The following is a 115,343-nucleotide window of genomic DNA, read 5'->3' on the forward strand; positions in this document are numbered from 1 at the left end:
GTCGGCCGGCAGCAACGGAAAGTGGCCGGAAGTGACCGATCACTTCGTACCGCTGCCGTTGTCCTACTCGGTGCAGGGCCACTTCATGAACCTGGACACCTGGAACGGCTTCGACGCCGAGCAGCAGGCGTCGCTGAGCGAGGCCTTCGCCCGCCTCGAGGACCAGATGTGGGACCTGGCCTACACCGTCAACGACGATGCCATCGCCTGCAATACCGGTCAGCCGAGCTGCGAGAACCACACCGCCTACGACATGACCCTGGTGGACATCGACGAGGACTCCCGCGCGCGCATCGAACAGATCACCTCCGAGGCGGTGCTGCCGGTGTGGGCGGAGACCTGCGACGCCCGCTACCCCGAGTGCACCGCGCTGTGGAACGCAAGCGTCGGCGAGGTCACCGGCCTGAGCGCCAGCGCGCCCTGAGCGGCGGCTGATCGACCCTGTCGCCCACGACCAGGGGCCGCCCATGCGGCGGCCCCGTCCCCAGGAGCATCCCGATGTCCGATTCCCGTCCCTCCGGTGCGCATTCGCCACCCGACGCCAGATCGCCCGGCGCTGCATCCGCTGCCGCATCGATGGCTGTATCACCGGACTCCCGGCTCGACCGGGGACTTGCCCGTCTGTCCCGCGGTGCCGCTCTGGCCGCCGGCTACGGCGCGCTGTTGCTGTCTGCGCTGATCACCTTCGAGGTGCTGGCGCGCAAGTTCTTCGCCTTCTCGCTGCAGGGGGTCGACGAGATCGGTGGCTATGTGCTGGCTATCGGTGTCGCCTTCAGCTTCGCCTTCGCCCTGACCCAGCGCGCCCATACCCGGGTCGACGTCCTGCTGACGCGACTGCCGCCCCGGCTGCGCGCCCTGCTCAACCTGGTGGCGCTGGTGCTGTTGTGCGTGTTTTCGCTGTTTATGCTGTGGCGGGCGGGCGCGACCCTGGGCGAGACCCTGGAATTCTCCAGCCTGGCCAGCACCCCACTGCAGACCCCGCTGTGGATCCCCCAGTCGCTGTGGCTGATCGGGCTTTCGGTGTTCGCCATCGTCACCCTGCGAGCCGCCGTCCGGGCCGGAGTCCAGCTAACGCGCGGCCAGATCGGCGCGCTCAACGCCGGCTGCGACCCGCTCAGCGCCGATGACGAGCTCGACGAAGCGCGTCGCCACTATGTTGGCGCGAAGAGTGGCTCGCCTGGCCATTCGGCGGATGGCCAGATAGCCGGCCGGGAGAAGACACCATGATCTCCGTCACCGAGGTACTGCTGGGCTTTGGCCTGATGATTTCCATGATGGCGCTGGGCATCCATGTGGCGGTGGCCATCTTCACCACCGCCGCCCTCGGCGCCATGCTCTACCTGGGTACCCCGCTGCTGTTCTCCTTCGGCGACCTGTTGTGGGGCACCCTCAACGACTTCATCCTGACCGCCATTCCGCTGTTTATCCTGCTCGGCGAGCTGCTGCTGCGGGCCGGCATCACCGAGCGCATGTACTCGGCGCTGTCGGTGTGGCTCAACCGCCTGCCGGGCGGTCTGCTGCACACCAACATCGGCGCCTCATCGGTGTTCGCCGCCATGTCCGGCTCGTCGGTGGCCACCGCCGCCACCATCGGCACCGTGGCCCTGCCGGCCTTCGCCGAGCGCGGCTACAGCGAGCGCCTGGCGCTGGGCACCCTGGCCGCCGGGGCGACGCTCGGCATCCTGATTCCGCCCAGCATCAACATGATCATCTACGGGGCGATCACCAACACCTCCATCGGCGCCCTGTTTATCGCCGGTATCGTACCCGGGCTTGCCCTGGCGGCCACCTTCATGCTGGTCATCATGGGCATGAGCCTGCTGCGCCCCGGGGTCGCCGGCGAGCGCGAGCCGCGGGTGCCGCTGGCCCAACGTCTGCGCTCGCTGGTCGATCTGCTGCCACCGGCGTTCGTCTTCGCCATCGTCATCGGCAGCATCTACAGCGGCTGGGCGACCCCCACCGAGGCCGCCGCCCTGGGGGTGGTGGCAGCACTACTGCTCGCGGCGCTCAACCGCAAGCTGACCATCGCCATGCTTCACGAGTGCTTTCTGTCCATGGCACGCACCACCGCCATGATCATGCTGATCATCTCTGCGGCGTTCTTTCTCAATTATATCGTCGGCATCCTCGGCATCCCCTTCGCCCTGACCCAGTGGGTATCGGAACTGGGGCTGTCGCCGCTGGGGCTGATCCTGGCACTGGTGGTGTTCTACCTGGTGCTGGGCTGCTTTCTCGAGACCCTGTCGATGATGATCGCCACCGTACCCATCGTGGTGCCCATGGTGGTGCAGTTCGGCTTCGATCCGGTGTGGTTCGGCGTATTTCTGGTGATCATGATGGAAATCTCGTTGATCACCCCGCCCATCGGCATGAACCTCTACGTGGTGCAGGGGGTGCGCGGACGCGGCTCGATCGTCGACGTGATGATCGGCAGCCTGCCCTTCCTCGCGGTGATGCTCGCCTTCGTCGCCCTGATCACCGCATGGCCGGCCATCGTGCTGTGGCTGCCGGGGGTGATGGGATGATCGGCGATATCCGCCACGCCTTGGCACCAAGCACCTGAACAACAACGAATAACTCCGGCGCGAGCCGGTCTCTGGAGAGCAAGATGCAACGCCTCGATACTCTGATCACCAACGCCACCGTGATCACCGCCGCCGACCGCTTTGTCGCCGATATCGGCATTCGCGACGGGCGTATCGTCGCCCTCGGTGAAGGACTCGCCGAGGGTGCAGGCCCAGTCGGCGAGACCATCGACGCCAGCGGCCTGTGGGTGATGCCCGGCGGCATCGACGCCCACTGCCACCTGGCCCAGCCGCTGGGTGACGGCGCGGTGATGGCCGATGACTTCGCCAGCGGTACCCGCTCGGCGGCGGCCGGTGGCACCACCACGGTGATTCCCTTCGCGGCCCAGTTCAAGGGACAGTCGCTGCGCGCGGCGGTGGAGGACTACCACCGCGAGAGCGACGGCAAGGCGATGATCGACTACGCCTTTCACATGATCGTCACCGACCCCAACGAGACGGTGCTGCGCGAGGAGCTGCCGGCGCTGATCGAGGAGGGTTACAGCTCGTTCAAGATCTACCTGACCTACGATGACCTGAAGCTCAACGACCGCGAGGTGCTCGAAGTGCTGGCGCTGGCCCGCCGCGAGGGCGCCATGGTCATGGTCCACGCCGAAAACGCCGACTGCATCGCCTACCTGACCGAACTGCTGGAAGCCCAGGGCCACACCGCCCCGCGTTACCACGCCGAGGCCCACTCCTCCATCGCCGAACGCGAGGCCACCCACCGTGCGATCTCGCTGGCCGAGCTGATCGACGTACCGCTGCTGATCGTCCACGTTTCCGGCCCCCAGGCGATCGAGCAGATCCGCTGGGCCCAGAGCCGTGGCCTGCGGGTCTACGGCGAGACCTGCCCCCAGTACCTGATGCTGACCGCCGATGACCTGGATCAGGACGGCTTCGAAGGTGCCAAGTGCGTGTGCAGCCCACCGCCCCGGGACCCAGCAGCCCAGCAGGCGGTGTGGGAGGCGCTGGAAAGCGGTGTTTTCCAGGTGTTCTCGTCGGACCATGCGCCCTTCCGCTACGAGGACGACAAGGGCAAGAAGCTGCATGGCGAGGAGGCGAGTTTTTCCTGCATCCCCAACGGTATTCCGGGGCTCGAGACGCGCCTGGCGATCCTGTTCTCGGAGGGCGTGGTCAAGCAGCGCATCGACGCCACCCGCTTCGTCGCGCTGACCGCCACCAACCCGGCCAAGATCTACGGGCTATACCCGCGCAAGGGCACCATCGCCGTGGGCAGCGACGCCGACCTGACCCTATGGGACCCGGAGGCCCGGGTCACGGTGCGCAACGACGATCTGCACCACGCGGTGGACTACACCCCCTACGAGGGCCTGGAGCTGACCGGGCGGGTGGTCATGGCGCTGTGCCGAGGCCAGGTCGTCGCCCGCGATGGCAAGCCCTGCGGCCAAGCCGGTGACGGCCAGTTCCTGCGCTGCGACAAGCCCACCCCGGCGAGGCCCAGAGGGCAGGCCAAGGGGTTCTAGGCTTCATACAAAAAATCGACGATCGATGGTTAGACAAGGCAAGAATCGGCTACAAACCGCCTGATGTGATGTTTGTGGCCGATTAGGAGAGATGGTGTCTAGGCAACATCCAGCAGAGAACCTGAGGACTGGCACCATGGCTGCTACGCTCAACCATGTTGTGCTCGGCGCTTGCGTCCTCAGGCGACTCCTGCGGGCCGACGGCCCCTCGTGGAGACCAGGACCCCATGGAGCTACAATGAATGTCAGACATCATCGGGAGAAGGCACTGCTGGAGGCATCTGAAAAGGTCACCACAGGGGTCATCATTGGCTCTACCATTGGCGCCCTGATCAACCCCAGGGCCCAGATGGCCACTTCCCTGGTCGCCATTGGGCTTGGCATGCTGCTGATGGCGCTGATCGCGTACCGGCTAGGCTCCCTTCGAGCCAATGAGGACGCGACAGAGGAGGGTAAGGCATGACACTCAACGAACTCCTGCTTGGCGCCGCCATCGGCCTGTCGCCTGCACTGGTCTATCTGGTCGGCATGCTGATCATGCGCCTTCAGGACCTGCGCAGGCATCCGTAACTCGACCGACACCCCTTGATTTTGGTGATATCAACCGACATCGGCCACAACCTGTGGCCAATGTAACGGTTTGACGTATTGCCAAGGTACTTTAGCCTCGATCAGTCACTGTGCGCCCCCGGCAGGCGGTTGGCCAAGCCGGATCAGGGCTCGCGCCGCAGAGGGACTACGGCTATCCCAGCGCTTCCTCGACGATGGCGCGGGCCTCGTCGCTCATGGGCAGGCCCAATGCGAGCTGGTGGGCGGCGGGGGACATCTTCTTCCAGGTCATCTGGACGATGCGGATCAGGTGGTCGTGATCGACCTGACGCGAGAAGTCGGCGAAGTAGTTCTCGAGGAACACCAGGCAAGCGCAGTCTTCCACCGCCTGGGTGCCGGGGTCGCGCCCCAGTCCCTGCTTGCGGATCATCCGCGCCACCTCGTCGGCGTCGGCGTCGCTGTAGCCGCAGGCGCGCATCACCTCCGCCGCCAGTTGGCCGGCGCGCTTGCCCTGGTCACGTCGCCAGGTCAAATAGCCGATGCGGCCCTCTTCATAGTCACTGCGCGGCACCTCCCAGCGTTTCAGGTGCTGGTTGTGCACGGCAAGCTGCACCAGCTCCGGTGCTTCGGGATCGAGACGCTCGAGCCAGGCGCTCATGCGCCCGGCGTGCCACAGCTCCTGGGGCTGTGACGCCCCGTCCACCTCCACGCGGCGAGGGTCCTCGGCATGCAGGGCGTCGAGCCTTGCCTGGGCCTGGTCGAAGGGCGTTGTCGTCATGGGATTCCTCGATGGTGTCGATGCGTTGCCATCATGGTAACGGTCTGACGGCCATCTCAGTAGTCTTGCGCCGCTCCATGGCCGCGCAGATGACGGCAGGCCAGCGCCAGCGGCAGCAGAAAGATGGCGAAGCACCACATCGCGGCGGCAACCAAGACGACAAGTACGAGGCGCGTCCATGGACGCTCAAGGGAGGTCAGCAGCGGGCGAAGCCCCTCGAGCAATACGCCCAGCACCAGATCCATGCTCGGCAACAGCATGGCATTGAGTACCCCGGCCCAGATCGCCAGGTCGCCGGGCACGCCATGGGGCACCAAGCTGACCAGCGCCAGCAGGGCCAGCACGAGAAGCGCCATCCATCGACAAATGCGGCGAGGTTCCGTCAACAGGGCGGGCAGCTGTGGGAACCGGTGGGGCAGCGTGAGCATGGGGAGCACCGAGCAGGAAGATATTCATACTCTATACTGCTCCTCCCCTACCCCCTTTGACTGACCTTTGTGTGCGCAATCACTTACAACACAATCAGCATGACCTACATCACGTTTTGCGCAGAACGCCCTCTGAACCGACGAAAAATCGTCAATCGACTAGTACCAACGGCCGATACGTGACGCCAAAACAGCGCAGGGCCGACGCTTTGGCGTCGGCCCTGCGGAGTAGAACGCACCTGATGGAAACCGGTACCTGAGTCGCACCCACCAGGCTAGAAGGTATAGACCACGCTGCCGGTCAGGCTATCGACGTGCCCGATCTCGTCGGCATCGATGCGCTCGACCTCCAGACGCCCGGTCACATCGAACAGCTGCACCCGGGCGCCCAGCCCGAATACCGGGTCGGTGCCGGAATAGTCCTTGTTCAGGCCATTGCCGCTGCGGTCGGCGTCCCAGTCCGCCATGCCGGCCTTGCCGTAGACGCCGAAGGGACCAAAGCTGAAGCCCGCGATACCCATGGCCTGCAGGCTCTCCACCTCGAGCCGTGCCGAGGTGCCGTCGACCTCACCGTCGAGCTCACCGCCGTTGAGGTAGGACAGCTCCGCCCCCAGATCGAGGAAGGGCAGCCAGCCGAAGTTGTAGCCGGCAAAGACCTTGGCCGCCGACGCCTCGTCGTCAAAGTCGTCATCGCCCTGCATCTGGCCGGCGCCGACACCGACGTACAAGCCGGTACTGCCGCCCGCCACGCAGTGGGTCGACGTCAGCAGGGCCAGCCCAAGGGCCGCCCCGACCAGCGCCATCCGCCGCAATATCCGTGACATCCTGAAAACTCCGTAGAAACGTTGTCCTGTTGTGCGAGACCAAGCACACCTGACACTTTATTTCAGTCTATCGTGGGAAGACATTCTTTGCAGTACCGATTGTAGGAAAGTTCCACGCCTGCCTCGAACGCTCTGGCGGCTACCTCAAGTGGATGGCCCGAGGGAGGGAAGTCGTGGAACCCCAGCTATTGTTATGTTATAACTTTCAACCATTTTGCTCGACCGATTCGCCCCGGAGCTATCCTGCATGACCCATCGTCACCGCCCCGAAGGGCCTTGCCACTTCTCGCTGATGTCCCTGTCCATGCGGCGCCGACTGATGCTGGTGCTGATTCCCCTGCTGCCAATGTGGCTGGCGGTGTCCTGGTCCGCCGGATGGTGGCACTGATGTCACGCCTCGTCTTGCATGATCTGCAGTTGGCACGCGGCGGGCGCACCGTGCTCGAACATCTCGAGGGGCGCTTTCAGGATGGCGCCATCACCGCGCTCATCGGCGCCAACGGCGCCGGCAAGAGCACCCTGATCCAGGCCATCATGGGCAACTTGACGCCGGTCGCGGGCCGCGTCGAATGCGCCGTTCCGGCGGCGCGCCGCGCCTGGCTGCCGCAGCAGCTGGCGCTGGACCTGAGCTTCCCGATGAGCGTCGAGGAACTGATCATGACCGGCACCTGGCCGAGCCACGGTGCCTTCAAGGGTTACTGCGCCGCTCACTATCGCCGTGGGCGCGAGATCATGGAACGTCTGGGCATCTCGCGGCTGGCCCACCGCCCGCTGGGCGAGCTGTCCGGAGGCCAGCGCCAGCGAGCCCTGATCGGTCGGACGCTGATGCAGGAAGCCGAACTGCTGCTGCTCGATGAACCCTTTGCCAACGTCGACGTCGATACCGTCGAGATGCTGATGGACGTGCTGCGCGAGATGGCCGAACAGGGGGCGACCCTGATCATCGTGCTGCACGACATGGAGCAACTGGCACGCCTGGCCGATGACGTCCTGATCCTGTCCCAGGGCCACGGCCGCTGGGCCACGCCGGATGCGCTGGTGGAGCGTCACACCGGTCAATTGACCCGCCCACCTCGACTGCCGCTGACCTTTCCTGGATCTGTCTGAATGCTCGACTCGCTGCTTTCCACCCTGTACCTGTGGCTGATCGCCCCTTTCGACTATGCCTTCATGAGCCGTGCACTGCTGGCCAGCCTGGCGCTGTCGCTGGCGGCGCCGCCGCTAGGGGTCTTCCTGATGCTGCGCGGCATGAGCCTGATCGGCGACGCCATGTCCCACGCCATCCTGCCCGGCGTTGCGCTGGGTTTTCTGATGGCCGGTTTCTCGCTGCCCATCATGAGCCTTGGCGGCATGCTGTCAGGGCTATTGATCGCGCTGTTGGCCGGCAGCGTGTCCCAGCTCACCGGCCACCGGGAAGACTCGGCCATGGCGAGCTTCTTCCTGATCTCGCTGGCGGCCGGAGTCATGCTGGTCGCCCTGGGCGGCAGCAGTGTCGATCTGACCCATGTGCTGTTCGGCTCCATCCTGGCGGTGGACACCACCGCCCTGGTGCTGATCACCGGCATCAGTAGCCTGATCGTCATCACCCTGGCGGTGATCTTCCGCGCCCTGGTGGTGGAATGCCTCGACCCGCTGTTTCTGCGCAGCCAAGGAACCAGAAGCGGTCTGGTCCACGGTGTCTTCCTGGGGCTCGTCGTGCTCAACCTTACCGCCGGGTTTCAGACCCTAGGCACGCTGATGGCGGTCGGTCTGATGATGCTGCCGGCCACCACCGCTCGCTTCTGGAGCACGCGCCTCGAGGGCCTGATAGTGCTGTCGGTGGTGATCGCGCTGGGCGCCAGCCTCGGTGGCCTGCTGATTTCCTACCACCTGAGCCTGCCCTCTGGACCGGCCATCATCCTGCTGGCCGGTGTGGCCTATCTGCTGTCGGCGCTGTTTGGCCGCCAGCACAGTCTTTCTGCTCGCCTTCGTCGTCGCGCCACACCGCTGCGCGCCGACGACCACGCCTGACGCGCCCCGCCGTCCCCTGACCAACCGGAGATCAACGTCCATGCCACTGTCACTGCCTCATGCCTTCGTCAAACGCCACGCCTGGATTGCCCTGACGGGACTCGCCCTTGGCCCCCAGGCCGTGGCAGACGAGCCCACCCAGGTGGTCGCCAGCTTCAGTGTATTGGCCGACATGGTACGCAACGTCGGCGGCGACAGGGTCGAGGTCACCTCACTGGTCGGCCCCGACAGCGACCCCCACGTCTACTCCCCTCGCCCGACCGACGCCAGGGCCCTGGCCGAGGCAGACCTGGTGGTGCTCAATGGCCTGCAGTTCGAGGGCTGGATGACGCGCCTGCTCGACGCCAGCGGCTATCAGGGCAAGACCGTTGTCGCCACGGACGGAGTGCCGCTGCTGGCCTATGGCGGCCAATCGCTGCATCGCCAGAAAGAGGAAGGGGCCGAACACGACCATAAAGAGCACGATCATGAAGAGCACGATGGCCACGATCATGACAGCCATGAAGAGCACGACAGCCATGAAGAGCACGGCGGCCATGAAGAGCACGGCGGCCACGGTGATCACGACAGCCATGAAGACCATGAAGATCACGACGGCCACGATGATCACGACAGCCACGACCATGGCGAGTACGACCCCCATGCCTGGCTCGACCTGTCGGCAGGACTGATCTACGTCGCCAATATCCGCGACGGACTGATCGCCGTCGACCCTGACAACAGCGAGCACTACGCGTCCAGGGCCGACAGCTACATGGAGGATATCCAGGCGGCCCACGACCAGGTGCTCGCGCTGCTCGACGACCTGCCGGAACACGCCCAGGTCATCGTCGGCCATGACGCCTTCGGCCACTTCTCTCGGGCCTACGGCATCGACTTCCTGTCGCCGGTCGGTCTGTCCACCGAAGCGGAACCGTCAGCGGCGGATATCGCGCGCATGGTGGACGTCATCCGTGAACGCCAGATTCCGGCGCTGTTTGTCGAGAACATGTCCAGCCCGGCGCTGATGGAACAACTGTCCGAGGAAACCGGCGTGCCCATCGCCGGCTCACTCTACAACGGCGCCCTGTCCGAAGAAGGGATGACGTCTCACTACCTGGGAATGATCCTGCACAATGCCGAGGTGCTGCATCAGGGGTTGGTCGATGCCGAGGGTCATGACCATGACGATAGCCATGACCACCACGACGGCCACGACCACGACCACGACCACTGATCCTGTCATCACGACCCGCTCGCTCGACAGTTCGAGTGGACGCCACACGCCGTCCTGTCGACCTGCAGAAAACAAAGGACCGCCCTGGGGCGGTCCTTTCGTCTTTCGCTCCAAACGGCGGTCTTCAGTCGACGCTTGAGGCAACCGACATCAGGCTTCGGGGATCTCCAGTGCATCGCGCACCACGGGCCAGGCCTCCTCGCCGTCGCGCGTGGTGACCCCCTCGAGGAAGCTCTTGGTCTCCTCGGGGTGTTCACGCAGCCAATCGACGGCGACCGCCTCCGGCTCGCGCTCTTCGTAGCTGAAGCCACGGATCATGGCGCTCTGGTCATCGGCGGTAAACACCAGCTGATCGAGCAGACGGGTGGCATTGGGGTGGCTCTCGGCGAACTCGCTACGCACCAGGGTGCGCACGTCGCTGCGGCCGCCTTCCGGGCCCCACATGTCCTCGGGGTCATCCAGATAACGCACGTCGAACTCGATGTTCATCCAGTGCGGGGTCCAGGCGGCGAACACGATCCACTCTTCACGATCGATCGCCGCGTCCACGGCGCTGAGCATGCCTGGCGTTGACGTCTCGGACAGGTCCCAGTCGCCCAGACCGTAGGTGTCCTCATCCACCGCGCTGTTGAGCGAGTCGCTCATGCCGGAGCCCACCTCGATGGAATAGATGGTGCGGTCCAGCTTGTCGGCAAACTCTTCCTTGTCCAGATCCTCCGCCGTTTTCACGCCAGCTTCGTAGACGTAGGTGGGTACGGCAAAGCCGAGGCGCGCACCGTCGACGTTGTTGCCAAGGTCCTCGAGCTTGGACTCGCCATCCTCGAAGCTGGCGTCGTACATGCCCTGCTGGGCCGGCAGCCAGGCCGCCAGAAAGGCGTCGAGCTCTCCCTGGCGCAAGGCCTGATAGGTGATGGTGGAACCCAGCTCTTCCTGGACCGGCTCATAGCCCAGGGTCTCGAGCAGGGTGGATGCCAGGGCCGTCTTGACCGTTACACCGGGCCAGGCGGGCACGGAAAAACGAACCTGGGCATCTTCCTGGTCCTGAGCATGGGCGCCGAAGGAAGCCGCGAGCGCAATCGAGGCCGCCAGGGCCAAGGGCATGGAATGGTGTCGCATGGTTCACCTGTCGATAGCTGTAGAAGCCATCAACCATACCGGCTCGGCACACCGCCTCAAGAACGCGCCTTCAACGACTGGGTCACGGCACCGCACTTACCTGTTTGCCAGAAGTCCTTTGCTGGACCAGTCTTAAGAGGCCCGTTTCGCCGGAGGAAACACCAAGATGGCTGACATCGACTACACCCTGGAGCGCCAGATTACCCTCAAGGCACTCGCCAAGGCCTTGTCCCGCGGGTTTTCGCCCATCGTCGAGGTGGAGTCGATGGATGGCATCTACACGGTGCGCTTTCATCACGCCAACGGCACCACAGAGCTTGCCGACGACAAGGGGCGAACCCGCACCTTTCTCGGCACCGGCGAGATCCGCGAGTTACTCGGCGGCGTCGGCCTGACCCATGGCGTCCTGACCTGGACCGACCAGTGCGGTGACGAGATGATCGGCGTGGAGGGCAAGGCCATGACCCCCGACGAGATGCTGGCCAACGGCACACGCATCTCCTTTCGTTAGGGGGCACGTATCTCCTGTCGTCAGGGGGCATCGGCCTGTCGGTCGCGTCCGCCCCTGGTCGCCTTGTCGTTGTCGCTACGCCTGCGGCGCCAGCGACACATTACGCCTCGGCCCCCTTGGCCTGCCTGGTAGGGCAGAGTACCGTAGAGGGCGCCTCGTCTGTGCAGGGAAAGCCGCAATGACCACTTCGATGCCGTGGTACACCAGGTCCTCTTGGACAGCCCTGATGGCACTGCTGCTGGTACTTCTGGGGGGCTGTGCCTCGGCCCCGCTGAGCACCGATGACGGCGGCCAGGGACTGTCCATGGAACGTGCCCTGATCCTGTCCGAGGCGCGCAGCGCCGTCGGCACCCCCTACCGGTTCGGCGGTAACGATCCGCGCGGGCTGGACTGTTCCGGCCTGGCCCAGATGACGTATTCCCGGGCGGGTATCCCCTTGCCGCGCTCATCCCGGGAGCAATACCGGCGCCTGCCGCCCATCGACGAGGCACGGCCGGGTGACCTTCTGTTCTTCGCTACCGGCAAGGGTCCCGGGGTCAGCCATGTCGGCATCTACGCCGGCGACGATGTGATGATCCACGCGCCCGGACGCGGGCGAACGGTCACCACCACCTCGCTGTCCATAGACTATTGGCAGGATCGCTTCGTCGGGGCGGCCGCGCCGGCGCCCTGACGCACGCTGCCACGAGGCCGCCCCCGGTCTCACCGATCGACCCGACGGGTCCGTCCGGGCCCGTCGCCATCAACCGCCAAGGAGACGACCATGACGCTACGACTGGGTGATACCGCACCGGACTTCACACAGGAAAGCACCGCCGGCACCATTCACTTTCATGAGTGGGCCGGTGACAGCTGGGTCATCCTGTTCTCTCACCCCAAGGACTTCACCCCGGTGTGCACCACCGAACTCGGGGAAGTGTCGCGCCTCAAGGGTGAATTCGACAAACGCAACGCCAAGGCCATCGGCCTGTCGGTGGATCCCATCGAGGATCACCACGCCTGGGCCGGCGATATCGAGGACACCCAGGGCCACGGGCTCAACTTCCCGCTGCTCGCCGACGCCGATCGCAAGGTCAGTGACCTCTACGACATGATCCACCCCAACGCCAACGACACCCTGACGGTGCGAAGCGTATTCATCATCGATCCGGCCAAGAAGGTGCGCCTGACGCTGACCTACCCGGCCAGCACCGGACGCAACTTCGACGAGATCCTGAGGGTGCTGGACAGCCTGCAGCTGACCGACGGCTACAAGGTGGCGACCCCGGTGAACTGGAACCATGGCGACCGTTGCATCATCGTGCCCGCCGTCTCCAACGACGAGGCCAAGACCCTGTTCCCAGAGGGCTGGGACGAACAGCGTCCGTATCTGCGTTTTGTCAAACAGCCCGGCAAGAAGTAAGGACGGAGCAGGCAAGACGTAAGGACAGAAGTGTCCGAGGGAGGGACGAGCAGCGCCCCCTCTCTATCTACCGCTACGTCAGACAGCCTGTCCCCTCAGCGATGGCCGCCCCCGGGCGGCCATCGTCGTGTCGGCGTCTTCCTGCGCCTAATAAGCATATAACGGATTGATCGCACGCCTGCGTGTCGCCCTCGTCCCCCGATCGTTATCATGCTGATCATTAACTTCATTGCTCCGGGAGGGCTCCATGCCCCAGCTCCTTTACCGCTGGCTGACCGCCGCCGCCCTGCTTCTGCCTGGTACCGCCATCGCCGCCGACGAAGGTCCGCTAGAGGTTGGTTATATGCCGATCCTGCCGGTGGCTCAGCTATTCTTGATGGAGGGCGAAGGCTGGACCGAAGAGGCCGGTCTGGAACTTGAGCTGACACGCTTTTCCAGCGGGCCGGCGATGGTCCAGGCGCTGGCCTCGGGTGATCTCGACGTCATGTACTTCGGTATCGGCCCGGCCATGGTGGCTCGCGCCAACGGTGTACCGATCAAGGTACTGGCGGCCGCCATCCAGGAGCAGATCGGCCTGGTCGCCCGCGGCGAACTGGCCAGCCTGATGGCCGACGCCGACCCGGCCCAGGCCATCGCCGACTTTACCGAGCGCGAAGGCCGTCGGCCCAAGATCGCCACCTTCCCCAAGGGCTCGGTACCCGACACGGTATTGCGCTACTGGCTGGACGAACGCCTGGGCATCGGCAGTGACGCCGTCGAGATCGTCGCCATGGGCGCCGATCGTGTCCAGCAGGCGCTGCTGGCCGGTGCAGTGGACGCCGCCTCGACCCTGGAGCCGATACTCTCCACCGTGACCGAACGCCTCGACGACGCCCAGATCGTGGCCCACGCCTCGGACATGTTGCCGGGTCAACCCGGCGCGGTGCTGGCAGCACGCGAAAGCCTGCTCGAACAGCGCCCCGATGCCGTCAGCACCTTGCTCGAACTTCACCTGCGAGCGACCCACGCCCTGGTCGATACGCCACAGCAGGTCGCCCCCTCGGTGCGCGAGTTCGTCGGCAAGCGTCTGGTGCCGCTGGAAACCGTAGAGGCTGCACTGTCCTCGCCCTTCGCCAACTACGGCGCCGATCCCCACGCGATCGTCGAGGGCACCCGCACCATGCATGACTTCCAGCTGGCCAACGGCACCCTCAAGCAGGGCCTCGACATCGACACTCTGTTCGACACCCGCTGGTACGACGACCTGACCGCAAGCGCTGACGCAGACGCCGAAGAAGGCGACACGAGCCCATGAAGTCGGTATCTCGTAGCCGGCGCACCGGCCTCGGTGCGCTGGGGCTCGTCGCCTTTGTGGCACTCTGGGAGATCTCACTGCGCCTGGGGCTGCTGCCCGGCAATCTGGTTCCGCTGCCCTCTGCGATCCCGACGGTCTTCTGGGGCGAGGTGGTCGACGGCATCTGGTGGGAAGTCGTCAGCTCGAGCCTGTCTCACTACAGCGTAGGGGTGGCTATCGGCTCGCTGGCAGGCATCGCCATGGGCGTAGCGGCGGCCCTGCTGCCGGTGTTCGACGCCCTGCACGCCTGGCTGGCGCGCCTGCTGCGCCCGATCCCGCCACTGGCCTGGATCCCTTTCGCCATCATCTGGTTCGGGATCACGCCATCGGCGGCGGCCTTCATCATCAGTATCGGGGTGTTCTGGATCAACTACTTCGCCAGCTACAGCGCGGTGCGTGCGGTGGACCCCGGCTATGACGAGGTAGCCAGGGCCTTCGGCCAGGGTTCGCTGCTGGCCCGCCTGACCAAGGTCAGCCTGCCCGCGGCGGCCCCCGGCATCCTCGGTGGCCTGCGCGCCGGCCTCGGCCAGGGCTGGATGACCGTGGTCGCGGCCGAACTGTTCGGCATTCCCGGCATCGGCCAGCGCATGATGGAGGCCTCGGGCCTGCTGGCCACCGATATCGTGGTGGTCTACATGCTGACCATTGCGGCGCTCTACGCCCTGTTCGACCTGGGCTTCCTGCATCTGCAAAAAAGGCTGCTGATATGGACACCCTGACAGCCGAACGCAACGCCGACGCCTGCGTGCTCAAGGCCCATGACTTGGCCTTGGGCTTCGGCGGCCAGCGTGTGCTCGAACATGTCGACCTGCGCCTGGCTCCACGGGAGTTCATCGCCATCGTCGGTGCCTCCGGGGTCGGCAAGTCGACCCTGCTGCGGGCACTCTGCGGCCTGCTGCCAGCGGTGGCAGGCGAGCGCTGGCTGGACGAGAGCCCACGTGATGGAGCGCGGCCCTGGTCGATGGTCTTCCAGGCGCCGCGGCTGTTTCCCTGGCGACGCATCCGCGCCAATGTGGCGCTCGGGCTCGAGGGACTGGGGCTGTCCCGGGAGGAGCGCCAGCGCCGCGCCCTTGCGCCGCTGGAGCTGGTCGGCCTGGGTGACATGGCCGAGCGCTTTCCTTCCACCCTGTCCGGCGGCCAGCAACAGCGTGTCGGCATTGCCCGGGCGCTGGCAGTAAAGCCCCGGGTGCTGTTCATGGACGAGCCCTTCTCGGCGCTGGATGCGATCACTCGCCGTCGCCTGCAGAACGAGTTGATCGACCTGCGCCAGCGCACCGAGGCCGCCATCGTCTTCGTTACCCACGACATCGAAGAGGCGGTGCTGCTGGCCGACCGGGTGATGGTGCTCGGTGGACACCAGGGCGGGGCCCCGGCGCGGGTCATCGACACCCTCGAGATCACGCTGCCCACCGACAATCGCCGTGAGCATGCCGACTTCGGCGCCCAGGTCCATCATCTGGAAACATTGATCGGCGCCGCCCCGGAGGCGTCATGAGCGATACCGGCCTGCCCCCCCGTGAAGCGGGCGATTCACGCTTGAAGGTGATGCTTCACGCTCCCTGCGCCGAGAGTCTTGCCCGCGCCAGGCGCAATGCCCGCAACCTCAAGGCCGCCAGCCCCGAGGCCGAGGTGCTGATCATCACCAACGCCGGCGGTGTGGCCGCCGCCGTCGCCACCCCGGACGACACCGACGCATGGTTAAGACTGTGTCGCAACAGTCTCGACGCCCAGGGCATCGTCGACACCCGGGGACTGGCCATCGTCGAGGCAGCGGTACTCACCCTGGCCGAGGGCCAGCGCCAGGGCTGGGCCTATATCCGCGCCTGACGCACGCGTTTGATCCACGTCCAGACAGACCGCCTTGGCAGGAGGCCATTGCGGTCGCCCTTGCTGGTCACCCTTGCAGGTCGCCCTTGAAGGCGAGAACGGAGCCAGGCGCGACGCGCCCTCTGCCCCCCAAGATTCCCGTGCTCTGCCAATGGCGTTCGACCAATGTCGCAGCTCGCCGACTGAACATTTTGCAGATTCGCGCATCAGACTTTGTCACAAATCTTTCAATAAAGCTTAAGCGCGCGTTAAGGCAAAGCCGCTACGCTGCAGCCCTAGCGATGGTGTCAGTAGTTGTCTTCTGGCCCGCCCCCTGCACCGACAAGGAATTCCGAACATGCCCTTCCTACAGCAGGTCTCCCGTACTCGCCCCCGCTTCGCCACCAAGGGGCTTCTTCGTATCTCTCTGGCCCTGGTCGGCGGCCTCGCCCTGATGGCCTTCTGGTCGTCCATCAGCCTGCCCCTCGGCAGCCTCAGCCTGATTCTCGGTGGCCTCGCCCTGTGGCCTCGAGCCGCAAGCTCGGAGCGTCGAGACGACGCCACAGACAGCGGCAACGGCGTACCGATTCGCGAGCTCGCCCTCGCCGCCCTGGGGGTATTGATCGCGCTGCAACTGCTGGGCTGACGCCCGGCGAGCTGTCGCGGTTCACCGTCTCCCGGCTCAAGGGGGATATCTCAGACCATCGCCGCTTTACAGCGGCGCGCAGTGACCGGATCATGACTCCCTGCAAGGCGACCCTCGCCGCCTTCGTCCAACGCCAGGGAGGCCTGTCATGACGACGACACTCACCGGCGCCGACATCGGCGCACGGCTGACCCGGCTGCGCCAGGCGGCGCCGCTGGTCCATAGCCTGACCAACTACGTGGCCATGAACAGCGCCGCCAATGTGCTGCTGGCCGTGGGCGCTTCACCGGCCATGGTCCATGCGCGTGAGGAAGCGGCCGAGTTCGCGGCATTGGCCGACGCTGTGCTGATCAATATCGGTACGCTCTCGCCTCACTGGGTCGAGGCCATGGTCGAGGCTGCCACCAGTGCCGGCGAGCACCAGACCCCCTGGGTGCTCGACCCCGTCGCCGTTGGCGCCACCGCCTATCGGCGAGAGTCTGCCGCCAGGCTGCTGGACTTGAGGCCCAGCGTCATTCGCGGCAACGCCTCGGAGATCATCGCCCTGGCCGAGGACAGTCTTGGCGGGCGCGGCGTCGACTCCACTGCCGCCAGCGACGACGCCGTGCAGGCGGCCGTCGCCCTGGCCCGGCGCCAGGAGGCGGTGGTAGCGGTAACCGGTGAGGTCGATCTGGTCACCGACGGCCGGCGGCTGGTGCGCGTGCCCGGTGGACACCCGCTGATGCCCCGCGTGACGGCGCTGGGCTGCGCCCTGTCCGGTGTGGTCGCGGCCTTTCTCGCCGCCGATCAGGATCCGCTGGTCGCCACCTGCGCAGCCCTGGCCTGCTATGGCGAAGCCGGCAGTCGCGCCGGCCGCACCGCCCAGGGCCCTGGCAGCTTCGCCGTCGCCTTTGTCGACGCCTTGCATCAGCTCAATCCCGAGACGCTGTTACGGCGGGAAGCTCTCGCCATCGAGTCTCTCGACTGACCCGACCGCCCTACCCGATTCATGTACCAGGAGCCCCTCGTGACCCACTCTCCTCGACGCCTTGATGCGCGCCCGTTCGACCCCCGCAGCCTTCGCCTCTATCTGGTCACTGACCCCGGGCTGTGCGCATCCATGGGGATTGAAGCGACGGTGGAGGCGGCGGTACGCGGCGGAGTCAGCCTGGTGCAGCTACGTGACAAGACCGCCAGCGATGACGAACTGGTGCAACTGGCGCGCCGACTGAAACCGGCGCTGGCCGAACACGGGGTTGCTCTGGTCATCAATGACCGTGTCCAGGTCGCGCTAAAGGCACAGGTCGACGGTGTGCATCTGGGGCAGGACGACGGCGATGTGGGCGAAGCCCGCCGCCTGCTTGGCGAGGCGGCGATCATCGGCCTGTCGGTGCAGCACCCCGACCAGCTGTCACGCTTGGATGTCCAGGCACTGGACTACCTGGGACTCGGGCCGGTATTCGCCACGCCGACCAAGAGCGACCACGCCACGCCGCTGGGCTTCGATGGTCTCGCCTCGTTGGTGGCGGCGAGCCCGCTGCCCAGCGTGGCCATCGGCGGGCTCAAGCGCGAGCACGCCTCGGCGGTGCGTCAAAGCGGCGCCGATGGCATGGCCGTGGTCTCCGCCATCTGCGGCCAGGCGGACCCGGCGTGCGCCGCGAGGGACCTGCTGACGGCCTGGGAAGGCTGAAACTGCCTGGGAGCCCGGCCAGGCAGCCCACCGCCGAACGCGACCCTCAGACGCGAGGCCTGACCCTTCGACGCCCATGGACCATTGCGGCGATCAGGTTGTCGCCCAGTCGTCGCCCCTCCAGGATGGCACCGCCCACGTGCAACGGCACCAGACACAGTACCGCCGTGGCGAGGCCCTCGTGCAGCTCCTCCATCCAGTGCACATCGTGGAAACGCTCGGTGTGCACCATCAAGATGCCGGTGGTACCGAGCCCCACCAGCAAGGCCAGCATCAGCAACATCATCACCGCCCCCAGCGGGGTATGGGTGATGCGCTGAGGGGAGCTGTTTTCCTTTGTTTCCTGTGCTGCGGCCTGTCTCTTGAGCGCCGCTCCAAGCCGGGTCGGTGTCGGCCAGAAGCTCGACCAGCGCACCGACCAGGGCCCCACCAGCCCCCAGACGACACGCAGCCCTATCAGCCCCATCAAGGTGTAGCCGATATAACGATGAGGGCCAATTTCGGCGTAATTGAGGGCAAACCCCAGCACCAGCGCCCAGTGAAAGACGCGGACCAACGGGTCCCACACCTTGATCTGCCGGCTTTTTGAATGTGACGGAATCGATGCCATCGTCCTGCTCCCTGAAGGTGATACGCCTTGTCGCGTAACAGGCAGCCTGACGGCAGCAACTTAAGGCAAGCTTAGGCCTGTCCGAAAAGTCGACGAGCGAAGGTTAGACAAGGCAAAAATCGGTGAGAAAGCGCAGTTTACGGGGTGTAAATGAGCATTTTGACCGGGCTGGCGCACCAGCCGATTTTTAACGCCGTATTACCGAGCGCAGGCACTTTTCAGACAAGCCCTAGGACGGCAAGCGCCTCCCCCAAGGCGACGTGATGTCGGTCAACCTCCTGGCCCTCCCATCCGATCCAGCGCCCAGCTCAGGCCGAAGGGCGCCGCTTGAGGCTGGTGCGCCCCTCCTGGTAGGCGATCGCCAGGCCGCTGGCGATGATCAGGGTGCCGCCGATCAGCACTCCGAGATCCGGCACCTCGTCCCAGATCATCCAGCCAAGCAGGACCGCCCACAGCATGGCGGTATAGTCGAAGGGGGCGGCGATAGCGGCCGGGGCGTGACGAAAGGCCAGGGTAATAAAGGCGGTAGCGCCGACCCCGAGCACCCCGGACATGAGAAAGGCCGGCCAATGCTCCAGCGCCGGCGCCTGCCATACCAGCGGCAGGGCGACCCCGGTCACCACAAAGGGCACCAGGGTCATGTAGAACACCATCGCCCACAGGTGCTCGCGGGCGCCGTAGCGCCGAGCGGTGATCATCATCAAGGCATAGAACACCGCCGCCCCGAGCATCGACAGGGCACCCAGCGAGATGCCTTCACTGCCTGGACGCACGATCACCAATACACCGGCAAAGCCCACCAGCGACGCCAGCACCACCGGCACGCTCACCCGCTCGCCCAGCAGCGGGACCGACAGCAGGCTGACAAACAGCGGCGCGGCAAAGGCGATGGCGGTGCCCTCGGCCAGCGGCATCATCGTCAACCCCAGCACGAAGCAACCCATGGTGCCGGTATAGATGAGACCACGGATCAGATGCACCCCAGGACGTCGGGTCGACAGGGTGCGCAGGCCGCCCCCCTGGTGCGCCAGCAGCATGATCAACGGCAACGACACCAGGGTGCGAAAGAAGATGATCTGCAACGGCGAATGCACCTCGCCGAGCCACTTGGAAATGGCGTCACCGAGCGCCAGGCACAGCACGCCAAGACACATGAACCCGATACCCTTGAACGATGACCCCATGCTCTCCTCCCTGTCCGCAGCCGCTGATGGCAAGTGGCTCACGACCACCACTTACCTGACCCAAAAACGAACCCCGCCGGCACGGGGCCGACGGGGGTAACAGGGACAACGTTAGGGGGCGAACGCTTCGCTGGCAAGAACAGACGCACCAGAACTGTGCACTGGTGTATGCCATGCAGCAAAAGGCCCGCCGGAGGCGGGCCTTGTCGAAGAACGACGTGAAGGTGGCGCGAACTGACGCTTAGAGGCTGGCCTGGACGACCATGCAGTCCATGCCCTGCTGCAGCAGTCGCCGACAGGCCGAACGGGCCTGGCCTTCCTGCAGGTCCACCACGCGGGCCCGGTAGATGTTGGCATTGTCGGCTCGCGCCACCGCTACCCGGGCGTGGGCCATCTCGCCCGCCAGACGATCGGCCGCCTGGCTGGCCTGGCTGCGCGCGCTGTCCATGTCGCTGAACGCCCCCACCTGGACCCCCCAGTCGCCGGTCTGCGCGATGGTGCTGTTCGCATTCGCGCTGGAGGTATTGACGCTGCCAGCGCTGGACGGCGCGCTCGACACGGAACTCGACACAGGGCGGGGCTCAGGCCTCGCCGCTGCCGCGTCGGGCACCGAGGCCGCCACCGGAATCGATGCCAGGGCGGGTGCCGAGGCACTCGGCTGGTCGATCAGGTTGCGCAGCGGGTCGGGACCGGACGAAGAACGACGCGAATCGGAGATGATCGGGGCGGCGGACTCGAAGCGCACCGGCGCTGTCGCCGACTGGCGGCTGGCCAGTGTCGGCGTGGCCGGACGAACCACGGTCTCGACCCGTGACGGCCGCACCGCAGTCGATGGCACCTGAGCGACACGGCTCGGCGTCGGCGCAGAGATCAACCCACGCTGGCGGGGCGCCATCAGTTCGCCACCGGAGACGTCGGTATTGGCAAGGAAACCACGACCGTCGACCAGCGAAGCCCGCAGGAAGCCGCGGTCGAGCAGGCTCATCATCTGCTCATCACGGGAAGCGGCGGTGTAGCCGCCCATGACCACCGCCACCATGCGCCGCCCATTGCGCGTGGCCGAGGTCGCCACATTGAAACCGGAGGCGCGAATGAAGCCGGTCTTGAGACCATCGGTACCCGGGTACTTGGTCAGCAGACGGTTGTGACCGGTATGGCGAGTGCCACGCCAGGTAAACTCGGTAAGAGAGAAGTAGGGGTAATACTGGGGGAAGTCCAGCATCAGACGACGCGCCAGGATGACCATGTCCCGCGCCGTGGTGACCTGGCCGGAGTTGGGCAGGCCCGAGGCGTTGCGGAAGGTGGTGTTGTTCATGCCCAGGCTGCGCGCCTTGCGGGTCATCATGTCGGCGAAGTGTGATTCAGTTCCGCCCAGGGACTCGGCCACCACCACCGCCACGTCATTGGCGGAGCGCACGACCAACGCCTGGATGGCCTTCTCCACCGGGATGCTGTCACCGGGCTTGAGCCACAGCTTGGTCGCCGGCATCGAGGCCGCATGGGAAGAGACCGGCAACGGCTGGCCCAGACTCATGGTACGACCGTCCAGAGCCTCGAACAGCATATAAAGGGTCATCATCTTGGTCAGTGAGGCCGGATAGCGGCGCTCATCGGCGTTTTCCGCGTACAGGATCTCATGACTCTCGGCGTCCACCACGATGCCTGCGTAGCGCGGATTGCCTGCCTGGGCGGACTGCACCACCATCAGACAGGTCACCACCAGCGCGACCAGCATCGTCAGCGAACGCCACCCGGAATTCCTTGTGGTCACCATTTATCCAAACCCCTGCGATTTCCAGACTGCACTGACGGCATTATGACCCACTTGACCGGCCTGTACAGGCCAAATTGGCGAGCGTTCACCATCATTCTCGGCATTATATAGACCATTTCGGGCGAACCAGCCGTTCATGCAGGCGCCTTTGTCGTCGTCCACTTGGGCAAAAGCCGGGGCGGGCCTACTCCTGCGCGCTTGCGTCAGGTCAAACTCCCGCACGGGCCAGCAGCGCCTCGGTATCAACGCTATCACGCTGGGCCGGCGTCAAGAAGCGTTCGGCGTAGTCGCTGTAGATCCGCTGCTCCAGCATCAGCCGGAAGATCTCGGGGTCCAGATGGCCCTCCCGCACCATGTCGGCCAGCGTCGCCAGTGCCCGGGAAAGGGTCATGGCCGACTTGTAGGGGCGGTCCGCGGCGGTCAAGGCCTCGAACACGTCCGCCATCACCATGACCCGCTCCTCGAGGCTGGCGTCCTTCATCGCCAGTCTGCGTGGATAACCGGTACCGTCCATACGCTCGTGATGATTGCCGGCGATGGCCGGGACCCGACGCAGGTGCGCGGGCCAGGGCAGCGCCTCGAGCATCATGATGGTCTGGACCACGTGCTCCTGGATGCGGAATCGCTCGACCTCGTTGAGGGTGCCGCGGGACACCCTGAGATTGAAAAGCTCGCCCTGATGGCCGGCCAATTCACTGGGCCGCATGTCGAAACGCCAGACATTGTCGGGGTCGTCCGGCGCCACCGCCGGGCGAGAGCGGTGCCAGGGGATCTCGTGGCGTGGCAGGTCGGCCAGCAGGCGCTCCTCCGCGGGCAGCCTGCGCAGAGGTTCGCGGGACATGCGTTTGAGCTCATCTCGCGATACCCCAAGCCGATCATCGAAGTGCCGCCACCAGCGCCACTCGGCGATGACGTTCAGGCGCTCCAGCAGCTCATCGCTGATGGCCTCGCCCCCCCGATTGGCCTCGGCCACGCATTCAAAGGCTGCGATCAGCTCCTGCTGTCGCGCATGGCGCCGTCGCTCCAGCGTCACCGGATCGCCACCGTGGGCGCGCCCCTGCCAGTAGGCCACGTCGGCATCGCGCCACAGCACCTCGAAGCGGGTGCGAATCTCATGGATACGGTCGTAGCGGGCCTCGAGCTTGGTGGCCTTTTCCATTACCTCGTCGGGGATCGCCAGCTTGCCGCAGTCATGCAGCCAGGCCGCCAGATGGAAGGCGCTGCGGCGGGTCGCGTCGAAGTGAGTCTCGGCGTATATCCCGTGCTCGCTGCGATCGATGCCCTCGACGATCATCTCCGCCAGTACCGGCACTCGTGAGCAGTGGCTTCCGGTATGCGGCGACTTGGCGTCGATGGCATGGGCCACCAGCTGGACGATGCCCTCCAGTAGACGCGCCTCACCACGCAGCAGTCGCCTCAGGTCGATGGCCACCGCAGCCGCCGCCGACACTTCGGCGACGAAGGCACGCCAGTGAGCGTCATCATCGTCCAGCGAGCGCCGCGCCAACGCCAGTAGACCCAGCGTCGCTCCCTCCCGGTTACGCAGCGGCTGCAACAGATAGCCGGCCGCCTCAAAGCGCTCGATCAGCGCTTCGAGCTCGGCCTCGGAGCCTTCCTGCAGTCGCAGCTCCCGACTCCGGGGGTCCGCATCGGGATCCCTCGCCTCCCCCTCCCTGGCGATCCGAGCGAAGCGTCCCTCGTCCTGTTCATCGGCCAGATAGATGGCGCCGGCGCGACTGCCGGTGCCGCGCAGCAGATCCTCGAGGATGCTGGTCAGCATGCGATCCAGGCGTGGCTCGCTGTTGAGCACCCGGGTGATGCGTCCAAAGCCCTCGATACCACGCGCCAGCCGGCGCAGTGCCACGCTGAGCCCGCGCACCTCGGTCACCCGAGAGCCGACACCGTCGCAGGCGGAAAAATCGTAGCGCCCGAGCGCCTCGACCTGTCCGGACAACTCCCGCAGCGGACGCCCCAGTCGTCGTCCCAGCAGCACCCCCAGCGGCAACAAGGCCAGCGTCACGATCCCCGCCAACAACGAACTCTCCAGCATCATCTGGCGCACATCGGAGGTCAGCTCGTCTTCCGGGACGGCTGCAATCAGCCGCGTGGCCTCGCCCCCCAGGGTGACAAAGGGCAGCACCAGCCCCCACCACTGGCGACCGTCATGGGACAACCGCCGCGGTGGCTGGTCGACGTTCGTGGTCAACAATTGCGCCAGCACCGGCATGGCCAGATCCTCGAAAGAGGACAATTGGCGGGCGTTGCCGGGCCCAGGATCCAGTGTGGCGTCCAGGGTGGTCGCCAGCGCCTGGCCGGAGGCGGTGACCACCGCCATGCGTGTCTGCGGCGTCAACCGCAGGTCATCCAGGCCGACGCCGAGGTCCCGCGAGGCGACATCCAGGCCGACCACGGCGTCACCGCGGCGGCGCGCCATGCTGATGCCGATTTCGCCAGTGTTGAAAAACACATAGGGAGCGGTCAGGAAAGGAGCGTCACCCTCGGGTGCCTGCTGAAACCAGGGACGGCTGCGCGGATCGAAGAAGTACTGGTCGAGTCGCTCGCGCCCGAGCGGAGCAAGCGATGGATCGAACAGATGCCATTCACTCTGCGGTGGCTGGCCAGGGCGTGCATCCACCACCAGCGCCAGGTAGGCCGCGTCCTGGCCGCCGCTATCGACCAGGTCGGGACGCTTGCTCTCGAGCATGCGATCCACCGCGCGAAACATCAGGAAGTCGCCGCTGCCATAGCCGATGTAGACGGCGTCGACCAGTCGATGGGCTTCCAGCGCCGCCCTCATCAGCGGCAACGCTGCCAGCCGGCCGTCCCAGTCGTCGGCCTCGCCCGGGGCCCCGTTGGCCAGCATGTCGATGGCCACCCGTGCCGGCCTCACCAGCGCCTGGGTGCGCGCCTCCAGGGTGTCGACCAGCTGAGCCGAGGTCTCTTCCAGGGTCGCCCCCAGCGTGCGCTGGGACTGGTGCCAGGAGAACCCCAGCAGCGCCACCGCCATCACCACCATCACCCCGACGATAACGATACCGATCAGCCACTGCACCGGAATGACGAGACGATGGCGGTACATGGTCGGACCTCTCGTGACGAGGCAAACGGGACTTTCAAGCGTGACGAAACGCCCTAAGCCGAAAGGGGTAGCGCTCTCTCCACTATATGTGCAGATCTGCAGACGCGTATCCCGAACACAGCAGCAGGCTCCACGTTAGGTCAACGCCGAGCTCGGGCCCGGATGGCATCGATATCGACCTGGTCGATCTGTCGGTCGGCCACAAAGGTATCGGCGTAGCGCCGCCACACGCCGCTATCCAGCAGCAACTCGAAGACCGCCGGGTCCAGGTGGCCGTCCTTGACCATGTCGGCCAGGATCTCCAGCGCGCGGGACAGCGGCAGGCCATTCTTGTAGGGACGATCGGAGGCGGTCAGCGCCTCGAACACATCCGCCAGCGCCATGATTCGCTCTTCCAGGCTGGCCTCGCCGAGTCGCAGCCGCCGCGGATACCCCTGTCCGTCCATGCGCTCATGGTGATTGCCGGCGATCTCCGGCACTCGCTTCAGGTGAGCGGGCCAGGGCAGAGACTCGAGCATGATGATGGTCTGGATCACGTGCTCCTGCATGCGGAAGCGTTCGACGTCGTTGAGGGTGCCTCGGGCGATGCACAGGTTGTAAAGCTCCCCCTGATGCTCCGCCAGGGACGGCGGCTCCATCGAAAAGCCCCAGTGATTGTCGGGGTCCTCGGGATGCACCGGGGGACAGGGACGCTGCCAGGCAATGCGATGACGGGGCAGATCGGCAAGCAGACGTTCTTCTGCAGGCAAGGCGCGACGGGGTTCTTCGGCCATGTTGTCCAGTTCGGCCCGTGACAGCCCCAGGCGGTCATCGAAGTAACGCAGCCAGCGCCACTCGCCGATGGTCTCCAAGCGCTGGCAGTCGGCCTCGCTCATCGCCTCGCGGCCATGGTTGGCCTCGGCGACGCAGGCGTAGGCCTCCTGCAGCTCCTGGCGCCGACGCTGCAGTACCTGGTCAAGCTTTGTTGCTTCGCCCCCCTGGGCGATGGCGCGCCAGTAATCGAGTTCGGCGTCTCGCCACAGCACCTCGAAGCGGGTGCGGATCTCGTGGATCCGGTTGTAACGGGTCTCGAGCTTGGTGGCCTTCTCCATGATGTGGTCTGGGGTGGTCAGCTTGCCGCAGTCGTGCAGCCAGGCCGCCAGGTGGAAGGTGGCGCGCTCTTCCTCGCTGAGGTGAACCGCAGCAAAAGGGCCCTGGCGCGCCCGGTCCACTTCGTCGATCAGCATCTCCGCCAGTTGCGGTACCCGGGTACAGTGTCCCCCGGTGTGGGGTGACTTGGCATCGGTGGCCCTGGCGACAAGCTGAATCATGGCGTCCAGCAGACGCGCCTCGCCCTCGAGCAGGCGGCGCATGTCGATGGCCACCGCCGCCACCGATGACACCTCGGCGACGAAGATGCGCCACTGGTCATCATCCTGACCACCGTCCCGGTGCGCCAGCAGCAGTATCCCGAGACGCTTGCCGGCGCGGTCGCGCAGCGACTGCACCAGATACCCTTGCGCCTCCAGTGCCCGCCGCACCTCCAGCAGAGGGCCCGAGTCCTGGTCGACCTCGAGCGTCGCCGGCAAGGAGGCATCGCCCCACCCCTGACCCGCCTCGGCGACCGGCGACAGGCGGCCAGAACTGTCCTCGTTGGCCAGATAGATGACCCCGTGGTGGCTGCCGGTGACGTTCAACAGCTCATCGAGGATGCCGTCAAGCATCACGTCGAGTCGGTGCTCGCGTCCCAGCATGCGATTGATGCGCCGAAACTCGCCGACGCGATGCACCAGAGTGTCCAGCGCACCGGACAGGTGAGCGACCTCGCGCACCCGGGAGTCGACCCCGCGATAGGCATCGAGGTCGAACTCGGAGATGGTCCGTACCTGCTCGCCCAGTTCGCGCAGTGGGCGCCCGAGTCGGCGACCCAGCAGGATGCCGAGTGGCACCATTAACGTCACCAGCCCCAGCGACAGCAACAGACGGTGCCACAGGGATTCACGCAGGCTCGCCATCAGCTCCCGCTCCGGCATGGCCACCAGCAGCCAGGCCAGTCGACTGCCGAGCATGTCGAAGGGCAGCGCCAGCCCCCACCAGTACTGCTCACCACAGAAGTAGCGGACCGGCGTCGCCAGCACCCCCTGATCCTTGAGCTCGATCAACGGCGCCTCGCCCAGATCCTTCAGCGAGGTCCCCGGCAACAGCGCCGCATCCTTGTCCGCGTTGTGGGCGAGCACATCGCCCTCGGGGGTAGTGATGGCCAGCAGTGACCCCTGGGTGGTGGCAAACGCATGGATTTCCTTGCCGAGATCCGCGGAGGTCATGTCGATGCCAAGCACGGCGCGTCCGTCACGGGATCGCTGGGACAGGGTGACGCCCTGTTCACCGTTGGTGAAGAAGGTATAGGGAGCCGATAGCTGCGGGCCGTACTCGTCCAGCGCCTGACGAAACCAGGGTCGATCGCGCGGGTCCAGGCCGTGGCTCTCGATGGCGATGCGACGTAGCTCCCTTGCCTCATCGTCGAGTACCTGCCAGTAGCCAGCCAGGCCTTGCCGCCTGTCGCCGTGCAGGATCAGCGCCAGATAGGTGCCACCGGCCAGATTCAATGAGTCGGATACCGCCCCGGGCGACAGTCGCTCGATGGCGCGAACCATCAGAAAGTCGCCGTTGTCGGAGCCGATGTAGGCGCCTCCCAGCACTTCCTGGGCGTCGACCACCGCCGCCAGCATGGGCAGCAGATGATCGCTTTGCGCACTGTCGAAGTTCTCGATGCTCGCTTCTCTGCTCAACACACCGAGCATCGCCCTGGAAGGTTCGATCAACGAGCGGGTCTTGACCTCCACCGTCGCCGACAGCTGCTGGCTGGATCGCTGCAGCGCCTCGACCAGCGAGTCCCGAGCCTGATCCCACGACTGCCACAGCAGCAGACCGGCCATCATCAGCGTCATGCCGACGATGGAGCTGGCGATAAGCCATTGGATCGGGAGTTCACGGCGGGCAGATAGAGGCATTGAAGGACTCGAGGGTGGCAGTCGACCAGCAGTGACGACTACCTATCATTCTATGCCAATTCAGCCGCTCTGGAGCAGAGGGCGACTACCCCCTATGCACTACTTCGCCCACATCTTTCGTCTTGGCCCTCTCCCATGGCGGCCATGCCTGCCCAGACGTTCAGGTCAGCAGCCGCGTCATGCCCAGCCACACCAGACGCAGCGACAGCGCGGTCAACACCACCCGAAATCCGGTGTCGAAACGCCGCTCCGAAACGTGATGCAACAGGCGCAGTCCAAGCCAGGTGCCCAACACCCCGACGCCGATCATCAGCAGGATCAACCACAGCCAGTCGGCGAACAGGAAACCGGCGACGCCGAAGACGAAGGCCTTGGTCAGGTGCTGGAAGGTCATGCAGGCGGCGAAGGTGGCCACCGTGCCCTGGCGGGAGTTGCCGTGCTGCTTGACGAAGGCCGCCACCATGGGCCCACTGGCGCCGACAAAGCTGGACAACAGGGTGGTGACGGCGCCGGCGATCAGGGTGCCCAGGCGGCCCAGGGCGCGCTTGGGCAATCCCGGTCCCCACAGGGTATAGAGCACAAAGGCGGCAATCGACAGTTCCAGCACCCCGCTGGGCAGGCGGATCAGCAGCCAGCCGGCCACCAGGGCGCCGACCAGGGCACCGGGGACAAAGGTCGCCAGCAGCGGCCAGTGGACGTGCCGCCAGCTCATGGCCAGGCGTCCGCCGTTGGAGCCCAGCTGGACCATGCCATGCACCGGGATCAGCGCCGCCGCCGGCATCACCTGGGCCATGGTCATGATCAACAGGGTGCCGCCGCCCACGCCCAGCGACGCGCTGATCATTGAGGTGACACCGGACAGCAGGATCAGGCCGAGACTGACGACGGGGGACAGCGGCGAGATGGCGGCGAGCCACTCCATGGCGACAAACTCCTGAGACAAGAAAAGCCAGAAGCTTACCTTTGTGTGCCACGGCTCGCACTCGCTGACGACCAGCCTGCCAACATCGCCTCGCTACCCGCAACGCCAACGCCGATCGATCTTCCGGGTGGAAGATCGATCGGCGCGGGTACTTTCCATGAAGGCAAGAGCCGTGACGACAGGATCAGCGATGGGCACATTCAGCGGCTGATACAGAGAAGAGGCTCAGGCCAATCATCAGGATCAGCGTTTCAGGCCAAGCGCCGCCAGGGATTCGCGCTCGCGGCGGGCGTAGAGCTCGAGTTCATCGCGCACCGAGGCCCCCAGCGCCGCCTCGAAGGCGTCGCGGTTGGCGTTGCCCTGTCCCACCGTACTCTCCTCACCGCCCAGGTTGGACTGGAAGATGCCCGCCGCCGACACCGGCAGGAAGTCCTCGTAGGTCAGCGGCTCGGCCACCACCTTGCCGGCGGCGATCTGTGCCTCCACAGAGGCGTCACCGTCGAACTCGTCCAGCGCACGGTAGACGAAGTAGGCCAGACCCTCGCGGCGCAGGGTGGTCTCGTCATCGGGGAAGTCGGCGAAGACCTCGGCCAGGCGTGCCTGATGGGCGGCGTTGTCCAGCCCCTGGGTCGCCTTGCGGGCCTCGCCCAGCAAGCGGTCATAGAGCGCCCGGCCCTTGGGGGTCAGGGCTACACCACGCTGCTCGATCTCGCCGAAGCGGGCGGTATGGCTACCCTCGGCGTCACCGACGAAACGGGTGGTTTCTTCCAGCGCCTTGAAGCTGGTCTGACGCAGCAGGATCGGACAGGCGCGCCGGGGCGGGCCCTCGATCACCGCCTTGGGCGTCATGCCATGCTCGGGCATCCGGCGCTGGGCTTCGTCGATATCCAGGGTCCGCGGCGTCAGGTGATTGATGTGCGGGCCACGGAAGCAGACCACGTCGGCGATCAGACGGTGGGCCGAGTGCAGCCGCTCGTAGGTGGCGCGGTCCACGGTGGCGTCCTGGTGCCAGCGGAAGGTCTCCAGGGCTTCGGCGACGAAGCGCTTGGCCTGTTCCTCGGTGAGGCCACCCTGCTGCTCGAAGGTAGCGATCTGTTCACGCACCCCCGGGGTGAAGATGTCGCGCTTGGCCAGGATCTCGCTGGCCAGGGTGCGCAGCTCGACGTCCTCGATCAGCTCGAGGCGCAGCAGCGAGGTAAACAGGCGGAAGGGATTGCGCGCCAGGGCCTCGTCGGTGACCGGGCGAAAGGCGGTGGAGTGCACCGGCACCCCGGCCTCGGACAGGTCGTAGTAGCCCACAGGGAACATCCCCATCACCGCAAACAGGCGCCTCAGGGTGGCGAGTTCCTCGGCCGTGCCCACCCGGATCGCACCGTGACGCTCGACGCCCAGGCGAGCGTGCTCGCCGCTGGCCTCGAGCCGCTCGGCCAGCGCCGGATCAGCCTCGAGGGTCTGCCGATTCACCTGCTCGACCAGTGACAGCAGGGTGCCGTACTGGGGCACCTCGGCCTGGTACATGGCCGACATGGCAGAGGCAAAGCGGTCACGAATCTCGTCGGCGGTCACAAAGTCGGAAGACATCCGGGCTCCTATCGGTTGGCAGGCGGTGATGCCACCGATAAGACCAGAGCGGGGAGGCGGCGACAAACGAAAATTATCGCTGGTTGTATTCCTTCAAGGAATGCCACGGCGGTGGTCGCCGCCATCGCTCTCGACACTCCGCGCCTTTATCGGTGCAGTCTCTCTCGCAGCGACGCCATGGGAGCCACCCCGCGCTACCAGTCCTCCAGCTTATGTGCCTCGCCTGCGGTGCCACCCGTCCGCCTTGCCGCGCTCTGCGGGCGCAAGCGCGCGGCCAGGGCGCCTCAGTGCCCCAGGATCTGACTCAGGAACAGCTGGGTACGCTCCGAGCGCGGGTTGTTGAAGAACTCCTGGGGCGGCGCCTGCTCGATGATCTGGCCCTGATCCATGAAGATCACCCGGTCGGCCACGGTCTTGGCGAAGCCCATCTCGTGGGTCACGCAGAGCATGGTCATGCCTTCCCGGGCCAGCTCGATCATCACGTCCAGCACCTCCTTGATCATCTCCGGGTCCAGCGCCGAGGTGGGCTCGTCGAATAGCATCACCTCTGGGCGCAGACACAGCGCGCGCGCGATGGCCACGCGCTGCTGCTGGCCGCCGGACAGCTGGCCCGGGTACTTGTGGGCCTGGTCGGCGATCTGCACCCGCTCGAGAAACTCCATGGCGGTGGCCTCGGCCTCGCGCCGGGGCTTCTTCTGCACCCAGGTCTGGGCGATGCAGCAGTTGTCGAGCACCGACAGGTGGGGGAACAGATTGAAGTGCTGGAACACCATGCCGACGTGCCGGCGGATCTGTTCGATGCGCTTGACGTCCTGGGTCATGTGCACCCCGCCCACGGTGATGCGGCCCTGCTGGTGTTCCTCCAGGTGATTGATGCAGCGGATCAGGGTGGATTTGCCGGACCCCGAGGGCCCGCACACCACGATGCGCTCCCCTGGCTGCACGGTCAGGTCGATGTCGCGCAGCACGTGGAAGTCCCCGTACCACTTGTTGAGGCCGTCGATCTCGATCATCGGCGTGTTCGAATCCGCCGTGGTCGCCGCTTGAGCAGACATGGCTGCCTCCCGATCAAATTTGTTGTTGTGGGCCGTCAATGGCCGGTATGTAGACGCCGTTCGATATATTGGCTGTAACGTGACATGCCGAAGCAGAAGATCCAGAACATCAGCGCGGCGAACACGTAGCCCTCGGTGGCGAAGCCCAGCCAGTTGGTGTCTGTGAGCCCGGCACGGATGATCGCCAGCAGGTCGAACAGGCCGATGATCAGCACCAGTGAGGTGTCCTTGAACAGCGCGATGAAGGTGTTGACGATGCCCGGGATCACCAGCTTGAGCGCCTGGGGCAGGATGATCAGGCCCATCCGCCGCCAGTAGCCCAGGCCCAGCGCCTTGGCGGCCTCTTCCTGGCCTCTGGGGATCGCCTGCAGGCCGCCACGCACTACCTCGGCCATATAGGCGCTCCAGAAGAACATGATGCCGATCAGTGCGCGCAGCAGCTTGTCGAACTCGACCTCGCTGGGCACGAACAGCGGCAGCATCACCGAGGCCATGAACAGCACCGTGATCAAGGGCACGCCGCGCCAGAACTCGATGAACACCACCGACAGGCTGCGCACCAGTGGCATCTGCGAGCGCCGGCCCAGCGCCAGGATCACCCCCAGCGGCAGCGAGCCGACGATGCCGACGATGGCCACGGTCAGGGTCAGCATCAGCCCGCCCCACTCACGGGTGGGCACCGCCGGCAGGCCGAAGTGGCCTCCCAGCAGCAACAGCCAGGCGATCACCGGAAAGCCGACCAGGGCGAAGATCACCACCCAGCGCTTGGCCGGCAGCCGGGGAATCATCAGCCAGGCGATGGTGGCCACCAGCAGCGCCAGGGTGATATCGACACGGTAGCGCTCGGCCTCGGGGTAGAAGCCGTAGACGATGGTCTCGAAGCGGGCGCTGATGAACACCCAGCAGGCGCCCTCGCCGGTGCAGGCTTCGCGGGTGGTGCCGATCCAGTCGGCGTCGATCAGCGCCCACTGCACCAGCGGGGACAGCGCCCATACCAGCACCGCCAGGGTGATCAGCGAGACCACCGAATTGAGCGGGGTCGAGAACAGCCGACTGCGCAGCCAGCCGGTGACACCATGGCGCGCCACCGGCGCCGGCCGGGCAGCGATCATGGAATGCTCGGTGGACGCGGCAGCCGGCGCCACCTCGGGCTCACTCGGGGGGTGCACCGGGGACTGGGAAGGAGGTGTGGGACGCTCGGTCATGGCAGCAGTCCTCCAACGAAGACAGGCAAGCGGCTCATGGCAGAGCGCATGGTTGGCGTATTCATCTCAGCGCTCCTTGAGCAGGGTCCGGGCGTTGTAGACGTTCATCAACGCCGACACCACCAGACTGATGGTCAGATAGACCGCCATGGTCATGGCGATGATCTCTATCGCCTGGCCGGTCTGGTTGAGGCTGGTACCGGCGAACACCGCCACCAGGTCGGGATAGCCGATGGCGGTCGCCAGCGACGAGTTCTTGATCAGGTTCAGGTACTGACTGGTGAGCTGCGGCACGATCACTCGCATCGCCTGGGGGATGACCACCTTGCGCAAAGTGATGTTGCCCGGCAGGCCGATCGCCCGGGACGCCTCGATCTGCCCCTTGGGCACCGACTGGATCCCTGAACGCACGATCTCGGCGATAAAGGAGGCGGTGTAGATCGACAGCGCCAGCCACAGTGCCATCAGCTCCGGGATCACGGTGATACCGCCGGAGAAGTTGAAGCCCTTGAGCGACGGCACGTCCCAGGCAAGCGGGCTGCCGCTGGCCACGAACACCAGCAGCGGCAGGCCGATGATCAGGGCGCTGCCGAGCCAGTACACCGGCAGCGCCTTGCCGGTACGATGCTGCAGCCGTCTGGCGTAGATACCAAGGGCCACCACCGCCAGGATCGCTACCACCAGCGCCAGCTGGGTCAGGCCGAAGCCTGGCTCGGGCACCGGCGCCGGCACGATCAGCCCGCGCACGTTGAGAAAGAACGCCTCGAGCAGCGACATGCTCTGGCGCGGACTGGGCAGGGCCTGGAGCACGGCGAAGTACCAGAACAGGATCTGCACCAGCAGCGGAATATTGCGGAAGGTCTCGACGAAGGCCGCCGCCAGGCGAGCCAGCAGCCAGTTGGGCGACAGCCGGGCGATACCCACGGCGAAGCCGATCAGGGTGGCGGCCAGAATGCCGAGCCCGGACACCAGCAGGGTATTGAGCAGCCCCACCACGAAGGTGCGGGCGTAGCTGCTGTCGCCGGAGTAGTCGATCAGGGTTTGGGGGATCGAGAACCCGGCGCGCTCACCGAGGAAGTCGAAACCGGTGGTGATGCCCCTGGCCTCGAGATTGGTCAGGGCATTGCCGATCATCATCGCGATCAGCGCGGCGAGGCCTGCCAGCAGCAGCGCCTGGATGATCAGCGCACGAAAGGCAGGACGCCGCCATAGCGGCGTCCGTTCGATAGGGGGCGTGGACATGGGCGAGCCTCTTGCTGGACGACGCTTGTCTCCGGCCCGTCTCGCGGCCGTGGGCATTCACCCGCGAACGGCAAGTGGGCCGGCGCGCGACGTCGTCGCTCTATCCGTCATGGGTCGGACGACCCCGGCCATGGCCGGGGTCGCAGCGGACAGTATCAGCGGATCGGCGGGGCGTAGAGGATGCCGCCTTCGTTCCACAGGGCGTTCATGCCACGGCTGATGCCCAGCGGTGAGTTCTCGCCCACGGTATCGGCGAACACCTCACCGTAGTTGCCCACCTGGGAGACGATGTTGTAGGCCCAGTCGTTGGTCAGACCGAGCTGCTCTCCGTAGGTGCCGTCAACACCCAAAAGGCGCGCCACCTGGGGATTGGGCGGATCATTCTTCATCTGCTCGGCGTTGTCGCTGGTGATGCCCAGTTCCTCGGCATTGACCATGGCGAAGACCGTCCACTTGACGATGTCGAACCACTGGTCGTCACCCTGGGCGACCACCGGGCCCAGCGGCTCCTTGGAAATCAGCTCGGTGAGGATCTCGACGCTGTCCGGTTCCGGCAGCTGCAGGCGCAGGGCGCTGAGCTGGGAGGTGTCCGAGGTGAGCACGTCACAGCGCCCGCTGGCGAAGCCCGAGGCGGTCTGGTCCGGGGTATCGAAGGTCACGGTGTTGATGTCGATGCCCTTGGCCGGGAAGTAGTCCGCCAGGTTGAGCTCGTGGGTGGTGCCGGACTGGATACAGATGGAGGCGCCGTTCAGATCCTCGAGGCTTTCGATGCCGAGATCCTTGGCCACCATGAAGCCCTGACCATCGTAGAAGGTGGTCGTCGTGAAATTGAGGCCCAGGGAGTTGTCCCGGGTGGCCGTCCAGGTGGTGTTGCGCGAGAGCACGTCGATCTCACCGGACTGCAGCGCGGTGAAGCGCTCCTTGGCGGTCAGCGGGGTGAACACCACCTTGTCAGCGTCGCCGAAGATCGCCGCCGAGATGGCGCGACAGGTTTCCACATCGAGTCCTTGCCAGTTGCCGTTCTCGTCCGGCGAGGAAAAACCGGACAGGCCGACGTTGACACCGCATTGGAGTTCGCCGCGGGAGGTGACTTCGTCCAGGGTGGCGGCCGAAGCACTGCTCGTCACGCCCAGCGCCGCTGTGGATAGCGCGGCGAGGGAGAGGGTCAGCAACGTCTTGTTATTGTGTCGCATGGATTCAACTCCAGTAATGGATGAGCGTTGTACGCCCATTCACTATCCGAGCCTCGGCCGGCGTGGTCAATGCTGGTGTCGACGTTTGTTTTAAACGATGGATTGAAGATCGATGGCAGCCCCCATCGAAAAGAGGCCCAGGAGGAGCGTGCCCGCTGGCACGCCCCCTCCGGGCAAGACGCACTGACCTCCACCACGAGCACGCCTTGTATCAGGACAGCGCCACGTCCTTGGGCGTTGTCCGAAAAGCCGCCGATCGCAGGCACTTTTCACATAGGCCTCTAGTGCGAGGTGCCTTCTTCATAGTGGGTCTTGTTCCACACGTTGTACTTGCCTGACGGCTTGTCCATCGGCACCCGGATGATCTCCTCGAGGGTATCGGCGTCGTAGGCAATTACCGCGCCGTCGCGCTCCCACAGGCTCAGCAGTAGGGTTTCGCCGTCACGGTCGAACTCCACGTGGGCAGACGTCTTGCCCGGCTCCGGGATCAGGGTGCGCACGATCTCGAGGCTGTCCTTGTCGATCACGTGGACACGATCACGGTTGGGCCCGAAGAACACGTCGGTCCAGGCGTAGCGGGAGTTTTCGTGGCTGCGCAAGAAGAAGCCCGGGCCGTCGGTATGCAGCGTCTTGATCAGCGAATAGTCGTCCATGTCGATGATCGAGACTTCCGGCTTGGCCAGGTGGGGAATCGCCATCACCCGACGTCCGCCGGTCTCCCAGGTGATGCCGGAACCCAGATGGGGCATACCCGACAACGGCAGGTCGGCCAGCTTGTCGCCGCTGTCCAGGTCGATGACCATGGCCCCATCGCCACCGCGGGAGGCGCCGATGACGCGGCGGTACTCGGGGTCAAAGAAGAAGTCGTCGAGGTAGTCCGGCACCGGCAGACGCCGGACCTCGAAGCTCTCGCCCCTGGCCTCCAGAGCCTTGCGCGCGGGATCCAGCGGCTCGTCCATATGCCCCGTGGCCACCACCGCTTCAGGCGCCACCGGCCAGGGGATCTCCCACAGCTCCTTGACGTCCTTGAGCGCGGCGATAAAGCTCGAGCGCGGTGGCGCGGCGTAGACGGCGCTGACCCGGGAACCGTTGCCTTCGGCGTCGGCAGCAGGATAGACCCGCATGGGATCGAGCTGGTGGGCGTCGAACAGCACCAGGTTGCCCGGCAGGGTGTTGGCGGCCATCACGTAGCGGCCATCGGCGGACACCGCGATATTGCGCATATTGATGCCGGCGCGAACTTCGGCCACCACGGTGAAGTGGTAAAGATCAAACTTGGTGATCCAGCCATCGCGGGAGCCGAAATAGACGTAGCGGCCGTCCGGGCTGTACTTGGGCCCGCCATGCAGGGCAAAGCGGGTGGGGAAGCGCGCCAGGCGCTCGAAGGTGTCGCCGTCGAGCACGCTGGCGTGGTGATCGCCGGTCTCTACCACCACGAACAGATTCTGCGGATCGGCGTCGAACTCAGGCGTGTCATCCAGGCTGCCAGGAGGATGCGACACCACCTGGCTTGCGCGGATATCGTCTAGCGTCCAGTCGGGGGGCACCGGCGGGTCACTCAGCACCCAGTCGCTCAGCGCATCGACCTGGGCCTCGGCAAGCGTGTCGGTAAAGCCGGGCATCTGGGTCGCGGGGCGGCCATCGGCGATCACCCGACGAACCTCTTCGGGCTTGATGCGCCCCAGGTTCTGGGGCAGCAGCGCCGGCCCCATGGCGCCCAGACGATCGGCGCCGTGGCAGCTGGCGCAGTGATCCTGATAGAGCTGCGGCGGAGCCGAATCTGTCGCCTGCGCCTCGCCCGATACTGGCATCAAACCCAGCATAAAACCCGGCACCAGCCCCGGCATCAGCCCAATCAGGGCCGCGCCCAGCAGTCTTGCCGTGTTCATGCCACCGCCTCCGCCACCGCGTCCATATCGAGCCGCCCGGCCAGGGACACCACCTCGCCCACCACGATCAGGGTCGGCGGCCTTAGCCCCTCGGCCTGAATGGTCTCCGGTAACTGGTCCAGGCGAGTGATCACCCGGCGCTGTTCCCGGGTGGTGCCGCGTTCGATCAGCGCCACCGGGTGGTCGGCGGGCAGACCGTTGGCGAGCAATTCGCCTTGGATCAGCTCGGCGTTGGTCAGCCCCATGTAGAACACCAGGGTGTGGTGGCGACTGGCCAGCGAGCGCCAGTCGAGATCGAGACTGCCATCGGCGCGGGCGTGGCCGGTGACAAAGGTCACCCCCTGGGCGTGGTCACGATGGGTCAGCGGGAAGCCGGCGTAGGCGCTGCAACCCTGGGCCGAGGTGATTCCCGGCACCACGCGAAAAGGGATCTGGTTGTCCACCAGCATCTCGGCCTCTTCGCCGCCGCGCCCGAAGATGAAGGGGTCGCCTCCCTTGAGGCGCACCACCCGTTTGCCGGTGACCGCCAGGCGCACCAGCAACTGGTTGGTTTCCTCCTGGGTCAGGGCGTGGCAACGCGCCGCCTTGCCCACGTAGAAACGCTGGGCCGCCTTGGGCGCCAGCGCGAGCACCTCCGGCGACACCAGACGATCATAGACCAGGCAGTCCGCCTGGCTGAGCAGGTAGAGCGCGCGCAGGGTCAAAAGGCCTGGGTCACCGGGGCCGGCGCCGACGATGGCCACCTCGCCGGAGGCGAGCGGCGCTTCGCCGAGCTGGTCGTAGAGGGCTTGCAAGGACATGGTGATCTCCCGTTCAACCGGTCGTCAGAATCATCTTGGGCGAGACGGCGTCGGTCAGGCCGATCTCGTCATCGTCGAGGTAGCAGCCCGGGTCCTCGGCCCAGGGATCACCCTGGGTCTTGAAGGCGCGCACCCGGGTATTGCCGTTGCAGATCGGCAGGTAGCGACAGGCGCCGCAGCGTCCCTTGAGCGGCCGTGGCCGACTGCGAAAGCCCTGCATCAGCGCGTCGTCGGCCTCGCACCAGATCTCCGAGAACGGCCGCTCTCGCACATTGCCAAGGTGGTGGTCCCACCAGAAGGAGTCCGGGTGGACATTGCCCAGGTTGTCGATATTGGCGATGTACTCTCCGCTGGCATTGCCACCCCAGGCGACCAGACGCGCCTTCAGCTCCTCGACCCGATCGGGGAAGTGACGCCTGGCCCAGTGCAGCAGGAAGGGCCCGTCGGCGTCATTGTTGCCGGTGACGTACTCGCGCCGGATTCCCGCCTCGAGATCGGCGCGACAGCGATCGAACAGTCGGGTCATGGCGTCGCGGGTCATCGCGTGCCAGGCGTCGTGCTTGCGGTGGCGATGGCCGCGTCCGCCGTAGTTGAGGTGCGACAGGTAGAACTTGTCGACGTCGTGCTCGGCGGTCAGCGCCAGGATGTCGTCGAACTGGGCGTAGTTGTCCCGGGTCAGGGTGAAGCGCAGCCCTACCTTGATGCCCCGTTCCTTGCACAGCCGGACTGCAGCCATGGACTCGCGAAAGGCGCCACGACGCTGGCGGATCTGGTCATGGGTCTCCTCCAGGCCGTCGATGCTGATGCCGACGTAGTCGTAACCGGCATCGGCGATGGCGTCGATGTTGTCCTCGGTGATCAGGGTGCCGTTGGTGGAAAGCCCGGTGTACAGCCCGAGTTCCTTGGCCCGATGCGACAGTTCGAAGATGTCGGGACGCATCAGCGGCTCACCGCCGGACAGGATAAGCGCCGGCACCCGGAAGGCCTTGAGGTCCTCGAGTACCTTCATCGCCTCCTCGGTGGACAGCTCACCGGCGAAATCGACGTTGGCCGACACCGTGTAGCAGTGCCGACAGGTCAGGTTGCAGCGGCGAATCAGGTTCCAGATCACCACCGGGCCCGGCGGGGTGCGGGCAGGCGTCAGTGGCGTCGGTTCGAGCAGGCTGTCGATGTAGCGGGTCACTCGGAACATGGCGAGGCTCCCTTCACGCTGGCGAGCCGCAGCCCGGTCTTCTTGAGGATGCGGCTGCTGTAGAGAATACGGTGATCGCGACAGGCGTCGCCCAGCCATTCACGCAGCCGTGCGGCCTGCGCCTCGACCTCGTCACGCTGGTGGCCGTGCAACATCACGAACAGGTTATAGGGCCAGTCCGGCAAGCGACGGGGCCGCCGGTAGCAGTGACTGACACCCGGCCAGTCGGCCAGCTGCCGGCCGAGTTCATCGATGCGCTCATCATCGACGTCCCACACCGTCATGCCATTGGCCAGGTAGCCCAGGCGATAGTGGTTGGGTACCGCGGCGATACGGCGCACGACGCCGCTCAGGCGCAGGCGCTGAAAGCGCGCCAGCACCTCCTCACCGCTCATGCCGATGGCCGCGCCCACTGCGGCCCAGGGGTCGGCCACCAGCGGCAGGCCCGCCTGGGTGGCTTGGATCAGGGCGCGGTCGCCGTCGTCCAGCACAGAGACGTCGTCGCGGCCCCTAGACGGGCAGGTGGAGATGGACATGGAACTCCTCCTCCTTGGGCAGGTTGATCACCTCGAGCCCGGTGGCCTCGGTGATGGCCTCGATCACCGAGGCGACACGGCCGGGGCGATCACAGGCGATGACGAACCACATGTTGTAGTGGTGCTCGCGGCGATAGTTGTGGGCCACCTCGGGGAAGGCGTTGACGACCTCGGCGACGCGCTCGAAGTCGGCTTCCGGCACCGCCAGGGCAGCCAGCGTCAGGGCACCGCCGAGACGCTCGGCCTGGAACATCGGGCCAAAGCGACTGAGGATTCCTCGCTCGAGCAGCGACGACAGGGCGTCGAGCAACTCGCGCACCCCGAGCCCCAGCTCCAAGGCCAGGTCGCCGTAGGGGTCCGGGGTCAAGGGCACACCCAACTGCAGGCGGTTGATGATCCGACGCTCTACCTCAGACAGCGCAGCCACCGCGTCATGGCGAGCGGTGGCAGCGTCGTGTGGGTGGCGGTCGGGGTCGCCGGGAAAACCCCGGGACGGTGTTTCTGAGCTCATGGCTCCTCCGGGGGTGTCATGGTTCCTCGGGCGTATAGCGTCCGCCGCGCTGGCGATAGGCCTGGCGGCTGAACAGCACCTGGTGGTCGACGTCTTCGAGGCCATGGCGCTGGATCAGCGCACGGATCTGGGCCTCGACACGCACTCGCCGGACGCCGTGGATCATGCAGAACAGGTTGTAGGGCCAGCCGAGGCGACGCACCCGCTGGTAGCACAGGGTGACCTCGGGCTCAGCGGCCAGACGCCGGCCTACCTCGTCGACGCGATCATCGGGCAGGTTCCACACCACCATGGCGTTGGCGGCGAGGCCCAGGCGGCGATGGCGGACCACCAGGCCGAAGCGTTTGATGAAACCGCTGTGCTGCCAGTGCCCGATCCAGGTACGGACCTCCTCGACGCTCAGGCCGGTCTGCTCGGCCAGCACCTTGAACGGCTCAGGCACCAGCGGCAGCCCTTCTTCCAGACAGGCCCTGAGTCTGATCAGACGGCGATCCTGAGCCTGCAGCGGGCTCGCCGGACGGCGCTCAGCGGTGGACGTGACGGCCTCGATCATGCTTCCTCCAGCTCCGCCCAGGGCAGGGCGAAGGCCAGGTCGATGTGATAGCTCTGGACCATGGGCAGACGCAGCAACGGGGTGGCCAGTTCGGCCTCCAGCCGCGTCAGGCGCAGTTCCAGGCTGGTGCTGTCCGGCGCCGTCACCACGAACCACAGGTTGTAGCGGTGCTCGCGCCAGTAGTTGTGGTTGACCCCGGGGCAGGCGTTGATGATCTGTGCCACCGCCTCCCGGCGATGGTCCGGCACGGCCACCGCCACCAGCTCGCTGGCGCCGGCCTGGCGGTGATCGAACACCGCGCCGACACGGCCCACCACGCCCAGGTCACACAGACGCTGCAGGCGCTCGATCAACGCCTGTTCATCCAGTCCGAGCTCTTCGGCCATGGCCGCAAAGGGACGCTCGACCAACGGCAGCGATCGCTGATAGCGATCGATCAGACGCCGGTCGATGCGGTCCAGGTCGTCGACCACCTTGTCGGTTGCCATGGCCATCTCCCGAAAAGCGAAAAATTGGGGCGGGCCGCCCGTGCGAGCGGCCCGCGAGGACGTCAGTAGACGTCGTGCTGGGTGTTGTAGACGTTGAACTTGCCGGTCGGCGTGACCAGTCGCTCGTCCTTGATCACCGCTTCCAGCTGCAGCGTCTCGTCGTCGACCACCACCAGCGCGGAAGACTGATCGGCGGTGTTCCACACCGAGAACCAGACCTCGTCACCGGCACGGTTGTACTCCGGCTGTACCACCCGCTTGGGCCCTTCGCCGAGATCCGCCCAGTCGGCGATCGGCAGCACCTGGAAGCCCTCTTCCAGGTCGTTGACGTCATACACGGCAACGCTCTGGCTGATGGCCTCGTCGGGGTTCAGCGCGGTGTCCACGTAGAGGTGCTCGGACTCGGGGTGGGTCTTGATAAACAGCGAGCCGCCACCCTGACCTTCCAGGGTGCGCACCACCGTCCAGGCCTGGTCCGGATGACCTTCCGGGTCGGTACCGATCAGCGAGATGGTGTTGTCGCCCAGATGGCTGGTGGCCCACACCGGCCCGAACTCGGGGTCGACGAAGTTGGCGCCACGTCCCGGGTGCGGGGTCTTGCCCACGTCGATGATCGCCTCGAGCTCACGCTCCTTGGCATCGATGACGACGATCTGGTTGGACTGGTTGGCGGCGGTCATGAAGTAGCGACCGCTGCTGTCCCAGCCACCGTCGTGCAGGAAGCGGGAGGTGTCGATCTCGACGCTGGACAGGGCGTCCAGGTTCTCGTAGTTGACCAGACGGACCTTGCCGGTTTCCTTGACGTTGACGATGAACTCCGGGTGCTGATGGGACGCCACGATAGCCGCCACGCGGGGCTCCGGATGGTACTCCTGGGTGCCCACCGTCATGCCGCGGGTGCTGACGATCTTCTTCGGCTCCAGGGTCTCGCCGTCCATGATCACGAACTGCGGCGGCCAGTAGGTGCCGGCGACCGCGTAGGTGTCCTCGTAGCCCTCGAACTTGGAGGTCTCCACCGAACGCGCCTCGAGACCCACCTTGATCTCGGCCACGGTGGTCGGCTCTTCCATCCACAGGTCGATCATGTCGACCTTGGCGTCGCGACCGATGACGAACAGGTAGCGCCCGGAAGCGGACATCCGCGAGATGTGCACCGCGTAACCGGTATCGATGATCTTGACGATCTCCTTGCTGTCGCCGTCGATCAGGGCGATCTGGCCGGCGTCACGCAGGGTCACCGAGAACAGGTTCTCCAGATTCAGGTCGTTCAACTGCTCGGTGGGGCGATCTTCCGGCGCCACGAACACGGTCCAGCTGTCCTTCATGTCGGCAAGGCCGAACTCCGGGGGTACCGGTGGCTCATGCATGACGTAGTTCGCCATCATCTCGATCTCGTCATCGGTCAGCTGGCCGGAGGTACCCCAGTTGGGCATGCCCGCCGGTGAGCCGTAGGTGATGAAGGTCTTGAGATAGTCCATGCCGCGTTCACGGGTGATATCGGTGGTCAGCGGCTTGCCGGTGGCCCCCTTGCGCAGCACGCCATGACAGCCGGCACAGCGTTCGAAGTAGATCTCCTTGGCGTGATCGAACTCTTCCCGCGTCATCGCAGGGGCGCCCTCTTCATCGGGCATCATCACCGCCGCCGGGTCGACGCCGGACGGATTGCTCTGGTAGGCCGCCTCTTCCGGAGACAGGTTCTTCTCGGCGCCATGGGCGCTTCCCAGGCCTGCAATCACGATGGCTATCGCTGCGGCAAGGGGCTTGAGAGTCGTGACGCTTCTGGTCATCTTTTCACCTCGAGTCATGATCCACGTGTCTTTCATCCTGTCGCCAATGTCGTGCCACAAGATGAAAATGTCGCCAGGTTTTCCGCTTTCTCTTGAGCGAGTTATTTCCCTTGGTACGGCAATCCCTTCCCTGGATAAGCGACACATTTTCCTTCCAGATGAAGGCCGCGAAGACGCCCGCTCTCTTCGCGTTTGCCCTGCCTACCATGGAAGCGCGCATTCCCGACGATTTCACTGGGTCTCTTGCCGACTCTTGACCCCTATCAACAATCACTCCTCCGCGCACCAGCAGAAATTTTTCCCCTTTAATTTCTTAAGCTTAATGACCAAATAAGACTTTCGGAGCTACCTCGAAAGGAGCATTTCAGTACTTTTTGATCAAGACGTTGACGCGCATCATCCAATGGCTCCAGCCGCTATCGACAGCAGGACGAAACTCGACTACTGCTTGCCACTTCAAGAAACACCAATACCTTCGGGATAAAACGACGACCCATATCAATAAATATTTTCGATGAATCAAGGACACTGTCGGGTCCTACAGGGACCTTCGCCGGGGGACACTTGTCGATGGCAACACCTATTTCCCAGCACCCTTTCGGGCGCCATGCGTGCTCAGTGCTCGCGCCACGATGGCGTGCCGCCCTCGCCTGCCTTCTGCTGATGGGAGCATGGGCTGCCGATACATCGGCGACGCCCGCGCCCAGCGCCTCGGCGACACACAAGACCAGCGCCTCGTCGATACACAAGACCAGCGCTGCGACAGATACCAACGGCGCAGCAGTGGACCCGGAGGCGCTCGGCAACCTGCTCCTTCAGGACTGCGGTTCCTGTCACGGCATGACCCTCAAGGGGGGGCTCGGCCCTGCTCTCACCCAGGAGCGTCTGGCGGTCTACGACGTCGACACCCTGACCACCATCATCCTCGAAGGCCTGCCCGGCACCGCCATGCCGCCCTGGCGCGATCTGCTGAGCGCCGAAGAGGCCCGCTGGATCGCCGAGACGCTCAAGCACACCGACGCTCAGGAGCTCCCATGAGGCACCGTTCTGCATTGCCCCATCCCCCCGCCGCCAAGGGTCTTCGGCGCTTTCACGCCCCGGGCTTCGTGCTTGGCCTGGCACTGGCCTGCGGCCTGATCGCCTGGGGCCAGAGCCCGCACGGCTCAGCCGCCGTTGCCCACAGCACCGACGCCGGCGCACCGGAGGCCAGCTGTGCCAACCTCGCCACCGGCGGACTCGGGGTCGTGGTCGAACGCGCCGATGGACGCCTGGCCCTGGTCGACCGCCGCCAGCATCGCGTGATCACTCGTGTCGAGGGACTGGGCGATCTGTCCCACGCTTCGGTGAAGTTCTCCAGCGACGAGCGCTTCGCCTATGTGTTCGGCCGCGACGGCGGTCTGACCAAGGTGGATCTGGTGTGCGCCACCATCGACGCCAGGGTGCTGCAGTCCGGCAACAGCATCGGCGGGGCCATCTCCCAGGACGGCCGCATCATCGCGGTGGCCAACTACGAGCCGGGCGGCGTGAAGCTGTTCGACGCCGACAGCCTTGAGCTGTTGGCCGAGGTACCGGCGCGCTACACCCAAGATGACGGCAGTCAGGCGCTGTCCAAGGTGGTCGGTCTGGTCGACGCCCCGGGCAACCGCTTCGTCTACAGCCTGTGGGACGCCAACGAGATCCAGGTGCTCGACGCCTCGATGCTCATCGCGGACGAACAGGGCTCGAATGAGCTTCCTCCTGTCACCCGCTTTTCCGATATCGGCGAGAAGCCCTACGACGCCCTGATCGATCCCATCGGGCGCTTCTACGTGGCCGGCCTGTTCGGCGAGGACCACCTGGCGCGGCTCGATCTGTGGCACCCGGAGAACGGGGTCGAGCCGGTCCTGTCCGGCTATCGCCAGGGCGACGACAAGCTGCCGGTGTACAAGATGCCCCACCTGGAGGGCTGGACCATCGCCAACGACCACGCCTGGTGGCCGGCGGTGGGTCGCCACGAGGTGCTGATGGCGAACCTCGACGACTGGCGCCTGGAGCGACGGATTGCGGTGCACGGGCAGCCGGTGTTCGTGATGAGCCGGCCGGACCAGCGCCAGCTGTGGGTCAACTTCGCCCACCCCGACAACGATGTGGTCCAGGTCATCGACAGCGAAAGCGGCGAGATCATCCGCACCCTGACCCCCGGCCAGGCGGTACTGCACATGGAGTTCAGCCCGCGCGGCGAGGAGGTCTGGATCTCGGCGCGGGACTCCGACCAGGTGGTGGTCTACGACACCGCCACCTTCGCGCGCCTGGCGACCCTGGAGGCCGAGTCGCCCAGTGGCATCTTCTTCACCGATCGAGCCCATCGCATCGGCCTGTAGGCCGCGGGAGAACGCCATGCACCCTGCTTCGCTGGAAACTCGCCAGACGCAATCACAACAGACAACCGTCGTCACGACGCCTTCCGGGCAGCGCAAGGTGCTGCTGCTCTACGCCCTGATGCTGGGCAGCGTCATGGCGGTGGTGACCGCCCCGCTCAGTGCGCTTGTCGCTCATCTTTGGCTGGCCATCAGAAGACCCACCGATGCGGTGCTGGTGAGCCACCTGCGCTTTCAGCTGGCGACCTTCTGGTACGGCGTGCTGGCCGGGGCGATCGGCCTTGGCCTGTGGGGGCTGATCGGCCACATCGACCTGCCGGGGCTCACCGGCTGGGCCTACGGCTATTTGGGCTTCACCCTGGCACTCATCTGGATGGTGGGACGCTGCGCCCTGGGTATCCGCCGGCTGTTGCACCACCTGCCCGTCCCGCGCCCCCTGTCCCCGCTGCTGGGTGGCTGCCGCGTGCGCTTTACGGACAGCGACCGGTGAACCTCGATCGCGGCGCTTCTGGCATGCCGGGTTCTGGCGTTCCAGGCTCTGACTTACCGGGCTCTGACTTACCGGGCTCTGACTTACCGGGCTCTGACGTACCGGATTCTGACTTACCGGGCTCTGACGTACCGGGCTCTCACTTACCGGGCTCTGGCTTGCCCAATCCTGGCTGGGGGCCGCTGTCGGGCCTGCCGGGCAACCCACTGATCTGGGTGCTGATCATCAGTGAACTGCTGGTGTTTGCCGCCTTCTTTGGCGTCTTTGCCTGGCAGCGGGTACTCGACCCCGTGGGCTTTCTCGCCGGGCAACGCCATCTCGAGCCGCTGCTGGGTGGGCTCAATACCCTGGTGCTGCTGACCAGTGGCCTTGCCGCGGCGATGGCGGTCACGCAGTCCCAGTGTCCACCCCACGCCCTGCGCGAGCGCCGGATACGCCAGTGGCTGGCGCTGGCCGCGGCACTGGGTGCGGCCTTCTGCCTGATCAAGGCCGTCGAGTATCACCTCGAGTTCTTCACCGGCCCACTGCCGGACAGCGGCAACTTCTTCACCTTCTACATCGGCCTGACCGGCTTTCACGCCGCCCACGTCATCTTTGGCCTGTGCCTGCTGGGCGTCGCGATATGGCGCCCGCGAGCGGACACCGTGGAGACCGTCTGCGCCTTCTGGCACATGGTCGATCTGATCTGGGTACTGCTGTATCCCCTGCTCTATCTGGTGCGGTGACGACAATGCATGACACGGATACTCAGCGCAGACGCCTGTGGCGCACCTGGGCCCTGTTGATGGGCATGACCCTCATCGCCATGGCCAGCGGCGCGCTGCATCGCGGCCCGCTGGCGCTCTGGGCCCTGGCGCTGGTGCTCGTTGCCAGCCTGGTCAAGGCGCAACAGATTCTCTCCATCTACCTCAACCTGCGTATTGCCCCTGCCTCCTGGCGAGGGGGACTCTTGGTACTGGTCGGGGCGATGGGGCTTGGGCTGGCGGCTGCGGGACTGCTGCCTCGCTGGATCGAGGCTTCTGGTGCGACCGCCATCCCGGCCTCGATCCACAGCACCACAACGAATAACACCACTGATCGACGCAGCGATAGACACACTGAACGACACTTCGAACGACACAACGAACGACACAACGAACGACAGGCACAGGAGCCCAGATGAACAAGGCCGTGGAAATCGACATGACCTTCGAGGAAGACCCCGGCGAGACCATTCGCCTGGTGGCGGTGGTCAACGACCGAGGCGACCTGACCTCGACTCAGGTCTACGGCTTCGCCCGCGACCGCGCGGAAGAGGAACTGGTGACCTACCCCTTCGTGCTGGATCGAGCGGGCGATGATCACTACCAGATCCGCTGGGGCTACGGCGACTGCACCGAGAGTGCGCTGAACTTCTCATCCCCCGCCGTGGCCCTTGGCCAGCGCGTCTATCGCGTCGACACCTACCGCACCGGCAGCGCCCGTTTCTGCTACGAGATCACCGGCATCAACGACCTGGTGCGCTGAACGGCTCGCGACTGACGGCCAACGGCGAGCAACCGACCACTCAGCCCCGCAGCGCCCAGCGTTCGAGCCGGCGCCAGAGCCGCAGGGTGAGCCAGACCGCAAGGGGCACCAGCGCCATCAGCACGATGCCCCAGTCACGGTGATGGATCAGCCAGGCCAGCGGCGTGAACAGTATCAGCGCCGCAAGGCCGGCGGTGGCGAGCGCCAGCCGCTGGCGCCAGCGAGTCTGTGACGAAGACATGACGTTCATTGGGCCACCAGCTGTCGGTAGATGCCCGGCAGCGCCAGGGCGAGATGCTCCGGGCGCGGCACGATAGCGTAGCCCCCTCGACCGAAGATGCGGCCAAGATAGCGACTGGCCTCGCGATCGATGGTCACCCCGAATACCCGCACGTCTTCTCGCGCCGCCTCGCGCACCGCGTGGCGGGTGTCCTCGATGGCGTAGCGCCCCTCGTAGTAGTCGGTGTCGTTGGGCTTGCCGTCGGTCAGCACCAGCAGCAGCCGATGTCTTCTGGGGTGTTGGCCCAGCTCCCTGGCCAGGTGGCGAATGGCCGGTCCCATGCGGGTGTAATGCCCCGGCGTCAGCGCCGAAATGCGTCGTTCCACCCGCTCGCCCATGGCCTCGTCGAAGGCCTTCAACTGCCTGACCCAGACCCGATGCCGACGCTGGGAGGTAAAGCTGTGGATGCTGACGTCGTCACCGCAGCCGGCGATGCCGTGGCCCAGTACCATCAGTGCTTCCTGGGCCACGTCGAGCACGCGGCGACTTTCCAGCCAGGCATCGGTGGACAGCGACACGTCGATCAGGATGGACACCGCCAGATCACGCCCCTGGGGCCTGGCGTCGACGAACAGGCGGTCGCTGACCTGACCGCCGGCGGCCAGGTCGCAGCGACTGCGGACCAGGGCGTCCAGGTCCAGCTCGTCACCGTCCGCCTGGCCCCGCAGCCACTCTCGCCGAGGCCTCAGGGCCTCGAACTGTCGGCGCACCCGGCGTACCCGCCGCGTCGCCGCCTCGTCGCCCTGCCAGGGCTCGCCCTCCTCGATGGCAGGTTCGGCGATCACCCGGCAGTGGGCCGGCAACAGCCGGCTCTTGCGGTAGTTCCACTCAGGATAGAGGTGCTCGGCGCTGGAACCGGCGGCCAGCGACTCGCCACAGGCGGCGTCGGGCGCCAGGTCCAGCGACATCTTCAGGCGTGAGGCGGCCCGTCGCCGGTTGCGGCTCAAGGTGATCTCGTCGATCTGGTCGGCCGCCTCGCGCGCGGCGTCTTCCTCCTCGTCATCCAGGTGGCGGTTGACGTTGACCATCTCCGCCCAGGACAGCATCTTTTCCGAGGCATTGAGCATCAGCGGGTCGTCTCGCTCGGCCTGATCCTGATAGCGGCGCTCGGCCTTGCGCCGGGCACCTTCCACCTCGGCGGCCTGGGGCGGAGCCTTCTCTTCGTCCTCGTCCTCGTCATCCTCATCGGTCGACCTCGAGACGCACTCGAGCGTCGACGCCTCGCCCCATAGCGGCACCAGCAGAAAGGGCCGATACCCCCGTGGCGCGCGCACCGACGGGCGCCCTTGGTCATCCGCCGCCTGCAGCCAGGACCACCACTGGCGCGCGTCGCCTTCGGGACTGTCTTGCGTCTGGGCCTCGCTATCGAAGGATCGGTCATCGCCCAGCAGGCGCCGGACCAGTGTCTCTACCGCAGCTTCTTGCGGAGGCAGGCCGCGGCGCCGAGGACGCACGGCGAGCAGCGCCTGGCACAGCCGGGCATGGCGCCGGACGAAGCCGGGATAGCGCGCAAGCGTCACCTCGGTTGAGCGCCGGGCCTCGGCCAGGCGCACCAGATCCTGTTCGAGTGGATCGTCGCAACGCGCCACGGGACGGCGCTCGGCCAGCGACATGGCCAGCCAGCGATAGAGATCGCGATTAAGCTCAACCTCAGGCAGCAGCGCCAGTCGCTGCGGCAGCAGCAGGTGCTCGTCGTCACGCCGCGAGACCTCCAGCGCCTCCTCATCGAAGCCCAGGCGCTGACGCAGTGACAGGCGATGGCGCGAGGCGCGCTTGCCGATCGCATCCAGGGTGACGCCGGGGTCTCCGCCGCTGGCACGAAACAGCACCCCCAGCGAGCGCGACACCTCATCGAGGGTCACCGCCGCCTCGGGATACTCCGGGTAGCTGGCGGCGCGTGAGGCCCAGCGGTGCCAGTGACGGCCGACGAACTCCTCGACCTCGAGAAACTCCAGCATGGTGGTGGCTATCCGAAGGTGGCGGTGACGACGTCCTCGATGCCCTTGAGCACGTCGGGATCGTCACTGAGTGGCTCGAGCAGGGCCGCCCGGGCGGCGTCGAGCACCGGCATGCCGGCCTGGATCAGGCTGGCGCAATAGATCAGCAGGCGAGTGGACACCCCCTCTTCCAGGTCCTGGCCCTTCATCGCACGCAGGCGTGCCGCCAGGTTGACCAGGGCCTCGCAGCGCCCACGCGAAAGGCCGCTTTCATGGGCGACGATGTCGACCTCTGTGTCGGCATCGGGGAAGTCCAGCGAGATCGCCACGAAGCGCTGGCGGGTGCTCGGCTTCAAGGTCTTGAGAATGTGCTGATAGCCAGGGTTGTAGGACACCACCAGCATGAAGTCGTCCGGCGCTTCGAGTCGCTCGCCGGTGCGTTCCAGCGGCAGCAGACGACGATCGTCGGTCAGCGGGTGCAGCACCACGGTCACGTCCTTGCGCGCCTCCACCACCTCGTCGAGGTAGCAGATGCCGCCTTCGCGCACGGCCCGGGTCAGGGGGCCGTCGGACCAGGCGGTATCACCGCCCTTCAACAGATAGCGTCCGGTCAGATCGGAGGCGGTCAGGTCGTCGTGGCAGGCCACGGTGTGCAACGGCAGCCCGAGACGTGCCGCCATATGGCGCACGAAACGGGTCTTGCCGCAGCCCGTCGGCCCCTTCAGCAGCAGCGGCAGGCGCTGGCGGTAGGCGTGCTCGAACAGCGCGACCTCCTGGCCGGTCGGCTGGTAGAAGGGGATGTCGTCACGCACAGGGTCCTGGTGCAAGGCGCACCGAGACAGGGTTGCTTGGGTCATGAACAGGGTCCTCGAGACCATCGAGGCCGCCTGACGGCGGCCTCGATCGGGTTCAGCTGGCGGACATCGCCGGCTGGCCAGAGGCCGACCGACGGGCCGGACCGAACAGCGCGTAGAGCAGCAGCACCGCGCCCACCGTCACCGCGATGCCGGTGCCCAGGCGCATGGTGTAGAACAGGCCGAGCTGGTCCTGCACCTCCATGTAGTTCATCCCCAGCACCCGCTGCAGATGGGTCTGCACCGCACCGGCAAAGGTCAGGGTGAAGGTCATGAAGCACATGGCCGAGGTCAGGATCCAGAAGCCCCACATGTTGAGCACCTGGTTGAACGGCTGGCTCCGACGCAGCTGCGGCATGGCGTAGGTGATCACGCCGAGGATCAGCATCACGTAGGCACCGTAGAACGCCAGGTGGCCATGGGCGGCGGTGACCTGGGTGCCGTGAGAGTAGTAGTTGATGAACGACAGGGTGTGCATGAAGCCCCACACGCCGGCGCCGAAGAAGGCGACCGTCGGGCAGCCCATGGTCCACAGCATCGCGGCCTTGTTGGGGTGGTTGCGCGACCCCTTCCAGAACATCACGAAGGCGAACACCACCATGGCGAAGAACGGAATCACCTCAAGGGTAGAGAAGATGCTGCCGATGGCCTGCCAGTAGCCCGGCGTACCGATCCAGTAGTAGTGGTGGCCGGTGCCCAGCAGCCCGGAGAACAGCGACAGGCCGACGATGACGTAGAGCCACTTCTCGATCACTTCGCGGTCGACGCCGGACATCTTGATCAGCAGGTAGCCGAGCAGCGACGCCATGATCAGCTCCCACACGCCTTCCACCCAGAGGTGAACGACCCACCACCAGTAGACCTTGTCTACCGCCAGGTTGCCGGGGTTGTAGAAGGCGAACAGCCAGAATACCGCCGCCAGCCACAGGCCCAGCATCAGCACCAGGTTGATGGTGGTCTTGCGGCCCTTGAGCAGGGTCATGCTGGTGTTGTAGAGGAAGATCAGGAAGGACACCGTGATCAGCACCTTGACGAAGAAGGGCTGCTCGAGGAATTCACGTCCCTCATGGATGCCAAGCTGATAGCACACCAGGGCGGCGACCCCGGCCACCACAAAGATGCCCAGCTGCAGGTAGGCCAGCATCGGGCTATGAATCTCCCGTTCGGCCTCTTCCGGCATCAGGTAGTAGGTGCAGCCCATGAAGCCGATCAATAGCCACACGATCAGCAGATTGGTATGGCTGACGCGGATAATGTTGAAAGGCATCAACTGCGCCAGGAAGTCTGGAAAAACGTAGACCAGCGCCGCCATGATGCCAAACACCAGCTGAAGGGCAAAAAGCCCCATCGCCACCAGGAAGAAGGCGTAGGCCACCTTCTGTGTTTCATATTTCATTTTTCATGTTCCTCCACGGTTTCCCCTCACGCGACGCGTACGCCATTGCGATCTTGTCGATATGTCACACGAACCCACCGACCTATCCCGATACGTGGGGCGGCCAGTTCTGATCATCGATAGCGTCGGTCCACTCGAGGAAATCGATCAGCGAGGTCATTTCCTCGTCGCTCAGATCGAACTGCGGCATCTTGCGCCGCCCTGGTACGGCCAGCGGCTGAGCGCGCATCCAGGCCGCCAGTCCCGCCCTTGCCGCCTCGGGGTTTTCGCGCCCGTGATAGCGGGTCCAGACATTGGACAGTTCAGGCGCAAAATAGGCCCCCTCACCCATGATGCTGTGACAGTTGATACACATGTTCTTTTCCCACACATGCTTGCCTTCGCGTACCGAATCGGTCAGCGGAAGTGCGCTGGTGGACTCCGTCACGATGTACCAGTGACTGTGAGCAGTCAGCGCTACAAAGATCAGGAAAAAGAACAGTGAGCCCCCGTAGAAGATGTTGCGTGCTGCGGATTTTGTCAGACCCTCGGCCATGACCACGTCTCCTCATTGTTTGGCCCATGGTGCCGGAGAGTCAGACCTCCCTGGCCCCGTTGACCATTGTATTGAGGAGCGCTCTTCTATACCTGAGTTAAACACTCGGAATATGACATGCATCACCAAAATTCTTGATTGATTCGCCCCATCAACCACTTAAACATTCGCCGGGACTATCGGCGATAAACGATGAAATTGACGAGACAAGATGACGACAATATCGCCACTGACAGGAGAAAAAACCAACGCCATTGAGGTAAATCAATGCATTGCAATAAAGAGGCTATACCAGCCAGGACAGGACGCTGTGTCGGTGCGCGGCGCCAAGCATATAGACGAAGATCAGCAGCGCCAGGCAGGCCGACAGCGCCCGCGTTCGGACGCTGGCACCTCGTCGAAGCGCCAGACTGCCGAAGCCGACATAGGCCAGCAGGGCGGTCAGCTTGGCCGCCAGCCATGGCGTCTGGTGAGGCCACTGGGTGGTGAGCACCATCAGCGACAGCCCCGCCGCCAGCAGCAGGGTATCGAGCAGATGGGGCAGCACACGCACCCAGGGGCGCTTTAGCCAGGAAGAGCCGGTCACTGACCACAGCGCGCGCAGGGCAAAGAGGGCACCGCTGACCAGCGCCAGCGACACATGCAGGGACTTGAGGGTGAGGTAGAGCGGTAACATCTGAGCCTAGCCGTCCTGACCGTCGACACGCGGACTGCCGAGAATCGGCACATAGTGGGTCAGAAAGATGGCGTAGCCGAGACACCACAGGAGGATGCTCAGGCTGTAGACCCAGTGGGTGATCGAGGGCCACAGCGCCAGCACCAGCGAGCGCGACAGTCCCGCCGCCACCAGCAGGCCGAGAGCCACGCCGATGCCCGGCAGACAGCGCATGGGACGGCCGGTATGGCCCAGCGACACCCGCGACATCATCGACAGCATCATGGTGCCCATGGCACCCACGGTGATGGCGTGGACACCCAGCTCAGCCCGGCCGACGCCCCACAGCCCCAGGGCCCACAGCAAAAGCCCCAGCGGCACGAAGGCGTAGCTCAGGTGAAGGCTCCACAGCAGGGGTTCACGTCCGGTGGCACGGCCTTGCCAGCGTATCAGGCGCAGCGGGTGGGCCAGCGCCGCCGCCAGCAGCGCCAGCGCCAGTACGCTGTCGGGCAGACCGCCCCCCAGGGTGCGCGTAAGCTGCAGCACCACCGCCAGCGCCAGGCTGCCGAGCGCCAGCCCCTCGAGCCAGGGCAGCGCCGGGCGGCGCTTCAGGCCCAGCCGGTTGGCGGTGAACATCGGGATCACCCGACCGCCCAGCACCCCCATGATCAGCGTTACCAGCAGCACCGCCAGGTAGGACGACTGGCGCACCAGCTCAGGGTCACCCTGGAGCACGCCCAGATGGCTGCCCAGGTTGGCACCGGCGAGGATCGCCAGCACCGGCACGAAGATCAGGTTGCGCCAGCGCTTCGCCCGGATCACCATCACCGCCATCACGGCGCAGACGATCAGCAGAAAGCCGACGTCCAGCGCCATCACCAGCGCCTGGGGCAAGACGGGAAAGGCCAGCCCCAGCCTGGCCGCCAGCCACAGTGCGACGAGCCCCAGCAGCGGGGCGCCATGGAGCCCCCTGAGGCCGGTCCAGGTCTGCACCGCGGTCAGCAAGAACCCCGACACCACCGCCCCCACCACCCCGAACAGCATCTCGTGCTGGTGCCACCACAGCATGCCCGCCCGGGGCGACAGCACGAAGATGCCGTGCCAGAAAGCGAGCCACACCAGCAGGGCCACCACGCTGAAGGCCGCCGCCAGCAGGAAGAAGGGACGAAAGGCGAGGCGCGCAAGAGGCAGACGAGCGGCGACGGATGACATGGCGAGTACCTGAGTAATTCACTTGGTCTTGTGAAGTCTGGCCCGCTTTGGACAACATCACCATGATGCACATCAAAGGCACTGCCGATGCCGCAAACCTGACTCACGCTGGCAAGCCCTGCATCCCCCAACCCAGCCCCAACCCCGCGACAGCCTCGCACGCCCTTGGCGATGACCAGGCCAGAATCAGGCCTTTAGCCCCAGCCGCCGCGCCAGGCGATGCAGATTGCCGGGGTCCAGCCCCAGCCGGCGAGCCGCCCCAGCCCAGTTGCCTTCAGTGTCCAGGGCCTGCCGGATGCGCTCGCGCTGAAAGGCCTCGGTGGCCTCCCGCAGCGAGGGCTCTCGATCCAGCGCCTCGCCCGCTGGACGATCGGCCGGCGACACGGCGCTTCGAGACGTGTCGCCTTGCGCTGCGGGCGCGTCGGTGGCCCGGGCTGTCGCCGGCGCCAGCCCCAGGTGTTCGACCTCGATGCGTACGCTACGGCGGCGAGCATCGGGCGTCCCGAGCACGTCCACCGAGGCCAATGCCAGCAGCGAGGCACGTGCCAGTAGTGACTCCAGCTCACGTACGTTGCCGGGCCAGTGCCAGGCCGCCAGCGACTCCCGCGCGGCCTCGCTCAGGCACAGGTTGCCGACGCCGAGACGCACCCGGTTCTGCTCCAGGAAGTGTCCGACCAGCAGCGCCAGGTCCTCGGGACGCTGGCGCAGCGGGGGCACCTCCAGCGGGAAGGCGCTGAGCCGATGATAGAGATCCTCGCGAAAGCGCCCCTGGGCGACCTCCAGGGCAAGATCCCGGTTGGTCACCGCGACCACCCGAACGTCGACATGCTGGAGCCGATCGCTGCCCAGCGGCTGGACCTCGCCTTCCTGCAGCACCCGCAACAGCTTCGGCTGCAGCTCCAGCGGCAGCTCGCCCACCTCGTCCAGCACCAGGGTGCCGCCGTCGGCCATCTGGAAGTGCCCGCGATGGTCGCTGATTGCCCCGGAGAACGCCCCGCGCCGATGGCCGAACAGGGCGCTCTCGATCAACGAGGCCGGCAGCGCGGCGCAGTTCACCACCACCAGGGGCCCATCGGCACGTCGCGAGCCGTGATGGAGGGCATGGGCGATGCGCTCCTTGCCGACGCCGGTCTCGCCCAGCACCAGCACGCTCATGTCGGTGGCGGCGACCAGCTCCACCGATGCCATCAGCTTGCGCATGGCGCCACTGCGCCAGCCGGTCAGCCGACGCGGCAACTGGCCGTGGTCATCGCGCTGCAGGGCGAGCTGCAGGCGGGCGCCGTCCAGACGCCGGGACAGCCGCAGGCAGGTGCCCAGCAACTCGGCCGCCGCCAGCAGGCCCTGGTCATCCAGCTCGGCCAGCGCCCCCGGGATCAGGGCGTCCAGGGTGACCATGCCGATCAGCTCATCGCCGTCGCGCAACGCCACCCCCAGGCAGTCATGGACAGGGCTGAGACCGTCATCCAGCAGTCCGTCGTAGGGATCAGGAAGGGGCGAGTCCGCGGCAAAGCGGCAGACCCCCGGCGCCTCGGCGATGGCGGCGAGGCGAGGATGCTCGCTCAAGGCGAAGGTCCTGCCGGCCACGCCCTCGGGCAGGCCGATGGTGGCCACCGGCCTGAGACCGGAGCCCTGCGCCACCAGCAGCGCGCTGGCATCCGCCGCGGTGGGGGCCACCAGTGATTCGAGCACGCCCTGCCAGGCCTCGGCGAGCTCGGGGCCCTGCTCATCGCCCAGGCGCTGCAGCAGGGCACGCAGGCGTCGTAGAAAGCTGACCACCTCGAATGTCCTTTTGACTATCAACAGTGTCAAAACGATAGCACTTGCAGTGTCAGATCGACATGCAATCTCGATTTCATTCGCAAGAGTTACCACTGCCCAGGGCGAATACCGGGACAGAATCGGGTCGGGAACGTGGCCGGGAACCGGGCCAGAAAAAAGGAGCCGGGTAGCGTGACCAGCGCTCTCGACAAGCGCCCTGTGGATCCACACTGCCCGCTCATTACCCGCTCTGGATCACCCACACTGTGGCAAGTTGGCGCACCTCAAGCGAAGCGGCATATCGCTTGCTCCATACAGGGTACAGAAAGGCGACGAGCGATACGCCCCGACCCCGTGGAAGCACCGAAGGTGTCGAGGCATATCAACCGATGCTCTGTTCACAAGCTGTAGAGAAAAAGTAGGCCCAAACGAGCCAGGCCTCCGACGCGGTGAAGGATTTTTGCCACAGTGGGAGCGCGCTGCGCCATATCCCTGACAGGAGACGCCATGACCACCGCTGCCCAAGACGCCATCATCGATGCCACCGCCCCTCTGGTCGCCGAACACCTCGACGCCATCACCGCCCGTTTCTATCCGCTGATGTTCGAGCGCTACCCGGAGGTCAAGGCGGTGTTCAACCAGGCCCATCAGGCCGACGGTGGCCAGCCGAAGGCGCTGGCGCGAGGGGTGCTGGCCTATGTCGGCCTGCGCCGCCAGCCCCAGGAGGTCATCGACTCGATGCAGACGGTGATCAGCAAGCACGTCTCGCTGGGCATCCAGCCCGAGCAGTACCCCATCGTCGGCGAATGCCTGATGGCCGCCATCGGCGAGGTGCTGGGCGAGGTGGTGACGCCGGAGATCGCCGACGCCTGGGCGGCCCTGTACAACGACCTGGCCGCGCTGTTGATCGCCGCCGAAGCCGAGCGCTACCAGGCCTTCGCCGATCGCCCCGGCGGCTGGCGTGGACTGCGCGAGTTTCGTGTCGCCCAGATCCAGCGCGAGTGCGAGGTGATTCGCTCCTTCACCCTGGAGCCGGTCGACGGCCAGCCGGTGGCCGACGCCGAGCCCGGCCAGTACATCGGCCTGCGTCTGGCGGTGGACGAGGCAATCGTGCATCGCCACTACAGCCTGTCCGGCAGCCCCAACGGCCGTAGCTATCGCATCTCGGTGAAACAGGAGCCGGGCGGCCTGGTCAGCAACTTCCTGCACCAGCAGATGCGCGTCGGCGACACCCTGGAACTGCTGCCCCCCGCCGGTGAGCTGACCCTGGACGATGGCGACGCGCCAGTAATGCTGATCAGCGGCGGCGTCGGCCAGACCCCGATGCTGCCGCTGGCACGCCAGGCCCTGGCCCAGGGACGCCGGGTCTGCTACATCCACGCTGCCCGGAACATCGACCACCACGCCTTCCGTGGTGAGGTCGACGCCCTTGCCCGAGACTATCCGCAGCTGCTGACCCGGGTCTGCGCCTACGAGGAAGGCGACGGCGGCGACATCAAGGGCCGCCTCGAGCGCGAGCTGCTGGCCCGCCTGCTGCCCGGCGGCGACGCCCAGTGCTACTTCGTCGGCCCGCCGCCCTTCATGAGCGCCATCGACAGCCATCTGGCAGAGCTGGGTATCCCCGAGCAGCGCCGTCACTACGAGCACTTCGGCCCCTCGCGTCCGCTCAGCAACACCAGTAGCGCCGCCTGACAAGCACGTCTGGCCGTCGCGTTCCACTCAGCCCACCACGACAAGGCCGCGCCCGAGGGCGCGGCCTTGTCGTGTCTTGCGGCGGTCGCTCACCGGCCAGGACATCAGGCGTGCTGTCGCGCCTCGGGCTTTCTCACCACCATGAAGTAGTAGAACACCCCGGTCAGCGCCAGGAAGAACAGGCTGTCGGGACTGGTGAGGAAGATCAGCGGGTTGCCGTCGGACAGCGACAGCGAGCGTCGGCAGTATTCCTCCAGGCTCGGGCCGAGCACGAAGCCGAGCAGCAGGCAGGCCACCGGATAGCCCTGACGCCGCAGCAGGAAGGCGAGCACCCCGAACACCAGCGCCAGTCCCATCTGGAAGATCGAGTAGGTGGCCACGTAGCAGCCGACCAGCGCGATCACCGCGATGCTGGCGTAGAGCACATCGCGGCGGATCGAGACGATCCGCACGAACCAGGGCCCCAGCACGTAGAGCGTCAGCGGCACCATCACCAGGGCCGCCACCAGCAGCGCCATGAACATCGGTGCCACCAGCGCAAGCTGGCTGTCGAGGAACTGCGGCCCGGGCTGCAGGCCGTTGATCACCAGCACGCCCAGCACGATGGCGGTGGTGGGATCGCCGGGAATACCGAAGGACAGCATCGGCACGAAGGCGCCGCTGCACATGGCGTTGTTGGCGCCCTCCGCCGCCGCGATGCCCTCCACCGACCCCTTGCCGTACTTCTCCGGGTGGCGTGAGCTGCGCATGGACTCGGCGTAGGCGACAAAGGCCGCCATGGAGCCTCCGGCGCCCGGCAGCACGCCGACGCTGTAGCCGATGATGGCGGTCTTGACGTAGCGATAGACGCCGATTTCACGCACCTCGTGCCAGGGTGGAATAAAGTCCCGGCGGCGAATGACGCTGGCCTTGATGGCGTCGACCTCGACGGTGCGCGAGGCGCGGTTCTGCGACTGCACCAGCAGCTCACTGACGGCGAAGGCGCCGATGACCAGCGGCATGATGTCGATGCCCTGCATCAGCACGCCGGTGCCGAAGGTGAAGCGGGTGACCGGCTGCATCACGTCGATACCGACGGTGGCCACCATCACCCCCAGGGTGGTGGCGACCAGGCCCTTGGAGATGGCCCCACGCTGGGAGATGACGATCACGATCAGGGCGAAGGCGATCAGCGAGAACTTGCCCGGCGTGCGAATCAGCAGCGCCGCCTCGGTGGCCAGCGGCGCCATCACCATCAGCATGATGGCACCCAGGGCACCGCCGATCATCGACGCCAGGGCGGCGTGGCCCAGCGCCTTGGCGCCCTCGCCCCGCTGCTGCATGGGGTAGCCCTCGATGGCGGTCATCATCGAGGCCGGGGCACCGGGAATATTGATGGTGGTGGCGGTGATGCTGCCACTGCACATGCCGGCCATGAAGATGGCGGCGCAGGCGACCAGCGCCGCGGTGATGTCGAGGCTGTAGGTCAACGGCAACAGCAGGGCGATGGCCAGCATCGAGGTGAGCCCCGGCACGGCGCCAAAGAAGGTGCCGATCAGGTAGCCGCCGATCAGGTAGGGCAGGATGTCGGGCTGCATCAGCACGGCAAGGCCCTTGGAGAGTTCGATCAGATAGTCCATGGGTCAGATCCAGGGCGTCGGCAGGCGAACCTGGAACACCAGCTCGAAGAGCCCGTATCCCAGCAGGGTGATCACGCCGGCCACCAGCGCCTTGAACGCCAGCGCCTGCGGCGAGGGCCGCCCGGTGGCGAAGGCCAGCGTCATGCTGAAGGCGTAGAGGAAGGTGGCGATGAAGTAGCCAAGGTGGGCAAACAGGGCGATATAGACGGCGGTGAGCAGGGTGACCGCCACCGGCCCCCGCCACGCCGCCACCTTTGCATCGCCACGGTTGTCGCCGCCCTCGTCGCTTTCCCCGGCGCCGGCCTCACCACCAGCCTCACCACCAGCCTCGCCACTGGCCGCCTCGCGTCGATCGGCGAGGATCACGCCACCCAGCGCCAGCAGCATGACCACGGCGAGCGCCACCGGGAAGAAGGAGGCGGTCAGGGCCCCGTTCTTGATGGGCGGCGCGATCTTGAACGCCTCGAGCAGATAGATCAGGGTCAGGGCCAACAGGCAGATGACGACACCTGTCGGCCCCGTCAGCCAGGTCCCCAGGCGGGAGAGCGATTTCATCGGGAGTCCTCCGGAAAAGAGCCGCCACCGCGGTGGCGGCGCGGGCTTACTGGCCGATCAGGCCGGCTTCCTTCAGCTCATCCATGCGCGCGAACAGCTCACCCTGGGTCTGTTCGGCCCAATCCTCGACCTCATCGGTGCCCAGCCAGTTGGGGGTGACACCGACGTCGACCAGCCAGGTCTGGAATTCCTCGCTGTCGTAGGCCTGCTGATAGGCCGCCTCGAGGGCCGTCACGGCGTCGTCCGGCGTATTGGCAGGCGCTGCCAGGATCACGAAACTGCCCATCTGGATGTCGTAGCCCAGCTCGGTTGCCGGGGGCACGTCGGGGAAGCTCTCGCTCTGGACGTCGGTGAACTCCACCAGGCCACGGGCGTCACCCGCCGAGATCAGCGATTCGAAATCACCGAGGCTGGTCAGCGCCAGGTCCACCTCGCCGTTGAGCAGGGCCTCCTTCTGGGGCGCCGCACCACCGGGATAGGAGACGATCTTGAACTCCACCTCGGCCTGATCCTGCAGTTGCAGCAGCGTCAGGTGGGTCCGCGAGCCCATGTTCTGGATACCGGCGCGGATCTCCCCGGGCGCGGCCTTGGCGGCTTCGATCAATGCCTCGAGGCTATCGAAGCGCGAATCCTGCGGCACCACGACGGCGTCCGGCTCACTGGTGATCCGCGCGATCAGATCCAGCTTGTCGATATCGTAGCCGGCCAGCATTCCCTGCCACGGGATGGTGACGACGCTGTCGTAGGTCAGCGCGATCAGGGTGTAGCCATCGGGGCGCGCGCCCAGCGCCTGCACCAGGCCGTTGGCGCTCATGCCGCCTTCGATGTTCTCGACGTAGACGGTGCCCCCCAGCGGCTCCTCGGCCAGATTGGAGATCTTGCGCACGATACCGTCGGTACCGCCGCCGGCGCCCCAGGGCACGATCATGCGAACGTCGCGCTCCGGATAGTCCGCCGCGACCGAGGCACTGGCGACCAGCGCCAGGCCACCCAGGGTCATGCTCATCGACTTGCGCATCTCATCCACTCCTTGCCGTTGTTGTTGGCGTTAGCTGTTGGCTTTCACTGTCGTGGTGCGTCGCTGTCTACCCCCGACGCTCGGGTCCGTACCGTGGTGGCGGCCTGGCATCCGCCGGCTTCCATGAGGAAGCGCCTGCACCGCCCGCCAGATCCTGTCGGGATGTCGATCGGTGTGGACGTTTGCGCTCGGCGGCGTGCGCCGGTGGGCTGGCCGGGCCAGCGCGCCGGCTGGCCCTTCTCGTCCAAGACGGCGGTTGGCAGGTGCTCGGCAACCTTCACGACGCCAGGATGGCAGTCGAGCGTTCGTGCAGCTCATCGAAGGAACCTGAGCCGCCAACAGCCTATGTACTACATCATACAAAGTAGCCGTGTGATCAACATAGACAGTGAGAGGCGACTCTGAAATGCGACTTTAGTGATGGGCCACTTCCGATTTCGTCCATCAGGGAATCAACTGCGACCGCGCCTGGTCCCCATCATGGTGACCGTGGGGCCGAGCCAGCAATCGCGTCAGCAAAACCCAACCTGAACGAAAGCAGAGCATGATTTTATTAACCTGACTTCCGGTCCATGCTGAGTCCATGCCCGCCCTGCGGCCCCTGACTGGAGACTCGCCATGCTGACCTTCGACACCCTCGATACCCGTCCCGACGCCCACACCGAGCGCGCTGCGGGGGCCGGGCTCAACCACCACTACTGGATGCCGTTCACCGCCCACCAGGACTTCCACCAGCACCCGCGGATGATCCAGGGCGCCGAGGGCCGCTACTTCATCGACGACCGCGGCCGCCGGGTGTTCGATTCACTGTCGGGTCTGTGGACCAGCGGCGCCGGCCACAACCGTGAAGAGATCCGCGAGGCGGTGGCCCACCAGCTCGGCAGTCTCGACTTTGCGCCGAGCTTTCAGGTGTCCCATCCGCTGGCCTTCAAGCTGGCCGAGAAGGTCGCGAGCCTGACCCCGGCGGGGCTCGACCATGTGTTCTTCACCGATTCCGGCTCCGAGTCCGCCGATACCGCGCTGAAGATGGCCAAGGCCTACTGGCGGCTCAAGGGTCGCCCGGAAAAGACCCGCATGATCGGCCGCGCCAAGGGCTACCACGGGGTCAACATCGGCGGCACCAGCCTTGGCGGCATCGGCGGCAACCGCAAGCACTTCGGCCAGTTGCTGGACTCGAGCCACCTGCCCCACACCCTGCAGCCGAACCAGGCCTTCACCCGGGGCCAGGCCGAGACCGGGGCCGAGCTTGCCGATGCGCTGCTCGAGCAGATCGCGCTGCACGACGCCTCCAACATCGCGGCGGTGATCGTCGAGCCGATGTCCGGCTCCGCCGGGGTCATCGTGCCGCCCAAGGGCTACCTCGAGCGGCTGCGCGAGATCTGCTCGGCCCACGACATCCTGTTGATCTTCGACGAGGTGATCACCGCCTTCGGTCGCAGCGGCGCGCGCACCGGCGCCGAGGCCTTCGGCGTCACCCCGGATCTGATGACGGTGGCCAAGCAGATCACCAACGGCTGCGTACCGATGGGTGCGGTGATCGCCTCTGGCGAGATCCATGACACCTTCATGCACGCCGGCGGCCCGGGACACGCCATCGAATTCCCCCACGGTTACACCTACAGCGGCCATCCGGTGGCCTGCGCCGCCGCCCTGGCCGCGCTGGACCTGCTCGAGCGCGAGGACTTCCCGGCCCAGGTCAGGGCCATCGCCCCGGCCTTCGAGGATCGCCTGCACGCCTTGAAGGGCCGCTCCCATGTGGTCGACATCCGCAACTTCGGCCTGGCCGGGGCGATCCAGCTGGCCCCGCGCGACGGCGATCCGGCCATCCGCCCGCGCGACGCTCACCTGGCGCTGTGGGAGGCCGGCTTCTATGTGCGCTTCGGCGGCGACACCCTGCAGTTCGGCCCTCCCTTCGCCACCACCGAGGCCGAGCTCGAGCGCCTGTTCGACGCCGTCGCCGAGACCCTCGACCGGCTCGACTGAGCCGCTTGCCTGAGCCCGCTTGCCGGCACCGAGCGCCCGGCTTATCCACCTGAAACCGACAGCCTGTGGACAACCTTTACACCCACTGTTCACAGCATTATCCACAGCGCGGACGGGCCATGCCCGTCCGCCCTTTCGACACTTGAGGACCCTCGATGGACAACGTCAATCACTGGATCAACGGCCAGGATCTCGAGGCCGGCCGCCACCTGCCGGTCACCAACCCGGCCACCGGCGAGACCATTCGCCAGGTCGCCGACGGCGACGCCGACACCGTCAAGGCCGCCATCGACGCCGCCCAGGCGGCCTTCCCGGCCTGGCGCGACACCCCGCCGGCCAAGCGCGCCCAGGTGATGTACCGCTTCAAGGCGCTGCTGGAGCGTGACGCCGATCGCCTGGTGCAGCTGATCAGCGAGGAGCACGGCAAGACCCTCGAGGACGCCATGGGCGAGCTCAAGCGCGGCATCGAGAACGTCGAGTACGCCTGCGGCGTGCCGGAGCTGCTCAAGGGCGAGTACTCCCACAACGTGGGGCCGTCCATCGACGCCTTCTCCAACTTCCAGCCGCTGGGCGTGGTGGCCGGCATCACCCCGTTCAACTTCCCGGCGATGGTGCCGCTGTGGATGTACCCGATGGCCATCGCCTGCGGCAACGCCTTCGTGCTCAAGCCCTCCGAGAAGGACCCGTCCGCCGCCCTGGCGGTCGCCCGCCTGCTCGAGGAAGCCGGCCTGCCCCAGGGCATCATGAACGTGGTCCAGGGCGGCCGCGAGACCGTCGAGGCGCTGCTCGACGCCCCCGAGGTCAAGGCCGTGTCCTTCGTCGGCTCGACCCCCATCGCCGAAACCATCTACCGGCGTGGCGCCGAGAGCGGCAAGCGGGTGCAGGCCCTCGGTGGCGCCAAGAACCACGCCGTGGTGCTGGCCGACGCCGATATCGACAACGCCGCCAACACCCTGATGGGGGCCGCCTACGGCAGCGCCGGCGAGCGCTGCATGGCGATCTCGGTGGCGGTGTGCGTCGGCGATGACACCGCCGACCGCCTGATCGAGGCCATGGGCCCCAAGATCGCCGCGCTGAAAGTCGGCCCCGGCACCGACAAGGGCCTGGACATGGGCGCCCTGGTCACCGCCCAGCATCGCGACAAGGTGCTCGGCTATATCGAGAAGGGCGTGCAGGAAGGTGCCACCCTGGTGGCCGACGGCCGCGAGCTGGTGGTCCCGGGCCATGAGAACGGCTTCTTCGTCGGCGGCTGCCTGTTCGACCGGGTCACCCCGGAGATGACCATCTACCGCGAGGAGATCTTCGGCCCGGTGCTGTGCGTGGTGCGTGTCGACAGCCTCGATGAGGCCATCGCCCTGACCAACGCCCACGAGTACGGCAACGGCACCTGTCTGTTCACCCGTGACGGCGAGGCGGCGCGTCGCTTCACCGACGCCATCGAGGTCGGCATGGTGGGTATCAACGTACCGCTGCCGGTGCCGGTGGCCAGCCACAGCTTCGGCGGCTGGAAGCGTTCGCTGTTCGGCGACCTGCACGCCTACGGCCCCGACGCGGTGCGCTTCTACACCCGCCGCAAGGCGGTGTCACAGCGCTGGCCCTCGCCCTTCGAGACCACCCAGGCGGAGTTCCACTTCCCCTCCGGCGGTCAGTAGGCACCGGCAAGAAGACCACGGGCCCTGCGGGGCCCGTTTTCGTTTACGACAGCGAGCGAGCCTCTGATCAACCACTGGCACGCGACTTATACACCGCTGCCCACAGCCCCTGCACCGCCTGCCCACCGCTTTTCACAAGGTGCCACACAGGGTTATCCACAGAACGACTCACACGTTCATCCCCACCTTTATCTGCACGCCTGCCCCGCAAGTCGGACCCCCGCCACCGCCAGGTTATCCACACCCGGCCCCGGTGCGGCGCGTCATCCCTTCGCTCCATCCCCTACTTCATTGGCGGACACTGATACGCATCAAGCCGGCGGTGTCCGGGCGGGGCTAGCATGGCGCCTCTCTTCGCTCGGAGATCGACATGGAACTGGTCTGTCCCGCGGGTAGCCTGCCCGCTTTGAAGCGCGCCGTGGACGAGGGCGCCAACGCGGTCTACTTCGGCTTTCAGAATGCCACCAACGCCCGCCAGTTCGCCGGGCTGAACTTCACCGACAAGCGCGCCCGCGAGGGTATCGACTACGCCCACGCCCGGGGCTGTCGGGTGTTCTGCGCGATCAATACCTACCCGCAGCAGTCGAGCCTGGCCCAGTGGCGCGCGGCGGTGGACCAGGCGGCTTCGCTTCAGGTCGACGCCCTGATCCTGGCCGACCCGGGCCTTTTGGCCTACGCCGCCGAACGCCACCCGGACATCCCCCGCCACCTGTCGGTGCAGGGCTCCGCCACCAGCCACGAGGCGCTGGCCTTCTACCACCGCGAGTTCGGCATCCGCCGTGCGGTGCTGCCCAGGGTGCTGTCGATCCACCAGGTGCGCGACCTGGCCCGCCACAGCCCGGTGGAGCTCGAGGTGTTCGCCTTCGGCAGCCTGTGCATCATGGCCGAGGGCCGCTGCTATCTGTCGTCCTACCTGACCGGCGAATCACCCAACACCCACGGCGTGTGCTCGCCGGCGGCCCACGTGCGCTGGGAGGAGACCGCCAGCGGACGCGAATCGCGCCTGAACGGCGTGTTGATCGATCGCTACCGCGCCGACGAACAGGCCGGCTACCCGACCCTGTGCAAGGGACGCTTCGACGTCGAGGGCGACGTCGGCCACGCCATCGAGGCGCCGACCAGCCTCAGCACCCTGGACCTGCTGCCCCAGCTGGCGGCGCTGGGCATCAAGGCGATCAAGATCGAGGGTCGTCAGCGCAGTCCGGCCTATGTGGCCAGCGTCACCCGCGTGTGGCGCCAGGCACTGGACCATCTGGACCGGGCCGGCGACGACTATCGCCCCCAGGCCGACTGGAGCGCCGCCCTGGCGCCGCTGGCCGAAGGCTCCACCCATACTCTCGGCGCCTACGAGCGCGACTGGAAATGACAGGAGGCGAGATGACCGCTGCTTCACTGGAATTGAGCCTTGGCCCGGTGTCCTTCTACTGGACTCGCGAGCGCTACTTCGCCTTTTATGAACAGGCCTGCCACTGGCCGCTGACCAGCGTCACCCTGGGCGAAACCGTGTGCTCCCGGCGGCGCGACATGAAGCTCGCCGACTGGCTGGAGATCGGCCACCAGCTCGCCGCCGCCGGCAAGCAGGTGATCCTCGGCTCGCAGACCCTGATCGAGTCCAACGCCGACCTGCGTGACCTGACCAGGCTGTGCGACAACGGCGACTTCCTGGTCGAGGCCAACGACATGAGCGCGGTGCACCGGCTGTCCGAGGCGGGCCTGCCCTTCGTCGGCGGCCCGGCGCTCAACCTCTACAATGTGCCGACCCTGGAGATCCTCAAACGCGCTGGCATGTTCCGCTTCGTCGCCCCGGTGGAGTTGCCTGGCGCCGACCTGGCCCGGCTGCTGTCTGACGCCCGCGAGGCGGGACTGGCGCTGGACTGCGAGGTGCTGGCCTACGGCCACCTGCCGCTGGCCTGGTCGTCACGCTGCTTTACCGCGCGCCACCACCAGCACCCAAAGGATCGCTGCCAGTTCGTCTGCCAGGACTATCCGGAAGGGCTGTCGCTGACCACCCAGGACGACAGCCGTCGACTGTTCACCCTGAACGGTATCCAGACCCTGTCCGGGGCCTGTCAGGACCTGCGCCACGAGCTTGCCGAGATGGCCGAGATGGGCGTCAGCGCGGCCCGGCTGAGTCCGCGTTCAGAGGGGATGGATGAGGTGGTGGCGGACTTCGACCTGGCCCGCCAGGGACGCTACCCGGCGCCCTCGCCGCTGGCGCTGGTGGACGCCGAGCTGTGCAATGGCTATTGGCACGGCCAGGCGGGGATGGATCTGGCGCCGGTGCTGGAAGACTGAAAGCCCCTTCCCTCCCACGCCACCTCACTCAGGAGGCCGGTTCGCCGGCCTCCTGCGCTATGAGGCTCAACCCGCCAGCCAGGAGCCTAGGCCTCGCGAGGCAGCCAGCGCTGCAGCTGCCCCAGCGCCTCGAGCAGGTAGGGATGCAGCAGTTCCATTTCCTGACCATCCAGCAGGTTCTTCACCGTCAGCCCCAGTTCGGTATCGCCCTCCAGGCACAGTCGGCGCTGGAAGAACAGGCTGTCCGGGTCTTCCTCGCGGCTGGCCAGGCAGGCGAACTCGCGCCAGCCCCCCGCCACCTTCACCTCCCAGGGCGCGTCGGTGACCTGCAGGCGACCGTGCGTGAGGGTCAGGGTGACCGCCAGCGCCAGATCATCGATGGACAGACACACCCGGCGCCCTTCGAGCACGTCGAACTCACCGTCGGCCAGTGGCTCGGCCAGGGTGCGGTTGAGCCAGGGCTCGAGACTCGTGCGCAACAGCGGCAGGGGCAGCGGGCCGAGACGGCGCATCAGCGACAGATGCAGACGATGGGGCACCCGGGTCAAGGCGCCAGGCGTCAACGACGACGACAGCGAAGGAAGGGTGGGCAAGGCAGGAAGGGCAAGAGAAGGCAACGACAGCGAGCCGAGCGGCGACAGCGACATGACGGGTTCCTGGTCAAGCGGCACGACGCCGCCGGGTCATGCTAGCGATACCGTCGCCCTCGGTTCATGACGCCCATCAAGCCCTCTGGTGTAGCGCTCGTTGAACGCTCTGACACAGCCGAATGCCGGGGTCGAAATGGGAACTCTGCTACACTGCGGACATCATGGGGTTCGGCCCCTTGGCTTCACCCAGGTTCCGCAGAGCATCGAGTTCACAAGCGGAAAAGGAGCAACGATGTCCATCGAAACCAGCTTCGAAGGCTACCTCAAGGCCAAAGAGGGTGGCCACCTGCGTAGCATGAAGATATCGCATCGCGGCGCCGTCTCCGTGGACAGCGCCGAGCTGGTGCGGTCGCGCAAGGTCAAGAGCAACGTCAGAGCCCTTCGCCGCAGCCTCGATCGCAGGGACAGCAAGCCAGAATGAGCGGCATCAAGCTGCTGCCACCTTTCGTCCTGCTGGTGGCCGGCTTTCTGCTATGCCATTCGATCCCTTCCTGGCGACGCTACGTCATTCGTGCCAACGGACAACAGCTGACCTTGCGCAGCGCCATCGCCGGCTTTGGGGCAGCCCTCCCGGTCTTCGCTGTGCTTCACCTCCTGCACGCTTTCTCTGCCCCCTCCGCTTCTCCTTACGCCAACCCAGACACCCAAGGCGAGCCCTTCCTACAGACACAACGATGGGCCCCGAAGGGCCCATCGTTGTGACGCTGGCTTATTCGCGCGCCAGCCGTGCTTTCTAGCCACGCATTCTAGTCGTGCTTTCCAACCAAACGTCGACTAGCCACACTTAGACCAGCCGCAGCCGGCGTAGCAGGTGGGGCAGCCGTCCATCATGATCAGCTCGCCGCGACACTCGGGGCAGTTGCCTACCACGGCGGGGCCGGCGCCTTCGGCGGCGGACTCGGCAGGCTTGCCGTCCAGCGGCTCGACCGCGCCGCTCGGGGTCTCGTCCTCGACCTCGGCGGGGTACCAGCCGTGGCCGGAGGCCTGGCGCCGGGCGTAGCGGCTGACCAGGTCCTCCACCGGCACCTGGTTGCCGTCGATGTCGAGAAAGCCGCGACGGTAGAGGATCTGCTGGATCGACCAGGCGATGGCGGCGACCTCGGAGTCGTGGAACATCGGCTTGTTCCAGCGGTTCATGCCGCAGCGCACCAGGCCCTTGTCCCAGGCCACCTTGCGCAGATCCGCCACCGCCTGGGTGACGTAGCCGCCGCGGGCGGCCAGCGACAGGCTGCGCATGGTGGCGGTGATCCACTGGTGCTCACTGGACAGCTGGCCGGAGGGGAAGAAGAACTCCACCGGGCGCTCGATGATCACCCGCTGGCCGTTGAGCACGCCTTCCACCGGCATGAAGGACACCAGCAGGTAGACCTTCTTGCGGCCTTCGGCGCCGACGTAGGATATCTTCTCGGACACCGCCTCCAGCGTTCCCTCGGGGCGCGAGGGGATGCGCATGGTCAGCGGGTTTTCCTCGGGCAGCGGGGCCGGCGCCGGGGCGGCCTCTTCGCTCTTGACGCGGTAGCCCACGATCTTGGAATTGATTTCGACAGCCATCAGCGGGCTCCTCCAGAAAGATGATGCGGGCGTGACACGCTCACGACCCAGGCATGATATTGCGGCTCGCCGCTGGTCCGATTACCACTTGCCATAGGTCCCCTCCTTCAAGCCGTCGTAGAGGTTGGCGGCGTTGTGTTCCTCTCCGTCGTAGATCACCGTCTCGTCGCCCTTGAGTTCGAGAGTCTCGCCGTTCTCCAGCTCGAACACGTAGGTGGTGTTCTTGAGGTCATCCTCGCGCACCAGCACGCCCTGGAAGGCCTCCGGGTTGAAGCGGAAGGTGGTGCAGCCCTTGAGACGGCTCTGGTAGGCGTCCAGGTACAGGTCCTTGAACGCCTCGAAGGCAAAGTCGGTGGGCACGTTGACGGTCTTGGAGATCGCCGAGTCGACCCAGGCCTGGGCCGCGGCCTGCACCGCCACATGCTGCTTGGGGGTCACCGCGTCGGCGGTGATGAAGTAGTCGGGCAGGTCGCTTTCCACCGCGTCGGCGTGCATGAAGTGGCGGTAAGCGGCAAGCTCGAAGGACACCACCTCGACCTGCTCCTTGGTCTTCTTGCCGGCCTGGATCACGTTGCGGAAGTAGCGATGGGAGAACGACGGCTCGATACCGTTGGAGGCGTTGTTGCCCAGCGACAGGCTGATCGTCCCGGTGGGGGCGATCGACGAGTGGTGGGTGAAGCGCGCGCCGTGCTCTGCCAGCTCCGCCACCAGCTGCGGCTCGACCTCGGCGATCTTCTGCATATAGCGGCTGTAGCGCGCGTGCAGGATGCGCCCGGGTACCTTGTCGCCGACCTCGTAGCCGTCGCGGCCGAGCTCGGGACGCTCACGCAGCATCTTCGGCGTCAGCTCGAACTCCTGCTCGAGGATCGGGGCCATGCCCTTCTCGCGGGACAGCTCCAGCGCCTGCTTCCAGCCCTCCACGGCCAGCACTCGGCTGACCTCCTCGGTGAAGCCCAGCGACTCGGCCGAGCCGTAGGGCATCTTGAGCATGGTCATGGTCGAGCCGAGGCCGAGGAAACCCATGCCGTGGCGGCGCTTGGCCTCGATCTCGCGGCGCTGGCCGGACAGCGGCAGGCCGCTAATCTCGACCACGTTGTCGAGCATGCGGGTGAAGATCGCCACCACTTCGCGGTACTTGTCCCAGTCGAAGCGCGGCTTGTCGCCGAACGGATCGATGACGAAGCGGGTCAGGTTGACCGATCCCAGCAGGCAGGCGCCCTCCGGCGGCAGCGGCTGCTCGCCGCAGGGGTTGGTGGCGCGGATCTCTTCGCAGAACCAGTTGTTGTTCATGCGATTGACCTGGTCGATCAGGATGAACCCGGGCTCGGCGTAGTCGTAGGTGGAACGCATGATGGTGTCCCACAGCTCGCGGGCCTTGATCACCTCGACCACGCGGCAGGCCACGCGACCTTCGGCGTCCTGGGTGTAGCCGTCCTCAATCACCGGCCAGTCGCGGTAGATCAGCTCGCTGTCATCGACGTCGCCCTTCTCGCCCTCGTGCAGCGGGAAGGCTAGCGGCCAGTCGGCGTCCTGCTTCACCGCTTCCATGAACTCGTCGGTGATCAGCAGGCTCAGATTGAACTGACGCAGGCGACCGGCCTCGCGCTTGGCCTCGATAAAGTCGCGCACGTCGGGATGACCGACGTCGAAGGTGCCCATCTGGGCGCCACGACGGCCGCCGGCGGAGGCCACCGTAAAGCACATCTTGTCGTAGATATCCATGAACGCCAGGGGGCCGTTGGTGCCGGCACCGGCGCCGAACACGAAGGCGCCCTTGTGGCGCAGGGTGGAGAACTCGTAGCCGATGCCGCAGCCGGCCTTGAGCGTCATGCCCGCATCCACCACGCTGTCGAGGATGTCGTGCATGGAGTCGCGAATGGTCCGCGATACCGTGCAGTTGATCAGGCTGACCGCAGGCTTGTAGCCCTCGGCTCCGGCGTTGGAGGTGATCCGGCCTGCCGGCACGGCGCCGTTTTCCAGCGCCCAGCGAAACTTCGGCAGCCACTTGTCGGCGGCGTCGCCCTCGACGGCGGCCAGCGCCTTGGCCACGCGGTCCCAGGTGGCCTGAAGGTCTGCATCGACGGGCTGGCCGTGGCGGTCCTTCAAGCGATACTTGGCGTCCCAGATGTCATACGAGGGGCCCTGCATGGGAACCTCCTGCGACAGGGCGGCGGCCTTGGCGGATGTGGTCATGAAAGCTTGTCTCCGATGAAGTTACCGGCAAATAAACGGGGTCGTAAAGGGGCGGATGCGCGCTCCGGATAAGCTCGGGCACCCTACCAGATATAGTAAAATTTTCGACCGGCGGCACAATATAAACGAAAAATCGGGCCATGGAAGACCCGATCGTTAATTCGGCTTTGGCGCATGAAAGGTAGCGCGGGCTACCCCGGGCGTCTCGCCCCGGGGTAGCCGCGATAGAGCCGGCTAGACGGTGCGCGAGAAGCGCCCACTGCCGGGGACCAGGTAGGCATCGAAGGCCATGGCCACGTTGCGCATCATCAGGCGTCCTGCCGGCAGTACCCTGAGCGCTTGCTGCTTGATCTCGATCAAGCCGTCGGCCTGCATCTCGTCGAGCTGGTCGAGGGCGCTGGCGAAATGCGTGCGAAAGTCGATAGCGTGACGGGCCTCGAACTCGGCGAAGCGCACCTCGCCGTGACACATCAGCGAAGTGATCAGTTCGGCACGCAGCTGGTCTTCCTCGCTCAACCGATAGCCCCGCAACACCGGCAGCAGCCCGGCCTCGAGGTGCTCGGCGTACTCGGCGGTGGTCTTGACGTTCTGACTGTAGGCGTCGCCGACCTTGCCGATGGAGGTGACCCCGAGCCCGATCATGTCGCACTGAGCGTGGGTCGAGTAGCCCTGGAAATTGCGCTGCAGGGTACCGTCGTGACGGGCTCGGCTGAGTTCGTCCTCGGGCAGCGCAAAGTGATCCATGCCGATATAGACGTAGCCCGCCTGGGTCAGCCGCTCGATGGTCAGCTCGAGCAGCTCGAGCTTGCGCCCGGGCGGCGGCATGTCCTCGTCGCGGATCAGCCGCTGGGCCTTGAACAGCGACGGCAGGTGGGCGTAGCTGTAGGCGGCGATGCGGTCGGGTCTCAGCGCCACCACCTTGGCCAGGGTGGCGTCGAAGCTGTCGCGGGTCTGCAGCGGCAGCCCATAGATCAGGTCCACCGACACCGAGGCGAAGCCGGCGTCCCGGGCGGCGTCCACCAGGGCCGCCACCTGGGCCTCGCTCTGCACGCGGTTGACCGCCTTCTGCACCAGCGGATCGAAGTCCTGGACGCCGAAGCTCAGACGATTGAAGCCCATCTCGCGCAGTTCATGGATCTGGACGGGGGTCACCGTACGCGGATCCACCTCCAGCGAGAATTCCCGGCGCTGCTCCGGGGCGAAGCGGAAGTGGCGCGCCAGGGCGTCGATCAGCCCCTTGAGCTGGTCATTGGACAGAAAGGTCGGGGTACCACCCCCCAGGTGCAGCTGGTTGAGCTCCCGGGACTCGTCGAACAGCGCCGCCTGCAGGGCGATCTCGCGCTTGAGCAGCGCCAGGTACTCAGCGGCACGCTCGCGATTGTGGGTAATGATCTTGGAGCAGGCACAGTAGTAGCAGAGGCTTTCGCAGAAGGGCACATGGACGTAGACCGACAGCGGCTTCGGCTCCCCCTGCTGGCTGCGCTCCACCGCCTGGCGATAGTCGGCGACGCCGAAACCGTCGTGGAAGTGCGGCGCGGTGGGATAGGAGGTGTAGCGCGGCCCTGGACGGTCGTACTTCTCGACCAGCGCACGCTGAAACGGCAAAACATCGGATGACATCGACAAGGCCCCTCGTGACACGACCGCCCGACGGCGGCATCTGTCGGCATTGTCGCACGTCGAATCGGCACGTCCCGGCAAGACGAAGCCAGACATGACCTGCATCAAATCACGGCAGCGGCATCACGGCGCTTGCCCCTGTGGCGTGTTCTCGCCAGAGGTAGTGCAAACGCGAGCCAACCACAATGATGCTCCTGCCATTCCAGTGATCCCGATCAAGCATAGTACGGAAGACGTACCTCTCCCCGCCTAAAGTTGACCAACGTCATAGGGTATTGTCGCTGAGCGCTCCAATACTCGAGAGTCCCAAGGGACATCCCGCACAAACCGTGATGCCTGACCCAAGCAGCACGCCGCTTGCGTCAGGCATTACGCCCCAAGACCGAGGAGCGCTCATCATGAAATGGATCCCCCTGGCCGCGCTTGGCGCCGCCTGTCTGTTCAGTCTCAACGCCCAGGCCGCCGGCGACGCCGCCGCCGGTGAAACCAAGATCGGCGCCTGCGCCGCCTGCCATGGCACCGACGGCAAGGCCACCGGACCGATCTATCCCAACCTGGCGGGTCAGAACGCTCCGTACCTGGAAAGCGCGCTCAAGGCCTACCGCGAGGGTCAGCGCGGTGGTGGCATGTCCGCCATCATGGCGCCCCAGGCGGCGGCCCTGTCGGATCAGGATATCGCCGACATCGCCGCCTACTTCTCGTCGCTGACGCCCTGATCCCACCCTGGTGCGCGAAGCGTCCTCGGGGCGCTTTGCGCCTCGAGGTCATGCCATGACCCAAGCCCCCCGCCAATTTCCCCGCCACTGGTCTTCTCCCCTGCGCCTGCTTGTCGTGCTGTTGGCGATGTGGTTGAGCCTGCCCGCCCTGGCGCTGGAATTCGATCAGTATCCCGGTGACCTTGGCAGCGCCAAGGGTGACCTCGCGCTGTTTCAGCAGGCCTTTCCCGGTACCGACAGGGTCGAGCCGGTGGCCGACCTGCCGTGGCCGGTCAATGCGCTCTACCGTGGCGACGAACTGGTCGGCTACGCCTTCGAGAGCGCCGAGGTCGCGCCGATCCCCGCCTACTCGGGCAAGCCGGTCAACCTGCTGATCGCCATCGATCCTTCCGCCAGCCTGCGCCTGGCCAAGGTGCTCAATCATTCCGAGCCGATCATGCTGGTTGGTATCCCGTCAGAGCGCCTGGACGACTTCGCCGGCCAGCACCTCGGCACCCCGGTGACGTCGCGCCTGGAGGTGGGAGAGGACGTCGATGCCATCTCCGGCGCCACCGTGACCGTCATCGTGGTCAACGACACCATCATGCGGGCAGGACGCCTGGTCGCCGCCGCCCTTGGGCTGATCGAAGACCCCGCGGCAGCGCCAATCGCCCGTGTGCGCGACGAGGTCTACGCGCCCGCCGACTGGCAGGAACTGCTCGACCAGGGGGCACTGGGTCACCTGACCCTGCGCCAGGGAGAGGTCGATGACGCCTTCGCCGGCACCCCGGCGGAGCACTACCTGAGCGGCCAGCGTCCGCCCCGCGACGCCACCTTCATCGATCTTTACCTGGGCTACCTCAATGCGCCGAGCGTTGGCCGCAATCTGCTCGGCGAGCGCGGCTACGACCAGTTGATGGCGAGCCTCGCCCCCGGCGAACACGCCGTTGCCCTGCTCGCCGATGGCAGCTTTTCCTACAAGGGGTCGGGCTACGTGCGCGGCGGCATCTTCGATCGTATCGAGCTGGTCCAGGGCAACGCCTCGATCAGCTTCCACGACAGCGACCAGCGCCGCCTGCCGCGCCTGGCCATCGACGGAGCCCCCGCACTAAGCGAACGCGACATCTTCGTGATCCACGAGGACGCCCACTTCGACCCGGGCACGCCCTGGCGGCTGAACCTGCTGGTGCGCCGGGCCTCGGGGCCGCTGACCCAGGAGTTCACCCGCTTTCATCTCGACCAGGCGCTGCCCGAGGCCTTTATCGAGCGCCCCGAGCCGGTGGAGCCCGCCCCGCTGTGGGTCGAGATGTGGCAGCAGAGTCGGCTAGAGCTGATCGGGCTTGGTGCTGGACTGGTGACGCTGTCACTGATCCTGGCGTTCCAGGACGCCCTGGCGCGTCGCCCGCGCCTGCTGCGCCCGCTGCGCAAGGCCTTCCTGCTCTACACCCTGGTCTATATCGGCTGGGTGTCGCTGGCCCAGCTCTCGGTGGTCAATGTGCTGGCGCTGATCCATGCCGTCATCCCTGCCGTCGCCAATTCCGCCAGCCATGGCTTCAGCTGGTCGGCCTTCCTGATCGACCCGCTGATGTTCGTGCTGTGGGTCTTCGTGGCGGTCACCCTGGTGCTGTGGGGCCGCAGCATCTTCTGCGGCTGGCTGTGCCCCTTCGGTGCGCTGCAGGACCTGGTCAACCAGCTCGCCCGTCACCTGAAGGTGCCGCAACTGACGCTGCCCTTCGCCGTGCACCGGCGGCTGTGGGTGGTGAAGTATCTGATCCTGTTTGGCCTGGTCGGGGTGTCCTTCTACGACCTGGGACAGGCGGAGCGGCTGGCCGAGGTCGAGCCGTTCAAGACCGCCATCACCCTGCACTTCCTGCGCGACTGGGGCTATGTGCTCTACGCCGTGGCACTGATCGCAAGTTCGGCCTTCATGCACAAGGCCTACTGCCGCTACGTCTGCCCGCTGGGCGCGAGCCTGGCCATCGCCGGTCGCCTGCGCCTTTTCGACTGGCTCAGGCGGCACCGTGGCCAGTGCGGCACCCCCTGCCAGATCTGCGCCAACGACTGCGAGCTGGTAGCCATCCATCCCGACGGTCGCATCGAGGCCTCGGAGTGCCACTACTGCCTGGACTGCCAGATCACTTACGACGACGACCGTCGCTGTCCGCCCCGGGTCAAGCGCAGAAAGCGCCTGGAACGGGATGCGGCGAGGACGCACGGCGACGTGGGTGACGCAGAACCCCGCGGATCAAGCCAGGACGGCGACCCGCGGCGTATACCCTGCCTTGAGGAGAACTGAAGTGAGTGACGATTCCCGCAGTATCCAGAATCTGGCCCGACGCCACTTTCTACGCAACAGTGCGGTGACCGGCGTCGCCGGCGCCGGCCTTGCCAGCGGAGTGGTCGGCGGTGTTGGCACCAGCGCCCTGCTCGGCAGCCGCAGCGCCCGCGCCAGTGAAGGCGATGCCATGGTGGCCCCCGGTGAACTCGACGAATACTACGGCTTCTGGAGCGGCGGCCACTCCGGCGAAGTGAGGGTGCTGGGCATCCCCTCCATGCGCGAGTTGATGCGCATTCCGGTGTTCAACACCGAGAGCGCCACCGGCTGGGGCATCACCAACGAGTCCAAGCACATCCTCGGCGAGTCCGCACGCTTCCACAACGGCGACGCCCACCACCCCCACGCCTCGCTCACCGACGGTCGTTATGACGGCAAGTATCTGTTCATCAACGACAAGGCCAATACCCGAGTGGCGCGGATCCGCCTCGACATCATGAAGACCGACAAGGTCACCACTATTCCCAACGTCCAGGCCATCCACGGCCTGCGGCTGCAGAAGGTGCCCTATACCAAGTACGTCTTCGCCAACGCCGAGTTCCCGATCCCCCAGGTCAACGACGGTCGCGATCTGGAGAATCCTGCGAACTACTACACCATGTTCAACGCCATCGACGCCGAGACCATGGAGGTGGCCTGGCAGGTGATCGTCGATGGCAACCTGGACAACACCGACGCCGACTACACCGGCCGCTTCGTTGCCTCGACCTGCTACAACTCCGAGAAGGGCATGACCCTGGCCGACAGTATGCGTGCCGAGCGTGACTGGGTGGTGGTGTACGACGTCGAAGCCATCGAGGCCGCCGTCGAGAAGGGCCAGTTCGAGACCCTGGGCGACTCCCCGGTGCCGGTACTGGACGGACGCAAGGGCTCACCGCTGACGCGCTACATTCCGGTGCCCAAGAACCCCCACGGCCTGAATACCTCACCCGACGGCAAGTACTTCATCGCCAACGGCAAGCTGTCGCCGACGGTGTCGATCATCGCCATCGACAAGCTGCCGGCGCTGTTCGCCGACGAGATCGAGCCCCGCGACAGCGTGGTCGCCGAGCCGGAGCTGGGCCTGGGGCCGCTGCACACCACCTTCGACGGTCGCGGCTTCGCCTACACCACCCTGTTCATCGACAGCCAGGTGGCCAAGTGGAACATCGAGGAGGCGATCCGCGCCTACAACGGCGAGGACGTCAACTACATCCACCAGAAGCTCGACGTGCACTATCAGCCAGGCCACAACCACGCCAGCCTGTGCGAGACACGCGATGCCGACGGCAAGTGGCTGGTGGTGCTGTGCAAGTTCTCCAAGGACCGCTTCCTGCCGGTGGGACCGCTGCACCCGGAAAACGATCAGCTGATCGACATCTCCGGCGACACCATGAAGCTGGTGCATGACGGCCCGACCTACGCCGAGCCCCATGACGCCATCATGATGCGCGCCGACCAGCTCAACCCGATCCAGGTGTGGGACCGCCAGGATCCGTTCTTCGCGCCCACCCGCGCCATGGCCGAGGCCGACGGTATCACCCTTGAGAGCGACAACAAGGTCATCCGCGACGGCAACAAGGTGCGCGTCTACATGACCTCGGTCGCACCCCAGTACGGCATCACCGAATTCAAGGTGAAGCAGGGTGACGAGGTCACGGTGGTGATCACCAACCTGGATACCGTCGAAGACCTGACCCACGGCTTCTGCATGGTCAACCATGGCGTGTCCATGGAGATCGGTCCGCAGCAGACGTCCAGCGTCACCTTCACCGCCGAACGCGCCGGGGTGCACTGGTACTACTGCAACTGGTTCTGCCACGCGATGCACATGGAAATGTTCGGTCGCATGCTGGTGGAGAAAGCCTGAGGAGCGGCCGGGCCGGGCGCCGATGGCGCTCGGCCCGTCCCAGGCGACATCACCATGTTTCGAGCTCTCTCCTTTCCTGCAGGTTGCTCGGCATCCGGCCGAGCAACACCGATGGCGCTGGCCCTGACCGCAGGGTTGGCGCTGCTGGCGATACTGAGTCCCAGCGAGGTGCTGTGCGCTGAGCTGAAGGTGACCGCGGGCACACCGCTCAAGCGCTGGGTCGAGCAGGCCGAGCCCAACGATATCCTGCGGCTCGCACCGGGCCACTACACGACAGGCCCGGTGATCATCGACAAACCGCTTAGTCTGGTCGCCGACGGTGCCGGTGTGGTGATTGATGGCGGCGGCAGCGGGACCCTGCTGACCTTGCGCTCACCTGGCATTTCCCTGTCCGGGCTGACCCTTCAGCACTGGGGCGCGGACCTGACCGCCATGGATGCGGGCGTTCACGTGGAAAGGACCGCCCATGGCGCCAGCATCGAGCGCTGCCGGCTGTCCGGCCCTGGCTTCGGCATCTGGCTCGATGGCGTCGATGACGCCCGGGTCCTCGACAATCAGATTCGCGGCGATACCCGGGTACGCTCCCAGGATCGTGGCAACGGCGTGCAGCTGTTCAACGCGCGTCGGGCGCTGGTCTCCGGCAACGATATCCGCCAGGTGCGCGACGGCGTCTATATCGACACCAGCAGCGACAGCGTGATCGACGGCAACCTGCTCGAAGACCTTCGCTACGGCGTCCACTACATGTACGCCCACGACAACAGCGTGACCAACAACCTGACCCGTCACACCCGCACCGGCTACGCCCTGATGCAGTCCCGTGGGCTGACGGTGAGGGCCAACCGCTCCATCGAGGATCGCAACTACGGCATCCTGATGAACAACATCACCGATAGCCGGATCATCGACAACGACATCATCGGCGTGCGTCAGGCACGCGACGCCCATGACCGGGGCCTGGTCAGCGGTGGCGATGGCAAGGCCATCTTCGTCTACAACGCCCAGTTCAACGTGATTCGCGGCAACCGCCTCGAGGACAGCGACATCGGGCTTCACCTCACCGCCGGCTCCGAGGACAACCGCATCAGCGGCAACGCTCTGATCCACAATCGCCGCCAGGTGAAATACGTGGCCACTCGACAGCAGGAGTGGTCCGAGAACGGTCGCGGCAACTACTGGAGCGACTACCTGGGCTGGGACCTCGACGAGGACGGCATCGGCGACACCCGCTACCAGCCCAATGACGCCATGGACCAGCTGCTGTGGCGACACCCGGAGGCCAAGGTGCTGATGTCGAGCCCGGCGGTGCTGGCGCTGCGTTGGGTACAGCGCGCCTTTCCGGTATTTCGCCCCGCCGGCGTCAGCGACAGCGCCCCCCTGATGACGCCTTCGAGACCTCGTTCCGCCACACGGACATCCTATCCATGACCCGCGCCACGACCTGCGCCATCGCCTTTGACGACGTCAGCCTGGAACACGGCGGCGTGACCCGCCTGTCGCACCTCAGCCTCGAGGTGAACAGGGGCGAGGTGCTCGGCCTGCTCGGCCACAACGGCGCCGGCAAGACCACCAGCATGAAACTGATGCTGGGACTGCTGTCGCCCACCCAGGGAAGCCTCAGCGTGCTTGGGCAACGGCCGGACCGAGCCGGCGACCGTGCCTTTCGCCAGCACCTGGGCTACCTGCCCGAAAATGTCCGCTTCTACCCCAACCTGAGCGGGCGAGAGACCCTCACCTACCTGGCCCGACTCAAGGGTCGGCCCACGACAGAGGTGGACGAGCTGCTGGTGCAGGTGGGGCTTGGTGGGGCCGCCGACCGACGCCTGGCGACCTGGTCCAAGGGCATGCGCCAGCGCCTGGGGCTGGCCCAGGCGTTGCTTGGCGAGCCTCGGCTGCTGCTGCTCGACGAGCCCACCAGCGGGCTCGACCCCGCCGCCACCGAGGCGGTCTACGCCACCATCGGAATGCTGAAGGCGCGTGGCGTGACGGTGGTGCTGTCTTCCCACCTGTTGCCGGGGGTCGAGCCGGTGATCGATCGTGCGCTGATCCTCGGCGAGGGCAAGTGCCTGGCGCTGGGCGACCTGGCGAGCCTGCGCGAACGCTTTGCGCTGCCCTACGTGATCGAGATGCGTGGTGCTCCCCAGGATCTGGCACTAAGGCTGATTCGCGAGGGCATCCCCGCCCGCTCTTCGTTGGCGGACGGTGGTCGGCTGCGACTGGAAGTGGCCCCGGAGCACCGCATGAACGCCTTGAGGCTGTGCACTGCCTTTCAGGGGCTCAAGGACCTGGAAATTCGCCCCCCCAGCCTCGAGGCACTGTACCGACGTGTCCAGGCCCCCAGCGGCCGCGATCCAGGCAATGGCAGTGAAGTGAGCAGCGAGAGCGACGCTAGCGACCGCTACCAGGTGATCGACGAGACCGACCACACCACCGTCTCACCATCCGCCGAGGACACGCCCTGATGCGCCTTCTACTGACCATCGCCCACAAGGAATTCCGTGACGGCCTGCGCCACCGCTGGGTGCTCGGGATCGCCGTGCTGCTGGGGGTACTGGCGCTGGGTATCGCCGCCTTCGGTGCCGCCGCCAGTGGTGGTACCGGCTTTACCGGCCTGTCCACCACCCTGATCAGCCTGTCGACGCTATCCATGCTGCTGATCCCGCTGATCGCCCTGATGCTGGCCTACGACGCCATCGTCGGCGAAGACGAGGGCGGCACCCTGCTGCTGCTCGCCACCTACCCCATGTCGCGACGTACCTGGCTGCTCGGCAAGTTCATGGGCCACGCCTGGGTGCTGGGCCTGGCCACCCTGTGCGGCTTTGCGGTCGCTGGCGTGGTCATCGCTTTCGCCACACCTGAAGCCGCGCTGGCCGAGGTCGCCGCAGGGCTCACTACCCTGATCGTCTCCAGCGTGCTGCTGGGCTGGTCGTTTCTGGCCCTGGCGTACTGGATCAGCGCTCGTGCCGGCAGCAAGCAGGCTGCTGCCAGTCAGGCCCTGATCACCTGGTTCGTGTTCGTGCTGGTACTGGACCTGGCGCTGCTCGCCCTTCTGGTAGGCGTGCGCCAGGGAGGAGCCTGGCTGCCCTGGCTGATGCTGGCCAACCCGGCCGAGTGCTTCCGACTGCTGGTGCTCTCGGCGGTCGAGCCTCATCAGGCCTCCGCGATCACCGCCCTGGCCAGCGCCACCCCCAGGTCGCCCTTGCTGCTGGCGCTGCTGCAGGTCGTCTGGGTGCTGCTACCCCTGGGTCTGGCGATCAGGCGATTCGAGCATCGAGCGCTGTAACCCGCACGTCCAGTTCAGCCGAATGCCGACGCTGCCTGCCGGCTATTGCTGCTGGCTTTTGCTGCCAGCGGTCCCCCCACTCCGTCCGCCAGGACGCTCGCCTGGAGAACTCCCATGTCCCTTCCTTATATGCTGCAACGCTTTGCCATCGGTGGCCTGATGCTGTTATTGATCGGCTGCAACGACGGCACCTCTGACACGACTATTGGGCCCGCCCCCATCGGTGATGACGACATCTGCCATGTATGCGGGATGTTGATCGAGGCCATGCCAGGCCCCAAGGGAGAACTCGCACTCGATGGTGACAGCGAGGTCACCAAGTTCTGCTCGGCGGCGGAAATGCTGGTCTTTCTTCTTCAACCCGAAAACGTCGAACGGCTCGCCCATGCCTGGGTTCATGACATGGCTCGCACCGACTGGGACCACCCCGGAAACGATGCCTTTATCAGTGCACAGGAGGCCTGGTACGTATCTGGTCATTCGCGTCCCGGCGGCATGGGACATCCACTGGCGACCTTTGCCACAAGAAGCGATGCGGAGGCTTTTCAGCGCGAACATGGCGGCATCATCGAGCGCTTTGATGAGCTAGACATCGACCAGCTAACCCATATGAGTCGAGCACACCACCCTTGAATAGGTATAGAAAATCCCGCAAATATGCAGCGACAAAAGCCGACCAAAAAAATTGCTAAATTTATGGATTTACCATGCTACATTCAAGAGACAATAAGATGGATGGGAGATCCATGACAAGGGGTTAAACCGCGCATGTCATCTCATTGATATAGGTCATCTGGCGTAGGAATAATCGCACATCGCTACGCTTTAATGCGCCAAGCCTGCGTGAGATTTCTCGTCCCTTGCTAGAGTCGAAAGCATGAGCGAAAGCCTCCCTTCTCTTTACCAAGTCGCCCAAGGGGCGCCGGGGCACGACCAATGCATCTGACACGATTTACCGACTACTCATTGCGCGTTCTGATGTACCTTGCCGAATCCGGCAACGAACGCACCACGATCGCCGAGATCGCCTCACGCTTCGAGGTCTCACGCAACCATCTGATGAAGGTGGTTCAGGAGCTCAGTCGCCTTGGCTATGTCTCCGCCGTCCGTGGCAAGCACGGGGGACTGTCGCTCAAGCAGGCGCCGGGCAGCATCCACCTCGGCGCCCTGGTCAGGGATACCGAACATAGCCTCGCCCTGGTGGAGTGCGAAGGGGACGACAGCGCCTGCTACATCGCGCCCATCTGCCGCTTCAAGCAGATCGCCAACGAAGGGTTGACCGCATTTCTGGAGGTCCTGGATCGCTACACCCTGGATGACCTGATGACCCCTCAGTGCCGCCAGCGCCTGCACACCCTCAAGCTGATCGAGCTCGAGCCGGAGCCTGAAGCCGAGCCCGCCTGACGCGACGAGGCAAGACAGGGTAACGCCACGACAGCGTACTCCGAGAATGCTAGCCTCCTGACCTCTGAGTTCTCTCGGTCGTCAGGAGCCAGCATGCCGATTGCGCCATTGTTTTCACCTCGCCGCGCCCGCCTTCTTCGCCTGAGTGTCGCCGCCGCACTGGTCTCCGTACTCGGCCTGACAGGCGTCAGCAGCCAAGCCATGGCGGTGGATTTCGACACCTCGGCCCACCAGACCCACCAGGACTGGCAGACCTTGATCGCGACCCTCGGCGACGAGTCCCATGTGCGAGCGGTCCAAAGGACCAGCTACAGCGACGCCATGCTCAGCGTCAACGCCACGCCAGGGCATTGCCGCACGCCCTGGATCGAGGTCAGAAGTGACCTTGGCCAGCGCCAGGCCGTGAGCGAAGTGGTCAATCGCGTTCCCATCGACCTGCTGGTAGACGAGCAACGTGCCCAGACCGGCACGGCGGTGCTGTCCACCCAACGCGGTGACGACGGCCTCTACGTGCGCGTGAATGGCATCGATATGGACCTGCTGGCCTCGCGTCTCGCCACCGGTGAGCAGCTGCATCTGCGCCTGCGCATGACGCCCGATACCAGCGACTACTGGTTCATGAGCTTTTCACTGAATGGCGCCTTTACGGCATGGCAGCGGATGCAGACCCTGTGCAGGGCTTCCTGATCCGGCAGCAATTCCAGAGGCCATATAGAGGTGCGGGCGTCATGATCCCTGCGAGGGCTAGCGGCGCGCCTGCTTCGGGGACCTATTCGGGGACCTTCCCCGAATAGGTCCCCTGAAGCCGCTCAGGCGGGCCGCTCCATCGCCTGCAAGGTATCTCCCAGACCATCTTGCCGCTGCCCATCGCGACTCAACCAGCGCCGCGCGAAGTCATCACCGCTCAAGGGCCGTGACAGCAGATACCCCTGGCCAAGATCGCAACCCAGGGCACGTAGTGCCTCGAACTGCGTCGGTGTCTCGATGCCCTCCGCCACCACCGTCAGTCCCAGACGATCGGCCATGGCGATGATGGTGGCGACGATGGCGTGATCGTTGCTGTCGGTCAGCATGTCGCTGACGAAGGACATATCGATCTTGACCGCCTGTACGGAAAAGCGCTTGAGGTAGGCCAGCGAGGAATAGCCGGTCCCGAAATCGTCGATGGCCAGGGCGAATCCCTGCTGGCGCAGGGTGTCGGTGATGCGTATCGCCTGCTCTGGGTCTTTCATGAAGCCGCTTTCGGTGATTTCCAGCCCCAGCAGCGAGGGGGAAACGCCAGCCCGGGCGGCGATCTCGCAAAGCTTGATTGCCAGCTCGGGATCCTCGAACTGGGCCGCCGCCAGATTGACGTAGAGTCGCTCGGGGAGCCGGTCCAGCGATGCCTGCTGCCACTGCTTCAGCTGGCGACAGGTCTGCTCCATGACCCAACTGCCGAGGGCCTCTATCATCCCCTGTTCCTCGGCCACGGCGACAAATTCCATCGGGCTTATCCATCCCAGTTCTGTGTCGTGCCAACGACACAGAACCTCGGCGCCAATCAGGTCCCCGCTCTTGAGGTCGACGCAAGGTTGAAAGCGGAGCTCGAGACATTTCGTGTCCAGCGCCTCACCCAGACGAGAGGCAAGCACCAGTCGGCGCCGCAGATCACGTCCTATCTCAGGTGCGTAGAAGCGATAGCCGCTGCGGCTTTCCTTGGCATGGTACATGGCGATGTCGGTGTGCTTGAGCAGTTCCCGGGAACTATCGCCATCGTCGGGGAAGAAGGCGACGCCGATGCTGACGTCGACGTTGAATCGATGCCCCTCATGCACCACCGGGTCATTCAAGGCGCTGAGCAGACGCCCCACGACCTGGGCGGCTCCGATCTCGTCGGTCTGCTCCACCATGACGACGAACTCATCGCCCCCCATCCGCGCCAGGCTTTCGAGCCTGCCAAGGCAACCGCTGAAGCGAGCGGCCACCTCCTTGAGCACTTGATCACCGACGTCGTGGCCCTGACCGTCGTTAATCTCCTTGAAGCGGTTGAGGTCGAGGAACATCAGTGCCACCCGATATTGCTCGGTGCGAGCCCGGACAATGGCCGCCTGCAGACGCTCCATGAAGTGGACCCGGTTGGGTAGACCGGTCCCGGGATCGAAGAAGGCCAGATGCCGTATATGGGCGTCGCTGCGGCGCCGTTCGAGCTCCGCCGAGGCGCCTGCGGCAAAGATCCGCAACAGATGACAGATGGGTTCAGGATCATGCAGCGGCTGGCGATACAGCGCAAACAGGATACCGACGGCGTCGCCGTTGGCGTCTTCCAGGCGTCGGCCGACGTAGGCTTCCACGGCGAAGCCGACCATCTCCTCGGCGCGGGGATAGCGTTGGCTCATGCCTCGAGCAATCACATGCTCGCTGTCGCGAAAGGACCTCTCGCAGGGTAGCCCTTCGAAACTGTAGTGAAAGGGCTCCACCGGCTGGCCCGATACCAGGCCGGCGATCAGCGTCGCCTGCAACGGGACGCTTTCCTCGACGCGTGACACGAACACGGCGTCCGCGCCTAGGGCGTCGGTCAGACGTCGCACCAGCAGGGTAAAGAAAGCGTCGTCGCTGCGCGCCGTCACCAGTTCGGCCATGTCCAGCACCGCCTGCTGGGTGTTCTGCTGATGCTGGTGGGCGCGCATGGCCTGCAAGCCAAACGACAGGTTGTCCGCAAGCTCCCTCAGCAGCGCCAGTTCGTCGGCGCCAGCGTGGTAGGGCTGATCCATCAACAGCACCAGCACGCCCCGTCGCTCGCTTCCTAGACTCAGCGGCAAGGCCACCTCCGCCACGACCCCGAATCGCTCGGCCCAGGGCGGAGGCGCTACCGTACCTGTCGTGTAGTCGGCTACCCGTTGCTCCTTGCCTTCATGCACCGCTTGCCCGCTGGGGCCCTGGCCCTCAGGCGTGGTCACATCCCAACTGAAACGCGCGTGACGCAACAATTCATCGGCGCCACCGGCGCTGACCAGCGGCAGGATGCTGCGCTCGGGGTCGTCCTGGGCCAGCCCCGCCCAGGCGTAGCGGTAGCCGCCCTGCTCCACCGCGAGCCGACAGGCCTCCTGGAAGATTGCCATCTCGTCGGAGAGCCGAATCACCGCACGGTTGACCAGTCGTAGCAGAGTCAAGGCGCGGTGGGCGCGCTTGAGCTGTCGGTTGGTCGTGTCCAGCTGAGTGGCGGTCTTCTCCAGCGCCTGCTCGGTGCGCCGATTGGACAGTTCGGCCCCGCAGCGCGCCGCGGCAATTCTCAGCACCTCCTCGACCAGGCGACGCTGGTGCAGTCGATGGCGGTGCAAGGCAACCAGAACACCATGCAACTCACCTTCGGGCCCTCGCATCGCCACTCCGGCATAGGCTTCTGCACCAAAATCTCGCAGCAGGACATCGTCCGGAAAGGCACTGCAGACGTTCTCCGGATAGATGCAGGCTCCGCCGTCCAGGGCATCGCGACAGGGGGTGCCGGCAGTCTCGTACTCGATGTCTGGCTGATGCTTGCCATCTGCCATCAGCACCATGGACCGCAGGCGTGAGCCGTCCGTGACAGGGGTCGCTATCATCATGGCGTCAGCGTTGAGGATTACCGCCAGCCGATCGACCAGGTGCATGAAGAAGTCATCACCGATATCCCGCGACAGGCTGTCGGCTAGGCTTTGAAAGGCTCTGCGGGCATCCATCTTCATAGGCCGGGCGACGATCCACTGAATAAGGTAATCAATGGTATCGAGGATAGCTTAACTTCGGGGCACCCCGCCGCCTCGTCCTGGCATTCTGTGCCGTTTCTCCCAGAGCCAGACATCATCTTGCACCAGCAAACGGCGACATCTCCGAGACAACTGTCCCAGAAAACAGAACGTTAGTACTAAGTCGCAAGCATCAACGGTTCATGCCGGTAATCGCACAGATTCGTACATCCTTCCGTCGTACGAGCCTAAAGCACCCGGCTTCTCAACCATCCGGTCAACACCTCTCCCAGCAACACCAGAATGACGATGCCACAGAGAATGGTGGCCACCGTCGGCCAGGCAAAGGTATCGATGGCCCCCTGGAGGATGACGCCGATACCGCCGGCCCCGACCAGCCCCAGCACGGTGGACTCGCGAATATTGATGTCCCAGCGCAGGATGATCACGGCAAAGAAAGCCGGAACGACCTGAGGCACCACCGCGTAGAGGATGACCTTGGGCCGGCTGGCGCCCACCGCTTCCATCGCTTCGACCGGCCGTCGGTCGATTTCCTCGATGGCCTCGCCCATCAGCTTGCCGACGAAACCGATGGAGCGACACATGATCGCGAGGATGCCCGCCAGCACGCCGGGGCCGAAGATCGCCACGAACAGCAGCGCCCAGATGATGGTATTGACCGAACGACTGGCCACCAGCACGAAACGGGCAAACCACAGGCAGGCACGATTGGGCGTGGTGTTCTGGGCCGCCAGGTAGGCGACGGGCAGGGCCACAAAGATCGTCGAGAACGTGGCCAGGGTGGCGATATGGACGGTCTCGACCAATGCCTCGACAATCTCGCCGAGGCGCCGCGGGTCAGGTGGCCACATGCGGTCGGCCAGGCTGTAGATCTGGGCAGGCGCATCCCACACCCAGGGCCAGAAGATATCGACATCCCTGGCCGCCCAGCTCAACACCGCCACGACCAGCAACAGCAGCACGAAGCGCGTCCAGCGCTCCCGTCGGCTGTAGCGCTGCCATACCCGTTGTTCTGTCGGCGTCGCTACCATAGTCGTCTCCTGACCCAGCCACTGATGCCCTCACTGACCAGAATCACCGCGATGATCACCAGCAGGATCGCGAAGGCAAAGTCATAGTCGTAGCGCCCGAAGGCGTTCATCAGGGTGCCACCGATACCACCGGCGCCGACGATACCGACCACCGCCGAGGCGCGCAGATTGCTGTCCAGCTGGTACATGGAAAGCCCCAGCTGGCGTGGCAGGATCTGGGGGAAGACGGCGTACAGCAACGTGGACATGAACCCTGCACCGACCGACCGCATGGCCTCCACCTGTCCCCAGTCGATCTCCTCGATCTCTTCGGCCAGCAGTTTTCCGACAAAGCCGATGGAATAAAGCGTCAGGGTCAGGATCCCGGCCAGGGGTCCGAACCCCACCGCCTTGACGAACAGGATCGCCACGATGACCGGGTGAAAACTGCGCGACACGATGATCACCGCTCGCCCCACCAGATAGACCGGACGCGGGGCGATATTGCGCGCCGCCATCACCGCAAAGGGGATCGACAGTGCCACCCCCAGCAGGGTCGCCAGCAGGGCAATCTGGAAGCTTTCCTTGAAGCCGGTCAGCAGCAGTTCGAAGCGCTCGAAGCTGGGCGGAAAGCCGCCGCCGAAGATGCGCGCGGCCCGCGGCAGCCCATCGCTGATCCGCTCCCAGTCGAACGGCAGGGTGGCCAGCGCCCAGCCCAGGTAACCCAGCACGCCCAGCGCCAGCAGCAGGCGCACCACAGGACTGGCGATAAAGGGCGGCTTGCGCCAGGTCCGAGCCTTGTCGTTGACCATCAGCGCTCCCCTTCCGCGACAGTCGATACGGAGGTCTCGTCCGGGGACTCGATGCCACCGTAGATCTCCTCCAGCGCTGCGGCATCAAAGCGCTCCGGCGTGCCATCGAAGATCATGCGACCGTGGCGCAAGCCGACGATACGCTCGGTGTAGGCCCTGGCCTGGGCCACATTGTGAATGTTGATCAGCACCGGCAATGACAGCTCGCTGGCGAGGGCTCTCATCAGCTTCATGATCTGCTCGCTGGTGACGGGGTCCAGCGAGGCGGTCGGCTCGTCGGCCAGCAGAATGTCCGGCTCCTGCATCAAGGCTCGGACGACCCCGACGCGCTGGCGTTCGCCGCCGGACAGTTCGTCCGCGCGCTTGTTGGCGTACTGGGCGATACCCACTCGCTCCATCAGGTGGAAGGCGCGTTCGATATCCTCCGGCGGGAAGCGGCGCCGCCATGCCTGAAAGAAGCCGACGTAGCCAAGCCGACCGGCCAGCACGTTCTCCATCACCGTCAAGCGGTCGATCAGGTTGAAGCCCTGGAAGACCATGCCGATGCGCCGCCTGGCCTGGCGCAGTGGTGCGCCCTTGAGGCTGGACAGCTCCTGGCCGTTGAGCCTGATCGACCCCGAGGTGGGTTCGATCAGCCGATTGATGCAGCGAAGCAAGGTGCTCTTGCCCGCCCCGGACGCCCCCACGATGGACACCACGGAGTTGCCTTCCACGCGCAGATCCAGCCCCTTGAGCACGGGGTCATCGTGGCCATATCGCTTGACCAGCTGGCTAATCTCGAGCATTGCACGTCCTCGTTCCCCGGGAAGGCCGAGCGCCGTGCGCCGGCCCTCCTGTCCCTGGGATACCCTGTCGTCACTCCAGATTGTCGGCGGTGTAGCTGACGCCGTTCGAGGCCTGGATGGTGCGAATGACCTCCCACTGGTCCTGGTAGGTGATCGGGATGAACTTCTCGACGCCTTCGAATTCCTCACCCAGCGCGGTACCGGCGAAATCGAAGCTGAAGAAGGCTTCCTCGATGCGCTCGACCAGATCCGGCGCCAGGTCATGGGCGTAGGTGTAGGAGGTGGTGGGGAAGGGCTGGGACTCGAAGATCATGCGCACGCTGTCTTCGTCATACAGCCCCCGTGCGGCCATGCGCTCCACTACCTCGGACGCCACCGGTGCAGCGTCGTAGTCACCCGCTACCACGCCCAGCATCGACTGGTCGTGACTGCCGGAATACACCACCTCGTAGTCCTCGTCCGGCACCACGCCTTCCTCGGGGAACAGCGCACGCGGCGCCTGATTGCCCGAGTTCGAGGTGGGTGAGGTGTGGGCGACCCGCTTGCCGGCCAGGTCGGACAGCGACTGGATATCCGAATCGGCCTGGGTGTAGACCTGCAGGGTATAGCCGAAGCGTCCATCGTCGGAGCCCATCAAGGCAAAGGGAACGGCGCCGGCCAGGTTGACGGCGAAGGGCGTGGGTCCGGTGGAAAAACCTGCAATATGCAAACGCCCGCTGCGCATGGCCTCGACCTGGGCCGAGTTCGACTGGACCGCGAAGAAACGAACGTCCTTGCCGGTCACCTCCCGGAGGTGATCGATGAAGGGCTCCCAGATATCGGCATAGATGGCGGGGTCTTCCACCGGGGTGTAGGCGAAGATGAGGGTGTCGGGGTCGACCAGTTCGTCCTGATTGGCGGGCGGGTCGGCCACCAGATCGCCATTGCGGTCGCAGTAGAGCGCATCCAGATCACCTCGGGGGCAATCCTCCGCGACAGCGACGGATGCAACAGCGCCGAAAGTGAGCAGGAGACCTGCGTTGAGGACCTGGCGTCCCCGGCTTGAGCGTTGTGTCATGGCGTGGCTCACCTATGCTGAGTCTTGTTATAGGGTGGGAATCGACCCCGGCCTCTCGCGCCGACATCGCGGGTTCCGGCGGCAGCGGACAGCCTGGCGGTCGACTACTGGCGACCCGGGGATGGCTCTGTCAGATGGGCAGAAGGCTTCACTCGTTACGCTGAAGGCTCTGCCACAAGGGCTGAAGGCTCTGCCAAGTGCGAAGACGAGCGCCAGCGACGCAGCGATGTTCGAAAACAAACATCGTTGAGTTCAATCTAGGAGGTGACACTTTTATGTCAAACGTTGAGGCCAACGACTTTCCACGCTGCCGCAATCACTACCTGCTGATGCGCCACGGCCATAGCCAGGCCAACGCCATGGGCCTGATCGTTTCCTCCCCCGAGCAGGGACTCGAGGGCTACGGTCTTTCGCCCAAGGGGCAGGAACAGCTGCACGAACGGCTGGCCGGCTGGCACCTGGCCGCGCCTGACCAGGTCTTCCATTCGGACTTTCTGCGCACCACCGAAACCGCAGCACTGGTCGGGCAACACTTCAACGTCACCCCACACCCTGAACCGCGCCTGCGAGAACGCTATTTCGGTGACTACGACCAGGGGCCGGACCCGGCCTACGCGGACGTCTGGGCAATGGATAGCGAGAATGCCGAACACCGCACCCACGGCGTCGAAAGCGTCGGCGACGTCTCCCGCCGACTCATCGACCTGATCATCTCGCTGGAACAGCGCTTCGACGACGCCACCATCCTGCTGGTCGGCCATGGTGACCCCCTGCAGATCCTGCTGACCGCAGCCTGCGGTGAACCCTTGAGCGAGCATCGAAGCCAACCACCGCTGGCACCGGCAGATGTTCGGCCGCTGATCTTCGCTCGCTGATCACCGCTCGCAGCCCCTCTCTTGCAGCCGCCCCTGGCTGCACTGTGAACAACTCGGTGGAAAAGTTCTCCACCCGCTGTGGATAGGCTCTTGACAAGCCGCCGCTCCCCCCATGAACCGTGGCGCTGTGCCGCTACATGCCACCGGTAATGACTGTGGGCAAGTTTTCCATTTTCCCGGCTCGACGCTGCGAAGTTCGTCAGCCGGACTCGGCGGGGCACGTGCTATGTTCCTCGTAACCCCTGAAAGACCCATTCAACTAATGCCTGGAAAATGATCTTGAGCGGTGCTTGAGAACGATCATTTCCCATGCTCTTCATTGCCACAGGAACCCACCCGTCCGCATGATGGCTTCTTCATTTCTTTTCCTGAGTCGACGCCCGGCGTCTCTTGTGCATGGGCGCGAGGTCTGAACATGGCCCCGCTCAAGGCGCGTCAGTTTCTGCTGCTTCAGGGGCCATGCTCTCCCTTCTTCACGCAACTGGCTCGCACCCTTGCTGACCAGGGACACGGTGTTCATGTGCTCGACCTGTGTGGTGGAGACCTGCTCTATCGTTGGCGCCTCGGGAGTCAACGCTACCGTGGCGACGCCGCAGGCTTTGGCGAGCTGATCGATGACTTTCTCGGTCAACGGGGTATTTCCGACCTGGTGGTCTTCGGCGACCAGCGCCCTCTGCATCGGCTCGCTGTTCAGGCCGCAGAGCGTCAACGGCTGCGGGTCCATGTATTCGAGGAAGGCTACCTGCGTCCCCACTGGATCACCCTGGAGCCCCAGGGTGTCAACGGATGTTCCCGTTTTCCCAGGGACCCGGCCTGGGTCTTCGAGGCCGCCCATTGTCTTGGGCCGGCAGAGCCTCCCGTTCCTTGCATCAGTCCCTTCTTGACCCGTGCCACCCACGACGTGATCTACCATTTGGCAGGCGTCCTCAACCCTCTGCTGTTCCCGGGCTATCGCGGCCACGCCCCGGTCAGCGCTCCCCGGGAGTACGCCGCCTATGCGCAGCAACTGACGCGAAAACGCCTGCTGGCTGGCCTTGAAGCTAACCGCATCAAGGAATTTCTTTCGGCGCCAGCGCCCTACTTCGTGTTGTTGCTGCAACTGGACAGCGACGCCCAGATCCGCTGCCACTCGCCCTTTCCCGACATGGCCCGGGTACTCGAAGAGACCATGGCGTCCTTTGCTCGTGACGCACCGGCCCGGACACGTCTGTTGATCAAGAACCACCCTCTCGACCCCGGCCTCAGCGCACACCATCGTCGCGCTCGCCGACTGGCTCGGGAATTGGGTATCGACCGGCGGGTACTGTTCATCGAGGGCGGTGACCTCAATCACCTCCTGCCGAGCGCCACTGGCGCCATCACCGTCAACAGTACTTCCGGTTTCGTGGCCCTGGAGCACGGCTGTCCGTTGCTGACCCTGGGCGAAGCCATTTACACCATGCCCGGACTGGCGACAGGCCGGCAACGGGTCCCCGCGGGCTTCTGGCACGATCCACCGGCACCGAACGCCGCCCTGTATCAGGCGCTCAGGACCACCCTGCTGCGAACCGTTCAGCTCAACGGCAGCTTCTACTGCCGCCTCGGTATTCGCCTCGGTGTGCACCACAGCGCCAGGCGACTCGTCGCCGAACGCTCGCCCCTGGAGGAGTTACTGTCATGCCTGCCCGCCGCCGCCTGACCCTTGTTTTTCCCGTGCCAGATACGGCTTTGGCGGATTCAGGGGCCGACTCGCGGCACGTCGTAGCTGCTCGGCTCGCTGGCCCGCTTCTTTCTGACCGCCGATGCTGACGTGGATCGCGTCCCGAGACCTGGCGTTCATCCTGTGCGTACTGGGACTCCCCCTCGGCACGGGACTCAGCTTCGCCATGGACGCTGTAGGCTGTCGAGGCCTGGGCAACTGGCGCGACCGCCCTCTGGCCCCCTGGCTGGTCCATGCGGGCACCTGGGGGCTGTGCTACTTACTAGCCGTAGCGGTGCTGCAACGAGGTGCGCTGGCCCTGGCCACGGTGCTTACCCTGCAATGGGTGGTGCAGCGCAGCCATCAAGCGAAGTGGCAGAGCCTGAAGGAGCCCTTCCTGGTGCAGGACTTCGAGTACTTCCTCGATGCCATCCGACATCCAAGGCTCTACCTGCCGTTCTTCGGTATCGGCCTGGCCCTGGGTGCCAGCCTCGCCGCCCTGATGGCGGTGTCAGCCTTCGTCTTCCTCGAACCCTGGCTGCTGGATCAGCTCTCCCTATCCTCCATGGCGCTGCTGCTGGGCGGCCTGGCACTGGGGCCAGCCATTGCTCTGGGGCTTGGCCTGCGGCGCCTCCCGGCGGCCTCCCTAGTTCCGTGCCGAGACCACCACCACCTGGGACTGTGGAGCTGCTTCTGGGCCTACGCTCGCTTCCCCGATACCCCCATCGATACCGCACAGGCTCCAGCGCTCCTGCGCCAACCGCTATTACCGGTCGCCCAGGAGTCGCTGCCACACCTGGTGATTGTCCAGGGCGAGTCGTTCTTCGATCCACGCCCCTGGTACGACCAGATACCCCGGGATGTGCTCGCCCACTGGGATCGCCTGAACGAACAGTCCATCACCCACGGCTACCTCAAGGTGCCGGCCTGGGGCGCCAACACCATACGCAGCGAAACGGCCTTTCTGTGCGGGCTGGACGAGGATGCTCTGGGCATGCATCGCTTCAATCCCTATCGTCAGCTGTCCCGCCAGCCGGTTCCCAGTCTGGCCAGTGCCTGCGCCCACATGGGTTACCGCACACTGGTGCTGCACCCCTACCCCGCTGACTTCTACCAGCGCGACCAGGTCATGCCTCGGCTGGGATTTCAGGCATTCGAGGACATCGAAAGCTTCAGGCATTGCCGTCGAGATGGCCCCTTCATCGCCGACGTCGAGCTCGCCAGGCGCGTCACACAAGCCCTGGATGATCCAGACCCGCGCCCACTGATGGTGTTCGTGATCACCATGGAAAGCCATGGCCCCTTTCTGCTGGAGCCAGCGCCCGATCCACTGCGCTGGCTCGCTGCCGACGCCTCGCGCCCCATGGCCGTGACCCACGAACTCGATATCTATCTCCATCACCTGGCCAATACCGACGCCATGCTCGGCGCCCTGGCGGCGACCCTCACCAGGCAATCGCGCCCGGGCCTGTTGTGCGCCTATGGCGACCACGTCCCTATCCTGTCTCCCAGCTATCGCTGGCACGGAGAGCCCGATGGAACAACGCCTTTCATGATCTGGAGCAACCGCCCCCAGACCACACGACGGCCGGAGCCACCGTCCGACCTGTCGCAACTGGCCGAAGCACTGCTCCACACCATCGGGTGCCAGACCACGACCGTCGCCACAGGCTCCCTCGGGCGCTCCCTCCACCGCCATTGCAAGGAACCGCTATGACCAGGCGCGTCGCCATCATCGGAAACGCTACCCGCTTTCCTGGAGTCCCCGGAGAAACCCTGTGGCAGAGCCTGCTGGCGGGGCGGGATCTGGTCACAGAGGTGCATGCATCGCGCTGGGACTGGCGCCGGTTCTATCATCCAGACCGTCGTTCGCCCGGTACCAGCGTGACCTTCGCCGCCGGGTCACTCGGCGACATCGGCGGCTTCGACGCCGACTTCTTCGGAATTTCTCCCAGGGAAGCGGCGACCATGGATCCCCAGCAGCGCCTGCTGCTGGAGCTGACCTGGGAAGCGCTCGAGCACGCGGGCGTCCCCCCCTCGCGCCTGCGCGGCAGCCGCTGCGGGGTCTATATCGGCATCTCCAGTCCTGACTTCGCCTATCGGCATACCGCCGACCTGGCCTCTCTGGGCAATCTGTTCGCCACCGGCAACACCTTCAGCATCGCCGCCAATCGGTTGTCTTACGTGTTCGATCTCAAGGGACCCAGCATGGCCATCGACACGGCCTGCTCGTCTTCCCTGGTAGCCTTTCATCAGGCCTGTCAGGCCATTCGCGCCGGTGAATGCGACACCGCCCTGACCGGCGGCGTCAGCCTGCACCTGCATCCCTTCGGCTTCGTCGCCTTCTCCAAGGCCGGCATGCTGTCGCCGCGAGGCCGTTGTCGCGTGTTCAGCGAAGACGCGGACGGCTACGTGCGCTCGGAAGGGGCCGGCATTTTCGTGCTCAAGGCGCTCGACCAGGCGCTCGCGGACGGCGATCCCATCCTCGCCGAAGTCGCCGCCAGCGGCACCAATACCGACGGGCACAAGTCAGGACTCACGGTACCCAGCGCTCAGGTTCAGGCCCAACTGTTGACCGAGGTCTACGCCCGGGCGGGGATCGATCCCGACGGACTGGACTACCTGGAAGCCCATGGGACCGGCACCGCCGTCGGAGATCCCATCGAAGTCACCGCCATCGGCCAGGCCCTTGGGCGACATCGTCACCACCCATTGCCGATCGGCTCGGTCAAGAGCAACATCGGCCACCTGGAGACAGCGGCCGGCATCGCCGGACTCTACAAGGCGCTGGGTTGCCTGACCCAGCGCTTCGTCCCCGCCACCATAGGTGTCGACCGCCTCAACCCTGAGCTGCACCTCGACGAGGCCAATGTGGACGTGGTGCTGACACCGCGGACGCTCCCCGAAAGCGGCCCCTTGACCGTCGGTATCAACAGCTTCGGTTTCGGGGGGGCCAACGCCCACGTAGTGCTGACCACGCCGCCGCCACCGTCACTGGTGCGATCGCGACCGACGCCACGAGTCTCTTTCGAGCAGCCGCTACCGCTGCTTGTCTCGGCCCACGACGAGGAAGCGCTGGCAGCACTGGCAAGTCGGCTAAGCGACCACCTCGAGACGCACCAGCCAGCCCTCGATGCCCTGACCTGGACCCTGGTTCACCACCGCGAGCGCCTAAACGAACAGGCGCTGACCCTGGTGCGGGACCATGACGAGGCCAAGGCGGCCCTGGACTCGCTGAAGGACGCGACGACCGCTCCCCACAGCAGCGCCCCCAGGGTGTGGCGCCAGCGACGCCTGGATGCGCCCCGGGGGCCGGTATTCGTCTACACCGGCAATGGATGCCAATGGTTTGGCATGGGGCGTGACCTGCTCTCGACCAGTCCCACCTTCGCCGATACCGTCGCGCGGGTGGATGAGCACTTCCTGCCCATCGCCGGCTTCTCGTTGCTCGACGTACTGGCCCGCAGCGATGATCCGGCCCTGCTCGAAGACACCGTGGTGGCCCAACCGGCACTGTTTGCGATTCAGGTAGGGATCACCGCCTGGCTTGACGAGGCAGGGGTCACCCCCACCGCGGTGGTCGGTCACAGCGTCGGTGAGGTCGCGGCGGGCTGGGCCTGCGGCGCACTATCACTGGCTGAGGCGGTGACCGTGATTGCCCACCGCAGCCGTCTGCAGGGCAAGATCCGTCATCAGGGAGGCATGACCGCGGTGTCCTGCTCCGCTGACACCATCGCTACCTGGCTCGCACAGCCACGCTTCGCCGAGATTTCCCTGGCCGGGGACAACAGCGACGGGAATGTCACGCTGGCGGGACCGCTGCCGGCGCTGGCCGAACTGGAAGACGCCTTGCGGGCCACGGGCCATCGATACCTTCGCCTGGCGTTGGACTACCCATTCCACAGCCCACTGCTGGATGGCTTGAAGACCCCGCTACTCGAGGCGCTTGCCGATCTGGACGGATCATCTCCGCGCTTGCCGATGATCTCCACCGTCGAGGGTGGCGAGACCCACCGCCCCCTCGGCGCTGACTACTGGTGGCAAAACCTGCGGGCGCCGGTGCGCTTTCGCCAGGCCATCGAGTCGCTGATCGATCGCGGCGACTCGGTGCTGGTGGAAATCGGCGCCCATCCGCTGTTGAAGCGATACATCGAGGAGCAGTGTCGCCTGCGGGGGCATCAGGTCCTGCATATCGCTACCCTGACACGCCAGGGCCAGGGCCAGGACGAACTCTCCGAAGCTCGGGCACGCCTGTGGCTCAGTGGAGCCCTGGATGGCTTTTCCCCCTGGTTCGAGCGGCCCCTTGCCCCCATCGAACTCCCCGCCTACCCCTGGCAACGTCGCCACCACTGGACCCGCCCAAGTGGCCTGGGTCACAACCCGCTTGAGCAGCGTGACGAACATCCCCTGCTGGGGGCTCGCCAGGCCCCGGGCGAGTCGACGTGGGTCCAGCGCCTGAGTGTTGCCACGCAGCCCGCTCTCGCGGACCACCGGGTCGGGGAGACCCCGGTGCTGGCTGCAGCGGCGCAGGTCGAGATGGTACTGGCCGCCGCCATCACTTCGTCGCCAGACACCATCTTCGAAATCAACGACCTGGAGATCCTGGCGCCGTTGGTGCTGGACGCCTCTGTGGGCAAGCTGGCGCGGCTCACCCTGGCCGACCAAGGGCGTGTCCAGTTGACGGTACGCGACCTCGACCCGGCAGCCGCCTGGCAGTTACACCTCAGCGCCCGCCTGGCCCCTGCCTGCCAGGGCAGTCTGCTGCGTTCGGCCCCTCCGCTTGTGCCGGCCAGTGAGGAGCACCTGGATGGCGAGACCTGGCTGGATAACAAGGCCTGCATAAACAGCGACGCCCACCTGGCGCTCGCCAGGTCGATGGGGCTCGACTACCGCGGCGAGTACCGTAGCCTGGGCCGGATCTGGTGCCAGGACGATGAAGCCATCGGCGAGTTCACCGTCAGTGAAGACACTCCTTGCTGGTGGTTGCCACCCGGTCTGCTGGATGGCGCCCTGCAACTGTGCCTGCCACTGATGAACAACGATCAGACGCCGCCGACGCAGGGCTACCTGCCCGTGCGCCTGTCGCGCATGCAGTTCGACAAGGACGCCGGTCGACCGACCCACGCCCGCGCCGTCATTACGCGACGCTCGCCACACTCCTTCACCGCGGACCTTTGGCTGTACCGCAACCATCGTTGCGTTGCTGCCCTCGAGGAAGTCCGCTTCGCGACAACGCCACTGGCCCTGCCAACCTCCTCGTCCACCGAGTGGCTGACCACCCGCCTGACCCCGGCGCCACTGGTACCTACCCCCTTGGCCGAAGAAGGCAGGCGACTGGCCAATGCCCTTGCCGGCATCATGTCAGGCCCAGTGGGGCGCGACCTCGAGGAGCTCAGCCTGCTGTTCGAGCGTCTCAACGTTGCCTGGCTCGAGGAGGCCTTCGTCGCCGCTCGGCCCGATATCGAAGGCGAAGGCCGGGGCAACAATGAACTCTACCGTCGACTTCTGGCTCAGTACCCGACAGGCGCGACAGAGACCTCCTCGGAGGTGCTAGCGTCTCCTGCGGCGGTCGATATCTGGCGCCTGCTGCTGGCGGAGTACCCTCGGCAGTTCCCTCTACTTGGCTCACTCGGGCGTTTTGGCCTGCATCTTCCCGGCCTGCTGGAGGGCTCGGTCGAGCACATCGAAGGACTAACCCTCGACGCCGCTTCGCTGATCCCGGAAGCGTTGTGGCAGGCCCTGCACGACGAGGTTCTCGCCAGCGTTTCCCGGATCCTGTCGACGCTACCCTCGGCACAACGGCTGCACCTGGTCGAGGCAGGATGCGCGGCGCCTCGGTTGGGCGAGGCGTTGAGCCAGACACTGGACCCCGATCGCCTCATGGTGGACATCCTGCCCCCAGATGATGGCTCCCGCCAACGCACCCAACCGCTGATCGAAGCGTCCAACGGTGCCGCATCGCTGCCCCCCTTCCATACCGCCCCCGGCGCCCAGCTGGCCTGGGTGGTGAGCACACCGACGGATCTCGAAGTCAGCATCGAGGCAATCGACAAGGCCACGGCGCGCCTGGCTCCGCACGGGCAACTGCTGATACTGGTCCTGCCCCCTACAGGCTGGTGGCGAGCGCTGGGCTCCCTGCGTCCTGACGCCAGACCGGCCACTGTCGAGGCGATCTCCCGCCACCTGAGCCAGGCCGGGTTCAGCGTCGAGGCGCGCCCCCCGACAGAGGCCTCCCATCTTCCGTCTCTGCTGAGTGCCGTGCCCTCGGCAAGCGCTCGCCCCACCACCGAGACCGGTTCGGCCGAGCCTCTTGCACAGCGCGACGCAGCCACCTTGCTGGTGGTGGATGCTGCCAGTCGTGCTCTGGGTGAGCGGCTTGTGCAACACATGTCCTCGGGTGCTGCCCGCTGCGTAACATACGATGATCTCGAGTTGACGCTTGCCGCCCCGTCCTCGTTTGCGGAGGTCACCTCAGCGCGCGCCTCGAACGCGCAGCAAGCGCCGAGTGCCCGGAAAGTCGTCGCCCCGCAAGTTGTCGACCTGCGAGCCGCCGTACCCTCTCGGCAGACAGGCGGTGACCTCGAGACCCACCAGGCGGGCCTGGATGCCCTTGAGCGACTGGGTGACTGGGCAAGGACATTGGCGGATCGCCACGGGACGCTGGTCGTGGTGACTCGCGATGTCGCCGCGCTGTTCGGCGCTGATACCCCCGATATCGACCTGTACCAGGCTGGCTTGTGGGGGGGCTGTCGCTCCCTCGACAACGAACTGCCGAATACCCGTGTGCGGCTGGTCGACCTGGCCTCGGGAGAAGCGGCGTTGGTGGCCTTGGCGCAGGATCTGCATCACGACGATGGCGAGGATGAGGTGGTCATCGACCACCACGGACATCGCCGGGCACTGCGCGTGCGTCCTGTCGCCGACACACCGCCAGCGCTCACACCCCCCCCCCACGCCAGACCGAGTAGCGTCCAGGGTGACCCTGGAAATCGCTCATCCCGGTCAGCTCTCGCGCCTGCAGTGGCGAGCCCACCCGGCACGGTCGACGCTCGCCAAGGACCAGGTCCGAGTAAGGGTCCTGGGCACGGGTCTGAACTTCCGTGACGTCATGTATGCTCTCGGCGTGCTCACCGATGAGGCGCTCGAGCAGGGCTTTTCCGGCGCCACCCTGGGGCTCGAGTTCTCCGGTATCGTCGAGGCGCTGGGCGAAGGGGTCACCCAGTTCGATCTTGGTGACCCGGTGGTCGGGCTGGGGTCGGCCTGTTTCTCTAACCACCTGGTGGTCGAGGCCGACTCGCTGGCCAGGGTGCCGTCAGGTCTCGACCCGGTGGCCGCTGCCGGGTTGCCCACGGCGTTTCTCACCGCCTGGTACAGCCTCGAGCATCTGGCTCGGCTATCGCCCGGGGAACGGGTGCTGATACACGGCGCTGCCGGCGGTGTCGGTCTGGCTGCCGCACAGTTGGCCCGGTGGCGAGGGGCTGAAGTGCTGGCCACCGCCGGCAGCCCGCACAAGCGTGATCTGCTGACACTGCTGGGTGCCGAGCGCTGCTACGACTCACGCAGCCTGGCCTTCGCCGAACAGATCCTCGCAGACACCGATGGCCAGGGTGTCGATGTGGTGCTCAACTCCCTGTCCGGCGACGCCATCCACCAGAACCTGCGTGTGCTGGCGCCTTTCGGGCGCTTTCTCGAGCTTGGCAAGCGAGACTTCTACCAGGATACCCCGATGGGGCTGCGCCCCTTCCGTCACAACCTGAGCTACTTCGGCATCGACTCCGATCAACTGCTGTCACATCGTCCCGCGCTCGCCCGCCAACTGTTCCGACAGGTCATGGACCGTTTTGCCGAGGGCGCCTTCAGCGCCCTGCCCTATACCACCTTCACGACCACCAGAGTGGTCGAGGCCTTCCGCCATATGCAGCAGGCGCGGCATATCGGCAAGATCATCGTGACGCACCCTTCAGCCGCTGCCAGTCCTTCTCCTGACACACCCCGCACAGGCTCAGCCTCCAAGACCACCATGCACCCGCATGGCGGTCCGAGAAACACCATCAATAGCTCTACCAATCCGACTTGCATGGCACTGGATACCGAAGGCTGTTACCTGGTGAGCGGTGGGTTGTCCGGCCTGGGCCTGGCCAGCGCAGAGCGACTGGTGAGGCGCGGCGCTCGCCATCTGCTGCTGCTGAGTCGCTCGGGCGTCAGCAGCCCGGAGGCCAGTGCCGCTATCGCCGCCATGCAAAGACAGGGCGTCACGGTAGAAGCGCCAGCGCTGGACGTCACCGATGAGCAGGCGCTGGCTGGACTGATCGAGGAATGCGGTTCCCGGCGCCCACCGCTGCGTGGCGTCATTCACGCCGCCGCCGTCATCGAAGACGGCCTCGCGCGACAGCTGACTCGCGAGCAGCTGGACGCGGTACTGGGCCCCAAGCTGTTGGGCGCCATCCTGCTGGACCGCCTGACCCGCCATCACGACCTGCAGCACTTTGTGCTCTACTCCTCGGCCACCACCCTGTTCGGAAGCCCCGGGCAGTCCGCCTATGTGGCGGCCAACCTGGGCTTGGAAGCGCTGGCCGTGCGGCGCCGTCAGGCGGGGAAACCCGCCACCTGCCTGAGCCTGGGCATCATCGAGGACACCGGCTTTCTGGCTCGTCACCAGACCAAGCGTCAGGCCCTGTCCCAGCGTATGGGAGGCGGGCAGCTGAGCGCAGAGCAGGTGCTGGACGCGCTGGAACGAGCACTCGCGGCAGGCATCAGCAACGCCGCCGTCATCGGTGCCATCGACCATGGCTTCATCCAGCGGCGCTTTATCGAGTTGCGCCAGAACTCCAATGAAGCGGACCGCCAGGCAAGTAGCAACGACGACCTCGATCTATCGGCGCTCGATGAATCGTCCCGCCGCAAGGCCGTCGAAGCCATCCTGCGTCGACAGTTGGCGAGCATCCTGATGCTGGACCCGGAACGCATCGACAGTGGGCGCAGGCTCTCCGAGTTCGGCTTCGATTCGCTGATGGCCGTCGAGCTGGTATCGGCCATCGAGACCCGGCTTGGCGTGAAGGTGTCCGCATTGGCCCTCGCCGACGCCGCGACCCTGCATCGCACTACCCAGTTGATCTGCGACCTGCTGGAAAGCCCCGAGCTCGATGCAACCGACGACCATGCTGCGCTGGCCTACCGCCACGCAGTCTCCCCTCCTGCTCCTGCACGGGAGGTGACATGAATCCCGACGACCGGAAGGCATTGAAAGACCGCCTGCTCAATCAGGCCAGGGCGATCGACAGCGCTCGTCATGCCCAGGCAACGCCCATCGACTGCGCTATTTCAACCTCAGAGCACTACCCGCTGACCGAAACACTCGTCACAACCACCGACTTCCGCAGCCTCGAAGGCTATCGCCGCATCGCCATGATGAGGACGCTAGGGGACTCCCTGGGTATCACCAGCCCCTTCTTTCGCTGTCATCAGCGTAGGGCGGGGGCTACCAGCCGACTCGGCGATCAGGACGTCATCAACTTTGCAAACTACGACTATCTCGGCCTGGCCGGCGATCGACGTGTCCTGGACGCCACCCATCAGGCGATCGAGTACTACGGCACCTCGGTATCGGCCAGTCGCATTGTCGCCGGCGAACGCCCCTTCCACGGGGCCCTGGAGCGTGAGCTGGCGCACTGCTACCAAAGTGATGATGCGCTCGCCTTCGTCAGCGGCCACGCTACCAATGTCTCCACCATCGCCATGCTGGTGGGCACCAGGGACCTGATCATCCACGACAGCCTGATCCACAACAGTGTGGTGGTGGGCGCCAGCGTATCCGGCGCCACTCGCATGAGTTTCCCCCACAACGATGCCCAAGCCCTGGATCGTCTGCTGTTCGACCATCGCGATCGCTTCGAGCGCGTACTGGTGGTAATCGAAGGCCACTACAGCATGGACGGTGACACCCCGGACCTGGCACGTTTCGTTGAGGTGAAGCGCAGGCACCACTGCTGGCTGATGGTGGATGAAGCCCACTCGCTTGGCGTGTTGGGGGCAACCGGGTTAGGTCTTCACCAGCATTGCCGAGTGGCTCCGGGAGATGTAGACATCTGGATGGGCACCCTGAGCAAATCCCTTGCCTCCTGCGGAGGCTATATCGCCGGGTGCCAAGCACTGGTGGATACGCTGCGCTACCTTGCGCCAGGGTTTCTCTACAGCGTCGGGCTGGCACCGCAACTGGCCGCACCAGCACGCCGCGCTCTGCAAGTGCTGCAGGAAGAGCCCTGGCGAACCGCCAGACTGACGCAGAACGCTCGACGTCTGCTGGACGGTATCCAGTCCCTGGGGCTGAATACCGGCAGCAGCGAGGGACATGCCATCGTGCCACTTATTCTCGGCAGCTCCGCCAGGGCAGCCAAGCTGTCCCATACGTTGCTGGCGGCGGGTATCAATGTGCAACCCATCCTGCACCCTGCAGTGCCAGAACGTAGCGCTCGGCTGCGCTTCTTTGTCAGCTGCGAGCACCAGCCGGACCAGATCGATCAGACCCTGTCGGCCCTGGAAAGGCTGATCAACTCAGATTAACGCTACGGCTCGTCTGAAAAGTGCCTGCGCTCGGTAATACGGCGTTAAAAATCGGATCAAAATGCTCATTTACACCCCGTAAACTGTGCTTTCTCACCGATTTTTGCCTTGTCTAACCTTCGCTCGTCGACTTTTCGGACAGAGCCTAGACTCCCTTGCAGGCAGTCCAACCTCCAAGGCGGATAGCGAGCGGCGGCCAAGGATGCGGAGAGGGAATAGGGATAGGGATAGGGATAGGGATAGGGATAGGGATAGGGATAGGGATAGGGATAGGGATAGGGATAGGGATAGGGATACTTCAATGAAAGAACAGGAAGCAGGGCAAGATAAGGAAGAGAGAGGAAGAGAGAGGAAGAGAGAGGAAGAGAGAGGAAGAGAGAGGAAGTAAGGAAGGAAGGAGGTTAGAAAGGAAGGGGGGAGGAAGGAGGTATCCGGCCGGTGAACACACCTTCCGTTGAGCTCCGACTTCGATGACGGTAGGTGTCCACCTATTGCTTAGTGGACACCTACGATGAGTGAGTTAAGCGTACTGGAGGCGCCTCGAAAGCGCCGCCGCTTTACAGCCGAGTTCAAGGCCAGGATCGTCGAAGCGTGCCAACAACCCGGTGCCTCAGTGGCCGGCATCGCGTTGGAGCATGCCCTGAACGCCAATCTGGTCCATAAGTGGATCCGTGAGGCTCGGCGGTCGGCGCCGGTGAAGGATACCCCGGCATTTGTCCCGGTTCCGATGGCCAGAACCGCCACACCAGCGGCGGGCCAGCATCGGGAAGCCGAGCGTATTCGCCTTTCACTGCCGAGTCCCCAAGGCACGGTGACCATCGAATGGCCAGTGTCCGATGCTCAGGGCTGTCGGGCGCTGCTTCGGGACCTGCTGTCGTGATCCGTATCGACGAGATCTGGCTGGCCACCGAGCCGTTGGACATGCGCGCCGGCCCCGACACGGCGCTGGCCCGGGTGGTGAAGGTGTTCGGCACCGCCCGCCCACACTGTGCCTATCTGTTCGCCAACCGGCGCGGCAACCGCATGAAGGTGCTGATCCACGATGGCCTGGGGGTCTGGCTGTGCGCGCGCCGTCTCAATCAAGGCAAGTTCCACTGGGCCGGTAACTGGCACGGCGACCGGGTGGAACTGTCGTCGGAGCAAGTGGCGGCACTGGTCCAGGGCCTGCCCTGGCAGCGCATCGGCCCGGCGGGGGCCATTTCGGTGGTGTAAGCCTCGTCGGCACAGAAGGCGAACCCTGGCCATTCGATGATCCGCGCATCCCCTTGCTGCCGGTGGACTGGCATAATCGCCGGATGAACATGCCACCCGACCTGTCCCAGCTCTCACCCGATCAGCTCCGCCACCTGGCGGCAACGCTGATGTCGCAGGTGGAGGAAAAGGATCGGGCGCTGGCACAAAGCCAGGAAACGCTACGCCACACCGAGCAGGTCAACCAGAAGCTGACCTTTGAGCTGGCGCTGCTCAAGCGCCACGCCTTCGGCAAGCGCAGCGAACAGCTCAACGTCCTGCAGATCAGCCTCCTGGACGAGGTGGTGGATGCCGACATCGCCGCCATCGAGGCCGAGCTGGAAGCACTCGCTACCCCGGCGACGGTGCCCGCCACCAAGCAAAAGCCCAAACGCCAGCCCCTGCCCGACGACCTGCCGCGTGTCGAGATCCGACACGAGCCCGACAGCGAGCACTGCACGTGCGGCTGCCAGCGGCGCCGCATTGGCGAGGAAATCAGCGAGAAGCTCGACTACACGCCGGGCGTGTTTACCGTCGAGCGGCATATCCGCGGCAAGTGGGTCTGCGATGCGTGCGAGACACTGATTCAGGCACCGATGCCGGTCCATGTGATCGACAAGGGCATCCCCACCTCGGGGTTACTGGCTCAGGTGATGATCGCCAAGTACGCCGACCATCAGCCGCTCTACCGCCAATCACAGATATTTGCCCGCGCCGGCGTGGAGATACCCCGCTCCACTCTGGCGGAATGGATCGGCATCTGCGGGGTGCGGCTGCAGCCACTCGTTGATGCCCTGCGCGAGACCCTGCTCACCGAACCGATACTGCATGCCGATGAAACGCCGGTACCGATGCTGGCTCCGGGCAAGAAAAAGACCCATAAGGCCTACCTTTGGGCCTATGCCACTACGCCCTACGCCGCGCTGAAGGCGGTGATCTACGACTTCGCGCCCGGGCGCGGCGGCCAGCATGCCCGGGACTTCCTCGATGAGTGGAAAGGCAAGCTGATCTGCGACGACTACGGCGGCTACAAACAGAGCTTTGCCAACGGCGTGACCGAAATCGGCTGCATGGCTCATGCGCGACGCAAGTTCGTCGACCTGCATGTGGCCGGCAAGAGCCAGATTGCCGAGCAGGCCATCGAGCTCATCGGCCAGCTCTACCAGGTGGAGCGCGAGGCCCAGTCGCTGAGTGGTGAAGAACGCCAGCGGCGACGCGACACCCGAGCGAGGCCCATTGCCGACGCCTTACATCGCTGGATGCTGGCTCATCGCGAGAAGGTGCCGAACGGCTCGGCGACGGCCAAGGCACTGGATTACAGCCTAAAACGCTGGACGGCGCTGACGCGCTATCTCGATGACGGCAGACTGCCGATCGACAACAACCGGGTGGAGAACCTGATCCGCCCCTGGGCGCTGGGCCGTTCGAACTGGCTATTTGCCGGCTCACTGCGCAGCGGCCAGCGCGCCGCCACCATCATGAGCCTGATCCAGACTGCCAAGCTGAATGGCCATGAACCGCATGCCTACCTGAAAGACGTGCTGGCTCGGCTGCCGACCCAGAAGGCCAGCCAGATCCACGAACTCTTGCCGCAGCACTGGAAGCCGGCAGACTGATCACTGAAAGAGGGTGATGCCCGGGCGCTTACGGAAGGAGAGATGGAGAGAAGAAAGCACCAATCACTGTTGTCTATACAGCATCTGCTCCCTTGGAAACTGTTGTCTGTTTCAGCACTGACGCTCACTCCAGAAGGCATGGTGGTGGGCCGCACTGCCGATATCCCGGGCCTTTTCCAGCGCCCGTTGGGCCATGCGATGGGTTTCCTGTGGAGACTCCAGCAACCGGACGAGGCAGCGCTGCCAATCCGCGGGATCATCATCGACCAGCAGTCCATCCTCCCCGTCGCACACGATATTGCTGTAGGGGGCACGCCTGCTGAAGAGACCCACACCACCCATGGCGGCAATCTCCAGAAACTTGATATGGGACTTGGCAGTGTTGAACGTTGTCGGCCACAAGGGAGCCAGCCCCAGATGCAACCGCGATCCTTTCAAGTGCCTCAGATAGGTATGCCAGGCCATGGGGGCGAGCGCGCCCACACGATCATGCTGACGCAAGGATTGCGGAGTGTAGCGCCCCATTGCCACTTCCAGCATCAGTCCAGAGTGGGCCTCGAGAACGCTGATCAGTGCCGAGCTGATTTGCTCCAGATCCCGCCGGTGGGCCCGCGTACCGTGGTAACCCAATCGCCATCCCGTCGATGTTGCCTCGGGGGTGGCCATCTCCGGGGAAAAAAGCAGCGCAGGTGCCAGCGTCACCACCCGGGAGTGGCGCGGCCTGATTCGTGCCGCCAGCTCCTCGTTTGGTACGACGACTTCGTCGGCCAGGGCCAGCAGCCTGGGCATAATCCGGCGCGACACCCACCCCATACGCTCACGATAGTCCATCGGTAAGCCAGGATCCCTGGCGGCAGCATCAAGATCATCATCCAGCAGGTAATGCACGCTGGCGACCTGAGCTCGTCGCGTCTCGAGCAGATCGATCCAGGCTTCGGACAGGCTTCGACAAACGATGATCTGTGCCCCGGCCAAGGTGCGATCCAGCCAGGGCCAGCACAGCAGAGGAGACGCCCACCGACGGGTATCAAGGCGAGTCACTGTCGCACCTGCATAGCGAAGCCAGGGCGCAGCCGTCGCCATGAAGTAGATGTCCTCGGTGGGCAGAGCCCCATCACTCAGCAACAGCCAGCGAGAACCGCAAATGCCAGAACCCCTGGCCATGATGATCGCCTCTCAACGCAGAGAAAAATCCTCGTGAACCAGCGTCAGATTGGGGTTGTAGGCCGGGTCCCGATCAAGCTGCTCACCCCAGGTGTGGCGCATGTAGAGTACCTCTCCGATGGCCCTGGCTCGCTTGCTGGCATTGTCATCGGCACCACGCGACTCGGATTCGTGGTGATAGAGTTCGGCGTCGGGCGTCCATACATTTCGATAACCCGCCTCCCGAACCTTCAGGCACAGGTCCACATCATTGAAAGCGATCGGCAAATCTCGCGCGTTGAGGCCGCCCACCTGCCGATAGAGCGCCTTGCGTATCAACAGGCATGCACCGGTCACCGCAGAGTAATTCTGCGCTAGCGCCAGGCGAGAAAAATACCCGTTGGCATGGCGGCTGAAGTACTTGTGAGCGTGGCCCGCAACGCCCCCGATACCCAACACGACACCGGCGTGCTGGATGGTATCGTTGGGATAATAGAGCTTGGCGCCGACACAACCGATATCCGGCCGTACGACGTGCCGCACCATTTCCTCGAGCCACTCTTCGTTGATGGGTTCAATATCGTTATTGACAAGCCCGAGCACATCCCCACGTGCGTGATACGCTCCAAAATTATTGATGCCGGAATAGTTGAAGCGATGGTTCCAGGCCAGAATCCTGACTCGGGAGTCTCCCTTGCCGATCTCGGCCAGATAAGCCAATGTCTCCTCGCATCGCGTACCGTTGTCCAGGATCAGCACCTCAAGCCTGGAATAGCGGGTACGGGACAGGATTGCATCGACGCATGGTGCCAACAGATCGACACGATCACGCGTAGGGATCATCAGACTGACCAGCGGGAGCGGATCCGGCAGTGGCCAGCGGACACGATAGGTATTGGGCAGGCGCCCAAGCTCGACGGTGGCGCCGGGGCTGCTTCGTGCCAGATGGTCGGCGACCGCTCGCAGTCCTGCACGGGACGTATAATCCTTGGCGTTGCTGGTCATCGCCGTGGAGCCGGGACTGACACGCCAATGATAGAGAATCCTGGGAATATGGACGATGCGATCAGGCTCTGTGTGGGCACAGACTCTCAGGGCCAGATCGTGGTCCTGGCTCCCCTCCAGCCCCTTGCGGAAGCCTCCCAGTTGCCTTACCAGCGCGGTGTCGAAGACACTCAAGTGCGCCATGTAGTTCTGGGCGAGCAGCAGATCAGGATTGAAGCAGGGCTTGAAGTGAGGTTCGCAGCGCACACCACGCTGATCCACCTTGTCTTCATCGCTGTACACCAGAACCGGTCGTGGTGACCGGTTCAAGGCTTCAACCACATAGCTCAGGGCGCAGGGTGACAAGAGGTCATCATGGTCGAGCAAGGCAATATAGGCGCCAGAAGCCATTCCAAGGGCAGTGTTGCTGGCCTCACAGATGTGCCCGTTGCGTTCGTGGCGACGTCGCTGAACCCTAGGGTCACACGCCTCGAATCGCTCCAGCATATCGATGATCTCGGGGTCTCGGGAGGCATCATCGACGATGCACAGCTGCCAACGATCATATTCCTGGCACAGTACCGACTCGAGACATTCCTGAAGGTGTTCCGGTGCGGGGTCATGGACCGGCAACAGGATCGATACGACAGGTTTAAAGTCCATCCTGGGAGCGCCAACCTCGGCGATAACTCCTGCCTCGGCTGACTCGATGCCGTCATTGACAGCAGCACTTCGTCGTTGAAGCGCCAGGCGTCGACGACGTTCATCCTTGCCTCGCCATCCATCCAGCCCACCACGAATCTCGTCCAGCTCAGCTCTTCTATCCCTCGAACGCCACCCACCTTCGAGCGTCGAGACCCGTGAGTTCTTATCACCACCATTCGAACTATCATCCCACCCACGCTCACGTAGCCATTGCACATAGCTACGTCCCGAGCAGAATCGTTCGAACGTTTCCTCGTAGTCCGACAGGGCAAGGTTGCGCCAACAGGTGCCATCCTGGAGGGCGCGGTGGCGAAGCACTCCCAGCACTTCCTGCTTCGACACATCACGCCAGCGATGATGCATATTGACCAGACGCTGGCTCAGGCGATCATGCGCGAACCAGGGGGAGAGCCACACGACGCGAAAGTGGCGAATCGCAAAGTATCCCGGCGACTCCATCGGGTCGAATCTCAACCGGCGCAGTCGCCGCTTCACGTAGATCAACCGCTTGGTGATACGGCCACCCTTGAGCGGCAGGGTCAGAGACTCGCTTTCACTGAATCCTTCCCCCGTATCGAAGTAAAGCCTGACAGCAACGCTATGCTGGTCGTGGTCCAGGTCCAGCTCCACCATATGCCAGCCAGGCAACGGTAGGTGCCGACACAGCAGGAACTGGGGGTCTTCATCCAGCGACTCCCACTCCCAATCGACCTCGTCATACAGTTTGGCAACACCACGCAAAGGACTCCAATGGCGCTGGGGCTGCACGACGAGGCGGACACTCTCGAGTAGTCGCTGCGCCCATGCTCCCTCTTCGACCACCGAGCCTTCTACCCGCGGATTCCCTACCGGCGGGATACTCCCGGGTCTGTCGCCGCTGGAGGAAGACACCACCAGGCGCGGTACCTGCTCGTCTTCCTGACGGATGATCTCAGCGTACTCGGCAACAGCGAGCACACGCCAATGGCACCCATCGCGTCGCCCTCGACGTTTGAGCAACTTGACCACGTGATGCGGGTCCACTTCGCGCCACCGAGGATGCCATCTGACCAGCTGTTGGCTCAGGAGGTCACGGGCAAACCAGGGGGTCAGCCAGACAATGCGAAAGTGGCGAATCGCAAAGTGTCCTGGCGACTCCATGGGGTCAAACCGAAGTCGCTTGAGCCGGCCATCCACATGAATCAAACGTCTGGTGACACCACCGCTCCTGTGCTCCAGAGCCAGTGACTGGTCCTCGCTGAAACCATCTCCGGTATCGAAGTAAAGCCTGACAGCAACACTGTGCTGATCGTGCTCCAGATCCAGCTCCACCATATGCCAGCCAGGCAACGGTAGGTGCCGACACAGCAGGAACTGGGGGTCTTCATCAAGCGACTCCCACTCCCAATCCCCTCCACTCGCCTGCTGTCTCAGACCATGATGAGGCTGCCAGTATCGATGAGGCTGGACGACCAGATGGCACACATCGAGAAGACCTTTCATCCACGATCGTGTTCCGCCACCTCGGTTGACGCCTTCCATATCCGCCGCTCAGTTGCTGGCCGCAGCGACTCGACGCGGCCCAGGCGGGAACCATTGCCCGGTCTCGGCAACACGGCACTGGACCCTGTCTCCCGCAGACAGATTCATCTTCAGCTGGAAGCCGACATAGCCGCCACGGGGAAGCTTCAATCGAGCCATGGACGGACGGAGCTGGGTGGCCGGCACCGTGTCGCGATGTTCATCGTTGATCCAGACTTCGACGTCCACCGGAGTATCAGCGCCGACTTCCCACCAGGCCCACCCCCCTACCCGCTCGGTATCGAACTGCGTTAGTCGAGCGTGTGCAAAGGGGAGATTGTCGCGATAGAGCTGGATGCGCGATTCGAATAACTTGCGACAACGCTCGTAGAGCGCCTGATCAAGCGGGTTGAGTTTGCGGAACTCCTCTTCATCTTCTGGCGCGATATCATGCAATTCGCCTACCTGCGGCTTCCCCCGATTGTCCTCGCGCTGGGCGATATCGATGCCAAAGCGAGCATTGATCAACTCCAGACTCTCAGAGTAACGTTCGGTCAAGCCGACCATCCCGATCGCCTCGACATCGACCCCCTTGAAGATGCTCGACTGGCGATCAAGCATTAGGGGAATCTTCATGAAGTCGCGGAAGCTGCCCTTGTACTGATGAATCCGCTGAAAGTGCGAATACTCGGAAGCCGCCCGCTGCAACGGCTCACGAACAAAGGTCACCGCACGACCGACGCCGCACAGCGGGACATACTTGGCCGCGGTGACGTGTCCTGCCAGCATCATCGCCTGGTTGTCCAGGCTCCTGCGATACAGACGCCAAGGGTCGGGGGACTCGCCATACATGCACTCACGTGTCAGGGCGCTGGTCTGTGATGCATCCTGGCCGTAGTCATAGACGATCTTGTCGAAGCCGAAGGCACGCTCAGCACCGTGACGAAAACTGGTACCCGCAGTCTTGGGTATATGAACAAAAAACAAGGGTTTCATGGTGGAGTCTCCTGACAAAAGCGCCGCAGGACTGACTCCTGCGGCGCGGCGTGACAAAAGGAATAGGGGAAGACGACACGGGATCCGGTGGCGAAGCCAACTCCACACTCCAGAGGCGTCACGATGTGCCGACAACACGATCATTCCCCCCCACCAGCGCCGAATCATTGGCATGGAGAGAAACGGTCACCTGATCGCCTTCTTTCAAGGGCGCAGGATGCAGCCAGCGAAACCCGCAATAGCCATCCACGGATTTGCCGGAACGTCGTAGATCGGGTCGATAAAAGCCCACCTCTGTACGCCCTGCGTGCACACCATTGATGAAGATATTCACCGCCAGATCATCGGCCTTGCCGCTACGATCCGTCACCCAACCACAGACTGCGTTGGCGTCAAAATGATCGATGGCTCCCACCAAGGAGCGATCAAGCGCAGTGTGCTTTGTCAGCCGCTGTTTCAGCGCCGACATCTCCCGAGCCAGACGGGCAAGCTTGCCGGCCTGGAACTCATGAGAGACGTCGTTGATGTCATAGCGTCCGAAATAGGCCTCGCCCTTGTCGAAGTTGGCGCCACGCGTAGCACTCCCCCTCAATCGCTTGCGCGAGAACTCCTCTCGCGACTTCACCGCATAATGATGAACACGAAGCGGTCCCTGGTGGATCGACCGCGTGCGCCCACCACGTGGGTCCGACTCACCGCTGCTGTCCGGCGAGCCCACGAAGTCCTCGATCACGTCTCCTGCGGCATCGACGTATTTCCAGGCCGATACCAAGGTTGAGGAATGACAATAGGGCGCCTTGACATGGTCGACGCGTACCAGGCTCTTGATATGACAATCTGCGCTGGCGCCTGGTGCAGCGCCACAACGGGTGAAACGTTGCAGTACCGGCTCAGACCCCGCTTCCTCAAGCCCTGCGGAGCCGAAGCATTTCCAGTTCACGCTGACGCTGCCTACATCTCCCGACGCCACCAACCGCGACAACTCGCGACATTCCTCACCGTGGCGCTGGCTTTCGTGCACCAGGAACTCATCGGCATCGAGAAACATGACATACTCATGCTTTCCCAGCGCCTGCCCAAGAATTCGTCGATAGGCCTGCTGCTGCGACCTGCGCTCAAGCACCGGCTGGTACAGCAGGCTGACCACTCCCAGATCCGCCAGCGCTTCAAGTAGAGAGCGGGTGCCATCGTCGGAACCATTGTCGGCCAGAATGACGTGCCCAAATCCGGCAAGCCGATGCCAAGCTACCCACTCGACAAGGTAATCCACCTCATTGCGGACGATACCGGCAACACAGAACTTCGCCATCTCTAGCCCACCCTGACCGGAGAGTTGCCAAGATCGACCACGTCGTTCACCACCCTGGCCCTGACACTGGCGTCCTCCCTCAAGTTTTCACCGGCAGGAAGGGTGAAGGTGAAGCCACATGGCTCGTTAGCGGGAGCGCCGCCGCCGGGGTTTGGTTCGTTCGCCACCACCACGCCCACCGACCTGTCATCAACAAATATTTCTACGTCAGCATGCTGTTTCTTGTGTACGTAGCGCGCCCAACCGCTGACACGTCGTCCATCAAATGAAAGAAGCTTTCCCTGTGACTTGGTGATCCGGGTTGCCTCTATATAGTCTTCTGGTTCAGGATCAATAAAGGCTAGTGCCATCTGGTGCTCCTCTTGCGAGGGAGAAATACCGCAAAAGGACTCGAGAGTGGAAAGAAAGGCCTCGGGGTAAGCACTGGCCTTCTCATAGGAAACAAGCATGGCACGAGGAGACTTCTGTCTCACGAAACGGAGTGTCTTTCGATATTGAGACAGCGCTCTGTCCATGCCCTCGGTAATTTCGGCCAACATGGAAATCGAATTCCGCTGCGCTATTGAAAGAATATCCTTGTAGATAAACACATACCTGGCATTCGGCAATAGAGCGTCGACTTCATCCAGATGGTCAATGATGGAAGGTCGCTTCCAACCCCAACGGTCGTACCTGGCCTGGTACTCCTTCACAATCACGGCTGCCTGAGCCATGTCCTGCTGTTCGAAGGCCTCGGAAAGTCGGACGTCTTCATATACAGGATGTGAGGCACGGTCTCCCATGAAGACACCAAGCTTGGCCAGCACTCCTGCGACCATGGAGGTTCCGCCCCGAGCGGTTCCAATGACGATGATAGGAGATGGAGTCTTGTCATTCTGGTCTCCTATGACCACGACTCCCTTGTTGATCAAGGCATCATTCTTGGGCATGTCCCCTCCTGGGATACGTAGTTACTCCGAATACGACAACGCATCAAGAAAGCCATCAACGGCCTCCGATGGAGAAGTCCTCTCGACTTCTTGTGAGGCAAGGGCTATAGCTTGGGTCGTGTTCGATAATTTTGCCCCATGCCTTCTGCATGTAATCTATCTCGGCATTGAATCTGGACACTTTCTCTGGATTATCTTCTGCTCCACGACTGATGGATTCGTGGTGATACAATTCAGCGTAGGGCGTCCAGATATTACGATAACCGGCATTGAGCACCTTGAGGCAGAAGTCGACGTCGTTGAAAGCGACCTTGAGGTCCTGCTCGTTTAGTCCCTGGACTTCGTCATAGACGGACTTCCTCACGAGCAGACAAGCAGCCGTCACAGCAGATACAGACTGGACCACCTTCAAACGGTTGAAATAACCACCGGACTCTCGAGGAAAGTGCTTGTGAGAATGACCTGCAACTCCGCCAAGGCCCACGATGACGCCAGCGTGCTGGATGGTGTCATTCCCATAGTATAATTTGGCGCCCACACAGCCAACGTCTTCACGACAAACATGGGACACCATCTCCACAAGCCAGTCTTCATTGATCACTTCAACGTCATTATTAACCAGACCAATAATGCTTCCCTTCGCGTGCTCGGCGCCAAAATTATTGATAGCTGAGTAGTTGAAAGGGTGGTCGTATCGAAGAACGCTGACCCTGGAATCTTCAGCCTGAATCTGCTCAAAAAATTCATGTGTCTCAGGCTCGACACTGCCATTATCAAGGAGAATGATTTCGTAATTGGTATAACTTGACTTCTCCAGGATGCTGCGCACCGCCAACTCCGTGACATCCTTCTTGTCTCTCGTAGGAATCAACATGCTCACCAACGGTGCTGGCTCGGGAATAGGCCAACGCACACGATAGGTATTTCCCACAATACCCTGCTCTACAATCGCACGCCCATCTGCTATTCCTTCAATATGGTCTTTCAGCGCCTTTACACCAGCAAAGGTCGTGTAATCCTTGCCCTCTTCAGCCAGTGCTGTCGAACCCTCGATAGCGCGCCAGTGATAGAGAATTCTGGGAACGTGGGAAATTGAACCAGCGGTCAAATGTGGTATGCAACGCAGCACCAGATCATAGTCTTGCGATCCCTCTACCCCGACACGAAAACCACCAATTTTCTCGATCAACGAGCGTCGATATACGCCCAGATGAGAAACATAATTTTGCGAATAGAGGAGATCAATGTTCCAGTCCGGCTTGAAGTGAGGCTCGCAGCGCATTCCCTGAACATCGATCTTGTCTTCATCACTGTAGATCAACTGGGCATCGGGATTCTTTTCCAGCTCTTTCGCAATAAAGTACAACGCATCTCTGGCCAATTCATCATCGTGATCGAGCAATGCCAGATAGTCACCAGTGGCCATCGACAGGGCGTCATTAGTTGTCTTGGAGATATGCCCATTATCCGGCCGAAAATGTATCTTTACGCGTTTATCCTTGCTGGCATAGTGCCTGAGGACTTTTTCGACATGTGGTGATGGAGAGGCATCATCCACAAGGCAAAGCTCCCAGTGGGGGTAAGACTGTGCGATAACCGAGTCGATACAAGCTTTCAAAAGCGTTTCATCGGTATTGTAAACCGGCACCAACACCGATATTACTACTGGATTCTCAAGACCCTCAAGGTAGCTTCGAATGGTTTCAGAGCTCGGCAGGCCATTGACCTCAACTTCATCTATCCATTTCTGGTAAGAGAGTTCGGCCTCGTTGACGATGAAGGTTTCAGCGTACTCTTCGAGGAGACGGGTTTCGCGTGCGGATTCGTCCTCCACATTTTCGTATTCGGTACCCTTTGTTGCCCCGTCGCCGTCATCTTTTTCTGGAGCAGACCGACCCACACCTGCAAGAACCTCGGCCTTTTTCAAGTCCGTGTACTCAGGAGTAGCCTCAACAAGACGGCCGGCGATCGTATTCCAGGCCTCTTCGGCATCGACATTGTCGATGCATAGTCGCTCCAGACGGAAGCTTCCTTCCCGCTCCCATGGGTCAAAACGTATGTTGACAATACTTCGATCGAGCTGAATCACCCTTGTCGCCAATTTCCCTGATTGGAAGGGTATGGGGTA

98 protein-coding genes (2 of these 98 running past the window's edge) are annotated in these 115,343 nt (G+C 64.8%); 49 read left to right on the forward strand and 49 right to left on the reverse strand.

Annotated elements, in window-relative coordinates:
- The 5 genes from NFI08_RS03780 to NFI08_RS03800 form a co-directional block, all read left to right on the forward strand.
- Positions 1 to 424 carry the final stretch of a TRAP transporter substrate-binding protein gene (locus NFI08_RS03780; protein ID WP_108132153.1) on the forward strand. 650 nt of this gene lie to the left of the window's left edge, so 424 of the gene's 1,074 nt are visible here — the last part of the coding sequence; the start codon falls outside the window, past its left edge; it ends in the stop codon at positions 422 to 424.
- A gap of 74 nt (positions 425 to 498) precedes the next feature.
- The gene (locus NFI08_RS03785) at positions 499 to 1,227 is read left to right on the forward strand and encodes a TRAP transporter small permease subunit (protein ID WP_222516384.1); all 729 of its coding nucleotides are present in this window, start codon (positions 499 to 501) and stop codon (positions 1,225 to 1,227) included.
- Positions 1,224 to 2,525, forward strand: a complete 1,302-nt coding sequence (locus NFI08_RS03790; RefSeq protein WP_108132151.1) for a TRAP transporter large permease — start codon at positions 1,224 to 1,226, stop codon at positions 2,523 to 2,525. The genes NFI08_RS03785 and NFI08_RS03790 overlap by 4 nt, the downstream gene beginning before the upstream one ends.
- Positions 2,526 to 2,596: 71 nt before the next feature.
- Positions 2,597 to 4,051: a dihydropyrimidinase gene (gene hydA / locus NFI08_RS03795; protein WP_349588751.1), complete on the forward strand. Its 1,455-nt coding sequence runs from the start codon at positions 2,597 to 2,599 to the stop codon at positions 4,049 to 4,051.
- 238 nt (positions 4,052 to 4,289) lie between these two features.
- On the forward strand, positions 4,290 to 4,514 hold the full coding sequence (locus NFI08_RS03800) for a hypothetical protein (RefSeq protein ID WP_108132150.1): 225 nt from the start codon (positions 4,290 to 4,292) through the stop codon (positions 4,512 to 4,514).
- 279 nt (positions 4,515 to 4,793) lie between these two features.
- Here the strand turns inward: NFI08_RS03800 and NFI08_RS03805 are convergent, their stop codons facing one another.
- The 3 genes from NFI08_RS03805 to NFI08_RS03815 form a co-directional block, all read right to left on the reverse strand.
- On the reverse strand, positions 4,794 to 5,378 hold the full coding sequence (locus NFI08_RS03805; RefSeq protein ID WP_222568736.1) for a DUF4202 domain-containing protein: 585 nt from the start codon (positions 5,376 to 5,378) through the stop codon (positions 4,794 to 4,796).
- A gap of 56 nt (positions 5,379 to 5,434) precedes the next feature.
- Complete coding sequence (locus NFI08_RS03810; RefSeq protein ID WP_349587310.1) at positions 5,435 to 5,722, reverse strand: hypothetical protein; 288 nt, start codon at positions 5,720 to 5,722, stop codon at positions 5,435 to 5,437.
- A gap of 359 nt (positions 5,723 to 6,081) precedes the next feature.
- A complete protein-coding gene (locus tag NFI08_RS03815) occupies positions 6,082 to 6,630 on the reverse strand; it encodes an outer membrane beta-barrel protein (RefSeq protein WP_052704403.1) in 549 nt (182 codons plus the stop codon).
- A gap of 247 nt (positions 6,631 to 6,877) precedes the next feature.
- Here NFI08_RS03815 and NFI08_RS03820 point away from each other — a divergent pair, with 247 nt between their 5' ends.
- Genes NFI08_RS03820 through NFI08_RS03835 form a run of 4 tightly spaced genes read left to right on the forward strand, consistent with a single transcriptional unit; the run spans position 6,878 to position 9,856 of the window.
- Positions 6,878 to 7,018 carry a hypothetical protein gene (locus NFI08_RS03820; protein ID WP_349587314.1) on the forward strand — a complete coding sequence of 47 codons (141 nt, stop codon included), beginning with the start codon at positions 6,878 to 6,880 and terminating at the stop codon, positions 7,016 to 7,018.
- Positions 7,018 to 7,737 carry a metal ABC transporter ATP-binding protein gene (locus NFI08_RS03825; protein WP_045993493.1) on the forward strand — a complete coding sequence of 240 codons (720 nt, stop codon included), beginning with the start codon at positions 7,018 to 7,020 and terminating at the stop codon, positions 7,735 to 7,737. Before NFI08_RS03820 ends, NFI08_RS03825 begins: the two co-directional genes overlap by 1 nt.
- Positions 7,738 to 8,640 (forward strand): metal ABC transporter permease, encoded by a 903-nt coding sequence (locus NFI08_RS03830; protein WP_108132148.1) that lies wholly within the window; start codon positions 7,738 to 7,740, stop codon positions 8,638 to 8,640. It begins immediately after the preceding gene.
- 40 nt (positions 8,641 to 8,680) lie between these two features.
- Positions 8,681 to 9,856, forward strand: coding sequence for a metal ABC transporter solute-binding protein, Zn/Mn family (locus NFI08_RS03835; RefSeq protein WP_349587319.1), 1,176 nt, complete (start codon positions 8,681 to 8,683; stop codon positions 9,854 to 9,856).
- 150 nt (positions 9,857 to 10,006) lie between these two features.
- Here the strand turns inward: NFI08_RS03835 and NFI08_RS03840 are convergent, their stop codons facing one another.
- On the reverse strand, positions 10,007 to 10,972 hold the full coding sequence (locus NFI08_RS03840; RefSeq protein ID WP_349587322.1) for an ABC transporter substrate-binding protein: 966 nt from the start codon (positions 10,970 to 10,972) through the stop codon (positions 10,007 to 10,009).
- A 166-nt stretch (positions 10,973 to 11,138) separates the two neighbouring features.
- Between NFI08_RS03840 and NFI08_RS03845 the strand changes: the two genes are divergently transcribed.
- The 10 genes from NFI08_RS03845 to thiE all read left to right on the forward strand — a co-directional run bounded on the left by NFI08_RS03845 (position 11,139) and on the right by thiE (position 18,339).
- A complete protein-coding gene (locus NFI08_RS03845) occupies positions 11,139 to 11,483 on the forward strand; it encodes a hypothetical protein (protein WP_045993496.1) in 345 nt (114 codons plus the stop codon).
- A 226-nt stretch (positions 11,484 to 11,709) separates the two neighbouring features.
- The gene (locus NFI08_RS03850; protein ID WP_240184218.1) at positions 11,710 to 12,156 is read left to right on the forward strand and encodes a C40 family peptidase; all 447 of its coding nucleotides are present in this window, start codon (positions 11,710 to 11,712) and stop codon (positions 12,154 to 12,156) included.
- Positions 12,157 to 12,246: 90 nt separating this feature from the next.
- Complete coding sequence (locus tag NFI08_RS03855; RefSeq protein WP_108132145.1) at positions 12,247 to 12,885, forward strand: peroxiredoxin; 639 nt, start codon at positions 12,247 to 12,249, stop codon at positions 12,883 to 12,885.
- Positions 12,886 to 13,132: 247 nt separating this feature from the next.
- Entirely contained in the window at positions 13,133 to 14,179 is a 1,047-nt protein-coding gene (locus tag NFI08_RS03860) for an ABC transporter substrate-binding protein (RefSeq protein WP_349587327.1), read from the forward strand.
- On the forward strand, positions 14,176 to 14,937 hold the full coding sequence (locus NFI08_RS03865; RefSeq protein ID WP_108132144.1) for an ABC transporter permease: 762 nt from the start codon (positions 14,176 to 14,178) through the stop codon (positions 14,935 to 14,937). The genes NFI08_RS03860 and NFI08_RS03865 overlap by 4 nt, the downstream gene beginning before the upstream one ends.
- Positions 14,925 to 15,713, forward strand: coding sequence for an ABC transporter ATP-binding protein (locus NFI08_RS03870; RefSeq protein ID WP_348814983.1), 789 nt, complete (start codon positions 14,925 to 14,927; stop codon positions 15,711 to 15,713). The genes NFI08_RS03865 and NFI08_RS03870 overlap by 13 nt, the downstream gene beginning before the upstream one ends.
- Positions 15,710 to 16,045, forward strand: coding sequence for a hypothetical protein (locus tag NFI08_RS03875; RefSeq protein WP_045993500.1), 336 nt, complete (start codon positions 15,710 to 15,712; stop codon positions 16,043 to 16,045). Before NFI08_RS03870 ends, NFI08_RS03875 begins: the two co-directional genes overlap by 4 nt.
- Positions 16,046 to 16,382: 337 nt before the next feature.
- Positions 16,383 to 16,670 carry a hypothetical protein gene (locus NFI08_RS03880; protein WP_349587332.1) on the forward strand — a complete coding sequence of 96 codons (288 nt, stop codon included), beginning with the start codon at positions 16,383 to 16,385 and terminating at the stop codon, positions 16,668 to 16,670.
- A 148-nt stretch (positions 16,671 to 16,818) separates the two neighbouring features.
- The gene (thiM, locus tag NFI08_RS03885) at positions 16,819 to 17,637 is read left to right on the forward strand and encodes a hydroxyethylthiazole kinase (protein ID WP_349587335.1); all 819 of its coding nucleotides are present in this window, start codon (positions 16,819 to 16,821) and stop codon (positions 17,635 to 17,637) included.
- 39 nt (positions 17,638 to 17,676) lie between these two features.
- Positions 17,677 to 18,339, forward strand: a complete 663-nt coding sequence (gene thiE, locus NFI08_RS03890) for a thiamine phosphate synthase (protein ID WP_349587338.1) — start codon at positions 17,677 to 17,679, stop codon at positions 18,337 to 18,339.
- A gap of 46 nt (positions 18,340 to 18,385) precedes the next feature.
- Here the strand turns inward: thiE and NFI08_RS03895 are convergent, their stop codons facing one another.
- From NFI08_RS03895 to NFI08_RS03985, 19 genes are all read right to left on the reverse strand, one after another.
- A complete protein-coding gene (locus NFI08_RS03895) occupies positions 18,386 to 18,949 on the reverse strand; it encodes a cytochrome b/b6 domain-containing protein (protein WP_349587341.1) in 564 nt (187 codons plus the stop codon).
- 308 nt (positions 18,950 to 19,257) lie between these two features.
- On the reverse strand, positions 19,258 to 20,133 hold the full coding sequence (locus NFI08_RS03900; protein ID WP_045993504.1) for a DMT family transporter: 876 nt from the start codon (positions 20,131 to 20,133) through the stop codon (positions 19,258 to 19,260).
- A gap of 241 nt (positions 20,134 to 20,374) precedes the next feature.
- On the reverse strand, positions 20,375 to 21,907 hold the full coding sequence (locus NFI08_RS03905; protein ID WP_349587345.1) for a serine hydrolase: 1,533 nt from the start codon (positions 21,905 to 21,907) through the stop codon (positions 20,375 to 20,377).
- A 208-nt stretch (positions 21,908 to 22,115) separates the two neighbouring features.
- Positions 22,116 to 24,986: an HD domain-containing phosphohydrolase gene (locus NFI08_RS03910; RefSeq protein ID WP_349587348.1), complete on the reverse strand. Its 2,871-nt coding sequence runs from the start codon at positions 24,984 to 24,986 to the stop codon at positions 22,116 to 22,118.
- A 140-nt stretch (positions 24,987 to 25,126) separates the two neighbouring features.
- Complete coding sequence (locus NFI08_RS03915) at positions 25,127 to 27,976, reverse strand: HD domain-containing phosphohydrolase (protein ID WP_349587351.1); 2,850 nt, start codon at positions 27,974 to 27,976, stop codon at positions 25,127 to 25,129.
- A 160-nt stretch (positions 27,977 to 28,136) separates the two neighbouring features.
- Positions 28,137 to 28,898 (reverse strand): sulfite exporter TauE/SafE family protein, encoded by a 762-nt coding sequence (locus NFI08_RS03920; protein ID WP_045993508.1) that lies wholly within the window; start codon positions 28,896 to 28,898, stop codon positions 28,137 to 28,139.
- A 243-nt stretch (positions 28,899 to 29,141) separates the two neighbouring features.
- Positions 29,142 to 30,479, reverse strand: coding sequence for a 2-oxoadipate dioxygenase/decarboxylase HglS (gene hglS / locus NFI08_RS03925; protein ID WP_349587355.1), 1,338 nt, complete (start codon positions 30,477 to 30,479; stop codon positions 29,142 to 29,144).
- Positions 30,480 to 30,763: 284 nt separating this feature from the next.
- Positions 30,764 to 31,492, reverse strand: a complete 729-nt coding sequence (locus tag NFI08_RS03930; RefSeq protein ID WP_045993549.1) for an amino acid ABC transporter ATP-binding protein — start codon at positions 31,490 to 31,492, stop codon at positions 30,764 to 30,766.
- Positions 31,493 to 31,569: 77 nt separating this feature from the next.
- A complete protein-coding gene (locus tag NFI08_RS03935) occupies positions 31,570 to 32,646 on the reverse strand; it encodes an amino acid ABC transporter permease (RefSeq protein WP_213229428.1) in 1,077 nt (358 codons plus the stop codon).
- Positions 32,647 to 32,805: 159 nt separating this feature from the next.
- The gene (locus NFI08_RS03940; RefSeq protein WP_349587358.1) at positions 32,806 to 33,981 is read right to left on the reverse strand and encodes an amino acid ABC transporter permease; all 1,176 of its coding nucleotides are present in this window, start codon (positions 33,979 to 33,981) and stop codon (positions 32,806 to 32,808) included.
- 155 nt (positions 33,982 to 34,136) lie between these two features.
- The gene (locus NFI08_RS03945) at positions 34,137 to 35,174 is read right to left on the reverse strand and encodes an amino acid ABC transporter substrate-binding protein (protein ID WP_045993511.1); all 1,038 of its coding nucleotides are present in this window, start codon (positions 35,172 to 35,174) and stop codon (positions 34,137 to 34,139) included.
- Between the two features lie 281 nt (positions 35,175 to 35,455).
- Positions 35,456 to 37,063, reverse strand: coding sequence for a cytochrome D1 domain-containing protein (locus tag NFI08_RS03950; protein WP_349587361.1), 1,608 nt, complete (start codon positions 37,061 to 37,063; stop codon positions 35,456 to 35,458).
- Complete coding sequence (cobA, locus tag NFI08_RS03955) at positions 37,060 to 37,863, reverse strand: uroporphyrinogen-III C-methyltransferase (RefSeq protein WP_108448654.1); 804 nt, start codon at positions 37,861 to 37,863, stop codon at positions 37,060 to 37,062. Before cobA ends, NFI08_RS03950 begins: the two co-directional genes overlap by 4 nt.
- Positions 37,864 to 37,876: 13 nt before the next feature.
- Positions 37,877 to 39,055 (reverse strand): heme d1 biosynthesis radical SAM protein NirJ, encoded by a 1,179-nt coding sequence (gene nirJ / locus NFI08_RS03960; protein ID WP_349587365.1) that lies wholly within the window; start codon positions 39,053 to 39,055, stop codon positions 37,877 to 37,879.
- Complete coding sequence (gene ahbB / locus NFI08_RS03965; protein WP_108448652.1) at positions 39,043 to 39,591, reverse strand: siroheme decarboxylase subunit beta; 549 nt, start codon at positions 39,589 to 39,591, stop codon at positions 39,043 to 39,045. The genes nirJ and ahbB (NFI08_RS03965) overlap by 13 nt, the downstream gene beginning before the upstream one ends.
- The gene (locus NFI08_RS03970; RefSeq protein WP_240184217.1) at positions 39,566 to 40,102 is read right to left on the reverse strand and encodes an Lrp/AsnC family transcriptional regulator; all 537 of its coding nucleotides are present in this window, start codon (positions 40,100 to 40,102) and stop codon (positions 39,566 to 39,568) included. The genes ahbB (NFI08_RS03965) and NFI08_RS03970 overlap by 26 nt, the downstream gene beginning before the upstream one ends.
- A 16-nt stretch (positions 40,103 to 40,118) precedes the next feature.
- Positions 40,119 to 40,655, reverse strand: a complete 537-nt coding sequence (ahbB, locus tag NFI08_RS03975) for a siroheme decarboxylase subunit beta (RefSeq protein ID WP_162816424.1) — start codon at positions 40,653 to 40,655, stop codon at positions 40,119 to 40,121.
- Entirely contained in the window at positions 40,652 to 41,143 is a 492-nt protein-coding gene (locus NFI08_RS03980) for an Lrp/AsnC family transcriptional regulator (protein ID WP_045993516.1), read from the reverse strand. Before NFI08_RS03980 ends, ahbB (NFI08_RS03975) begins: the two co-directional genes overlap by 4 nt.
- A gap of 62 nt (positions 41,144 to 41,205) precedes the next feature.
- Positions 41,206 to 42,930 (reverse strand): cytochrome D1 domain-containing protein, encoded by a 1,725-nt coding sequence (locus NFI08_RS03985; protein ID WP_349587371.1) that lies wholly within the window; start codon positions 42,928 to 42,930, stop codon positions 41,206 to 41,208.
- A gap of 663 nt (positions 42,931 to 43,593) precedes the next feature.
- Between NFI08_RS03985 and NFI08_RS03990 the strand changes: the two genes are divergently transcribed.
- The 6 genes from NFI08_RS03990 to NFI08_RS04015 all read left to right on the forward strand — a co-directional run bounded on the left by NFI08_RS03990 (position 43,594) and on the right by NFI08_RS04015 (position 47,283).
- Positions 43,594 to 43,968 (forward strand): c-type cytochrome, encoded by a 375-nt coding sequence (locus NFI08_RS03990; RefSeq protein ID WP_349587374.1) that lies wholly within the window; start codon positions 43,594 to 43,596, stop codon positions 43,966 to 43,968.
- Positions 43,965 to 45,290: a cytochrome D1 domain-containing protein gene (locus NFI08_RS03995; protein ID WP_349587377.1), complete on the forward strand. Its 1,326-nt coding sequence runs from the start codon at positions 43,965 to 43,967 to the stop codon at positions 45,288 to 45,290. Before NFI08_RS03990 ends, NFI08_RS03995 begins: the two co-directional genes overlap by 4 nt.
- 16 nt (positions 45,291 to 45,306) lie before the next feature.
- Positions 45,307 to 45,777 carry a hypothetical protein gene (locus NFI08_RS04000; RefSeq protein ID WP_287163952.1) on the forward strand — a complete coding sequence of 157 codons (471 nt, stop codon included), beginning with the start codon at positions 45,307 to 45,309 and terminating at the stop codon, positions 45,775 to 45,777.
- Positions 45,778 to 45,935: 158 nt separating this feature from the next.
- Positions 45,936 to 46,502 (forward strand): cytochrome c oxidase subunit 3, encoded by a 567-nt coding sequence (locus NFI08_RS04005; protein WP_287163950.1) that lies wholly within the window; start codon positions 45,936 to 45,938, stop codon positions 46,500 to 46,502.
- Between the two features lie 5 nt (positions 46,503 to 46,507).
- Positions 46,508 to 46,939 carry a hypothetical protein gene (locus NFI08_RS04010; RefSeq protein WP_349587382.1) on the forward strand — a complete coding sequence of 144 codons (432 nt, stop codon included), beginning with the start codon at positions 46,508 to 46,510 and terminating at the stop codon, positions 46,937 to 46,939.
- On the forward strand, positions 46,936 to 47,283 hold the full coding sequence (locus tag NFI08_RS04015) for a hypothetical protein (RefSeq protein WP_108132124.1): 348 nt from the start codon (positions 46,936 to 46,938) through the stop codon (positions 47,281 to 47,283). The genes NFI08_RS04010 and NFI08_RS04015 overlap by 4 nt, the downstream gene beginning before the upstream one ends.
- A gap of 40 nt (positions 47,284 to 47,323) precedes the next feature.
- Here the strand turns inward: NFI08_RS04015 and NFI08_RS04020 are convergent, their stop codons facing one another.
- The 8 genes from NFI08_RS04020 to norR all read right to left on the reverse strand — a co-directional run bounded on the left by NFI08_RS04020 (position 47,324) and on the right by norR (position 55,928).
- The gene (locus NFI08_RS04020) at positions 47,324 to 47,524 is read right to left on the reverse strand and encodes a hypothetical protein (protein ID WP_108132212.1); all 201 of its coding nucleotides are present in this window, start codon (positions 47,522 to 47,524) and stop codon (positions 47,324 to 47,326) included.
- 5 nt (positions 47,525 to 47,529) lie between these two features.
- On the reverse strand, positions 47,530 to 49,521 hold the full coding sequence (locus tag NFI08_RS04025) for a nitric oxide reductase activation protein NorD (protein ID WP_349587387.1): 1,992 nt from the start codon (positions 49,519 to 49,521) through the stop codon (positions 47,530 to 47,532).
- Positions 49,522 to 49,529: 8 nt separating this feature from the next.
- Positions 49,530 to 50,357: a CbbQ/NirQ/NorQ/GpvN family protein gene (locus tag NFI08_RS04030; RefSeq protein ID WP_108448720.1), complete on the reverse strand. Its 828-nt coding sequence runs from the start codon at positions 50,355 to 50,357 to the stop codon at positions 49,530 to 49,532.
- 52 nt (positions 50,358 to 50,409) lie between these two features.
- Positions 50,410 to 51,750, reverse strand: coding sequence for a cbb3-type cytochrome c oxidase subunit I (locus NFI08_RS04035; RefSeq protein ID WP_108132122.1), 1,341 nt, complete (start codon positions 51,748 to 51,750; stop codon positions 50,410 to 50,412).
- Positions 51,751 to 51,832: 82 nt separating this feature from the next.
- Positions 51,833 to 52,285: a c-type cytochrome gene (locus tag NFI08_RS04040; protein WP_045993522.1), complete on the reverse strand. Its 453-nt coding sequence runs from the start codon at positions 52,283 to 52,285 to the stop codon at positions 51,833 to 51,835.
- A 286-nt stretch (positions 52,286 to 52,571) separates the two neighbouring features.
- Complete coding sequence (locus tag NFI08_RS04045; protein WP_349587392.1) at positions 52,572 to 52,961, reverse strand: SirB2 family protein; 390 nt, start codon at positions 52,959 to 52,961, stop codon at positions 52,572 to 52,574.
- 6 nt (positions 52,962 to 52,967) lie between these two features.
- Positions 52,968 to 54,152, reverse strand: coding sequence for an NnrS family protein (locus NFI08_RS04050; RefSeq protein WP_349587395.1), 1,185 nt, complete (start codon positions 54,150 to 54,152; stop codon positions 52,968 to 52,970).
- Positions 54,153 to 54,338: 186 nt separating this feature from the next.
- Entirely contained in the window at positions 54,339 to 55,928 is a 1,590-nt protein-coding gene (norR, locus tag NFI08_RS04055; protein ID WP_349587398.1) for a nitric oxide reductase transcriptional regulator NorR, read from the reverse strand.
- Between the two features lie 489 nt (positions 55,929 to 56,417).
- Here norR and hmpA point away from each other — a divergent pair, with 489 nt between their 5' ends.
- Positions 56,418 to 57,602 carry an NO-inducible flavohemoprotein gene (gene hmpA / locus NFI08_RS04060; protein ID WP_349587401.1) on the forward strand — a complete coding sequence of 395 codons (1,185 nt, stop codon included), beginning with the start codon at positions 56,418 to 56,420 and terminating at the stop codon, positions 57,600 to 57,602.
- 104 nt (positions 57,603 to 57,706) lie between these two features.
- On the opposite strand, the gene NFI08_RS04065 is transcribed toward hmpA, so the two are convergent.
- Genes NFI08_RS04065 through NFI08_RS04075 form a run of 3 tightly spaced genes read right to left on the reverse strand, consistent with a single transcriptional unit; the run spans position 57,707 to position 60,794 of the window.
- The gene (locus tag NFI08_RS04065) at positions 57,707 to 59,221 is read right to left on the reverse strand and encodes a tripartite tricarboxylate transporter permease (RefSeq protein ID WP_045993526.1); all 1,515 of its coding nucleotides are present in this window, start codon (positions 59,219 to 59,221) and stop codon (positions 57,707 to 57,709) included.
- A gap of 3 nt (positions 59,222 to 59,224) precedes the next feature.
- Positions 59,225 to 59,776, reverse strand: coding sequence for a tripartite tricarboxylate transporter TctB family protein (locus NFI08_RS04070; protein WP_349587405.1), 552 nt, complete (start codon positions 59,774 to 59,776; stop codon positions 59,225 to 59,227).
- A gap of 46 nt (positions 59,777 to 59,822) precedes the next feature.
- Positions 59,823 to 60,794: a Bug family tripartite tricarboxylate transporter substrate binding protein gene (locus NFI08_RS04075; RefSeq protein ID WP_253554399.1), complete on the reverse strand. Its 972-nt coding sequence runs from the start codon at positions 60,792 to 60,794 to the stop codon at positions 59,823 to 59,825.
- A 702-nt stretch (positions 60,795 to 61,496) separates the two neighbouring features.
- Here NFI08_RS04075 and aptA point away from each other — a divergent pair.
- The 4 genes from aptA (at position 61,497) to NFI08_RS04095 (ending at position 66,724) form a co-directional block, all read left to right on the forward strand.
- Positions 61,497 to 62,777: an omega-aminotransferase AptA gene (gene aptA / locus NFI08_RS04080; protein WP_349588755.1), complete on the forward strand. Its 1,281-nt coding sequence runs from the start codon at positions 61,497 to 61,499 to the stop codon at positions 62,775 to 62,777.
- Positions 62,778 to 62,932: 155 nt separating this feature from the next.
- A complete protein-coding gene (locus NFI08_RS04085; RefSeq protein ID WP_349587410.1) occupies positions 62,933 to 64,429 on the forward strand; it encodes a CoA-acylating methylmalonate-semialdehyde dehydrogenase in 1,497 nt (498 codons plus the stop codon).
- Positions 64,430 to 64,799: 370 nt separating this feature from the next.
- The gene (gene ubiU / locus NFI08_RS04090; RefSeq protein WP_349587413.1) at positions 64,800 to 65,795 is read left to right on the forward strand and encodes a ubiquinone anaerobic biosynthesis protein UbiU; all 996 of its coding nucleotides are present in this window, start codon (positions 64,800 to 64,802) and stop codon (positions 65,793 to 65,795) included.
- A gap of 11 nt (positions 65,796 to 65,806) precedes the next feature.
- Positions 65,807 to 66,724, forward strand: a complete 918-nt coding sequence (locus NFI08_RS04095) for a U32 family peptidase (protein WP_349587416.1) — start codon at positions 65,807 to 65,809, stop codon at positions 66,722 to 66,724.
- A gap of 86 nt (positions 66,725 to 66,810) precedes the next feature.
- Here NFI08_RS04095 and ubiT read toward each other — a convergent pair whose 3' ends face one another.
- Entirely contained in the window at positions 66,811 to 67,371 is a 561-nt protein-coding gene (gene ubiT / locus NFI08_RS04100) for a ubiquinone anaerobic biosynthesis accessory factor UbiT (RefSeq protein WP_349587419.1), read from the reverse strand.
- 235 nt (positions 67,372 to 67,606) lie between these two features.
- On the opposite strand from ubiT, the gene NFI08_RS04105 reads away from it, so the two are divergent.
- A complete protein-coding gene (locus tag NFI08_RS04105; protein ID WP_045993533.1) occupies positions 67,607 to 67,795 on the forward strand; it encodes a hypothetical protein in 189 nt (62 codons plus the stop codon).
- Positions 67,796 to 68,148: 353 nt separating this feature from the next.
- Here the strand turns inward: NFI08_RS04105 and NFI08_RS04110 are convergent, their stop codons facing one another.
- The 3 genes from NFI08_RS04110 to hemN all read right to left on the reverse strand — a co-directional run bounded on the left by NFI08_RS04110 (position 68,149) and on the right by hemN (position 72,738).
- The gene (locus NFI08_RS04110) at positions 68,149 to 68,925 is read right to left on the reverse strand and encodes a ribonucleoside-diphosphate reductase (protein WP_108448631.1); all 777 of its coding nucleotides are present in this window, start codon (positions 68,923 to 68,925) and stop codon (positions 68,149 to 68,151) included.
- Between the two features lie 81 nt (positions 68,926 to 69,006).
- Complete coding sequence (locus NFI08_RS04115; RefSeq protein ID WP_349587422.1) at positions 69,007 to 71,118, reverse strand: adenosylcobalamin-dependent ribonucleoside-diphosphate reductase; 2,112 nt, start codon at positions 71,116 to 71,118, stop codon at positions 69,007 to 69,009.
- Between the two features lie 234 nt (positions 71,119 to 71,352).
- Positions 71,353 to 72,738 carry an oxygen-independent coproporphyrinogen III oxidase gene (hemN, locus tag NFI08_RS04120; RefSeq protein ID WP_286984789.1) on the reverse strand — a complete coding sequence of 462 codons (1,386 nt, stop codon included), beginning with the start codon at positions 72,736 to 72,738 and terminating at the stop codon, positions 71,353 to 71,355.
- A gap of 398 nt (positions 72,739 to 73,136) precedes the next feature.
- On the opposite strand from hemN, the gene NFI08_RS04125 reads away from it, so the two are divergent.
- The 9 genes from NFI08_RS04125 to NFI08_RS04165 all read left to right on the forward strand — a co-directional run bounded on the left by NFI08_RS04125 (position 73,137) and on the right by NFI08_RS04165 (position 82,991).
- Complete coding sequence (locus NFI08_RS04125; protein WP_045993538.1) at positions 73,137 to 73,454, forward strand: c-type cytochrome; 318 nt, start codon at positions 73,137 to 73,139, stop codon at positions 73,452 to 73,454.
- A 55-nt stretch (positions 73,455 to 73,509) separates the two neighbouring features.
- Positions 73,510 to 75,729, forward strand: a complete 2,220-nt coding sequence (locus tag NFI08_RS04130; protein WP_286984790.1) for a NosR/NirI family protein — start codon at positions 73,510 to 73,512, stop codon at positions 75,727 to 75,729.
- A 1-nt stretch (position 75,730) separates the two neighbouring features.
- Positions 75,731 to 77,617: a TAT-dependent nitrous-oxide reductase gene (gene nosZ, locus NFI08_RS04135; protein ID WP_253554425.1), complete on the forward strand. Its 1,887-nt coding sequence runs from the start codon at positions 75,731 to 75,733 to the stop codon at positions 77,615 to 77,617.
- Between the two features lie 111 nt (positions 77,618 to 77,728).
- Positions 77,729 to 79,045, forward strand: coding sequence for a nitrous oxide reductase family maturation protein NosD (locus tag NFI08_RS04140; protein WP_349587427.1), 1,317 nt, complete (start codon positions 77,729 to 77,731; stop codon positions 79,043 to 79,045).
- Positions 79,042 to 80,079 carry an ABC transporter ATP-binding protein gene (locus NFI08_RS04145; protein ID WP_349587430.1) on the forward strand — a complete coding sequence of 346 codons (1,038 nt, stop codon included), beginning with the start codon at positions 79,042 to 79,044 and terminating at the stop codon, positions 80,077 to 80,079. Before NFI08_RS04140 ends, NFI08_RS04145 begins: the two co-directional genes overlap by 4 nt.
- Positions 80,079 to 80,900 (forward strand): ABC transporter permease, encoded by an 822-nt coding sequence (locus NFI08_RS04150; RefSeq protein WP_349587433.1) that lies wholly within the window; start codon positions 80,079 to 80,081, stop codon positions 80,898 to 80,900. The genes NFI08_RS04145 and NFI08_RS04150 overlap by 1 nt, the downstream gene beginning before the upstream one ends.
- A gap of 129 nt (positions 80,901 to 81,029) precedes the next feature.
- A complete protein-coding gene (locus NFI08_RS04155) occupies positions 81,030 to 81,533 on the forward strand; it encodes a nitrous oxide reductase accessory protein NosL (RefSeq protein WP_349587436.1) in 504 nt (167 codons plus the stop codon).
- A 303-nt stretch (positions 81,534 to 81,836) separates the two neighbouring features.
- The gene (locus tag NFI08_RS04160) at positions 81,837 to 82,304 is read left to right on the forward strand and encodes an Rrf2 family transcriptional regulator (protein WP_108132096.1); all 468 of its coding nucleotides are present in this window, start codon (positions 81,837 to 81,839) and stop codon (positions 82,302 to 82,304) included.
- 93 nt (positions 82,305 to 82,397) lie between these two features.
- On the forward strand, positions 82,398 to 82,991 hold the full coding sequence (locus NFI08_RS04165) for a hypothetical protein (protein ID WP_108132095.1): 594 nt from the start codon (positions 82,398 to 82,400) through the stop codon (positions 82,989 to 82,991).
- A 122-nt stretch (positions 82,992 to 83,113) separates the two neighbouring features.
- On the opposite strand, the gene NFI08_RS04170 is transcribed toward NFI08_RS04165, so the two are convergent.
- From NFI08_RS04170 to phnD, 5 genes are all read right to left on the reverse strand, one after another.
- Positions 83,114 to 85,999: a bifunctional diguanylate cyclase/phosphodiesterase gene (locus tag NFI08_RS04170; protein ID WP_349587440.1), complete on the reverse strand. Its 2,886-nt coding sequence runs from the start codon at positions 85,997 to 85,999 to the stop codon at positions 83,114 to 83,116.
- A gap of 254 nt (positions 86,000 to 86,253) precedes the next feature.
- Complete coding sequence (phnE, locus tag NFI08_RS04175) at positions 86,254 to 87,057, reverse strand: phosphonate ABC transporter, permease protein PhnE (protein WP_045994838.1); 804 nt, start codon at positions 87,055 to 87,057, stop codon at positions 86,254 to 86,256.
- The gene (phnE, locus tag NFI08_RS04180) at positions 87,051 to 87,848 is read right to left on the reverse strand and encodes a phosphonate ABC transporter, permease protein PhnE (protein ID WP_045994839.1); all 798 of its coding nucleotides are present in this window, start codon (positions 87,846 to 87,848) and stop codon (positions 87,051 to 87,053) included. Before phnE (NFI08_RS04180) ends, phnE (NFI08_RS04175) begins: the two co-directional genes overlap by 7 nt.
- Positions 87,848 to 88,633 (reverse strand): phosphonate ABC transporter ATP-binding protein, encoded by a 786-nt coding sequence (phnC, locus tag NFI08_RS04185; RefSeq protein WP_108448622.1) that lies wholly within the window; start codon positions 88,631 to 88,633, stop codon positions 87,848 to 87,850. Before phnC ends, phnE (NFI08_RS04180) begins: the two co-directional genes overlap by 1 nt.
- Before the next feature lie 70 nt (positions 88,634 to 88,703).
- Positions 88,704 to 89,690 (reverse strand): phosphate/phosphite/phosphonate ABC transporter substrate-binding protein, encoded by a 987-nt coding sequence (phnD, locus tag NFI08_RS04190; RefSeq protein ID WP_083970649.1) that lies wholly within the window; start codon positions 89,688 to 89,690, stop codon positions 88,704 to 88,706.
- A gap of 275 nt (positions 89,691 to 89,965) precedes the next feature.
- Between phnD and NFI08_RS04195 the strand changes: the two genes are divergently transcribed.
- The 9 genes from NFI08_RS04195 (at position 89,966) to tnpC (ending at position 105,649) form a co-directional block, all read left to right on the forward strand.
- Positions 89,966 to 90,565 carry a histidine phosphatase family protein gene (locus NFI08_RS04195; RefSeq protein WP_240184213.1) on the forward strand — a complete coding sequence of 200 codons (600 nt, stop codon included), beginning with the start codon at positions 89,966 to 89,968 and terminating at the stop codon, positions 90,563 to 90,565.
- Between the two features lie 415 nt (positions 90,566 to 90,980).
- A complete protein-coding gene (locus NFI08_RS04200) occupies positions 90,981 to 92,243 on the forward strand; it encodes a capsule polysaccharide biogenesis protein (RefSeq protein ID WP_108448621.1) in 1,263 nt (420 codons plus the stop codon).
- A 103-nt stretch (positions 92,244 to 92,346) separates the two neighbouring features.
- Positions 92,347 to 93,960, forward strand: coding sequence for an LTA synthase family protein (locus NFI08_RS04205; protein ID WP_108448620.1), 1,614 nt, complete (start codon positions 92,347 to 92,349; stop codon positions 93,958 to 93,960).
- The gene (locus NFI08_RS04210) at positions 93,957 to 99,347 is read left to right on the forward strand and encodes a beta-ketoacyl synthase N-terminal-like domain-containing protein (protein WP_349587448.1); all 5,391 of its coding nucleotides are present in this window, start codon (positions 93,957 to 93,959) and stop codon (positions 99,345 to 99,347) included. Before NFI08_RS04205 ends, NFI08_RS04210 begins: the two co-directional genes overlap by 4 nt.
- A gap of 4 nt (positions 99,348 to 99,351) precedes the next feature.
- Complete coding sequence (locus NFI08_RS04215) at positions 99,352 to 101,463, forward strand: type I polyketide synthase (protein WP_349588758.1); 2,112 nt, start codon at positions 99,352 to 99,354, stop codon at positions 101,461 to 101,463.
- Entirely contained in the window at positions 101,460 to 102,803 is a 1,344-nt protein-coding gene (locus NFI08_RS04220; protein WP_108448618.1) for an aminotransferase class I/II-fold pyridoxal phosphate-dependent enzyme, read from the forward strand. The genes NFI08_RS04215 and NFI08_RS04220 overlap by 4 nt, the downstream gene beginning before the upstream one ends.
- Before the next feature lie 511 nt (positions 102,804 to 103,314).
- Positions 103,315 to 103,683: an IS66-like element accessory protein TnpA gene (gene tnpA / locus NFI08_RS04225; RefSeq protein ID WP_124805332.1), complete on the forward strand. Its 369-nt coding sequence runs from the start codon at positions 103,315 to 103,317 to the stop codon at positions 103,681 to 103,683.
- On the forward strand, positions 103,680 to 104,015 hold the full coding sequence (gene tnpB / locus NFI08_RS04230; RefSeq protein ID WP_185696498.1) for an IS66 family insertion sequence element accessory protein TnpB: 336 nt from the start codon (positions 103,680 to 103,682) through the stop codon (positions 104,013 to 104,015). The genes tnpA and tnpB overlap by 4 nt, the downstream gene beginning before the upstream one ends.
- An 83-nt stretch (positions 104,016 to 104,098) precedes the next feature.
- Entirely contained in the window at positions 104,099 to 105,649 is a 1,551-nt protein-coding gene (tnpC, locus tag NFI08_RS04235) for an IS66 family transposase (RefSeq protein WP_124805330.1), read from the forward strand.
- Between the two features lie 111 nt (positions 105,650 to 105,760).
- Here tnpC and NFI08_RS04240 read toward each other — a convergent pair whose 3' ends face one another.
- From NFI08_RS04240 to NFI08_RS04265, 6 genes are all read right to left on the reverse strand, one after another.
- Positions 105,761 to 106,624 (reverse strand): glycosyltransferase family protein, encoded by an 864-nt coding sequence (locus NFI08_RS04240; RefSeq protein ID WP_349587454.1) that lies wholly within the window; start codon positions 106,622 to 106,624, stop codon positions 105,761 to 105,763.
- A 201-nt stretch (positions 106,625 to 106,825) separates the two neighbouring features.
- Positions 106,826 to 110,002 carry a glycosyltransferase family 2 protein gene (locus NFI08_RS04245; RefSeq protein ID WP_205254652.1) on the reverse strand — a complete coding sequence of 1,059 codons (3,177 nt, stop codon included), beginning with the start codon at positions 110,000 to 110,002 and terminating at the stop codon, positions 106,826 to 106,828.
- A gap of 9 nt (positions 110,003 to 110,011) precedes the next feature.
- On the reverse strand, positions 110,012 to 110,977 hold the full coding sequence (locus NFI08_RS04250) for a sulfotransferase family 2 domain-containing protein (protein WP_162816422.1): 966 nt from the start codon (positions 110,975 to 110,977) through the stop codon (positions 110,012 to 110,014).
- A gap of 118 nt (positions 110,978 to 111,095) precedes the next feature.
- Positions 111,096 to 112,286, reverse strand: coding sequence for a glycosyltransferase family 2 protein (locus tag NFI08_RS04255; protein ID WP_108448615.1), 1,191 nt, complete (start codon positions 112,284 to 112,286; stop codon positions 111,096 to 111,098).
- Between the two features lie 2 nt (positions 112,287 to 112,288).
- A complete protein-coding gene (locus NFI08_RS04260) occupies positions 112,289 to 113,215 on the reverse strand; it encodes a sulfotransferase (RefSeq protein ID WP_108448614.1) in 927 nt (308 codons plus the stop codon).
- Positions 113,216 to 113,270: 55 nt separating this feature from the next.
- On the reverse strand, positions 113,271 to 115,343 hold the 3' portion of the coding sequence (locus tag NFI08_RS04265) for a glycosyltransferase family 2 protein (protein ID WP_349587460.1). It continues 819 nt past the right edge of the window; 2,073 of the gene's 2,892 nt are visible here — the last part of the coding sequence; the start codon falls outside the window, past its right edge; the stop codon is at positions 113,271 to 113,273.

Source organism: Halomonas sp. EF61 (assembly GCF_040147045.1).
Classification (GTDB): domain Bacteria; phylum Pseudomonadota; class Gammaproteobacteria; order Pseudomonadales; family Halomonadaceae; genus Halomonas; species Halomonas litopenaei.

Bases quoted from the DNA above. Each gene is read 5' to 3' on its own strand.
- NFI08_RS03785 (WP_222516384.1), top strand. From the start codon at position 499: ATGTCCGATTCCCGTCCCTCCGGTGCGCATTCGCCACCCGACGCCAGA.
- NFI08_RS03790 (WP_108132151.1), top strand. From the start codon at position 1,224: ATGATCTCCGTCACCGAGGTACTGCTGGGCTTTGGCCTGATGATTTCC.
- NFI08_RS03800 (WP_108132150.1), top strand. From the start codon at position 4,290: ATGAATGTCAGACATCATCGGGAGAAGGCACTGCTGGAGGCATCTGAA.
- NFI08_RS03805 (WP_222568736.1), bottom strand. From the start codon at position 5,378: ATGACGACAACGCCCTTCGACCAGGCCCAGGCAAGGCTCGACGCCCTG.
- NFI08_RS03815 (WP_052704403.1), bottom strand. From the start codon at position 6,630: ATGTCACGGATATTGCGGCGGATGGCGCTGGTCGGGGCGGCCCTTGGG.
- NFI08_RS03820 (WP_349587314.1), top strand. From the start codon at position 6,878: ATGACCCATCGTCACCGCCCCGAAGGGCCTTGCCACTTCTCGCTGATG.
- NFI08_RS03825 (WP_045993493.1), top strand. From the start codon at position 7,018: ATGTCACGCCTCGTCTTGCATGATCTGCAGTTGGCACGCGGCGGGCGC.
- NFI08_RS03830 (WP_108132148.1), top strand. From the start codon at position 7,738: ATGCTCGACTCGCTGCTTTCCACCCTGTACCTGTGGCTGATCGCCCCT.
- NFI08_RS03835 (WP_349587319.1), top strand. From the start codon at position 8,681: ATGCCACTGTCACTGCCTCATGCCTTCGTCAAACGCCACGCCTGGATT.
- NFI08_RS03840 (WP_349587322.1), bottom strand. From the start codon at position 10,972: ATGCGACACCATTCCATGCCCTTGGCCCTGGCGGCCTCGATTGCGCTC.
- NFI08_RS03845 (WP_045993496.1), top strand. From the start codon at position 11,139: ATGGCTGACATCGACTACACCCTGGAGCGCCAGATTACCCTCAAGGCA.
- NFI08_RS03850 (WP_240184218.1), top strand. From the start codon at position 11,710: ATGGCACTGCTGCTGGTACTTCTGGGGGGCTGTGCCTCGGCCCCGCTG.
- NFI08_RS03855 (WP_108132145.1), top strand. From the start codon at position 12,247: ATGACGCTACGACTGGGTGATACCGCACCGGACTTCACACAGGAAAGC.
- NFI08_RS03860 (WP_349587327.1), top strand. From the start codon at position 13,133: ATGCCCCAGCTCCTTTACCGCTGGCTGACCGCCGCCGCCCTGCTTCTG.
- NFI08_RS03865 (WP_108132144.1), top strand. From the start codon at position 14,176: ATGAAGTCGGTATCTCGTAGCCGGCGCACCGGCCTCGGTGCGCTGGGG.
- NFI08_RS03870 (WP_348814983.1), top strand. From the start codon at position 14,925: ATGGACACCCTGACAGCCGAACGCAACGCCGACGCCTGCGTGCTCAAG.
- NFI08_RS03875 (WP_045993500.1), top strand. From the start codon at position 15,710: ATGAGCGATACCGGCCTGCCCCCCCGTGAAGCGGGCGATTCACGCTTG.
- NFI08_RS03880 (WP_349587332.1), top strand. From the start codon at position 16,383: ATGCCCTTCCTACAGCAGGTCTCCCGTACTCGCCCCCGCTTCGCCACC.
- thiM (WP_349587335.1), top strand. From the start codon at position 16,819: ATGACGACGACACTCACCGGCGCCGACATCGGCGCACGGCTGACCCGG.
- NFI08_RS03895 (WP_349587341.1), bottom strand. From the start codon at position 18,949: ATGGCATCGATTCCGTCACATTCAAAAAGCCGGCAGATCAAGGTGTGG.
- NFI08_RS03900 (WP_045993504.1), bottom strand. From the start codon at position 20,133: ATGGGGTCATCGTTCAAGGGTATCGGGTTCATGTGTCTTGGCGTGCTG.
- NFI08_RS03905 (WP_349587345.1), bottom strand. From the start codon at position 21,907: ATGGTGACCACAAGGAATTCCGGGTGGCGTTCGCTGACGATGCTGGTC.
- NFI08_RS03910 (WP_349587348.1), bottom strand. From the start codon at position 24,986: ATGTACCGCCATCGTCTCGTCATTCCGGTGCAGTGGCTGATCGGTATC.
- NFI08_RS03915 (WP_349587351.1), bottom strand. From the start codon at position 27,976: ATGCCTCTATCTGCCCGCCGTGAACTCCCGATCCAATGGCTTATCGCC.
- NFI08_RS03920 (WP_045993508.1), bottom strand. From the start codon at position 28,898: ATGGAGTGGCTCGCCGCCATCTCGCCGCTGTCCCCCGTCGTCAGTCTC.
- hglS (WP_349587355.1), bottom strand. From the start codon at position 30,479: ATGTCTTCCGACTTTGTGACCGCCGACGAGATTCGTGACCGCTTTGCC.
- NFI08_RS03930 (WP_045993549.1), bottom strand. From the start codon at position 31,492: ATGATCGAGATCGACGGCCTCAACAAGTGGTACGGGGACTTCCACGTG.
- NFI08_RS03935 (WP_213229428.1), bottom strand. From the start codon at position 32,646: ATGATCGCTGCCCGGCCGGCGCCGGTGGCGCGCCATGGTGTCACCGGC.
- NFI08_RS03940 (WP_349587358.1), bottom strand. From the start codon at position 33,981: ATGTCCACGCCCCCTATCGAACGGACGCCGCTATGGCGGCGTCCTGCC.
- NFI08_RS03945 (WP_045993511.1), bottom strand. From the start codon at position 35,174: ATGCGACACAATAACAAGACGTTGCTGACCCTCTCCCTCGCCGCGCTA.
- NFI08_RS03950 (WP_349587361.1), bottom strand. From the start codon at position 37,063: ATGAACACGGCAAGACTGCTGGGCGCGGCCCTGATTGGGCTGATGCCG.
- cobA (WP_108448654.1), bottom strand. From the start codon at position 37,863: ATGTCCTTGCAAGCCCTCTACGACCAGCTCGGCGAAGCGCCGCTCGCC.
- nirJ (WP_349587365.1), bottom strand. From the start codon at position 39,055: ATGTTCCGAGTGACCCGCTACATCGACAGCCTGCTCGAACCGACGCCA.
- ahbB (WP_108448652.1), bottom strand. From the start codon at position 39,591: ATGTCCATCTCCACCTGCCCGTCTAGGGGCCGCGACGACGTCTCTGTG.
- NFI08_RS03970 (WP_240184217.1), bottom strand. From the start codon at position 40,102: ATGAGCTCAGAAACACCGTCCCGGGGTTTTCCCGGCGACCCCGACCGC.
- ahbB (WP_162816424.1), bottom strand. From the start codon at position 40,655: ATGATCGAGGCCGTCACGTCCACCGCTGAGCGCCGTCCGGCGAGCCCG.
- NFI08_RS03980 (WP_045993516.1), bottom strand. From the start codon at position 41,143: ATGGCAACCGACAAGGTGGTCGACGACCTGGACCGCATCGACCGGCGT.
- NFI08_RS03985 (WP_349587371.1), bottom strand. From the start codon at position 42,930: ATGACCAGAAGCGTCACGACTCTCAAGCCCCTTGCCGCAGCGATAGCC.
- NFI08_RS03990 (WP_349587374.1), top strand. From the start codon at position 43,594: ATGGGAGCATGGGCTGCCGATACATCGGCGACGCCCGCGCCCAGCGCC.
- NFI08_RS03995 (WP_349587377.1), top strand. From the start codon at position 43,965: ATGAGGCACCGTTCTGCATTGCCCCATCCCCCCGCCGCCAAGGGTCTT.
- NFI08_RS04000 (WP_287163952.1), top strand. From the start codon at position 45,307: ATGCACCCTGCTTCGCTGGAAACTCGCCAGACGCAATCACAACAGACA.
- NFI08_RS04010 (WP_349587382.1), top strand. From the start codon at position 46,508: ATGCATGACACGGATACTCAGCGCAGACGCCTGTGGCGCACCTGGGCC.
- NFI08_RS04015 (WP_108132124.1), top strand. From the start codon at position 46,936: ATGAACAAGGCCGTGGAAATCGACATGACCTTCGAGGAAGACCCCGGC.
- NFI08_RS04020 (WP_108132212.1), bottom strand. From the start codon at position 47,524: ATGTCTTCGTCACAGACTCGCTGGCGCCAGCGGCTGGCGCTCGCCACC.
- NFI08_RS04025 (WP_349587387.1), bottom strand. From the start codon at position 49,521: ATGCTGGAGTTTCTCGAGGTCGAGGAGTTCGTCGGCCGTCACTGGCAC.
- NFI08_RS04030 (WP_108448720.1), bottom strand. From the start codon at position 50,357: ATGACCCAAGCAACCCTGTCTCGGTGCGCCTTGCACCAGGACCCTGTG.
- NFI08_RS04035 (WP_108132122.1), bottom strand. From the start codon at position 51,750: ATGAAATATGAAACACAGAAGGTGGCCTACGCCTTCTTCCTGGTGGCG.
- NFI08_RS04040 (WP_045993522.1), bottom strand. From the start codon at position 52,285: ATGGCCGAGGGTCTGACAAAATCCGCAGCACGCAACATCTTCTACGGG.
- NFI08_RS04045 (WP_349587392.1), bottom strand. From the start codon at position 52,961: ATGTTACCGCTCTACCTCACCCTCAAGTCCCTGCATGTGTCGCTGGCG.
- NFI08_RS04050 (WP_349587395.1), bottom strand. From the start codon at position 54,152: ATGTCATCCGTCGCCGCTCGTCTGCCTCTTGCGCGCCTCGCCTTTCGT.
- hmpA (WP_349587401.1), top strand. From the start codon at position 56,418: ATGACCACCGCTGCCCAAGACGCCATCATCGATGCCACCGCCCCTCTG.
- NFI08_RS04065 (WP_045993526.1), bottom strand. From the start codon at position 59,221: ATGGACTATCTGATCGAACTCTCCAAGGGCCTTGCCGTGCTGATGCAG.
- NFI08_RS04070 (WP_349587405.1), bottom strand. From the start codon at position 59,776: ATGAAATCGCTCTCCCGCCTGGGGACCTGGCTGACGGGGCCGACAGGT.
- NFI08_RS04075 (WP_253554399.1), bottom strand. From the start codon at position 60,794: ATGCGCAAGTCGATGAGCATGACCCTGGGTGGCCTGGCGCTGGTCGCC.
- aptA (WP_349588755.1), top strand. From the start codon at position 61,497: ATGCCGTTCACCGCCCACCAGGACTTCCACCAGCACCCGCGGATGATC.
- NFI08_RS04085 (WP_349587410.1), top strand. From the start codon at position 62,933: ATGGACAACGTCAATCACTGGATCAACGGCCAGGATCTCGAGGCCGGC.
- ubiU (WP_349587413.1), top strand. From the start codon at position 64,800: ATGGAACTGGTCTGTCCCGCGGGTAGCCTGCCCGCTTTGAAGCGCGCC.
- NFI08_RS04095 (WP_349587416.1), top strand. From the start codon at position 65,807: ATGACCGCTGCTTCACTGGAATTGAGCCTTGGCCCGGTGTCCTTCTAC.
- ubiT (WP_349587419.1), bottom strand. From the start codon at position 67,371: ATGTCGCTGTCGCCGCTCGGCTCGCTGTCGTTGCCTTCTCTTGCCCTT.
- NFI08_RS04105 (WP_045993533.1), top strand. From the start codon at position 67,607: ATGTCCATCGAAACCAGCTTCGAAGGCTACCTCAAGGCCAAAGAGGGT.
- NFI08_RS04110 (WP_108448631.1), bottom strand. From the start codon at position 68,925: ATGGCTGTCGAAATCAATTCCAAGATCGTGGGCTACCGCGTCAAGAGC.
- NFI08_RS04115 (WP_349587422.1), bottom strand. From the start codon at position 71,118: ATGACCACATCCGCCAAGGCCGCCGCCCTGTCGCAGGAGGTTCCCATG.
- hemN (WP_286984789.1), bottom strand. From the start codon at position 72,738: ATGTCATCCGATGTTTTGCCGTTTCAGCGTGCGCTGGTCGAGAAGTAC.
- NFI08_RS04125 (WP_045993538.1), top strand. From the start codon at position 73,137: ATGAAATGGATCCCCCTGGCCGCGCTTGGCGCCGCCTGTCTGTTCAGT.
- NFI08_RS04130 (WP_286984790.1), top strand. From the start codon at position 73,510: ATGACCCAAGCCCCCCGCCAATTTCCCCGCCACTGGTCTTCTCCCCTG.
- NFI08_RS04140 (WP_349587427.1), top strand. From the start codon at position 77,729: ATGGCGCTGGCCCTGACCGCAGGGTTGGCGCTGCTGGCGATACTGAGT.
- NFI08_RS04145 (WP_349587430.1), top strand. From the start codon at position 79,042: ATGACCCGCGCCACGACCTGCGCCATCGCCTTTGACGACGTCAGCCTG.
- NFI08_RS04150 (WP_349587433.1), top strand. From the start codon at position 80,079: ATGCGCCTTCTACTGACCATCGCCCACAAGGAATTCCGTGACGGCCTG.
- NFI08_RS04155 (WP_349587436.1), top strand. From the start codon at position 81,030: ATGCTGCAACGCTTTGCCATCGGTGGCCTGATGCTGTTATTGATCGGC.
- NFI08_RS04160 (WP_108132096.1), top strand. From the start codon at position 81,837: ATGCATCTGACACGATTTACCGACTACTCATTGCGCGTTCTGATGTAC.
- NFI08_RS04165 (WP_108132095.1), top strand. From the start codon at position 82,398: ATGCCGATTGCGCCATTGTTTTCACCTCGCCGCGCCCGCCTTCTTCGC.
- NFI08_RS04170 (WP_349587440.1), bottom strand. From the start codon at position 85,999: ATGGATGCCCGCAGAGCCTTTCAAAGCCTAGCCGACAGCCTGTCGCGG.
- phnE (WP_045994838.1), bottom strand. From the start codon at position 87,057: ATGGTAGCGACGCCGACAGAACAACGGGTATGGCAGCGCTACAGCCGA.
- phnE (WP_045994839.1), bottom strand. From the start codon at position 87,848: ATGGTCAACGACAAGGCTCGGACCTGGCGCAAGCCGCCCTTTATCGCC.
- phnC (WP_108448622.1), bottom strand. From the start codon at position 88,633: ATGCTCGAGATTAGCCAGCTGGTCAAGCGATATGGCCACGATGACCCC.
- phnD (WP_083970649.1), bottom strand. From the start codon at position 89,690: ATGACACAACGCTCAAGCCGGGGACGCCAGGTCCTCAACGCAGGTCTC.
- NFI08_RS04195 (WP_240184213.1), top strand. From the start codon at position 89,966: ATGTCAAACGTTGAGGCCAACGACTTTCCACGCTGCCGCAATCACTAC.
- NFI08_RS04200 (WP_108448621.1), top strand. From the start codon at position 90,981: ATGGCCCCGCTCAAGGCGCGTCAGTTTCTGCTGCTTCAGGGGCCATGC.
- NFI08_RS04205 (WP_108448620.1), top strand. From the start codon at position 92,347: ATGCTGACGTGGATCGCGTCCCGAGACCTGGCGTTCATCCTGTGCGTA.
- NFI08_RS04210 (WP_349587448.1), top strand. From the start codon at position 93,957: ATGACCAGGCGCGTCGCCATCATCGGAAACGCTACCCGCTTTCCTGGA.
- NFI08_RS04215 (WP_349588758.1), top strand. From the start codon at position 99,352: ATGTATGCTCTCGGCGTGCTCACCGATGAGGCGCTCGAGCAGGGCTTT.
- NFI08_RS04220 (WP_108448618.1), top strand. From the start codon at position 101,460: ATGAATCCCGACGACCGGAAGGCATTGAAAGACCGCCTGCTCAATCAG.
- tnpA (WP_124805332.1), top strand. From the start codon at position 103,315: ATGAGTGAGTTAAGCGTACTGGAGGCGCCTCGAAAGCGCCGCCGCTTT.
- tnpC (WP_124805330.1), top strand. From the start codon at position 104,099: ATGAACATGCCACCCGACCTGTCCCAGCTCTCACCCGATCAGCTCCGC.
- NFI08_RS04245 (WP_205254652.1), bottom strand. From the start codon at position 110,002: ATGGAAGGCGTCAACCGAGGTGGCGGAACACGATCGTGGATGAAAGGT.
- NFI08_RS04250 (WP_162816422.1), bottom strand. From the start codon at position 110,977: ATGAAACCCTTGTTTTTTGTTCATATACCCAAGACTGCGGGTACCAGT.
- NFI08_RS04255 (WP_108448615.1), bottom strand. From the start codon at position 112,286: ATGGCGAAGTTCTGTGTTGCCGGTATCGTCCGCAATGAGGTGGATTAC.
- NFI08_RS04260 (WP_108448614.1), bottom strand. From the start codon at position 113,215: ATGCCCAAGAATGATGCCTTGATCAACAAGGGAGTCGTGGTCATAGGA.